Annotated in this window: 100 protein-coding genes and 2 pseudogenes (1 of these 102 running past the window's edge); 56 read left to right on the forward strand and 46 right to left on the reverse strand. The window is 55.7% G+C overall.

Annotation, left to right across the window (positions count from 1 at the left end):
• Positions 1-72 precede the first annotated feature (72 nt).
• The 9 genes from ACTHYN_RS02095 to folE all read right to left on the reverse strand — a co-directional run bounded on the left by ACTHYN_RS02095 (position 73) and on the right by folE (position 12,055).
• Positions 73-2,034 (reverse strand): ribonuclease R family protein, encoded by a 1,962-nt coding sequence (locus ACTHYN_RS02095; RefSeq protein WP_441810842.1) that lies wholly within the window; start codon positions 2,032-2,034, stop codon positions 73-75.
• A gap of 124 nt (positions 2,035-2,158) precedes the next feature.
• A complete protein-coding gene (gene ycaO, locus ACTHYN_RS02100) occupies positions 2,159-3,904 on the reverse strand; it encodes a 30S ribosomal protein S12 methylthiotransferase accessory factor YcaO (protein ID WP_441810843.1) in 1,746 nt (581 codons plus the stop codon).
• A 244-nt stretch (positions 3,905-4,148) separates the two neighbouring features.
• Entirely contained in the window at positions 4,149-4,598 is a 450-nt protein-coding gene (locus tag ACTHYN_RS02105; RefSeq protein ID WP_441810844.1) for a DUF411 domain-containing protein, read from the reverse strand.
• A gap of 140 nt (positions 4,599-4,738) precedes the next feature.
• Entirely contained in the window at positions 4,739-7,372 is a 2,634-nt protein-coding gene (locus ACTHYN_RS02110) for a heavy metal translocating P-type ATPase (RefSeq protein ID WP_441810845.1), read from the reverse strand.
• Positions 7,373-7,378: 6 nt separating this feature from the next.
• Positions 7,379-7,810, reverse strand: a complete 432-nt coding sequence (locus ACTHYN_RS02115) for a MerR family transcriptional regulator (RefSeq protein ID WP_441810846.1) — start codon at positions 7,808-7,810, stop codon at positions 7,379-7,381.
• A 224-nt stretch (positions 7,811-8,034) separates the two neighbouring features.
• Entirely contained in the window at positions 8,035-8,355 is a 321-nt protein-coding gene (locus ACTHYN_RS02120; RefSeq protein ID WP_441810847.1) for a hypothetical protein, read from the reverse strand.
• 51 nt (positions 8,356-8,406) lie between these two features.
• Complete coding sequence (locus ACTHYN_RS02125) at positions 8,407-10,584, reverse strand: bifunctional diguanylate cyclase/phosphodiesterase (protein ID WP_441810940.1); 2,178 nt, start codon at positions 10,582-10,584, stop codon at positions 8,407-8,409.
• 217 nt (positions 10,585-10,801) lie between these two features.
• Positions 10,802-11,239, reverse strand: a complete 438-nt coding sequence (locus tag ACTHYN_RS02130) for a CoA-binding protein (protein ID WP_441810848.1) — start codon at positions 11,237-11,239, stop codon at positions 10,802-10,804.
• A gap of 246 nt (positions 11,240-11,485) precedes the next feature.
• Positions 11,486-12,055, reverse strand: a complete 570-nt coding sequence (gene folE / locus ACTHYN_RS02135; RefSeq protein ID WP_441810849.1) for a GTP cyclohydrolase I FolE — start codon at positions 12,053-12,055, stop codon at positions 11,486-11,488.
• A gap of 242 nt (positions 12,056-12,297) precedes the next feature.
• Between folE and ACTHYN_RS02140 the strand changes: the two genes are divergently transcribed.
• Positions 12,298-13,218: an alpha/beta fold hydrolase gene (locus ACTHYN_RS02140; RefSeq protein WP_441810850.1), complete on the forward strand. Its 921-nt coding sequence runs from the start codon at positions 12,298-12,300 to the stop codon at positions 13,216-13,218.
• A 187-nt stretch (positions 13,219-13,405) separates the two neighbouring features.
• Positions 13,406-13,744: pseudogene (locus ACTHYN_RS02145) on the forward strand (patatin-like phospholipase family protein); the annotation flags it as partial.
• Here ACTHYN_RS02145 and znuB read toward each other — a convergent pair.
• From znuB to pilG, 11 genes are all read right to left on the reverse strand, one after another.
• Positions 13,745-14,560: a zinc ABC transporter permease subunit ZnuB gene (znuB, locus tag ACTHYN_RS02150; protein ID WP_441810851.1), complete on the reverse strand. Its 816-nt coding sequence runs from the start codon at positions 14,558-14,560 to the stop codon at positions 13,745-13,747.
• Positions 14,547-15,335, reverse strand: a complete 789-nt coding sequence (gene znuC / locus ACTHYN_RS02155) for a zinc ABC transporter ATP-binding protein ZnuC (RefSeq protein ID WP_441810852.1) — start codon at positions 15,333-15,335, stop codon at positions 14,547-14,549. Before znuC ends, znuB begins: the two co-directional genes overlap by 14 nt.
• Positions 15,328-15,819, reverse strand: coding sequence for a Fur family transcriptional regulator (locus ACTHYN_RS02160; RefSeq protein ID WP_441810853.1), 492 nt, complete (start codon positions 15,817-15,819; stop codon positions 15,328-15,330). Before ACTHYN_RS02160 ends, znuC begins: the two co-directional genes overlap by 8 nt.
• Before the next feature lie 112 nt (positions 15,820-15,931).
• Positions 15,932-16,387 carry a chemotaxis protein CheW gene (locus ACTHYN_RS02165; RefSeq protein ID WP_441810854.1) on the reverse strand — a complete coding sequence of 152 codons (456 nt, stop codon included), beginning with the start codon at positions 16,385-16,387 and terminating at the stop codon, positions 15,932-15,934.
• 11 nt (positions 16,388-16,398) lie between these two features.
• Positions 16,399-17,451, reverse strand: coding sequence for a chemotaxis protein CheB (locus ACTHYN_RS02170; protein WP_441810855.1), 1,053 nt, complete (start codon positions 17,449-17,451; stop codon positions 16,399-16,401).
• Complete coding sequence (locus ACTHYN_RS02175; protein WP_441810856.1) at positions 17,451-24,830, reverse strand: Hpt domain-containing protein; 7,380 nt, start codon at positions 24,828-24,830, stop codon at positions 17,451-17,453. The genes ACTHYN_RS02170 and ACTHYN_RS02175 overlap by 1 nt, the downstream gene beginning before the upstream one ends.
• Positions 24,831-24,841: 11 nt before the next feature.
• Complete coding sequence (locus ACTHYN_RS02180; RefSeq protein WP_441810857.1) at positions 24,842-25,741, reverse strand: CheR family methyltransferase; 900 nt, start codon at positions 25,739-25,741, stop codon at positions 24,842-24,844.
• A gap of 30 nt (positions 25,742-25,771) precedes the next feature.
• A complete protein-coding gene (locus ACTHYN_RS02185) occupies positions 25,772-27,847 on the reverse strand; it encodes a methyl-accepting chemotaxis protein (protein WP_441810858.1) in 2,076 nt (691 codons plus the stop codon).
• Between the two features lie 91 nt (positions 27,848-27,938).
• The gene (locus tag ACTHYN_RS02190) at positions 27,939-28,484 is read right to left on the reverse strand and encodes a chemotaxis protein CheW (RefSeq protein ID WP_441810859.1); all 546 of its coding nucleotides are present in this window, start codon (positions 28,482-28,484) and stop codon (positions 27,939-27,941) included.
• Positions 28,485-28,504: 20 nt separating this feature from the next.
• Positions 28,505-28,867, reverse strand: coding sequence for a twitching motility response regulator PilH (gene pilH / locus ACTHYN_RS02195; RefSeq protein WP_441810860.1), 363 nt, complete (start codon positions 28,865-28,867; stop codon positions 28,505-28,507).
• 34 nt (positions 28,868-28,901) lie between these two features.
• Positions 28,902-29,294: a twitching motility response regulator PilG gene (gene pilG, locus ACTHYN_RS02200; RefSeq protein ID WP_441810861.1), complete on the reverse strand. Its 393-nt coding sequence runs from the start codon at positions 29,292-29,294 to the stop codon at positions 28,902-28,904.
• Between the two features lie 298 nt (positions 29,295-29,592).
• Here pilG and gshB point away from each other — a divergent pair, with 298 nt between their 5' ends.
• From gshB to ACTHYN_RS02240, 8 genes are all read left to right on the forward strand, one after another.
• Positions 29,593-30,546, forward strand: a complete 954-nt coding sequence (gene gshB, locus ACTHYN_RS02205) for a glutathione synthase (protein ID WP_441810862.1) — start codon at positions 29,593-29,595, stop codon at positions 30,544-30,546.
• A gap of 45 nt (positions 30,547-30,591) precedes the next feature.
• The gene (locus ACTHYN_RS02210; RefSeq protein ID WP_441810863.1) at positions 30,592-31,458 is read left to right on the forward strand and encodes a TonB family protein; all 867 of its coding nucleotides are present in this window, start codon (positions 30,592-30,594) and stop codon (positions 31,456-31,458) included.
• Positions 31,455-32,021 (forward strand): YqgE/AlgH family protein, encoded by a 567-nt coding sequence (locus ACTHYN_RS02215; RefSeq protein ID WP_441810864.1) that lies wholly within the window; start codon positions 31,455-31,457, stop codon positions 32,019-32,021. The genes ACTHYN_RS02210 and ACTHYN_RS02215 overlap by 4 nt, the downstream gene beginning before the upstream one ends.
• Positions 32,014-32,445, forward strand: a complete 432-nt coding sequence (ruvX, locus tag ACTHYN_RS02220; protein WP_441810865.1) for a Holliday junction resolvase RuvX — start codon at positions 32,014-32,016, stop codon at positions 32,443-32,445. Before ACTHYN_RS02215 ends, ruvX begins: the two co-directional genes overlap by 8 nt.
• 14 nt (positions 32,446-32,459) lie before the next feature.
• Positions 32,460-32,969 carry a bifunctional pyr operon transcriptional regulator/uracil phosphoribosyltransferase PyrR gene (gene pyrR, locus ACTHYN_RS02225; protein ID WP_441810866.1) on the forward strand — a complete coding sequence of 170 codons (510 nt, stop codon included), beginning with the start codon at positions 32,460-32,462 and terminating at the stop codon, positions 32,967-32,969.
• A 25-nt stretch (positions 32,970-32,994) separates the two neighbouring features.
• On the forward strand, positions 32,995-34,017 hold the full coding sequence (locus ACTHYN_RS02230) for an aspartate carbamoyltransferase catalytic subunit (protein ID WP_441810867.1): 1,023 nt from the start codon (positions 32,995-32,997) through the stop codon (positions 34,015-34,017).
• On the forward strand, positions 34,014-35,321 hold the full coding sequence (locus ACTHYN_RS02235) for a dihydroorotase (RefSeq protein WP_441810868.1): 1,308 nt from the start codon (positions 34,014-34,016) through the stop codon (positions 35,319-35,321). The genes ACTHYN_RS02230 and ACTHYN_RS02235 overlap by 4 nt, the downstream gene beginning before the upstream one ends.
• 204 nt (positions 35,322-35,525) lie before the next feature.
• Entirely contained in the window at positions 35,526-36,575 is a 1,050-nt protein-coding gene (locus ACTHYN_RS02240) for a putative solute-binding protein (protein WP_441810869.1), read from the forward strand.
• Positions 36,576-36,650: 75 nt separating this feature from the next.
• On the opposite strand, the gene ACTHYN_RS02245 is transcribed toward ACTHYN_RS02240, so the two are convergent.
• The gene (locus ACTHYN_RS02245) at positions 36,651-36,929 is read right to left on the reverse strand and encodes an HU family DNA-binding protein (RefSeq protein ID WP_441810870.1); all 279 of its coding nucleotides are present in this window, start codon (positions 36,927-36,929) and stop codon (positions 36,651-36,653) included.
• 116 nt (positions 36,930-37,045) lie between these two features.
• Between ACTHYN_RS02245 and ACTHYN_RS02250 the strand changes: the two genes are divergently transcribed.
• Positions 37,046-38,155: a hypothetical protein gene (locus ACTHYN_RS02250; protein ID WP_441810871.1), complete on the forward strand. Its 1,110-nt coding sequence runs from the start codon at positions 37,046-37,048 to the stop codon at positions 38,153-38,155.
• A 27-nt stretch (positions 38,156-38,182) separates the two neighbouring features.
• Positions 38,183-40,246 carry a TRAP transporter large permease subunit gene (locus ACTHYN_RS02255; RefSeq protein ID WP_441810872.1) on the forward strand — a complete coding sequence of 688 codons (2,064 nt, stop codon included), beginning with the start codon at positions 38,183-38,185 and terminating at the stop codon, positions 40,244-40,246.
• A 6-nt stretch (positions 40,247-40,252) separates the two neighbouring features.
• Here ACTHYN_RS02255 and ACTHYN_RS02260 read toward each other — a convergent pair whose 3' ends face one another.
• The 7 genes from ACTHYN_RS02260 to mutM form a co-directional block, all read right to left on the reverse strand.
• The gene (locus ACTHYN_RS02260; protein ID WP_441810873.1) at positions 40,253-41,350 is read right to left on the reverse strand and encodes a histone deacetylase family protein; all 1,098 of its coding nucleotides are present in this window, start codon (positions 41,348-41,350) and stop codon (positions 40,253-40,255) included.
• 237 nt (positions 41,351-41,587) lie between these two features.
• Positions 41,588-43,120, reverse strand: a complete 1,533-nt coding sequence (locus ACTHYN_RS02265) for a phosphoenolpyruvate carboxykinase (protein WP_441810874.1) — start codon at positions 43,118-43,120, stop codon at positions 41,588-41,590.
• Positions 43,121-43,293: 173 nt separating this feature from the next.
• Positions 43,294-44,148 carry an Hsp33 family molecular chaperone HslO gene (gene hslO, locus ACTHYN_RS02270; RefSeq protein WP_441810875.1) on the reverse strand — a complete coding sequence of 285 codons (855 nt, stop codon included), beginning with the start codon at positions 44,146-44,148 and terminating at the stop codon, positions 43,294-43,296.
• 58 nt (positions 44,149-44,206) lie between these two features.
• Positions 44,207-44,614, reverse strand: coding sequence for a ribosome-associated heat shock protein Hsp15 (gene hslR / locus ACTHYN_RS02275; protein ID WP_441810876.1), 408 nt, complete (start codon positions 44,612-44,614; stop codon positions 44,207-44,209).
• Between the two features lie 40 nt (positions 44,615-44,654).
• Complete coding sequence (yrfG, locus tag ACTHYN_RS02280) at positions 44,655-45,344, reverse strand: GMP/IMP nucleotidase (RefSeq protein WP_441810877.1); 690 nt, start codon at positions 45,342-45,344, stop codon at positions 44,655-44,657.
• A 103-nt stretch (positions 45,345-45,447) separates the two neighbouring features.
• Positions 45,448-45,780 carry a hypothetical protein gene (locus tag ACTHYN_RS02285; protein WP_441810878.1) on the reverse strand — a complete coding sequence of 111 codons (333 nt, stop codon included), beginning with the start codon at positions 45,778-45,780 and terminating at the stop codon, positions 45,448-45,450.
• A 213-nt stretch (positions 45,781-45,993) separates the two neighbouring features.
• On the reverse strand, positions 45,994-46,806 hold the full coding sequence (gene mutM / locus ACTHYN_RS02290; protein ID WP_441810879.1) for a bifunctional DNA-formamidopyrimidine glycosylase/DNA-(apurinic or apyrimidinic site) lyase: 813 nt from the start codon (positions 46,804-46,806) through the stop codon (positions 45,994-45,996).
• 159 nt (positions 46,807-46,965) lie between these two features.
• Between mutM and ACTHYN_RS02295 the strand changes: the two genes are divergently transcribed.
• Complete coding sequence (locus ACTHYN_RS02295) at positions 46,966-48,144, forward strand: DesA family fatty acid desaturase (RefSeq protein WP_441810880.1); 1,179 nt, start codon at positions 46,966-46,968, stop codon at positions 48,142-48,144.
• A gap of 63 nt (positions 48,145-48,207) precedes the next feature.
• Here ACTHYN_RS02295 and rsmD read toward each other — a convergent pair whose 3' ends face one another.
• Positions 48,208-48,882, reverse strand: a complete 675-nt coding sequence (gene rsmD, locus ACTHYN_RS02300) for a 16S rRNA (guanine(966)-N(2))-methyltransferase RsmD (protein WP_441810881.1) — start codon at positions 48,880-48,882, stop codon at positions 48,208-48,210.
• A 159-nt stretch (positions 48,883-49,041) separates the two neighbouring features.
• Here rsmD and ftsY point away from each other — a divergent pair, with 159 nt between their 5' ends.
• From ftsY to ACTHYN_RS02330, 6 genes are all read left to right on the forward strand, one after another.
• Positions 49,042-50,235 carry a signal recognition particle-docking protein FtsY gene (ftsY, locus tag ACTHYN_RS02305; protein ID WP_441810882.1) on the forward strand — a complete coding sequence of 398 codons (1,194 nt, stop codon included), beginning with the start codon at positions 49,042-49,044 and terminating at the stop codon, positions 50,233-50,235.
• Between the two features lie 27 nt (positions 50,236-50,262).
• Entirely contained in the window at positions 50,263-50,952 is a 690-nt protein-coding gene (gene ftsE / locus ACTHYN_RS02310; protein ID WP_441810883.1) for a cell division ATP-binding protein FtsE, read from the forward strand.
• Positions 50,942-51,955, forward strand: a complete 1,014-nt coding sequence (gene ftsX, locus ACTHYN_RS02315; RefSeq protein WP_441810884.1) for a permease-like cell division protein FtsX — start codon at positions 50,942-50,944, stop codon at positions 51,953-51,955. The genes ftsE and ftsX overlap by 11 nt, the downstream gene beginning before the upstream one ends.
• 198 nt (positions 51,956-52,153) lie before the next feature.
• Positions 52,154-53,014, forward strand: a complete 861-nt coding sequence (rpoH, locus tag ACTHYN_RS02320; protein WP_441810885.1) for an RNA polymerase sigma factor RpoH — start codon at positions 52,154-52,156, stop codon at positions 53,012-53,014.
• 172 nt (positions 53,015-53,186) lie between these two features.
• Positions 53,187-53,867 carry a winged helix-turn-helix domain-containing protein gene (locus ACTHYN_RS02325; protein WP_441810886.1) on the forward strand — a complete coding sequence of 227 codons (681 nt, stop codon included), beginning with the start codon at positions 53,187-53,189 and terminating at the stop codon, positions 53,865-53,867.
• A complete protein-coding gene (locus ACTHYN_RS02330; RefSeq protein ID WP_441810887.1) occupies positions 53,854-55,335 on the forward strand; it encodes an ATP-binding protein in 1,482 nt (493 codons plus the stop codon). Before ACTHYN_RS02325 ends, ACTHYN_RS02330 begins: the two co-directional genes overlap by 14 nt.
• Before the next feature lie 2 nt (positions 55,336-55,337).
• Here ACTHYN_RS02330 and ACTHYN_RS02335 read toward each other — a convergent pair whose 3' ends face one another.
• On the reverse strand, positions 55,338-55,619 hold the full coding sequence (locus tag ACTHYN_RS02335) for a hypothetical protein (RefSeq protein WP_441810888.1): 282 nt from the start codon (positions 55,617-55,619) through the stop codon (positions 55,338-55,340).
• A 266-nt stretch (positions 55,620-55,885) separates the two neighbouring features.
• The gene (greB, locus tag ACTHYN_RS02340) at positions 55,886-56,359 is read right to left on the reverse strand and encodes a transcription elongation factor GreB (protein WP_441810889.1); all 474 of its coding nucleotides are present in this window, start codon (positions 56,357-56,359) and stop codon (positions 55,886-55,888) included.
• Positions 56,360-56,487: 128 nt separating this feature from the next.
• On the opposite strand from greB, the gene ACTHYN_RS02345 reads away from it, so the two are divergent.
• On the forward strand, positions 56,488-56,949 hold the full coding sequence (locus ACTHYN_RS02345; RefSeq protein ID WP_441810890.1) for a hypothetical protein: 462 nt from the start codon (positions 56,488-56,490) through the stop codon (positions 56,947-56,949).
• A 129-nt stretch (positions 56,950-57,078) separates the two neighbouring features.
• On the opposite strand, the gene ACTHYN_RS02350 is transcribed toward ACTHYN_RS02345, so the two are convergent.
• The 4 genes from ACTHYN_RS02350 to ACTHYN_RS02365 form a co-directional block, all read right to left on the reverse strand.
• Positions 57,079-57,948 carry a glycine betaine ABC transporter substrate-binding protein gene (locus ACTHYN_RS02350; protein ID WP_441810891.1) on the reverse strand — a complete coding sequence of 290 codons (870 nt, stop codon included), beginning with the start codon at positions 57,946-57,948 and terminating at the stop codon, positions 57,079-57,081.
• Between the two features lie 75 nt (positions 57,949-58,023).
• Positions 58,024-58,863, reverse strand: a complete 840-nt coding sequence (locus ACTHYN_RS02355; protein ID WP_441810892.1) for an ABC transporter permease — start codon at positions 58,861-58,863, stop codon at positions 58,024-58,026.
• Positions 58,863-60,077: a quaternary amine ABC transporter ATP-binding protein gene (locus ACTHYN_RS02360; protein ID WP_441810893.1), complete on the reverse strand. Its 1,215-nt coding sequence runs from the start codon at positions 60,075-60,077 to the stop codon at positions 58,863-58,865. Before ACTHYN_RS02360 ends, ACTHYN_RS02355 begins: the two co-directional genes overlap by 1 nt.
• Positions 60,078-60,291: 214 nt before the next feature.
• Positions 60,292-60,552: an acyl-CoA-binding protein gene (locus tag ACTHYN_RS02365; protein ID WP_441810894.1), complete on the reverse strand. Its 261-nt coding sequence runs from the start codon at positions 60,550-60,552 to the stop codon at positions 60,292-60,294.
• A gap of 301 nt (positions 60,553-60,853) precedes the next feature.
• Here ACTHYN_RS02365 and tssB point away from each other — a divergent pair, with 301 nt between their 5' ends.
• The 19 genes and pseudogenes from tssB (at position 60,854) to ACTHYN_RS02460 (ending at position 84,365) form a co-directional block, all read left to right on the forward strand.
• Entirely contained in the window at positions 60,854-61,348 is a 495-nt protein-coding gene (tssB, locus tag ACTHYN_RS02370; RefSeq protein ID WP_441810895.1) for a type VI secretion system contractile sheath small subunit, read from the forward strand.
• A gap of 65 nt (positions 61,349-61,413) precedes the next feature.
• The gene (gene tssC, locus ACTHYN_RS02375) at positions 61,414-62,895 is read left to right on the forward strand and encodes a type VI secretion system contractile sheath large subunit (protein WP_441810896.1); all 1,482 of its coding nucleotides are present in this window, start codon (positions 61,414-61,416) and stop codon (positions 62,893-62,895) included.
• A gap of 3 nt (positions 62,896-62,898) precedes the next feature.
• On the forward strand, positions 62,899-63,327 hold the full coding sequence (gene tssE, locus ACTHYN_RS02380; RefSeq protein WP_441810897.1) for a type VI secretion system baseplate subunit TssE: 429 nt from the start codon (positions 62,899-62,901) through the stop codon (positions 63,325-63,327).
• Positions 63,328-63,472: 145 nt separating this feature from the next.
• A pseudogene (gene tssF / locus ACTHYN_RS02385) lies at positions 63,473-65,245 on the forward strand (type VI secretion system baseplate subunit TssF).
• A complete protein-coding gene (tssG, locus tag ACTHYN_RS02390; protein WP_441810898.1) occupies positions 65,209-66,225 on the forward strand; it encodes a type VI secretion system baseplate subunit TssG in 1,017 nt (338 codons plus the stop codon). Before tssF ends, tssG begins: the two are co-directional and overlap by 37 nt.
• Before the next feature lie 20 nt (positions 66,226-66,245).
• On the forward strand, positions 66,246-67,598 hold the full coding sequence (gene tagH, locus ACTHYN_RS02395; protein ID WP_441810899.1) for a type VI secretion system-associated FHA domain protein TagH: 1,353 nt from the start codon (positions 66,246-66,248) through the stop codon (positions 67,596-67,598).
• The gene (gene tssJ / locus ACTHYN_RS02400) at positions 67,595-68,128 is read left to right on the forward strand and encodes a type VI secretion system lipoprotein TssJ (protein WP_441810900.1); all 534 of its coding nucleotides are present in this window, start codon (positions 67,595-67,597) and stop codon (positions 68,126-68,128) included. The genes tagH and tssJ overlap by 4 nt, the downstream gene beginning before the upstream one ends.
• Positions 68,128-69,462 carry a type VI secretion system baseplate subunit TssK gene (gene tssK, locus ACTHYN_RS02405; protein WP_441810901.1) on the forward strand — a complete coding sequence of 445 codons (1,335 nt, stop codon included), beginning with the start codon at positions 68,128-68,130 and terminating at the stop codon, positions 69,460-69,462. The genes tssJ and tssK overlap by 1 nt, the downstream gene beginning before the upstream one ends.
• Before the next feature lie 3 nt (positions 69,463-69,465).
• Entirely contained in the window at positions 69,466-70,293 is an 828-nt protein-coding gene (gene icmH, locus ACTHYN_RS02410; protein ID WP_441810902.1) for a type IVB secretion system protein IcmH/DotU, read from the forward strand.
• A 10-nt stretch (positions 70,294-70,303) separates the two neighbouring features.
• Positions 70,304-72,958, forward strand: a complete 2,655-nt coding sequence (gene tssH, locus ACTHYN_RS02415; protein WP_441810903.1) for a type VI secretion system ATPase TssH — start codon at positions 70,304-70,306, stop codon at positions 72,956-72,958.
• Positions 72,959-73,134: 176 nt separating this feature from the next.
• The gene (locus ACTHYN_RS02420; RefSeq protein WP_441810941.1) at positions 73,135-74,706 is read left to right on the forward strand and encodes a sigma-54-dependent Fis family transcriptional regulator; all 1,572 of its coding nucleotides are present in this window, start codon (positions 73,135-73,137) and stop codon (positions 74,704-74,706) included.
• The gene (gene vasI / locus ACTHYN_RS02425) at positions 74,703-75,386 is read left to right on the forward strand and encodes a type VI secretion system-associated protein VasI (protein WP_441810904.1); all 684 of its coding nucleotides are present in this window, start codon (positions 74,703-74,705) and stop codon (positions 75,384-75,386) included. Before ACTHYN_RS02420 ends, vasI begins: the two co-directional genes overlap by 4 nt.
• A gap of 29 nt (positions 75,387-75,415) precedes the next feature.
• Positions 75,416-76,876 carry a type VI secretion system protein TssA gene (gene tssA / locus ACTHYN_RS02430; RefSeq protein ID WP_441810905.1) on the forward strand — a complete coding sequence of 487 codons (1,461 nt, stop codon included), beginning with the start codon at positions 75,416-75,418 and terminating at the stop codon, positions 76,874-76,876.
• A 91-nt stretch (positions 76,877-76,967) separates the two neighbouring features.
• Positions 76,968-80,600, forward strand: a complete 3,633-nt coding sequence (gene tssM, locus ACTHYN_RS02435) for a type VI secretion system membrane subunit TssM (protein WP_441810906.1) — start codon at positions 76,968-76,970, stop codon at positions 80,598-80,600.
• Positions 80,601-80,670: 70 nt separating this feature from the next.
• Entirely contained in the window at positions 80,671-81,546 is an 876-nt protein-coding gene (locus ACTHYN_RS02440; protein WP_441810907.1) for a DNA ligase, read from the forward strand.
• 152 nt (positions 81,547-81,698) lie between these two features.
• Entirely contained in the window at positions 81,699-82,022 is a 324-nt protein-coding gene (locus tag ACTHYN_RS02445) for a DUF883 family protein (protein WP_441810908.1), read from the forward strand.
• A complete protein-coding gene (locus ACTHYN_RS02450; protein ID WP_441810909.1) occupies positions 82,022-82,543 on the forward strand; it encodes a hypothetical protein in 522 nt (173 codons plus the stop codon). The genes ACTHYN_RS02445 and ACTHYN_RS02450 overlap by 1 nt, the downstream gene beginning before the upstream one ends.
• Before the next feature lie 292 nt (positions 82,544-82,835).
• Positions 82,836-83,414 carry a porin family protein gene (locus tag ACTHYN_RS02455; protein WP_441810910.1) on the forward strand — a complete coding sequence of 193 codons (579 nt, stop codon included), beginning with the start codon at positions 82,836-82,838 and terminating at the stop codon, positions 83,412-83,414.
• A 168-nt stretch (positions 83,415-83,582) separates the two neighbouring features.
• On the forward strand, positions 83,583-84,365 hold the full coding sequence (locus ACTHYN_RS02460) for an ATP-binding protein (RefSeq protein WP_441810911.1): 783 nt from the start codon (positions 83,583-83,585) through the stop codon (positions 84,363-84,365).
• 25 nt (positions 84,366-84,390) lie between these two features.
• On the opposite strand, the gene ACTHYN_RS02465 is transcribed toward ACTHYN_RS02460, so the two are convergent.
• Both ACTHYN_RS02465 and pdsR read right to left on the reverse strand, forming a co-directional pair.
• The gene (locus ACTHYN_RS02465) at positions 84,391-86,466 is read right to left on the reverse strand and encodes an ATP-binding protein (protein ID WP_441810912.1); all 2,076 of its coding nucleotides are present in this window, start codon (positions 86,464-86,466) and stop codon (positions 84,391-84,393) included.
• 3 nt (positions 86,467-86,469) lie between these two features.
• Positions 86,470-87,171 (reverse strand): proteobacterial dedicated sortase system response regulator, encoded by a 702-nt coding sequence (gene pdsR / locus ACTHYN_RS02470; protein WP_441810913.1) that lies wholly within the window; start codon positions 87,169-87,171, stop codon positions 86,470-86,472.
• 429 nt (positions 87,172-87,600) lie between these two features.
• Here pdsR and ACTHYN_RS02475 point away from each other — a divergent pair, with 429 nt between their 5' ends.
• The 4 genes from ACTHYN_RS02475 (at position 87,601) to ACTHYN_RS02490 (ending at position 91,546) form a co-directional block, all read left to right on the forward strand.
• Positions 87,601-89,673 carry a marine proteobacterial sortase target protein gene (locus tag ACTHYN_RS02475; protein ID WP_441810914.1) on the forward strand — a complete coding sequence of 691 codons (2,073 nt, stop codon included), beginning with the start codon at positions 87,601-87,603 and terminating at the stop codon, positions 89,671-89,673.
• Positions 89,670-90,302, forward strand: coding sequence for a class GN sortase (locus tag ACTHYN_RS02480; protein ID WP_441810915.1), 633 nt, complete (start codon positions 89,670-89,672; stop codon positions 90,300-90,302). The genes ACTHYN_RS02475 and ACTHYN_RS02480 overlap by 4 nt, the downstream gene beginning before the upstream one ends.
• 45 nt (positions 90,303-90,347) lie before the next feature.
• On the forward strand, positions 90,348-91,046 hold the full coding sequence (locus ACTHYN_RS02485; RefSeq protein WP_441810916.1) for a lysophospholipid acyltransferase family protein: 699 nt from the start codon (positions 90,348-90,350) through the stop codon (positions 91,044-91,046).
• Positions 91,047-91,144: 98 nt separating this feature from the next.
• Positions 91,145-91,546 carry an MAPEG family protein gene (locus ACTHYN_RS02490; RefSeq protein ID WP_441810917.1) on the forward strand — a complete coding sequence of 134 codons (402 nt, stop codon included), beginning with the start codon at positions 91,145-91,147 and terminating at the stop codon, positions 91,544-91,546.
• 51 nt (positions 91,547-91,597) lie between these two features.
• On the opposite strand, the gene ACTHYN_RS02495 is transcribed toward ACTHYN_RS02490, so the two are convergent.
• Positions 91,598-92,038: an OmpA family protein gene (locus ACTHYN_RS02495; protein ID WP_441810918.1), complete on the reverse strand. Its 441-nt coding sequence runs from the start codon at positions 92,036-92,038 to the stop codon at positions 91,598-91,600.
• A 193-nt stretch (positions 92,039-92,231) separates the two neighbouring features.
• Between ACTHYN_RS02495 and ACTHYN_RS02500 the strand changes: the two genes are divergently transcribed.
• The gene (locus ACTHYN_RS02500) at positions 92,232-93,680 is read left to right on the forward strand and encodes a rhomboid family intramembrane serine protease (RefSeq protein WP_441810919.1); all 1,449 of its coding nucleotides are present in this window, start codon (positions 92,232-92,234) and stop codon (positions 93,678-93,680) included.
• Between the two features lie 32 nt (positions 93,681-93,712).
• Here the strand turns inward: ACTHYN_RS02500 and ACTHYN_RS02505 are convergent, their stop codons facing one another.
• On the reverse strand, positions 93,713-95,167 hold the full coding sequence (locus ACTHYN_RS02505) for a hypothetical protein (protein ID WP_441810920.1): 1,455 nt from the start codon (positions 95,165-95,167) through the stop codon (positions 93,713-93,715).
• A 429-nt stretch (positions 95,168-95,596) separates the two neighbouring features.
• Here ACTHYN_RS02505 and acnA point away from each other — a divergent pair, with 429 nt between their 5' ends.
• Positions 95,597-98,365: an aconitate hydratase AcnA gene (gene acnA / locus ACTHYN_RS02510; protein WP_441810921.1), complete on the forward strand. Its 2,769-nt coding sequence runs from the start codon at positions 95,597-95,599 to the stop codon at positions 98,363-98,365.
• Between the two features lie 60 nt (positions 98,366-98,425).
• On the opposite strand, the gene ACTHYN_RS02515 is transcribed toward acnA, so the two are convergent.
• The 4 genes from ACTHYN_RS02515 to ACTHYN_RS02530 are packed head-to-tail and all read right to left on the reverse strand — an operon-like array spanning position 98,426 to position 101,154.
• Complete coding sequence (locus ACTHYN_RS02515; protein WP_441810942.1) at positions 98,426-98,686, reverse strand: ATP-binding protein; 261 nt, start codon at positions 98,684-98,686, stop codon at positions 98,426-98,428.
• Positions 98,683-99,003: a sensor histidine kinase gene (locus ACTHYN_RS02520; RefSeq protein ID WP_441810922.1), complete on the reverse strand. Its 321-nt coding sequence runs from the start codon at positions 99,001-99,003 to the stop codon at positions 98,683-98,685. Before ACTHYN_RS02520 ends, ACTHYN_RS02515 begins: the two co-directional genes overlap by 4 nt.
• On the reverse strand, positions 98,954-99,367 hold the full coding sequence (locus ACTHYN_RS02525; RefSeq protein WP_441810923.1) for a GAF domain-containing protein: 414 nt from the start codon (positions 99,365-99,367) through the stop codon (positions 98,954-98,956). The genes ACTHYN_RS02520 and ACTHYN_RS02525 overlap by 50 nt, the downstream gene beginning before the upstream one ends.
• Positions 99,364-101,154: a sensor histidine kinase gene (locus ACTHYN_RS02530; protein WP_441810924.1), complete on the reverse strand. Its 1,791-nt coding sequence runs from the start codon at positions 101,152-101,154 to the stop codon at positions 99,364-99,366. Before ACTHYN_RS02530 ends, ACTHYN_RS02525 begins: the two co-directional genes overlap by 4 nt.
• 102 nt (positions 101,155-101,256) lie before the next feature.
• Here ACTHYN_RS02530 and ACTHYN_RS02535 point away from each other — a divergent pair, with 102 nt between their 5' ends.
• Genes ACTHYN_RS02535 through ACTHYN_RS02555 form a run of 5 tightly spaced genes read left to right on the forward strand, consistent with a single transcriptional unit; the run spans position 101,257 to position 104,775 of the window.
• Positions 101,257-102,915: a diguanylate cyclase gene (locus tag ACTHYN_RS02535; protein WP_441810925.1), complete on the forward strand. Its 1,659-nt coding sequence runs from the start codon at positions 101,257-101,259 to the stop codon at positions 102,913-102,915.
• 28 nt (positions 102,916-102,943) lie between these two features.
• Entirely contained in the window at positions 102,944-103,111 is a 168-nt protein-coding gene (locus ACTHYN_RS02540; protein ID WP_441810926.1) for a hypothetical protein, read from the forward strand.
• Positions 103,098-103,499: a response regulator gene (locus ACTHYN_RS02545; protein ID WP_441810927.1), complete on the forward strand. Its 402-nt coding sequence runs from the start codon at positions 103,098-103,100 to the stop codon at positions 103,497-103,499. Before ACTHYN_RS02540 ends, ACTHYN_RS02545 begins: the two co-directional genes overlap by 14 nt.
• A 41-nt stretch (positions 103,500-103,540) precedes the next feature.
• Positions 103,541-103,861: a DUF2288 domain-containing protein gene (locus tag ACTHYN_RS02550; protein ID WP_441810928.1), complete on the forward strand. Its 321-nt coding sequence runs from the start codon at positions 103,541-103,543 to the stop codon at positions 103,859-103,861.
• The gene (locus ACTHYN_RS02555; protein WP_441810929.1) at positions 103,861-104,775 is read left to right on the forward strand and encodes a lysine exporter LysO family protein; all 915 of its coding nucleotides are present in this window, start codon (positions 103,861-103,863) and stop codon (positions 104,773-104,775) included. Before ACTHYN_RS02550 ends, ACTHYN_RS02555 begins: the two co-directional genes overlap by 1 nt.
• Positions 104,776-104,825: 50 nt before the next feature.
• On the opposite strand, the gene ACTHYN_RS02560 is transcribed toward ACTHYN_RS02555, so the two are convergent.
• Entirely contained in the window at positions 104,826-105,632 is an 807-nt protein-coding gene (locus ACTHYN_RS02560) for a TatD family hydrolase (protein WP_441810930.1), read from the reverse strand.
• Positions 105,633-105,791: 159 nt separating this feature from the next.
• On the opposite strand from ACTHYN_RS02560, the gene ACTHYN_RS02565 reads away from it, so the two are divergent.
• The 3 genes from ACTHYN_RS02565 to ACTHYN_RS02575 are packed head-to-tail and all read left to right on the forward strand — an operon-like array spanning position 105,792 to position 108,338.
• Positions 105,792-107,063 (forward strand): D-amino acid dehydrogenase, encoded by a 1,272-nt coding sequence (locus ACTHYN_RS02565; protein ID WP_441810931.1) that lies wholly within the window; start codon positions 105,792-105,794, stop codon positions 107,061-107,063.
• On the forward strand, positions 107,024-107,596 hold the full coding sequence (locus ACTHYN_RS02570; protein WP_441810932.1) for a hypothetical protein: 573 nt from the start codon (positions 107,024-107,026) through the stop codon (positions 107,594-107,596). The genes ACTHYN_RS02565 and ACTHYN_RS02570 overlap by 40 nt, the downstream gene beginning before the upstream one ends.
• Positions 107,535-108,338, forward strand: a complete 804-nt coding sequence (locus ACTHYN_RS02575; protein ID WP_441810933.1) for a methyltransferase — start codon at positions 107,535-107,537, stop codon at positions 108,336-108,338. Before ACTHYN_RS02570 ends, ACTHYN_RS02575 begins: the two co-directional genes overlap by 62 nt.
• A gap of 62 nt (positions 108,339-108,400) precedes the next feature.
• Here the strand turns inward: ACTHYN_RS02575 and ACTHYN_RS02580 are convergent, their stop codons facing one another.
• Positions 108,401-109,612, reverse strand: coding sequence for an OmpA family protein (locus ACTHYN_RS02580; RefSeq protein WP_441810934.1), 1,212 nt, complete (start codon positions 109,610-109,612; stop codon positions 108,401-108,403).
• Positions 109,613-109,779: 167 nt separating this feature from the next.
• A complete protein-coding gene (locus ACTHYN_RS02585) occupies positions 109,780-112,059 on the reverse strand; it encodes an ATP-dependent helicase (protein ID WP_441810935.1) in 2,280 nt (759 codons plus the stop codon).
• 76 nt (positions 112,060-112,135) lie between these two features.
• On the opposite strand from ACTHYN_RS02585, the gene ACTHYN_RS02590 reads away from it, so the two are divergent.
• From ACTHYN_RS02590 to ACTHYN_RS02600, 3 genes are all read left to right on the forward strand, one after another.
• A complete protein-coding gene (locus ACTHYN_RS02590) occupies positions 112,136-112,513 on the forward strand; it encodes a DUF2237 family protein (RefSeq protein ID WP_441810936.1) in 378 nt (125 codons plus the stop codon).
• Between the two features lie 17 nt (positions 112,514-112,530).
• The gene (locus tag ACTHYN_RS02595) at positions 112,531-114,678 is read left to right on the forward strand and encodes a tRNA(Met) cytidine acetyltransferase TmcA (protein ID WP_441810937.1); all 2,148 of its coding nucleotides are present in this window, start codon (positions 112,531-112,533) and stop codon (positions 114,676-114,678) included.
• Between the two features lie 70 nt (positions 114,679-114,748).
• A protein-coding gene (locus ACTHYN_RS02600) for an ankyrin repeat domain-containing protein (protein WP_441810938.1) crosses the window boundary here: on the forward strand, positions 114,749-115,343 show its 5' portion. Its footprint extends 113 nt past the window's final position; 595 of the gene's 708 nt are visible here — the first part of the coding sequence; the start codon lies at positions 114,749-114,751; its stop codon lies off the right edge, out of view.

Here is a 115,343-nt window from a genome sequence, read left to right on the forward strand (position 1 = left end):
CAGAGCAGTGGCAAGCCAAAGACCAGCGCATAGAGCGTATGCTCCAGCAGTAGTCAATACTGGTAGGCGACCTCAGCCCTCGCTGTTGTCGCTTACCAGTTTAAAGTTAATCTGTCGGCGCTCTTCTTCTACCCCCACAAAGCTCACCTTAACGGCCTGCTCCAGCTGGAAGATGCGGCCATTTTTGTTGTGCGTCAGGCGCAGTGTGACCGGATCAAAGCTGTATTTGCCGTTAAGAGTCTTGCAGCTTACAAACCCTTCCAGGCCATTGATGTCTAAACGCACAAAAAAGCCGGCGGGAATGGTTCGGCTGATGACACCGTCCATAGGTTGCTCGCCCAGAGTTTTCGCAAAGTCGCTTCGGAGCCAGGCTTCCAGGCTATTGGCGGCCTGGCGGGCTTTGATTTGCGCGTTTTGAAGTGCTGACAGTTTGTCGCTGTCGAGCGAGCTCATGGGGGTATCCCACAGGGCGGCTTTGATCACCCGATGAACGTAAAGATCGGAATACTTGCGCAAAGGTGAAGTAAATGTGGTGTAGGCTTTCAGGCCCATGCCCTGGTGTGGTGCTGCGGTGAAGGACAGCTCCGCGCGTGCAAGCTGGCGCGAAAGAATGGTTTTAACCGGTACGTCTGCTTCCAGTTCTGAGGTCTGCTTCATCAGCTCCCGGAAACCGTCTGCGGTACTGGGGTCCAGGTCTGCAAGATGAGGGGCATGACCTTCAATCAGAGCACGAATATTGTCTGCGCGGTCGCCGCGAAACCCCGGGTGCTGGATAAACAGGCCAGACGGCTGCTGGGCCAGAAAGTCTGCAGCGCAGCGGTTGGCTGCTACCATGCACTCTTCTACCAGGCGGTGTGCTTCGTTTTGTACCGAGGGTTCAATAGCACGAATGCGCCGGTTTTCATCCAGCCGAAGCCGGAATTCAGGCCTGTCTCCGCTGAGTAGCGCGTGTTCATTACGCCATTTGCGCAGCGCAGTGGCCACTTGATGGAGCTGATCCAGGCTGTTGGAAACGGAATCCGGCAAGGCTTTGATGTCTTCGTCTTCGCGCCCCTCAATCAGGTTGGATACCAGCTCGTAACTGAGCTTGCCCCGGGAGCGGATAACCGCTTGATGAAAGCTGTAGTCGCCCAGACTGCCATCATTATTTACCTGCAGATCGCATATTAATACCAGGCGATTTGTATCCGGCATCAACGAGCACAGCCGGGTGCTAATGCTGTCCGGGAGCATAGGCAAAGGTTCGCCCGGGAAATAAATAGCCGTTGCCCGCTTGAATGCCTCAAACTCAGCCGCACTTTCCGGCCCAATGAGGGCTGAGGGGTCTGCAATGGCGATGGACAACGACCAGCCGGTTGCGTTGGGCTCAGCCAGAAGAGCGTCGTCCATATCCTGCGTGGCAGGGCTGTCTATGGTCACGTAGGCTCGGTCTGTGCGATCTTCCCGGTCGGCTTCAAGAGCTTCAATCGCGGCTTCGTTCAGGTTTTCTGCCTGCTCTGAAACCGGGGTGGGCCAGGAATCTGCCAGGTCAAAGGTGGCCAGAGTAAGGGCGCGCTCTATCCCCGGCTCGCCGGCCTTGCCAATAACTCTAAGAACCTTGGCCTGGCCCTTACCGTCTTTGATGGGGTGCTTGTGTATGCAGCAGTACAGATAGTCGTCGGGTTGCGCGTTCATGCGCTCTTTGGGTGGAATAAAAATCCACCGGTTGATGCCCGGCGTTTCCGGCACCACAAAATGCCCTTTGCCCTTCACCAGATAACGCCCAACAAAGGTGCTTAGCCGGCTTTCTAAAAGCTCGTCCACAACACCTTGAGTTTTGCCCTTGTCTGCTTCCTGTTCGGTAATGTTAACCCTGTCGCCCGGAAGCACTCTTTGCATTTCTTCCGGTGGCAGAAACACGTCGCGGCCTTCATCCAGCGTGACGAATCCGAAGCGGCCATGGGTGGCTTTAACCTTCCCTGGGAAAACGACTTTACTTTCCTCAATATCAGTCTTTAGCTGGCGCAACTGGCTGAGAGCGTCGGCATTGAACATGGGTGGACCTAGCTGAAAAAATGAATGATGGGGCGAAGTATAACGGTTTACGCGGCATGAGTCAGACCCCTATGCAGGGTTAAAAGCAACACCGGCTCCACAAGGGTACCGGTGTTGCCCCGGGTCAGATAGAGGCGGCTCTGTTTTGACCATCCAACACTTTGCGGTAGCCTTCCAAAAGTTTGCGGTGGCCTTCGGTTGGCGCATCGGGCGCTAGTGCAGACAGGCCCGGGAAGCGCTGCGCGCCGGTAATAAAATCGAGCGCCTGATCTACCCTTGCCTTGCTGTGGTAATACTCAAGCCCGCGGCGATATGGCCCGATATCGTCTGTGGCCAGGTACAGCTCCAGAACCGCGTGCAGAGCGGCGTATTCGCGGCGATCGTCTTCGGTCAGGTCACCTGAAGCCAGCACAGGCGCCAGTAGCTCGAAAGCACTTTCCAGGTCGTTCAGGGCTAACAACAGCCAGATTTTGAACTCACCCACGCGCAGGCGACCCCAGCGGCTGCTGTCGCCAACGATGCCTGTCCACTCAAGTATTTTCATCTGGTCGTTGATGTGGTGCTCTTCCAGTGTTTCCAGCAGGTGCTGCCAGCCAGATCCGCCAGCGTTGTGCAGATCATAGAGCACAGGTCTTATGGGCAGGCTGGCGTTGTTGTTGTTCAGGATAAGTTCGTCCGGCAGATAAATGTCGGAGAAGCCGGGAATCAGAATGCGGCAGGCAAAGGCGCCCAGGTCTGTATGCTCGGCAATATAGATTTCGTGGCCTTCGCTGTGGATCAGTTCCATTAATTGGGCGCAGGCGGTTTTGTTGTCTTTGGACCAGGGGCTGTTGGCATCCCAGTCGACAAAATCCATATCCGGCTCGTCACTGAGAAACGCCCAGCTCACGTAGCCGCTGGCGTCAATAAAGTGCAGTTCCAGGTTATGGGGCTCATCCACCATGTCCATATCGGTGGTGGGCGCCGGGAAACCTTCCAGTTCGTTCAGTGCGCGGCCCTGAACCAGTTCGGTCAGGGTGCGCTCCAGTGCCACTTCGAAAGTGGGGTGGCCGCCAAAACAGGCGTAGGCACCGCCATCCGGATGCATCAGTACAATACACATCACCGGGTAGTTGCCGCCCAGAGAGGCGTCCAGCACGCGCAGGCCAAAGCCGGCTTCCTGCAGGGCTTCGATGCCTTCCACAATATGCGGGAAGCGCGCCAGTACGGTACCTGGTACTTCTGGCAGCGCGATAGGCTCGGCAATGATGCGGGATTTGATCGCCCGCTCAAACAGTTCCGACAGGCTTTGAACAATCGCCTCTTCGCGGTTGTTGCCGGCACTCATGCCATTGGAGACAAACAGGTTGGCGATCATGCTCATGGGTATGTACACGGTTTCGCCGTCGCTCTGGCGTACATAGGGCAGGGCACACAGGCCTTTGCCGGTGCCGCCACCGTTCATGTCGGCCAGCTGTGCCGGCACCAGATCCTGGTCGTTTACGTAGAGCTTCTTCCAGCGTTCATCCAGCAGGCCTTCTGGCCAGTTTTCATCGTCCGGTTTGAACCATTTTTCGTTTGGCTGGTGTACGTAGCCATATTCTTCCAGCACCGGGTCGAGCATGAAGTCGGCAAACAGGTAGCGGGTAGATAAGCGTTCGATGAGTTCGCCGTAGGCGCTGGCCAGGGCAGCGTTGCGGCTGGCACCCTTGCCGTTGGAGAATACCTGGGGGCAGTCTTCGTCGCGGATGTGGACGGACCAGATGTAGGGTGCCGGGTTTAGCCAACGGGCCTCGATGATGTTGTAGCCAAGGGCGCGGATGGCACCGCCGATTTTCTCGATGGATTTTTCCAGAGCTTCGTCTTTGCCCGGGATGTAGGTTTCGGTCATGGGTGGGGCTCGCCGTTGGGTAAAAAGTGTGCGGCGATGCTAGCAGGGGGCGGAATTTGTGGCTAGCTTGAATTATACGCTGGGATGTAGCCACTGGGCGAAGCACCGTCACAGACACGCTGCAAGTACTTCCATGTACGCTTGTTTCCGGCCATCCATGGCCTCCAACAGTCTGTGACGGTGCTTCGCCCAGTGGCTTGCGTATTTCAGAGTGCCACTCAAGGGAACGACTTGAGAGCGCTACTTAATTGTGTTCTGAAAACACTTTTGTCTGGCCTTGTTCGTTGAACATCAATACTTGGTATTGATCTTTACGATCGCCCATTTCCATGCCGGGTGAGCCAACCGGCATGCCCGGCACCGAAAGGCCCGCAGCTTGCGGAGCGTCGGCCAGTAGCTTGTGGATATCGTCTGCCGGTACATGGCCTTCGATGACATAATCGCCCACAAACGCGGTATGGCAGCTGGCCAGGTTGCGGGTGAGACCGGCGTCGATTTTGACGCGGTTCATGTTCTGGGTGTCGGTGGCCTCCACATCAAAGCCGTTGTCTTCCAGATGATCAATCCAGGCTGTGCAGCAAGTGCATGTGGGCGATTTGTACACGTGGATACTCTGGGCCGTGCCTGCCGCCAATAGAGGGGTGCTGAGGCCGAGTGTGGCGGTAATGGCCAATCCGAGAATCTGTTTTTTCATGGTTTTTCTCTCTTTATGCCATGTTCAGTGATGGCTGTGATCCTGTTCGGGGGCATCGGTATCCGGCGATGAAAGCCAGAACCACCAGGCGATGGCGGCCATGAGTGCCAGGCCGCCTGCATTGACCAGTAACGTTTGCATCAGTTCCGCTCCTCGTTTGGTTTTTGGCTGTGGGCGTGATCCGGGTCAGCTTTGTGGCTGGTTTTGAACAGGCGCAGCCGATTGGCGTTGGTCACCACGGTGACGGACGACAGCGACATGGCAGCGCCGGCCAGAATCGGGCTCATCAATATGCCCCAGATCGGATACAGCAGGCCTGCGGCGATGGGGATGCCAAGGCTGTTGTAGGCAAAGGCACCGAAAAGGTTCTGGTGAATGTTCTTCACCGTAGTCCGGGAGATCTCGATGGCATCGGGCACGCCGTGCAGGGAGCCGCGCATCAGGGTAATAGCGGCGCTTTCGATGGCGACGTCTGTGCCTGTGCCTATGGCAAAGCCTACATCCGCGACGGCCAATGCGGGTGCGTCGTTTATGCCGTCGCCCACCATGGCCACGGTGTAGCCTTTGCCACGCATTTCGTTCACTACGTCGGCTTTGTCTTCTGGCAGAACTTCGGCACGGTAGTCGTCTATGCCGGTTTTGGCCGATATGGCTTTGGCGGTGGCGTCGATATCACCTGTGACCATCATCACCTTGATACCGGCATCGTGCAGCCGCCGGATGGCCGCTTGCGAGTCGGCTTTGATCGCATCAGCAACGCCGATTACGCCAAGCACATCGTTGCCCCGGGCAAGAAACAGAGGCGTGCCGGCTTCTTCGGTAATGGCCTTTTCTGCATCGCCAAGATTGCTCAACGACAGCCCTTCGGCTTCCAGCCAGCGGCGGTTGCCCAAGCGGATCGTATCGCCGTCATACTCGCCGGCTACACCTTTACCGTTCAGGGCTTCAAAGCCGGTGACTTTGAGTGGCTGTGCGTTTTGCTCTTTGGCTTTGTTAACAATGGCTTCTGCCAACGGGTGTTCGGAGTGCTGTTCCAGGCCCGCAGCCAGCGCCAGCAACGCACTTTCGTCGCTGCCCTCCGCTGTATGCACACTGGTGACCGCCGGGTGGCCCTCTGTGATGGTGCCGGTTTTGTCGAGAATGACTAAATCCAGCTTGCCGGCGGTTTGCAGGGCGTCACCCTGGCGAATCAGGGCGCCGTATTCTGCCGCCTTGCCAACACCCACCATCACCGACATAGGCGTGGCCAGGCCCAGGGCGCAAGGGCAGGCGATGATCAGCACCGTGGTGGCTGCCACCATCATGTGAACTACCGCAGGCTCAGGCCCCAGGTTGTACCAAACCAACGCGGCGGCCACGGCAATCAGCATAACACTGGGCACAAACACCGACGATATCTTGTCTGCCAGCCGGCCAATGGCGGGTTTTGAACCCTGAGCTTTTTTCACCAGGCGGATAATCTGCGCCAGTGCGGTTTCACTGCCCACCCGGGTTGCCTCGTAGACAATCCCGCCGTGGGTGTTCAATGTACCGGCTGAAACCTCATCACCCACCGCTTTGCTCGCCGGCATGGGCTCGCCGGTGAGCATGCTTTCGTCGATGCGCGTACTGCCTTCGACAATCTGCCCGTCGACTGGCAGTTTTTCACCCGGGCGAACGCGAATGTGATCGCCCTTGCGCACATCCTCCACCGGAATATCCTGCTCTTGCCCGTCACGAATCACCCGGGCCGTTTTCGCCCGCAAATCCAGTAACCGGCGCACCGCTTCGGAAGTCTTGCCCTTGGCCCGCAGTTCCAGCGCCTGGCCAAGATTGATCAAACCGATAATCATGGCTGAGGCTTCAAAATACACATGCCGTGCCATCTCCGGTAAAGCGCCGGGAAAACTCGACACCGTCATGGAATACAGCCAGGCGGTGCCTGTGCCCAGAGCAATCAGCGTGTCCATATTGGCGTTGTGATGACGGAATGCCTTCCAGGCGCCGACATAAAAATGCCCGCCCGTGCCGGCCATAACAACTAAAGTGAGCAGGCCTAAACCAAGCCAGGTGGTCTGGTTTGCATCGCTTACCGTCATGGAGCCGAACCCCATGCCCCAAATCATCAAGCCAACACCCAGACCCAAGCTGATGGCCATCTTGACGAGCAGAGTTTTGTACTGCTTTTTGTCGTCTTCCTGTTTCTGATCGTCTGCGGCGTCGGTATCTTCAATCACACTGGCGCCGTAACCGGAGCTTTCCACCGCACGCACCAAGGCTTGTGGATCGGCTGCGCCCGCTGCCGTGGCAGTGTTATCCGCCAGGTTCATATGGGCATGGGTCACCCCTGATACCGACTTCAATGCCTTCTCGATGGTATTCACACAGGAGGCGCAGGTGGCACCGGTTACCGCTAGGTGCACCTGATCGTCGCTTTGAGCCGGAGCTGACGCCTCTTCAGGCTTGCGCTCTGGCGTCTTGCCCTGCTCTTTATCTACGTCGGCTTCAGCACTTGAGTCTGTATTTTTTGACTTTGAGGCACAGCAGCTGGCGGCCTTTTCAGTGGTTGCCTCTTCAAGTGGTTCGGCCGGGTAACCACTTTCAGTCACAATTCTGGCTGCTTCTTTGGCATTGATACCCTCAGGCAACGCCACAGTTTGATCATCCAGATTAACCTCGACCAGCTGGGTATCGCCGGTTAGCGGCTCCAGCGCATTACGGATTTTCTTCACGCAGCCCTGGCAGGTGGCGCCGGAAATACTGAGAGTGGTCTGCAGTACAGGTGTGTCGCTCATCGTTATTTACTCCTCAACCTGCCTACCGGGTTTGCCGTCGTCCCAGTGTTCAATCAGGCGGCAGATGGTATGGCCATCCGGCGTGCCGTCCGGCATATCCTGCCAGGCAGCCAGCGCGGTCTTCATGCGCTTACGCAACTGCTCCAACTCATGAATCTCTTTCTCGACCACGGTCAACCGTTGCTGAAACACATCCCGAACCATCGGGCAGGGCGAATGGTGATCATCGGCCTGATCCAGAATCTGGCGAACCTCAGGTAACGAGAACCCCAATTGGCGGGCCTTGCGAGCAAAACGCAGCCGCCGGAGGTCCTCAGAGTCATACTGCTTGTAGTTGTTATCCGGGTTTCGGGAGGGTGTTAGCAGGCCCTCCCGGGTATAAAAACGAACCGTATCCGGACTCACTCCAGCGGAGGTGGCAATTTCTTTCACTTTCATCGTCAGAAGCTCTCGCCAAACATTGATCAGCGCCGGTGTGGGAAGCTTGTCCGAAAATGCTCGGAGCCATGCATGGCGCAGAGCAAGCGTACAGGGACGTATTCACAGCGGCTTTCGGACAAGCTTCCCATACCGGCGCGGTATCGCCGAAGCCTAACAATAGCCGGCAATGTAGAACTTAAGGATAGCCTAAAACCTGTGACCCACTCACAGGTCAAAGATTTTCAGGAAGAAGAGCTTTTCGCCCGAAGAAAGGTGTTGCAGTGACTGCACTGATCCGGCGCCATCAACTTTGCCTGCCAGCCAATTTTCCTACCGCACGCTGGGCACGCCAAACGAAGTTGCAGAATAATAATTGGCGTAACAAACGCCACAAGAATGAGCCCCAGGGCTCCCCAGTCGTCACCGCTGGAAAGTCCAAGCTGGCTACTGAAAACCAGAGTAATAACCAGAGCCACAAAAGCGAACAGGAAATAATTCCGGTTCCAGCGCTCCCAACGGCGAAGCTTGTTGTCTTGCTCCGGTGTTAAATAACCTGTGGCCATAGAATCTCACCTGAAAAAACCTAGTTTAATGCGGGCGCAAACGAAACGCGATTATAACTCCAGCTCAGCCATTACAGCTTTTTTGAACGCGCCGCTGGCTAGCGCACTTTCCAGTTCTTCCGCCGGAACAGGGCGGCTAATCAAATAACCCTGAGCCAGATTACAGTGGTGGTTCTTGAGAAAGTCCAGTTGGGCTTTTGTTTCCACGCCCTCGGCGACTACCTGCAAGCCCAGGTTGTGAGCCAGATTAATCACCGCCCGGGTAATCACCGCATCATCATGGCGCTCAGTCACGTCGGTAATAAACGAGCGGTCGATTTTAAGAAGATCCACCGGGAAGTCCCGCAGGTAAGCCAGGGAGGAATAGCCAACACCGAAATCGTCAATGGCCAGATGCACTCCAAGATCATGCAAACGCGACAATTGCCCCAGATTGTGTTCGATATTCTGAATGAAAATTTCCTCAGTCAGCTCTACCTTAAGCCGGTTGGCGGGAATACCCTCAGCATTCAGCGCGTTATGTATACGTTCAACCAGGCGTTCATCCGCCAGCTTATGCCCGGACAGATTCACCGCTACTCTGAGGTTTTCAAAACGGGTACCCTTCCATGCGGCCAACTGCCTGCAAGCCGCCATCACCACCCAGTGTCCGATATCCATTATCCGGCCGCTTTCTTCTGCAAAGGGAATGAATTCGCCAGGCGGCAGCAAGCCCCGGCGGGGGTGCCGCCATCGGATAAGTGCCTCAACATCGTTGACCTCGCCACTGCTGAGATTCAGTTGCGGCTGGTAATACAGCACAAACTCGTTACTGACCAAAGCCCGGCTGAGATCCTTCTCAAGCTCCAGGCGCATGACCTCTCGTTTCTGCATGCCCTCAGTATAAAACTGGTAGGTGTTACGGCCCTGCTCTTTGGCGCGATACAAGGCTATATCGGCGTTGCGCAGCAGAGTATCGGCATCCAATCCGCTCTGGGGGTAGACAGCAACGCCCAGTGTTGCGGTAATGCGGTGAACTTCTTCCTGAAGGACAAAAGGCGCTTCAAAGCAGTGTTTGATTCGCCCCAGCAAGTAAATAATGGCGTTTATATCTTCCACATGCTGCTCGCAGATCATGAACTCGTCGCCACCGGAGTAGGATACGGTAGTGCGCTCGCCGCTAAGCTGATCCAGACGCCCGGCAACCTGAATCAGCAGCTCGTCGCCAAATTGATGGCCAAGAGAGTCATTGAGCATCTGAAACCGATCCAAATCCAGCATCACCAGTGCCACCTGACGCTCCTGCCGATCTGCGACATTCAGCGCGTGGGCCAGGCCTTCCATAAAGAAGCGCCGGTTCGCAAGGCCCGTGAGAACATCTGTCGATTCGAGCCGCACAAGATCCTGCTGAATGGTTTTGCGCTGGGTTATTTCTTCATCCAGTTCCTGACGGGCTGTGAGTAAATCCCGGTTACGCTTGAGCAGGATTTGTATCAGAAGCGTTGTGAGGCTGGTCAGCAGGCCCATGAAAACAAGGGTAATAAACGTCCAGCGGGGCCACGGGCCACGCTGGCTGTTGACCCACTCGGGCGACGGTTGGACTGTTAGTTGCAGGTCCAGCGTGGGAAGACTGATTGGCGCAGTGTAGGACAGGGCATCGCTGGCGGGGTCAAAACTGTTCAGTGTATAAACCAGCTTGTCTTTGCTGTGGATTTTCATCTGGAACATTGCCGGTTCCCGGGAGGCCATAATCTGGTTAACCAGCGCATCCATTCTGAACACCCCGGCAATGAAGCCCCGATTATCGGAACCTACGCCAACGGGTGAATAAATAACAAAGCCCTTTCCTCCCTGGAGCAAATCTATTACGCCGGAGATGTCGTAGTTTCCGGCACTCTTCGCGGCTTCCAGTGCTGTTCTGCGTTGCTTGTCAAATGCTGCATTCTGGCCAAGCACGTTCTCGTTGGTGGCAAGCGGTGTCAGCCAGCGGATGGTAAAGTCAGCGTCAACCCATTCAATGGCCTGATAGATGCGGAAATCTTTAAGGTAATTACGGGCATCTTTACGCCATTCCCGTTCCGAGGTTTGTGGGTCTTCCGCCAGCCGGTTAGCCATGCGCCGGATGGCGTCGGCGTGCACAATAAACTCCCATTCCAGGGAGTGCGCCATATTACTGGTCTGATTTTCGAGGTTGGACTGAATTTGCCCCGTGTACTGCTGAACCAGGCCGTAACGAAGCCCCTCTGCCATGCCGACAAAAACAAGAAAGATCACCAGCGGAAACAGGGGGTGTAGCAGCTGCTTAACCAGGGGCCCGAATGTTTTGGGTGATGGAACCAAAAGCTGCTCCGATTGCCAGTAGTCCGATATGCCAGTGTAGTGGCTGAAGGCTGAGAATGGTAAATCAACCTTCTCAGACGCCGGGTAGGCTCAGGAGTTAGCCAAGTGGGAGACTAACAGCGTTGGATCACGTTTGGCCACCAACCGCCGGTATGCCCAGGCGTGGTATCTCCTGCTTTGGGCAGAGGTCCATCACAGCGGTTATGCCGGCCTTTTCCGCTCTGGCTGCCCCGGCTTCGTTGATCACCCCAATCTGCATCCAGATAACAGGAACCTTCAGTTCTATGGCCTGATCAATCACCGCATCTGTGCGCTCCGGAGCAAGAAACAGTTCAACCATATCGACCGGCTCCGGCAGGGAGGCTATATCGGCGTACACCGTCTCACCCAATACCTTCTGGCCTGCCAGGCGCGGATTAACAGGAATAATCCGGTAACCATGTTGTTGCAGGTATTCCATAACTTCGTGGGAAGGTCGGTTGGTTTTCTCACTGGCCCCCACCAACGCGATGGTGCGAACTGTGCTCAGGATATCGTGAATGGCACTTGGGTCTTTAGTCGGCATGGTACCCTTGCTACTTTTCAGGAGTGGTTTGATCGCTTGTATTTGGCCACAATGCTCCGTTTAGCAGCGCGCACTGGACCTTGGTTGGAATATACCCCCACGCAGTTGGATCATCAAATTTGCCTTGCCTAATAGCGGGTGGCATTGTGATTTCAGACTCTGTGACTGGCCGTCACCTGAACATGCGCGGCCGGTACCTTAAAAGTGTTTTGCCGTACGGCCGCAGAGCCAGACCGCGCCCTGAAGCTAGGCGCGGTTGCTAACAAGCTGCAGGAACTCCGTTCGTGTTGCCTGGGATTTACGGAATTGCCCCAGCATCATGGACGTTTTCATTTTGGAGTTCTGTTTCTGAACGCCACGCATCATCATACACATGTGCTGGGCTTCGATAACCACTGCAACGCCCTTGGCATTGGTCACACTTTCTACCGCTTCGGCAATTTGGCGCGTCAGGCTTTCCTGAATCTGTAACCGGCGTGCGTACATGTCCACAATGCGCGCAAATTTCGATAAGCCAAGAACGTGCCCCTGGGGCAGGTAGGCAATGTGACATTTACCAATAAAGGGCAGCATGTGATGCTCGCACATGCTGTACAGCTCGATATCCTGAACCACAATCATCTCATCCATTGCGGATTCAAACACCGCATTGTTTACGAGATCACCCAGATCCTGCTGATAACCTTTGGTGAGAAACTGCATGGCTTTGGCAGCACGCTTGGGGGTGTCTTGCAGACCTTCGCGGTTGGGGTCTTCGCCCAATCCGTCGATGATGGCGCGGTAGTGGCCCGTCAGGTCGTCAAGGTGTTTGGTCATAGTGTTGTCCGGTCTCTTTATTGGTGCAGGGTAATAGTAACAAGTAATGATAAGGGGCAATGGTGTTGAACGAGGGCAAGAGCTTAAGTGAATTCGCTCTGTATCTCTACGGTTTAGGCAGAAGCCCTTTAAAAATACCGGTTCTGGCTTGCTGTTTTATGGCACGTATTTGCCAAGCGCTGGTGACAGAACCGGGTTTATTCTACAGTTTCAGGTCGTGACGGATCTATCGGGAATAACGCATGGAACAGCAAATACCTGGCCTCAGGGATGGAGCAACAGTCAGTCGTGGGATAGCGATGCTGGAAGAGTGGCAACAGGGCGGCAAATGGTTTACTTACGAGGGCCACGCCATATTCAGTCGCATGGCCGGCAGGGGGGAGCCGTTGGTATTGGTGCATGGGTTTCCGACGGCTAGCTGGGACTGGAATCGTCTGTGGCCCATGTTGATTCAGAATAACAATGTTGTAGCTCTGGACCTGTTGGGTTTTGGCTTCTCTGATAAGCCCCGGGATCATGCCTACAGTATTGAGGATCAAGCAGATCTTTTGCAGGGGCTGCTGGAAGGGCTTGGGCTGGAATCTGTGCACCTTTTTGCTCATGACTACGGTTGCAGTGTTGCTCAGGAGCTGCTGGCCCGGGAACAGGAAGGTGTGCTGCCTTTTCAGGTTGCCAGTGTCTGTTTTTTAAACGGAGTGCTGTTTCCGGAAGTGTATAACCCATTGCTGATTCAGAAGCTTTCGCGTAGCCCTCTGGGCGGGCTGCTAAGCCGAGGTTTGACACGGCGCAGTTTCGAGCGAAGCTTTTTGAAACTGTTTGGCCGTAAAAGCACCCCATGCAAGCAGGATATGGACGATTTTTGGTACTTGCTCACCTACAATAATGGCCGGGGAATCCTGCATCACCTTGTTCAGTATATGGAAGAGCGTCGATGCCACCGTCACCGCTGGGTGTCAGCTTTGCAGAATGCGAGGCAACCCGTGCGCCTGATTTCGGGCACTGCAGATCCGGTTTCAGGCGCGGCCATGGTTCAGCGTTACCATGAAATGATTCCGAACGCCGATGTGGTGCAATTGAAGAACGTGGGGCATTACCCGCATTTTGAAAGTCCATGGGAGGTATTTGGCGCATACAGGGAGTTTCGCAAGCATCGGGTGGGGTAGACCTGTAGCCGGTTGGGCAAAACGTCGTTAACATTCGCAGGCTATCCGTTCTGATTGCCATTCATTCCGAATGCTGACGAGAAACCTGTTATGACCGCGATCCACACCCGCACCCCTGCACTGACCGTTCGAGCGGGCCGTCGAACCATTCAGAGATTACGAGACAAGCCGCTCACACCAAATGATGTACAACCTGAACCTGCCTTATGAGCAGCCAGGCGTGATTTTATACCCCCACTTTACGGACCGCATAGTGCCAGGCTGGTTTGATAAAACTCTGCCCTGGCGGCGCGGCGATGCCTCGCGTCTGCAGGATGTATTGCTTGTGGCACCGTCTGAGGCGTATCTGGAGCACCTCCCGGACCGCAAACTGCCGGACCGGAAGGATTTTGAAACCTACGCCGGAAACGATCGCGGCCGGGAGCGCTCGTGGCGGAAGGCCATTGCCGAGAGCGAGCGTTTGGGTGACGAGTTTATGGAACTTTTGGCTACCGGCCGCCTGGTGGATGCTCTCCAGCCCTTATGACTATCTGGCTGACAAACGGCCAGCACTGCCATAAACCACCAGAAAACTGGCAAAGGCCGTGACCACAACCGAGGGGCCGGCAGGCGTATCCAGATGCCACGACATACTCAGGCCACCGGCCACCGCAATAAATCCAAACACCACAGCCAACGCCGCCATCTGCTCCGGGGTGTTGGCCAGTCTGCGTGCTGTGGCTGCCGGGATGATCAGCAGTGCGGTAATCAGTAGAACGCCCACCATTTTCATGGCGACTGCAATGACCAGTGCAAACATCAACATCAGCACCAGACGCAGGCGCTCAACGGGCACCCCTTCTACTCGTGCCAGTTCTTCGTGGATGGTGCTCATCAGCAAACCGCGCCAAAGTACGATTAACAGCGTTAAAATCACAATGGCGCCGCCGTAGATCCACAGCAGGTCGTTGCGGTTCATGGCGAGTAGGTCCCCGAACAGCAGGCCGGTCAGGTCGATCCGGACATCTGGCATAAAACTGAGTGCAACCAAACCAATGGCCAGGGCACTGTGGGCAAGAATGCCCAGCAGCGTATCGGTGGCGAGGGTTTTGTTGCGGGAAAACAATAACAAAGCGACAGCCAGTACAACGCTGGTGATCATGACTCCGAGATTCAACGGAACGCTGATCAAAAAGCTGAGTGCTATGCCCAGCAAGGCAGAATGAGCCAAGGTATCGCCGAAATAGGCCATTCTCCGCCACACCACAAAGCAGCCCAGGGGCCCGGCGATCAGCGCCACTCCCAAACCACCAATGAGCGCACGCCAGAAAAAATCATTCAGCAGGGTATCAATGATGGTCATGGTGACAGTCCCCATGGCCGGTGGCAGTACCCGAATGATCAGGCCCGACCACGTTGCCATGCAGGTCGTGGCTGTGGTTGTGGTGGTGGTGATACACCGCCAGGGATTCCGCGACCGGTCGGCCAAAGGTTTCAATAAACGCCGGGTCGTGGGAAATGTCTGCGGGTGAGCCGCTGCAGCATATGTGCTGGTTCAGACAAATAACCTGGTCGGTGGCGGCCATTACCAGGTGCAGGTCGTGGGAAATCATGATCACGCCGCAGTTCAGTTCGTCCCGTAACTGTCGGATAAGGTCGTAAAGCGCGGCCTGGCCATTGATATCAACGCCTTGCGCCGGTTCATCGAGCACCAGAAGGTCCGGCCTCCGAGCCAGGGCTCTGGCAAGCAGAAGGCGTTGCTGTTCGCCTCCGGAAAGATGATGCACCGAAGCATTGAGCAGATGCCCCACGCCGGTTCTTGCAAGGGCAGAGGTGCATTCTGTCAATGGCCGGCCACTGAGCAACATGAAGCGTTTAACACTTAAAGGTAGCGTTGATTCGAGGCTTAGGTGCTGGGGCACATACCCTATTACCAGGTTTTTTGCGCGTGTCACGCGACCACTGGTGGCGGTTTGTATGCCCAGAACGGATTTGATTAACGTGGTTTTACCTGCGCCGTTAGGCCCGATGATTGTAATGATATCGCCCCGGTGCAGGGACAGATTTACCCGATCAACAACCGGGCGGCTTTCGAATCGCACGGTAAGATTGTCTATGGCAATCAGCACATCAGTCATGGCGCAGTTCCCCGAGACAGCCGGGGCAGAGACCCGCTACTTCCAGTGTAATGCCTTCAGTCTGGAAGGCTTCGGCGCCGGCGGCATGGTGTATCGCCGTGGATACCGAGGTGTCTGTGAGTTCAAGGACATTGCCGCAGGCGCGGCAAATAAGAAACATACCCGTGTGGTGCTCTCGGGCATGGGCGCAGCCAGTGAACGCATTAAGCGACGCTATGCGGTGTACAAGCCCGTTTTGCTGAAGAAAGTCCAGAGCCCGGTATACCGTTGGCGGTGCGGCATTGTGGCCTTCAGACGTGAGTTCTGCCAGCACATCGTAGGCGCCGAGAGGCTTGTGAGATTGCCAGACCAGCTCCAGCACCCGCTCACGTGTGGGGGTCAGGCGGGCATTTTTTTGCTTGCAGATTGCCCTGGCATCTGCCAAAGCCTGGCTGACGCAAGCGTCGTGATTGTGGGGGCGGTACGGAAGTGCGGGGGCAGACATAGCCGGGATCCTGCGGAATTTGAAACATTATAACATTCACAAGGATCCCGCTGCTATGGGGCAAGACAATAGCCTGAGTGCCGCGCTGATCACTCGGTCTCAGGTTCTTTGTTTATTCCAGCTGGTCGCTGGCGAGTGATTCCAGATAATCCAGGTTGGGAATCCAGGCGGCTTCACCATCAACTTCAACCTGCATAAGGTCAGCCGGTCCATTTTCGCCAGCCAGTTGCTTAACCTGATCTTCGGTAATGCGAACCTGGCTTGGAATACCTTGGGTGATCAGCGCAATGAAGCCAAGCTTTGCGCTGTTGATCGAGTTGAGCACCACAATCCGGCCACGGTTATCGCCCGGGATAGTGAGATTTCCGCCATTGGCTGCGTCGTAGGATATAACCGCCAGATTCAGTCCACGCCACTCCAGGTAGCCGGCCAGCCAATCCGGCGCGCCGGGGCCAGCGTCGTTACTGGCATAGTCTACCACCTCGGCAATGGATACGTTGGGTAGTAAAAGCTGTCGACCGCTTACCGGGATCATAACGCAGGAGAGGGTTTGGCTGTTGTCGTTCATTGCTTGTGTCCTCAGGTGGAGCCGCGTTTTTGTCGGCTTTTCAGCAGACAGGATTTTTCGATGGTGTTGATCAGTTCCTGCGCCAGTTGTTCGGGCGTACCACAGAAGCTGGCACAGCCTGTGGCGGCGATGGAGTCCGGCATTGAGCTATTGCCGCAACTTGCACTCTCCTGAACCCAGATCTGGCTGCCATAGGCTTTGAGCAAAGGTGCTGCAATGACCCCATCGTTGCCCATGCCGGAAAACAGAATTGCATGGCAGCGCGCGCCGTAATGATCGGCCGTATTCAACAACACCTGGTCAATAGAAGGGCCATAGGGGCCGGGCCAGGGTGTGCCTTGTTCAGTCAACTCGCCAGTGTTGTCAAATTTCCATTCGTGTTCAACAGGCATCAGTACGACATCGCCGTTTTTCACCCGGTAATTTTCTTCCGCACGTCGCAGCTTGTAATGGGCATGCCTGCCAAGCACCCGGGTCAGTACCTCGGCAAAGTTATCATCAATATGCTGGGCGTATATAAAGCCCACAGGCAAGCCTGGCGGCAGGGAGTCCAAAAAAGCCTTTACCGCAGCCGGGCCGCCCAGCGACGCGCACAAAACCCAAACTTCCTCTGCCACAGAACCTGGCGTTGCAGGCGGCAGCCACTGAGGCAATTCAGTCGACACCGGGCTTTCTGGCGCCTGTATCTCAAGCGCTTCAAGGCTGGCCCTGGAATCCAGCTGCTCCAGCTCGCCCAGCTGTTTTTCCAGCTTGCCCAACAACCGACGCTCCCAGCGAAAATAATCCGGGCTGCCGGATGCGGGGGCCTGATCCAGCCCAAACAAAACCGACACCCCGGTGCTCTCCAGAAGATAATCGAACAGGGCAGGGTGGTCCGCTTCGTCTTCCAGCGTGACCAGCCACAGTGCCGCCTCAGGAAACTCCGGGTAACCCATCAGCCGTTGGGGATCACCGGAGAAGCAAACCTCAAGGCCGAACTTGGTGGCGGCTGCCTGCAGACGGTGTCGCTGAAGAACAACGTCCGACACAATGCCGACCGAAGCCCGACCGTCGTGGCCGGTCATCACTGCTTACCGGTGAGCAGTTCAATGGTGTTCAGCAATTCGGTCTCCTGGAACGGCTTGCCGAGGTATTCGTTTACGCCGATTGCCAGTGCCCGCTCACGGTGTTTTTCACCGGTTCGCGAGGTAATCATGCAGATCGGCATGTCGCGCAGATTGTCATCGTGGCGCACGAAGCTGGCTACTTCAAAGCCGTCCATGCGCGGCATCTCGATATCCAGCAACATAAGATCCGGTTGGTGATCCTGCAACTGGGCCACCGCATCCAGGCCATCTTTTGCCGTGATAACCTCCATGCCATTGCGTTCCAGCAGGCGAGAGGTCACTTTTCGCACGGTTACCGAGTCGTCTACCACCATTACTACCGTAGCGCGTTCTTCATAGCGGGCTGACTCCCTCGCCTTTTCCAGCTCAGCTAAGCGCTCCCGCTCGGACAAAATGTCGGAACGGATCATGGCAGGCAGGTCGAGAATCACCACTACGTTGCCGTCACCCAGAATGGTGGCACCGGATACGCCGCGAACGGTTCCGAACTGCGGACCGAGTGACTTCACCACAATTTCCCGGCTACCCATCAGGTTGTCTACTTGCAGCGCCATGGGCTGCTCGGCACCACGCACCAAAATAACTGGCAACGGCAGGGCCTGGCCCTGAAGCTTGGGATGATGATCACTGTTCAGCAGGCTGCCAAGGTACTGCAGGCGATATTCCTGGCCGGCGTATTCGTACATGGGCGCATCCGGCTTGTAGTATTCTTCAAGCTCGTAGGTGCTGACCCGAACAATGCCCTCAATGGTATTAAGCGGAATGGCGTAGAAATCCTCACCTGTAGATACCATCAGGGCGCGGTTTACCGATACGGTAAACGGCAGTCTTACAGTAAAGATGGTTCCCCGGCCCAGCTGCGATTCAATATCCAGGCTGCCGCCCAGCTGTTTGATCTCACTGGCGACCACGTCCATGCCCACACCACGGCCGGAAATCTGGGTAACCTGCTGTGCGGTGGAGAACCCTGGCTGCAGAATAAACTGAAGAATTTCACGCTCGGAAAGATCTTCGTCTTCTCGCAGCAGACCCTGACGAATGGCTTTGTCCCGGATAACCTGTGAAGGAATGCCGGCGCCGTCGTCAATCATGCGAAGAACCACGTCGCCGCCTTCGCGGGCCAGCGTCAGGGTAACGTCGCCTGCTTCCACCTTGCCAGCTTTCTGGCGATCAGCCGGGCTTTCGATGCCGTGGTCTATGGCGTTCCGCAGCATGTGTTCCAGAGGCGCAATCATGCGTTCCAGAATGGTGCGGTCCATTTCACCTTCGGCATTGCGGACGTCAAAGTCCACTTTTTTGCCCAGCTCGCCGCTGATCTGGCGAACAATCCGGCGCAGGCGCGGCACCATGGAGGCAAACGGAATCATTCGGGTCTTCATCAGACCTTCTTGCAGTTCCGTATTGATGCGGGACTGCTGAACCAACAGGGTTTCTGTATCCCGAACCCGGTCAGACAGTGTCTCCCGCAGGTCTGCAAGGTCTGAGGAGGATTCTGTCAGAGCGCGCGATAGCTGCTGTATGGACGAATAACGGTCCATTTCCAGTGGGTCAAAATCTTCGCCGTAATCCGGACCATGCTCTTTTTCTGCACTGAACAGGATTTGAGCTTCGGTTTCTATATCCATCCGGCGTAGCTGTTCACGCAGACGTTCTATGGTGGCGGCCATTTCATCCAGGGTATGGCCGAAATCACTGCTTTGTTGCTCAAGCCGGCCACGGGTAATACTGGTTTCACCAGCCAGGTTAACCAGATCATCCAGCAGTGGCGCGGATACCCTGATGGTTTCCTGAGCCGTCCGTTGCGCGTCTGCTGCACGATTATGGGCCTTTGTGGCCGCTTTATTCTGCGTAGGCCTGGGCCCGGAGTTCGCGGCTGGCTCAGGTTGCGTCCCGGGTGTTGCCGGAACCGGCACGCTCGCCGGTTCAATACCTGCCGTGCCGGCATTGGCGCGTTCGCGTATGTCTGCGACCAGAGCAATAATGCCGTCGTGATCTTCGGTAATGGCTTGCCACTGGCTGTCGTCGGGGGCATTGCCATGCAGGTCAATCAAGCGGGTTTCAAACGTGTGCGCCTTGTCACCCAGCAGTGTTAGCTGGGACAAACGGGCTCCGCCTTTCAGTGTATGCAGCGCGCGCTGGGCTTCCTGGTTGAAGTGGTTATTACCCGGGTCTTTGTGCCAGTCAGCCAGGAGCTGCTCTAGCTGATCCATGATTTCGCCCGCTTCTTCCAGGAATATCTCCAGAATCTCCGGGTCAACGGCTTCCTGGCCTGCTGTTGCCGCTTCCTCTGATGACAACGCGCGTTGATCTGGTTCCGGCTTTTGCGCGGTGTTGAATGCGACAAGCAACTCCGGATCGGCTGCCGGCTCAGTGTTTTGTGCCAGCGCTCCGAGCATGGCTTTTAGATCGGCGAGGCCGCGATCACTGAGTGTGAGCAGCGTTTGCTGGTTGTGCGGGTTAAACAGAAGCGTATCCAATGCATCTGACCAGGCTTCTGCCAGTTCCGCGATGGGGTCGACATCGGACAGTCGTGCACCACCCTTGAGTGTGTGCAGTTCCTGCTGTAACTGCGCAACGCCGGCCATTGCCTCCGGATCATCGTGCCATTGGTCGAGGCACTCGCTTATGGCGTCGTGGATCTCAATACCTTCGTCCAGGAAGATACTGGTAAGTTCGCCTTCTGCAGGCTCGGCGATGGCGGGCGCAGAGTCTCCCCGGAGAATGGCTTCAACCTGGACTATCAGATCACTTGCCGGCGGGCAGGGCTTTCGGGACGCAACCTGATCAACCATCTGCGCAAGCCGGTCATGACAGGCAAACAGCAGGTCGTTCATTGGGCTGCTGGCTTCAAGCTGGCCTTCTGCCACTTTCTCGAACAAGTCTTCCAGTACGTGAGTCAGATCGCCAATGGCATCGATCCCGGCCATGCGGGCACCACCCTTCAGGGTGTGCACGTCGCGTTGTAGCTCCGCGGCGACGGATCGGTTAGACGGGTCTTCGCTCCAGGTGTGCAGCGCACTGCCGGTTGAGTTGATCAGATCGTAGGCTTCTTCAAGGAAGATGCCGATAAGCTCTGGATCCAAATGGGCAAGGTAGCCGGCGTATTCGTCATCGCCTATTTGCGCCATTTCCCCGGGTTCTGTCTCCGGCAGCAACTCGCTCTCTGGTGCGGTGGCTTCTGGCTCGTCGGGCAGCGCTGCATCTGTTACCGCCTGCGTGCTGGCGGTGTTGTCTATGTACGCATAAATTTCGCTGATCAGGTCCGGTGCCGGGCGTGGAAGCTCTTTTGCTTCCATGTTGTCTACCATGCCGGCAAGCCGGTCGTGACAGCGGAACAGAAGGTCCGAAAGCTCTTCGTTAATGGCCAACCGCTGTTCGGTCAGGCCCTCAAACAGATTTTCGAGCTCATGGGCCAGATCGCCCACTGCCGGGATATCTGCGAGCCGCGCACCGCCTTTCAAGGTATGCAGGTCTCGTTGGAGCAGGCGCAAGAGATCCAGGTTTGTGGTGTCTTCACTCCAGCTCTGCAGGGCTTCGGCCGTGCTGTCAATAAGATCGCGGGCTTCTTCGAGGAAAATTTCCGCGAGCTCTTCATCCAATTCGCTGTCGGTGGCTTCGGTGTTGGCAGCCTCGGGAACCTCTTCTGCCGCTGGCTCCTCCAGATCATCCATGTCGAAGCTGAGGTCAATTTCCTCCAGGTCTTCGGTGAACTCTTGATCGAAGGCGCTAGCCGCATCGGCTTCTGTCCGGGAAGTGGCCTGGGTGAGCGCCTCAAGTTCAGAAACCAGCTCATCGCCGGATTCAACCGCTAGTCCCGCGGCCACCTGATCCATCATGTTGATCAAGTGTTCATGAGCACTGCGCATAGATGCGAAGAACTGCTCATCCGGTGCTTTGTCGCGAGCAATGGCGGCAACATAAACTTCTTGCAGCGCCCCTGACAAAGCAGCCACATCTGGTAGCCCGGCGTCGGATGCCGAATCGGTAAGCTGGGCCAGTTCCACAGTGAGGTCCTGGAGTGATCCGGGCTCTTGCGGGTTTTCGGCCCACTGCGCAAGAATAAGATCAGCGTCCAGAACAACATCCAGGCCTTCATTCAGGAATAGCTGCACCAGCTGTGAAGGCTCTGGTTGTATTCCGTCGCGGCTGAGGTCTTCGCTGTAGGTGCGAAGCCGGTCATTGGAGATATGTTCCAGCTTTTCCAGGAATGCTTCGGTGCCGGGCAGTGCCGATTGAGGCGCTTGACGTATTTGCGCCAATCCCTTTGTAAGGAAGTCACAGGCTGTTTCGATCAGCGAGAGTACTTCGCGGTCGGCTCGCAGGTTTTGCGTCCGGGACTCCTTGATGAAGCGTTCCAGCGGAGCGATAACAGCGGCAATTGGGGTGATTCCTGCCGTGTGAGCACTGCCTTTGAGTGTATGCAGAGCACGAGACAGATTGTCTGTATAGGTAACACTGACTTTGTCACCGGCAAGTGCCAGGAACTCTTTAAGCGTTTGCAGATGGGTTTGTGTTTCGCTTTCAAAGATATCCAGTAGCACTGGATCAACGCCGCCATCGTCGGCATCGTAATCAATTTCGGGCAGGTTGATTGCGACCTCGCCAGCAGCGTCACCGGCTTCCGCGGCGGGCATTGTACTGGCGTCAGGGATTTCACCGTTGGCTACGGCAGCTGCCCGGGCCTGGATGTTAGACGGGTCCACTGAAGGTAGCAGGCGGTTCTCGAAATCTTCAACCAGTGCAGGGAAAGCATTGGTTGCTTCATCCAGAATACCGGCAATATCGTCATTCATGAAAATGCTGCCGTCGATAACACGGTTGAGCATGTTCTCGATGGACCAGGCTAGCTCACCCACCGTCAGCGCACCCACCATGCGGCCGCTGCCTTTCAGGGTGTGAAAGGCGCGACGCACTTCCGAAAGAGCGCTGCGATCATCGTGCTGACGGAGCAGCATGGGCAGGTATTCGCGGATAGTATCCAGGACCTCGCCGGCTTCCTCGACAAATATCTCGAGGATTTCGTCATCGATCAGATCGTCATGCGGGTCATTGTCTTCCGTCGGTTCTGGTGCGGGTATTTCTTCAGTAGCCGGTTTTTGCGCTGGCGCTTCCGGCGCCGCGGTTTGTTCGCTTTCGCTGCGGCGGGTGGTGGCCAGCGCTTCGGCGCGCTCAGTCAGTTCGGCCACGTTACCAGAGGCTTGACCATCGCGAAATTCGTGAATCAGTGAAGGAATGCGTGCGTTTACGTCATCCACCAACGAGAACAAGTCGTCGTTTGGCTTGATGCTCTGATCAATCACGCCATTGAGCAGGTTTTCGACCGACCAGGCCAGCTCACCAAGGCTGATAGCGCCAACCAGACGCCCGCTGCCTTTAAGAGTGTGGAAAGCGCGACGAACTTCTGTCAATGCTGAGTGATCGTCGTGACTTTGGCGCAAGCGCGGATAAAACTCTTGAATGGTCTGCAGGACCTCTTCGGCCTCTTCTATAAAGATGCCGAGAATTTCGTCGTCCAGAAGCTCTTCATCCGAACCTTTAGCTTCGGGAAGAGGCTCCGGGGCCGATTCCTGGGCGTCACCGGGTGAGATAACCGGAACGTCTTCTTCTGCGGCTTCTGTGCCCCAGGTGGGCTCTTCACCCACCGGAAAGCCAAGGCTGGCCAGGCTTTGTTCGGCAATCCGCAGTATGTCTTCGTTGTCGCTGATGCCTTCAGTCAGTCGCTCAAGATAGTACTCAATACTGGTAATCGCGTCGGCCAGGGTGTCTAGCTGCGCCCAGTCAGGCACGTGCTTGTCGCTGAGTAGAACATCTGTAATGTAGCGCTCTGCTGAAGCCAGCATGTTGGCCACCCGATCCAGTGGCACTAAGCTCAGGCCGCCCTGAATACTGTGCAGCAGGCCAGGAACATGCTCGACTTCCCGCGTGTCCCATTGGGACGCGATAAAGTTTATGATGGCAGACTTTACTTGCTCCAGCGTGCTGCGGGACTCCCGCAGCAGGGCACCGCTGGCTTCTCCAAGCTCGCGAGAGTTTTGGTTCAGAGGCAGGTTGTCGCCATTGTTTTCAGAGGACCCTGGCTGCCGGTCGCTGTCCAGACCGGCGAGGCTTGCCTCTACGTAGAGCAGCGCCCCGGCGATGTCCATCAGGGTGCCATCGTCCACGAGTTCGCTCTGTGTGCTGAGTTTTTCTACCAGTTCAGTCTGTTCTGTAATAACTTTTCGGGGTATTCCCAATCCCAGCACGGCAAGTGTGTTGCCCACCTGGGTTAAGCCAGGTAGCAATTCTTCCAGCTCGCTGTTCTGGCGCAACTCTGAACGAACAAACAGGTCCAGCTGATCTTTCAGCTTGGCCAGTTCTTCGTTGAGGGCGCTAACAACCGAGTGAATAGCTTCGCGACCCGGGCCAGAAACCCGGCTTCGAGCGGCATCGACATCGTCTTCGGATGGGAGTGCTTCTTCCAGCTGATAACGGCTGCGCAGCTCGCTCACTTTTTCGGAATCGAGGTCTCGTGCCCGAGCCACATAGTAAAGCAGGTGCTTCAGCAGCGCGTCGGGCGCTGGCTGGGCAAGAATATCCCCATGTTCCTCGGTAAGTCGGCGGATTTCGCTATCGAGTTCCCGAAGCAGGGATTTCACGGCAGGGTTAACCGGGTTTGCCTTGGCCTGAAGAGTTTCAACGAAGGCAGCAGCTGCTTTCCAGAGCTCTCCGCGAGGTGTTTTCTGGCAAAGGCGAGTCAGCCGGTGGATCACCTTTTGCAGGTAAACAAACTGGGCGTCCAACTCTTCTTCGCGAACAATGCCCGCCAGTGCAAATTGATACATTTGGCGAAGCTTGCGAATATGACCGAGCACTTTCGGGTCTTGCAGTCGCTGGGATACGTTGCCCGCGACCTGCATGCGGGACGGGCCCAGATCAGGTTTGAACAAAGATGTATCTGAAAGCAGGGCGTCGCCTCGTGCGGCCCTCAGGTCGTTCAGCAGAGGCAGCAGTACCATGGGAAAATCATCCTGGCTGCTGGCCAGATGTTCCAGGTACTGAGGTAGCTGCAAAATAGCCTGCATCAGAACATTTACGGCTTCGTCTACGTTGGTGACGCTGTCGTTCAACAGGGCCTGGGTGAGCTTTTCCATTTCTTCGGTCAGCAAGGCTGCACCGTAAAGCTCAACCATCTGCAGGGTGCCATGCACCTGATGGAGATAATTCAGGCAGAAGCGCAGGCGTGCCGTGTCGTCACGATTGTCGACATACGCCTCCAGCGCATGCTGACTCTGAGTCAGCGTGTCCTGTATCTCGCCCCTAACCCAGTCGAGGGCGATGCTGTCATGGTGGTTGCCCATAACCTCTCCGGTTATTCTTCGTCAGCCTGGCGCTTTATCCACGCCAGTACGTGTTCCGAGGGTACTTTTTGCAAGCCGGGTGGCTGCCAATCGATCAGCTCTCCCTGGCCCAGAACCAGTAATCCCCCGGGCGCCAGCCGCTCTGCAAGTCGTCTGACAATGTCCCGTCTGCGCCAGCGACGGAAATAAATCAGCAAATTCTGGCAGAAGATAATGTTCATCCCGTGCATGGGTGCTTTATCCAGATCCAGCACATTCAGCCTGGTAAAGCAGACCCGTTCCCGGATGCCATTTACAATTTCTACGGTGTTCCGCTCGGCTGGGCGGAAATACCGGTTTTTCATATTTTCTTCCATGCCCAATAATTTGCGGGCACTGAACTGACCAATCCGGGCCTTTTCGATGACTGGTGTACTGATATCTGAGCCGGTTACACCATACAGCGGTTGCAGAGCCAGTTGGGCCATACACTCATTCAGCACCATGGCTAAGGTGTATGGCTCTTCACCGGTGGAGCAGCCAACGCTCCAGGCCTCTATAGGCCGCTTCCGGAACTGCTCTCTTGGCCGCGTAAGTACATAATCGGCAACCAGGCGAAAGGCGTCAGGGTCCCGAAAAAAGCGGGTTTCCTGCACTGTTAGCCGGTCTACCAGCGTTGACCACTCCCGAATGGCATTTGGCCCTGAGACAATCGTTTCGTAGTAGGCCTGGTAACTGCTGCAGCCTATTTCCCGCATCCGGATAGCCAGGTTGGTTTCCAGAAACGAGCGGCGCTCTGCAGGCAGTGTCATGCCTGTACGGTGCTCCAGTAATGCCTGCCACTGGTTGAACTGCGCCTCATCCATTTCAGGAAGGCGACGCAGAACCCAGGCGCTTTCAGCAGGTGACGGATTGTTTTGAAGCTCAGACATAAACCGCCATTATTTCCCGGTTGTGGTTGCTCAGCCCACCACTGGCACGTTGCTGTCTTCCTCTTCTTCGTGATCCGCCAAATCTTCGTCAGGCAGCGTGAAGCCGGCAACGGAGGACCGTAACTCGGAAGCCATTTCCGCCAGGTTCCCGATGGACTTCGCGGTCGCGTTGGTACCGGACGAGGTCTGGGAGGTGATTTCCTGGATAACGTTCATCGTGTTGGAAATGTGTGCAGCAGAAGACGACTGCTGGCGCGCCGCGTTGGAAATGTTCTGGATCAGCTCCGCAAGACTCATGGATACGTTCTCGATTTCCTCGAGAGCGATACCCGCGTCCTGTGCCAGGCGTGCACCGCGGACCACCTCGGCGGTGGTGTGTTCCATGGAAATAACCGCTTCGTTGGTGTCAGACTGGATCGTCTTAACCAGCGCTTCGATCTGCTTGGTTGCGGCAGAGGAACGTTCTGCAAGGCGCTGAACTTCGTCCGCAACCACCGCAAAGCCCCGGCCAGCGTCACCGGCCATGGAGGCCTGGATTGCCGCGTTCAGAGACAGGATGTTGGTTTGGTCGGCAATGTCGTTGATCAGCGATACGATGTCGCCGATTTCCTGGGAAGACTCGCCCAGACGCTTGATCCGCTTGGAGGTTTCCTGGATCTGTTCCCGGATGTTATCCATGCCGCGGATGGTGTTTTGTACCACTTCCGCGCCTTTCTTGGCGATGGCAACCGAGCGCTCTGCTACCGCAGAGGATTCCGCGGCGTTGGAGGATACCTGGTCGATAGACACGGCCATTTCGTTAACCGCTGCCGAGGCGCCTGCAATTTCCTGGGCCTGATGCTCGGACGCATCCGCCAGGTGCATCGCAGTAGACTGGGTTTCCTGAGCCGCACCGGCTACCCGTACGGCAGTGCCACGAATGGCCTGTACCAGCCCGCGCATCTGGTCGATCGCGTAGTTGATGGAGTCAGCGATGGCGCCCGTGAAGTCCTCGGTTACTGTGGCCTCGGTGGTCAAGTCACCATCCGCCAGGTCGGCCAACTCGTCCAGTAGTCGCAGGATCGCATTCTGATTCTGCTCGTTTTGCTCCTGGGTGGTTGCCAGGCGGGCTTGTGCTTCGCGATACAGAGCCAGGCCGATGAACACAACCATGGCAACCATGGTAGCCAGAATAACAAAAGCGAGTGTCGGGCTAACAAGCCGTGAGCCACTCTGGGTGCGGAAGCTTTCTGCAAGAACAGACAGCTCAGATAGCAGAATTTCGGAGTTCTGGAAGATGTCGCTGGCCGCAGTGCGCACCTTGAAGAGGTCAGGAGAGGCTTCAAGAATCGCGTCTACGTTCTGGGAGACGAACTCGAATAGCTCATCAACCGCCTCCAGGCCGTAGATGGCATCTTCGTCGTTTACTTTGGAAATGCCCATAGCGGGCGTGCCGTTCAGCTGGCCCTCAAGTACCCGGCCAAACAAGCTGGCGTCCCGGCCGAACCGGTCAGCAGCAATAACAGCGTCTTCGTCACCGGAGAGTACGTTGTTCACCGAGCGCACGATGCGTTCTGCCAGCAAGGATTGGCGTTGTGCCAGAGCTATCTGTTCCGCCGGTGCATCGTTATCCAGCAGGATTTGTACAATATCGTCGTATTCAACCTGAAGCTGCGGGATGGTCTCGTTCAGGGTGCGCGCTACTTCATGCAGACCGAGTACGGCATCCTGGGTAGACAGAATGCTGTCAGCGTTCTCACGTACCGAGTTCCAGTGCTGTTGAACACCGCTATCCTGGGCCAGTTTACTGGGTGGCAGGCCGGTTTCCGGGTTGCCTTCAGTCACGTTGCCCCAGAGCTGCTGGAATTCGTCACGGGAGCGGCGCAACTGGTTGAATGCCTCGGCGGTACCGCCGGCGGATTCAGTTGCGTTTTTCGCAATTTCCTGTGACAGCACCCTGAGTTCAGCGGCGTTGGCAATGTATTCCTGGTCGTTCTGGCTGTCCCTGTTGATGATAAACAGGACCACAACGAGCAGGACGGTGAGTGCAATCAGCGAGGCAATCAGGCCGGCAACAAGTTTGTTGCCTCCCTGTCCCGTACCGATTCTTCCGGCTCTGTTTTTCATTTTCTGGCTCCCGGCCTCTTCAAGAATTTGGCAAGTTGTTTTAAATCAGGTTTCAGGCAGTCAGGGTGTTTGTCCTGCCACTGTCGTCACCCTACCACTGCGCGACGTTCAGAAAGCGTTCGTCATCGAGCAGGTCGACGGCGGAAAATACTTTCCAGACTTCTTCGTTTCGTTCATAGCCGCCTGCGACAAACGGCCGAACGTTTTCAGGCACACCCGCCGGTGCCGCCCTGAAACTGTCTGTTGCAAAGTACTGCATACCCAGCACGGTATCGACTACCAGACCACTGAATACATCGCCCCTCTCAATAACAAGAACCCGGCGTTCCCGCTGGCTGCGGGACGAGCGTGGAATGTCAAAGAAGCCGGCAAGATCTACCAGTGGCAGGAGGCGGCCACGCACGTTAGCGGCGCCCATCAGAAAAGGCCGTACGCCCGGAATGTGTGTAAACCGGGGAACGTGCAGTATTTCGGTGACTTCACCCATGGGGGCCACATAGCGCTCACCTGCGAGAACGAAACCGATACCGTTCCAGAGTTCGACGGCTTCTTGTTGTTCCGGCAGGCCCGCGGCCATGGATCGGCTGCGTTGGGCGATATCCGTCAGAATGGCAAAAGGGGCTGCCTGGGCGGACATGCTTACTCCACGGTTGGGGATCAGGCAATCAGGTTGTTGATTGTTTTGATCAGATCGTCTTCGTTAACCGGTTTTACCAGATACCCTTTGGCGCCTTGGCGAGTGCCCCATACGCGGTCGGTTTCCTGATCCTTTGTGGTAACAATAATCACAGGAATGGAGGCTGTTTCCGGAGCCCGGGTCAGTTGGCGGGTCGCCTGAAAGCCGTTCAGGCCCGGCATAACCACGTCCATAAGCACCAGGTCTGGTGTTTCGGCACGGGCTTTAGCAACACCATCGGCGCCGTTGTCGGCGGTCAGCACTTCGTGTTTGTGCTTTTCCAGAATGGTGGAAATTTTCTTAACCTCGGTGGGAGAGTCATCAACAATCAGAATGCGAGCCATGGGTTCCTCGATGGTTCTTTAGTGTCAGCAGGGTTTACTGTGACGCCACTGGTAGATAGTGGCGAATCGTATTAAGCAGCTCATCCTTGCTGAACGGTTTGGTCAAGTACTGATCCGAGCCAACAATACGGCCTTTGGCCTTATCGAACAGCCCGTCCTTGCTTGACAGCATGATGACCGGCGTCTTCTTGAAAGAGGAGTTATTCTTGATGAGCGCGCAGGTCTGGTACCCGTCCAGGCGGGGCATCATAATGTCTACAAAAATGATGTCGGGTTGTGAGTCTGCAATTTTGGCCAGAGCATCAAAGCCGTCAGTCGCGGTGATAACCTCACAGCCAACCTTTTTCAGAAGAGTTTCTGCGGTGCGACGGATGGTTTTGCTGTCGTCGATCACCATGATCTTCAAGTTCTCGAAGTTGTCATCCATTGTCCAGGTGCCTTGCGCTCAGCGACTGTCATTGTTTTCAAAAGAGGGTTTTAACATAAACCTTTAGGTTCATCTATAAATCCCGCTCATTTATAGAGTATCGGTGGCCTGATAAAAAGTAATACTTTGTGACCAATTGTACTTCTGCCGGAAACATCACGTAATTGACCAAGGATTTCTGCGGATGCAATCGAGGCTCGGGTACAATACCATCTGTATTCTCCAGCATAGCACTTATTGACCGGCTCACTCTGCAGACCGGTTCGTGTTTTTACCTCTAATGAACGCAAGAGGCACTATGACAGTTCGACTCGGGATCGTGATGGATCCAATTGAGGATATCCATTTCAAAAAAGACAGTTCGTTGGCGATGTTGCTGGCGGCCCAAAATCGCGGTTGGGACATTGAGTACATGGAGTTGCCAGACCTGTACATGGAAGGTGGCAAAGCCATGGCGCGCACACGCAGCCTTACGGTGCAGATGGACCCGGACAACTGGCACAGCTTTGGTGAACCCAGGGATCGTGCACTGGGCGATCTCGACGTTATTTTGATGCGGAAAGACCCGCCAGTAGATCGCGAGTTTCTGATCGCTACCTATATTCTGGAATCTGCCGAGCAGCAGGGTGCTTTGGTGGTTAACCCTGCGGCAACCCTGCGGGACTGCAATGAGAAACTGTTTGCCACCCAGTTTGAGGATCTGACACCGCCGGTGCTGGTAAGCCGGTCGGCCGAGCGATTTCGGGAGTTCTACGCTGAGCACGGCGACGTAATCATGAAGCCCGTGGATGGTATGGGCGGTCACTCTATCTTCAGGATCAAGGAAAACGACTTCAATCTGGGCGTCATTATTGAAACCCTGACGAACTATGGCACGCATCAGGCCATGGCGCAGAAGTATATCCCGGAAATCAGTGACGGTGACAAGCGCATTTTGCTGATCGAAGGGGAGGCCGTGCCTTACTCTCTTGCGCGTATCCCCTCGCAAGGCGAGAATCGCGGTAATTTGGCGGCGGGTGGCCGGGGTGAAGGCCGTGAGCTCACCGCACGCGACCGTGAAATTTGCGCTCGAGTTGCGCCGATAATCAAGGAAAAGGGCCTGATGTTCGTCGGCCTCGATGTGATTGGTGACTACCTGACTGAAATTAATGTAACCAGCCCAACCTGTATCCGGGAGTTGGATGACGCCTTTGGAATAAATATTTCAGCCCTGCTTATGGACGCGGTCGCAAAGCGATTGGGCCGGGGCTGACGGGGGAATGATGGGCTATAGCCAACGACAGGAACGAATGCAGTAATGGCAGCACAGGTAAGCGACTTCGACCGGTTTTCCTTCACTCTGTTCATGGCCTTTGCGGTGCATGCGGTGGTGGTGCTGGGAATTACCTTTGCGCCCGAGTCGCCGCGCTCTTCTGCGCAAACCATGGAAATTACCCTGTCGCAATTTGATGATGAGCAGGCGCCGGAAAAGGCAGACTTTCTGGCCCAGACTAACCAGCAGGGCAGTGGCTCCGAGGATGAACCCCGGGAAATGACCACGCCGAAGCCTTCCTGGATGAATCAGCCAGAGGTGGCTCAGGTACAGCCAGAGCCAAAGGCACAAACCGAGCCGGTTCGCCGTCAGGAACAGGCGGTAGTACAGACTGAAAAACCCTCAAACCGGCAGGTTTCACAGCCAGAGCAGCAGGTTAAACCCGAAGAAGAACCTTTACCGGTAAAAGAAAAGAAAAGCCTGATGGAGCGTAGCCTGGAAATTGCCAGCCTTGAAGCTCGCTTCGATGCCCAGCAGCAGGCATACGCGCGCAAGCCTCGGGTAATGCGGGTAACTGCCGCCTCGACACTGAAGTCCAGCAACGCCTGGTATGTGCAGAACTGGATCAGCAAGGTTACGCGGGTTGGTAATATCAATTACCCTACTGAAGCTCGTCGTGCCGGCGTATATGGCACCTTGCGTATGCTGGTGTCCATGAAGAAAGATGGCACAATCAAGGAAGTAGCCATTTTGCAATCGTCCGGAAGCACCTTGCTTGACGACGCAGCGATTCGTATTGTGAGAATGGCGGCGCCATTTTCGCCGTTTCCTGACGAAATGCGGAAAAACGTAGACGAGCTGGAAATCATACGTACCTGGTCCTTCCAGCAAAGGGGGCTGACATCCGGATGACGGCATCGAAACATTCTCCTCACAGTCTCAGGCACCATTTGCTGGTGGCTTCGCCTTACCTGGCCGACCCGCGGTTTCACGGCGCCGTTATCTATCTTTGTGAGCACTCGGAAGAGGGGGCTCTCGGGTTGACGATCAACCAGCCACTGGACATTCATCTTGGTGAAATTCTGGAGCAACTGGATCTGCAGGGCGGTGAACTGGATCTGCCTGTGTATAGTGGTGGCCCGGTTGAGCAGGAGCGTGGCTTTGTTCTGCACTCGCCGGGCACGGGTTGGCAGAACACCGCCAAGGTAGCTGACGGTGTCATGTTGACCACCTCCCGTGACATCCTCGCCGGTATTGGCCATAACGAGGGCCCCGAAGAGTTTTTGATGGCTTTGGGGTATTCAGGCTGGGGTGGTGGGCAACTGGAAGAAGAGCTGGGCAGTAATGCCTGGCTAACCTGCCCGGCAAGCACAGATATTTTGTTCAGAACGCCCTGGGCGGATCGCTACAAGGCCGTTCTGAAATTAATTGGTATAGACCTTACTCAGCTCAGTGAGGCGGTGGGGCATGCGTGAAGCCGGCCGCCGCAGCCTTCTGGCCTTTGATTTCGGCCTGCGCCGTATCGGCGTGGCCACCGGCCAGGAAATGCTTGGCACCGGCCGGCCTCTGGCCATGATATCCGCTGACAATGGAGCACCAGACTGGGGCCTGCTCGAAAAGTTGCTGGTAGAGTGGCAGCCAGATCTTGTGCTGGTTGGCTTGCCCCTGAATATGGATGACAGCGAAAACGACATGTGTGGCCGTGCCCGTAAATTTGGTAAGCGCCTGCATGGGCGCTTTCATGTGCCGATAGAAATGGTTGATGAGCGTCTGACCAGCTATGAAGCCAAGGGCGAAGTGATGGCGGCAGGTGGCAGCCGGGATTTTGGTCGCCATGGCGTAGATGATCGTGCTGCGGTGCTGATCCTGGAAACCTGGTGTCGGCTGCAAACAGAATAAAAAGCGAGGGTGTAATGAGCGCATTGCGTCATATAGACCAGCTGCTGGATGAGCTGGAAGCCGGGCTGCGTAAGTGTCTTGAACAGCGAGGTATTACGTCACCGGCCCTGATTGGTATTCGAACCGGTGGTATTTGGGTGGCCGATATCCTTGGCAAGCGCCTGGGCATTGAGGAGCCGTTTGGTGAACTGGATATTTCATTTTACCGGGACGACTTTAGCCGGATTGGCCTGAACCCCAGGGTAACGCCGTCAAGGCTGCCTTTTGATACCGAAGGGCGGGATATTATCCTGATAGACGACGTTATCATGAGTGGCCGTACCATACGTGCCGCGATGAATGAGTTGTTCGATTATGGCCGCCCAGCCAGTATCATACTCGCCACGTTGATCGACCTGGGTGCCCGCGAACTGCCGATTCAGCCAGATGTAGCAGGACAGTCACTGGTGCTTGGGGCACAGCAGCGCGTAAAACTCCGCGGCCCGGACCCACTCAGAATCGAAATTCAGCAAACCGGACAGTAAATTTTCGCACCCCAATAGGCAAACCATGACCGCAAACGCAGCTACCCCCAATCATTTGCAGCTCACCCGGGATGGCCAGTTGCGGCACTTTCTCACTCTCGATGGCCTGGGTCGGGAACTGCTGACCGATATTCTTGATACCGCAGATTCCTTTATCGAAGTGGGTGAGCGAACCATCAAAAAAGTCCCCCTGCTGCGGGGGCGTACAGTGGTTAATCTGTTTTTTGAGCCCAGCACCCGCACTCGCAGCACGTTTGAACTTGCGGCCAAACGGCTCTCTGCGGATGTGCTTAATCTGGATATAAACACCTCAGCTACCTCAAAAGGTGAGTCTTTATCAGACACTCTCCTGAACCTGGAAGCCATGGCCAGCGATATGTTTGTGGTGCGCCATGCCCAAAGCGGTGCGCCGCATTTTATTGCTGAAAGCGTGACCCCCGGAGTGGCTATTATCAATGCGGGCGATGGCCGCCACGCTCACCCTACCCAGGCTATGCTGGATATGCTGACGATTCGTCAGCACAAAGGCGGGTTTGCAGGCCTGAAAGTGGCCATTGTGGGTGATATTCTGCACTCACGGGTGGCGCGCTCACAAATCCGCGCCCTCAATGAGCTGGGTGCCGAAGAGATACGGGTTGTGGCCCCCGGAACTCTGCTGCCCAAAGATGTGGAAAGCCTGGGCTGCACCGTAGAGTACGATATGGCCAAAGGCATGAAAGATCTGGATGTGGTAATCATGCTGCGCCTGCAAAATGAGCGCATGGAGGGCGCATTGCTACCCAGCGAACGGGAGTTTTATCGGCTTTACGGGCTGAGCCAGGAAAAGCTGGCGCTGGCGAACCCGAACTGCATTGTGATGCACCCGGGCCCGATTAATCGTGGCGTCGAAATAGAATCTGCGGTGGCGGATGGTCCGCAATCGGTCATCCTGAGCCAGGTAACCAATGGCATTGCTATCCGCATGGCGGTGATGTCCATGGCTATGGGAGGGCAGCTCGCAGAGCGCCAGCAAAAAATGATCAAGCAGACCGAAAGAGGCCTGGTATGAGTGGCAGCGAACGATCCTCCGGCGCCAGTCTGAAAATTATCGGTGGCCGGCTGTTGGATGGCCATAGTGGCGAATCACCCAATCGGGCTCTGTTGATCTGTAATGGGCGCGTTGCCGCCACAGGGGAAGCCGCTGAAAAAGCCGATGCTACACAAACGTTTGATGCCAAAGACTGTGTCATTGCTCCGGGATTTGTAGATCTGTATTGCAACCTGCGGGAACCGGGCAATGCCCTGAAAGGTAATATTGCATCAGAAACCCGGGCTGCCGCCCGGGGAGGCTATACGGCTGTTTGTGTGTCGCCGGAAACGTCTCCGGTTAATGATTCCCGGGCCGTTACCCAGCTGATTCGGGATGGTGCAGAAGCAAACTCACCTATCCGTGTATTGCCCGTAGGTGCGGTGACCCGTGGCCTGGCTGGCGAGATGCTGAGTGATATGGCAGGGCTTGCCGCAGCCGGTTGTATAGCCGTAGGCAATGGCTCTCGCGGGGTGCACAGTGCCAGGGTGTTACGCCGCTGCATGGCATACGCCCATACATTTGGCCTGACTGTTATGTTGCGCCCTGAAAACCAGTCTCTGGCGGCAGATGGTTATGCCCATGATGGTCTGGTCACCGCTCGCCTGGGCCTGTTGGGGATTCCCGAGGTGGCGGAAACTGCCTCCGTTATGGAAATGCTGCTGCTGGCCGAAGAAACCGGTGTGCGATTGCACCTGAGCCAGCTTTCCTGCGGTCGCAGTGTTGAAATGGTTGCTGACGCCCGCCGGCGGGGCATTGCTGTGACGGCCGATGTGGCTATGCACCAGCTGGTTTTTACCGAAGACGCACTGTCAGGCTTTGATAGCCGTTTTCACCTGCGCCCGCCCCTGCGCTCGGAGGCCGATCGTAAGGCATTGGTAGCCGGCGTTCGTGACGGCGTGATTGATGCCATCGTAAGCCAGCACCTTCCCCACGAAAGTGCCGCTAAGCAGGCGCCTCTACCCGACACCGAGCCAGGTCTTTCCAGTATAGAGAGCGTGCTTTCGCTGGGCCTTGGATTGGTAAAACGGGGTGAGTTAACACTCGTTGAGCTGACTCGCGCGCTTACGACCGGCCCGGCATCGGTGATCGGGCGGTCCGCGTCGGCCAAAAAAGACGATATCGCCGATTTGTGCGTGTTTGATCCTGGTGCGCACTGGATACCAGGCAGCCAGACTCTGATCTCGGCGGGCCATCATGCCCCGGTGCTGGACGAATCCTTACCAGGTGTCGTGCGGCTTACGTTGGTCGAGGGCAGGGAGGCCTGGGCCAGTCCTGAAGTCTAAACGCCACTAAAAATGCGGCAGAGGTACGCCAATCTCTGTCGACGCCATCACATAATTCCGCATTTTGCTTAAAAACGCTTGAAGCAGGGCACCTGTGCCAACGTATTCTTGTGGCTGCTGACATACCGTTGGCACAACAATACGTGGCCCGGCCGGTAAAATAAAAAGCACGTGGCCAGATAACAAAGCTTCAGGAGTCATCCCGTGAAATCAGTAACCTTCCGGCAACGGGTGGCGTTGGCTGCCGCTCTGTGCGCCAGCCTGGCATTCCCCTCACTGGCGCAAGCCCAGACAGACGCCGAGGCCAGCGATGAATTTCTTGAACGGCGTTTTTGCGTGTTCGATCCGGTCGGAGCTAACGGGCCTCTGTTTGCCGTCACCAAAACATTTCAGCCCGTTGCGTTAAAAAGCGGTATTAAGCTTAGCTTGAGCGCCTACACCGACGAAAAGGTCGCCGCTGAAGATTTCAAGGCAGGCCAGTGTGATGCGGTGTTGCTTACCGGTACCCGTGCACGGGAGTTCAACAAGTTCACCGGCAGCCTGGAGGCCATGGGCGCGGTACCCGGCGAAGAAGAAATGCGCCTTCTTTACAACACCCTCAGCCAACCCAACGCCCGCCCACTGCTGACCGAAGGCCCTTATGAGGTGGCGGGTGTATTCCCCGGGGGAGCAATATACCTGCACACCCGTGATCGCCGTATTGATTCTGTTGAGAAGTTGCAGGGCAAGCGTATTGCGACGCTCGACTACGATGAGGCCTCCGTGCGTATGGTTCGCCACGTGGGGGCATCGGTGGTGGGTTCCAACTCGGCCAATTTTGCCGGCAAGTTTAACAATGGCAGTGTCGATCTCGCCTATGCACCTGCCGTGGCCTATACGCCGCTGGAGCTCTACAAAGGCGTTCAGCCAGACGGGGCCGTGCTCAAGTACGCCCTGGCTTATATGAATTTTCAGGTGATTATCCACCGCGATCGGTTCCCGGAATCTGTGGGTCAAATGATCAGAGATGAAGCCATTAAACGCCTGGATCAAGCATACGAAATTATAGCGGAGGCGGAAGCCGAAGTGCCGGAAAGCGTTTGGATGACCCTGCCGCAAGAGGACACAGCCGAGTACGACAAAATGTTGCGTAAAGTGCGGTTGTCACTTCTCGAGGATGGGGTTTATGACGAGCGGGCGATCAAGCTTATGAAGGCTATTCGCTGTCGCGTAGATGCTGCGCGCTCAGAGTGCGCGTCTGTCGCTGGTCACTGATACTGCCCCAAGTATGAAAAGGCCCGCCTTTAAAAGCGGGTCTTTTCAGGTTTCAGGGGCGTGACGAGCCAGGGGTCATACCTGGCGGAAGGTATCTTTGAGTGCTTTGCCTGCTTTGAAACCAACGGTTTTGCTGGCAGGAATACGAATGGAAGCGCCGGTTTGCGGGTTTCTGCCATCCCGCTCTTCGCGGGTGCGAACAGAAAAAGTGCCAAAACCGATTAAAGTAGTGTCTTCGCCCCGCGCTGCAGCAGCGGAGATCTGATCCGTAACAGCGGTAATCACTTCGCTGGCTTTTTCGCGAGTGAGGCCGGTACGTTTGGCGATAGCCGCCGCGAGTTCAGGTTTGCGCATCGGGCATTCCTTCTTGTTGTTGCCTGAATATATAGTCTCTGCCGGCGCTTTGTGCAACCCACGGGCGGCTGAATGCAAATGAAAACAACAATACAAAACGTTAGAAGGTACAAAAAATGATACATACGGACGTTCTGTTTCAACGCCTGTCTTCCCGTGGCAGTCTTCGCTGGTGGTGTGTCAACAGCGGGTTGGCAGCTTCAGTCGTTCGCCTCAAGAGTGTTATTGCGACGCTGGCCCTTAGCGCTATTTTGTCCGGTTGTGGCGCCTTGAACCACATGATGTATAAAACCACCGGTGATGTGATGCAGGGGTTTTCCCGTGAACACACCATACCCTACCTGATGAGCACAGGTGATCTGGCTATGGGTTGCGCCATGAGTGAAGCGACAGCGCCGCTGCTTATGTCTTTTGGTCGCGTGACCGACGAGCCGGACCAACTGGCCGTAATGCTATATCTTTCCGCGGGTGGTTGCGCCGAAGAGCAAGGCCGCGAACATGAGCTGGCGGCACTGGCAGCCTTGTATGAAGGCAACGGTAACGCGGCGGAAGACGCCATGATCCGCCAGAAGCGAGCTTACGCACTGGCCGCCAAGCGGTACTTCAAGTCCTGGCAGCACCTTAATGCCTTTTACGGTGAACCAGGGTCTGGTGAATGCCCCGGTTTTGACGACGATATGGACGAGTTCATCTATCTTGCAGGCCTGCTTTCCGGCTTGCAGGCGCTTAATTCAGAAATCCGGTCTACCTCATCTGTGGGTGTTCCCAAGAACGTCGGATCGATTGTGACCAGAGCCGCTAGCTGTTTAGACAATGATAAGTGGTGGGGCGCGCCTATGGCGCTTAAGGCGACTGTGTGGTCGATGATGCCCGGCGCACTGCCAGAGGGTGAAAATGCCTTTGAGCGATTGGCTGTGGCGGACCGTCAAGGTGAAGAGGCGGGTGTTCGATTGAGCCATGTCTTCCATGCCATTGCGGCAACCAACCAGGGCGATGACGCACAGGTAAAAGCGGTCGTTCGTCAGCACGCAGACTCGCTCGATATGCGCTCTGCCGATGAGGACTGGGCGTTTGTTGACGCCATGGCGACCAATATGATCGTCGCCATCTCTGATCGACTGTGGGTAGAGAATACCGGTCACCGCACTCCGCTGGGCCAGCTCGGTACTTTCTGGGACGACCAGAAGGAAGAAGTCGAGACCATGAATCTGGATGGTCTGCTGTAATCCGTCAATGTTCCAGAGTGACTCGTTATGTTCAAGGGTGGTTTTCGTCGTAGCGGCCTGGAGTGGTTTTCTTCCCTGCCAGCATGCTTGCTGTTGTTGTCTGTGGTTCTTTTCTCCACAAGCAGCGATATTCATAACCAAATGCTGCGGGGCGGCGAACAGCTCTGGAGCGGCTATTACAAGCTGCGAATGGATCCAGTTGCACCAACCTGCAATCCAGAGCGGGATGTTGAAGCCGCGGTAGCGGACGAGCTGGCTCAGGGGCCCGCGGATGACGATCCTATGGCTGCACTGTTGGGCGCTCAGGAAAAAAATCCCGCAGATGTGCGGCTTGCGGTTGAGCGCTCTGTCGCGGATTGTAAAGCCGCCCATCAAAGCTATGAAGGCCTGCAAAATAAGCTAACGCCGGGCGTTAAAGCCTATCGGGCGGTCGAGTTGTTTATTGCCGACTTTATCGCTTTTGGACTAGGCTCCCAGCGATATATTCTGGTGTTACTGGTGATGCTGTGTGCCATCACTGCAACGCTTACCCGCCATCATATCGCCATGCGGGCCATGGAGACCCGTTTGGACTACACCGTGTCCCTCACGCTCCAGACTGTGGCCAACGCTATGCTGTTAGGGTCCAGCCTGATCTTTCGTCAGTCCAGTTTGGGCGCAGACACCACGATCCCGTCGGAAGACCTGTTGCTCCATAATTTCTGGATCAGCGGGTTTGCGTGTCTCACGCTGGCCAGCCTCTACCGGCTGATTCGCGTGCCGTCAGATCTGGCACCTGGCGGGAGTTTGAACAAGGCTTTCCTTGCGGTGCCCCTGTACACAGTAATGTGCCTTATTTCCGGGACCTATTTTGCTCTGATTGGCCACGCATCGGGTATTGGTATCTATCTGGGTAAAATGATGGAACTGGCGGATATGTTCCTTAACGTAGGCCTGTATGTCTGGGTGGGCATGATGCTTAAGCAAACCCGCCTTGCCACGCTGGTGTTCAATTTATTTCGCCCCTGGCGAATGCCCCCGGAAATGCTGGCCGTGGTTGCCGTGCTGGTGGCCGCAGTTCCAACGGCTTACACAGGTGCGTCAGGCATTTTTGTCATTGCCGCCGGCGCCGTTATTTACAGCGAGCTACGTGAAGCGGGTGCGCGCCGGCAACTGGCACTGGCAGCCACTGCCATGTCGGGCTCCCTGGGTGTTGTGTTGCATCCCTGTCTGTTGGTGGTTGTGATCGCCTATCTTAATCGTGAAGTGACCACCGACGAGCTGTTTGGTTGGGGCATCTGGGTGTTTGTGCTCACCGCACTTATGTTCACCGTGGTTGCGCTCACCGTAAACCGACAGGGCAAGTTCAATCTGGCGCCGGCTTCCGAAGCCTTGCCAGCGACCCTTCAAGCCTGTCGATCATTGATTCCTTATATCCTGGTGATCCTGGGCGTTGTATTGCTTTATCGCTACGCGCTGGACGTGCGCATGGATGAGTTTTCGGCGCCGCGTTTGTTGCCGGTCATCATGATGTCCATGCTGTTATACGAACATATCCGTTTTAAAAAACGGAAGGGCCATGGGGCTGGCAAGGCGAATCACCAGGGGCTGGAGCGAAGTGTACGTGGCGCTACTAACGATACCACGGCAGAGATTGGCGCACTGTTGCTGCTATTGGGCCTGTCGGTGAGCATTGGTGGGGTGATTGAGCGCTCTGAGATCATGCAGGCCTTCCCCCAGTCGTTCGATAGTGTCTGGTCGGCCATGGCATTAATGGTGGTGATTCTGGTGGTTCTCGGGATGATTATGGACGCATTCGGTGCGGTCATTCTTGTGACCGCAACCGTCGCAACCATTGCCTATTCCAGCGGTATTCATCCAATCCATTTCTGGATGGTGACTCTGGTGGCTTTTGAACTGGGCTATTTGAGTCCGCCGGTGGCTCTAAACCATCTGCTCACACGGCAAGTGGTGGGCGAAGCCGAGGTGCAGGCTGCTCAGCAGGAAACCGGCACCTTCTATGAACGCCATGAGCGCATTATTATGCCTCTTATCGCTATGGGAATTTCATTGGTGTTGGTGGCGTTTGCACCACTGTTATTCTACGCCTGAACGACACTATTCTGGTTTGAAGGCGTCTTTGTGGAAGTCTATGGCAGCATCGACTTCCTCTATACCGCATACCTTAGGTTCTGGCGGCTGCGCGCCGGCTAAAGCGCCTAGTACAGCGTGCACGCTCTTGGATAAGGATTCCGTGTTGTAGCCACCTTCAAGCACCATGGCCAAGCGGCCGTGGCAGTGCTTATCCGCAATCTCCTGGAGTACTTTGGTCATCGCTGCAAAGCCTTCGTACGTTACGTTCAGGGCCAGATCAAACGAGTGTGCGTCAAAGCCCGCAGAAACCAGAATCAGGTCGGGTTTGAAGAAATCCGCAGCGGGTATCAGAATTTCCCGCATAGCTTTCAGATAGGCTACGTCACCGGCGCCGCCTGCCATGGGTACATTCACGATCGTACCTTCCCCCAGCCCGGCACCTATGTCTGCCAGTGCACCACTACCCGGATAAAAGGGCGACGCCCGGTGCATATCAAAAAACAGCACATCCGGGTCTGCCCAGAAAATATCCTGAGTACCGTTGCCGTGGTGGGCGTCCCAGTCAATAATCAGCACCCGCTCGCACCCTAGTTCGGCCTGGGCATGGGCGGCAGCCACGGCGACATTGTTGAACAGGCAAAAGCCCCGAGCCCGGGTTGGCTCGGCGTGATGTCCCGGCGGGCGGACAACCGCAAAGGCGCTTCGGCTATCGCCTTTTACAACCGTTTCAACGGCAGCAATGGCTGTTCCGGCGGCAACTTCCGCGGCCTCAACACTGCCGGGTGAGACAGCTGTGGTATCCACATCCAGCCACGCACTTTTGCGGCGGAACGTAAAAATATGATCCAGGTAGGACGTGGTGTGAACCCGCGCCAGCTGTTTTCGAGTTGCCTTTTGTCCTGACGCAATCCGCACGCCGGGAATAGGCTCTTTGGCCAACTGCTCCATGATTGCAGTCAGCCGGCCGGGGTGCTCCGGGTACTTCCATTGCACGTTCAGGCCTGACAGGATTTCGCGAACCCGTTTGTCCAGCCGACCCGGCAGGAAATCGACATTGGTGTCCGGGTAATGAGCAAGAACCCGCTCATCGTAAAAAACGGTCACATCTGCGTTGTCACCCACGCTGGCCCCCTCAAAACGCCGGCCCGCAGAGCCAGGTTGTCTGGCGCTTTGTGTGCACGGCTGTTGAACAAGCATAGACCTAAAAGCCAGGGCGGGCGATTCGGCAATTTATACCAGAGTGGCAAAAGCCATAGGACAGGCGGCGAACAGCGGGCTCCGGAAGAGGATCGAAGTTTTTGGCATTGTTACAAAAAAAGCGCCGTGCTTTCGCAGGGCGCTTTTTTCAAACAGTGCGACTCAGAGTTTCGGACCTGCCTCTGCGATGGCATCGGAAACATCAAATTTCTTGAAGTTTTCCACAAACTGACTAATCAGTTCTGCTGCTTTTTTATCGTAAGCCTCTGTGCTGGCCCAGGTGTTACGCGGGTTTAGTAGGCCAGCATCAACACCCGGCACCTGCTTTGGAACGCTCACATTGAGAGTAGGCAGGTGTTCGGTTTCAACGTCGTCCAGATCGCCGTTTTGAATGCCACTGATAATGGCGCGAGTCGTGGGGATGCTGAAGCGTGTACCTTCGCCGTAAGAGCCGCCGGTCCAGCCTGTATTAACCAGGAAGACTTTGCTGCCGTACTCATCAATACGCTTCATCAGAAGTTCGGCGTACACGCCTGCCGGACGCGGGAAGAATGGCGCACCAAAACAGGTAGAGAAGGTAGACTTGAGTTTGGATGACGATCCCATTTCTGTAGAGCCAACCAGTGCGGTGTAACCACTCAGGAAGTGATACGCAGCTCCTTCACGGCTCAGAATGGAAACAGGAGGTAATACGCCAGTCATGTCACACGTCAGAAACACCACGTGAGAGGGCTCGCCGGCGCGGTTTTCAAGTACGCGCTTTTCCACATGCTCTAGCGGGTAGGCGCAGCGAGAGTTTTCGGTGAGGGAAACGTCGGTGTAATCCGGCTCACGATTCTCCGGGTCTATGGTGACGTTCTCAACAATAGCGCCGAAACGGATGGCATCCCAAATGATGGGTTCATTCTTCTTGCTCAGATCGATGCACTTGGCATAGCACCCGCCTTCAATATTGAACACAGTGCCAGGGCCCCAGCCGTGCTCGTCGTCACCAATCAAAAATCGGTGTGGGTCTGCAGACAGGGTGGTTTTGCCTGTGCCGGAGAGGCCGAAGAACAGGCAGGTCTCGCCGTCTTCGCCTACGTTGGCAGAACAGTGCATCGGTAATACGTCTTTTTCCGGCAGCAGAAAGTTCTGTACCGAGAACATGGCTTTTTTCATTTCACCGGCGTAGCTCATGCCAGCGAGAAGGACTTTGCGGCGAGCAAAGTTAATCATTACGCAGCCATCGCTGTTGGTGCCATCGCGCTCTGGAACACACTCGAAGTTGGCAGCGTTCAGAATTTGCCATTCCTGTTTGTCAGCCTGGTTATAGTGTTCCGGGCGAATGAACAGATTGCGGCCAAACAGGTTCTGCCAGGCGGTCTCAGTGGTCATTTTGACTGGCAGATAATGCTCGGGATCGGAGCCGACGTGTACCAGCGAAACGAAGCTGTCTTGTTCAGCAAGGTAGGCTTCTACGCGATCCCAAAGGGCGTCAAATTTATCACCGTCGATTGGGCGGTTGATGGGTCCCCAGTGAATATCGTCGGCGGTGCTTGGCTCCTCGACGATAAAGCGATCCATCGGGGATCGGCCGGTACGCTCACCGGTTTTGACCACCAGTGAACCATTGGAAGCCAGTTGGCCTTCGTTACGCGCCAATGCCTGCTCTACCAGCTGTGCTGTACTCAGATCATTATAAGTGTTGCTCACTTCGACCTCGCCCTCGGGATATCTTCGTGACTGCCCAGACCGCCCCCGAACATTGGCGGAAAACTGAACAATCGGATCAATTCAGGCGCGCTATTATGCCAGAGGCGCCAACAAAAAACGACTGTGCCGGAAGCCGCGCCATCGCAGGTTTCCCGGCTAATCTATTACCAGCTCTAGTGTAGCGTATGGCCAGAGAAAAGCTGATCAATATCATTCTTATTAAAACGATAGTGTGCGTGACAAAACTGGCAATCCATTTCAATGGCACCCTGTTCCTCCAGAATGCTGTAGCATTCTTCCTTGCCGATGCTTTCCAGCGCGCCAAGGGTTCTTTCCCTGGAACAGCTGCACTGAAACGCAACCGCTTCGGCGTCAAACAGGCGCACAGTTTCTTCATGGAACAGGCGATGCAGCAAGGTTTCACTATCCAGTTCCAGCAGTTCGCTGGCCTTCACTGTTTGCGCTAAATGATTCACCCTTTCCCAAAGTTCATCGTCTTGTTCGGTAGCCCCAGGCAGGCGTTGCAGCATCAGACCGGCGGCTCCGCTTTCATTGGCAAACAGAAACAGGCTGGTGGGAATTTGTTCCGAGCGCTCGAAGTATTCTTCAAGGCAGCCTGCGAGGCTGTCGCGCTCCCGGGGAACAACCCCCTGATAGCGGTTGCCTTGATTGGGCGTGATGGTAATCGCCATGCGCCCGTCCCCCAGCAGGTTGTGAAAACTGTCTTCACTGACTGCGTGCTCGTCAAATCGTGCCAGACCGCGAATGTTCCGATCGTGGCTGCATTCCGCCATCAGCGTTCGTAAGGGGCCTCCGCCCTGGGCCTGAATGGATAGGGTGCCTTCAAATTTCAGGCTACTACTCATCACAATGCTTGCGACAAGCGCTTCGCCCAGCAAGCCGCGAATGGATTCGGGGTAGGGAGCCTGGCTGGCTATTTCCCGATAGCTTTCGTCAAGTTGCACCCAGGCTCCACGCACCTGGCTGTGTTCAAATATAAAACGCTGGAACTGGTCCCGGGATGCCATGCTGGTTCTCCTGAAAATTCGGTTCTGGTATCGGTGGGTGGCGGCTGGGGCGATTGACTCAGATACCGTTCTGATCACGGAATCGTTGAATGTCGCGGCGATCTTTTTTGGAAGGCCGTCTGGCAGGCGGTAATTGCGCGGCTTGCATGGTTTTACGCTGCCACGAAAGATCCTCCCGCTTTTTTACGCTGTCTTCCGTCTCATGGTAAAGCTTCTGGGCCTCGGGCGCGCCACGTCGGCGCTCGCTGATATCATCAACAATGATAACTTTTTCTTGCCAGCCCAGGCGCAACGTGAGTGTTGCGCCCAGCTGAACCACTCGGCCGGGCTTGCAGCGCTGGCTGTTGTAGTGAACCTTGCCACCTTCAACCGCTTCTTTGGCAAGGGAGCGTGTTTTGTAAAAACGTGCCGCCCAAAGCCACTTATCAAGCCTTACCTTTGCGTTGTCCGATGTGGGTGCCGCCATGTCTCCTCACTTGTGGGCGTATACGTGGATTATAACGCCCTCAGCTTGCAGATGGCAGGGGCCTTTGTTGACGTATGGAGGTCAGTAGTTCATCAAAGTGATGCACGCAGGGTATTCCGGGGTGAGCTTGTCGGGCGGTTTGCTTGCTGTCGGGTGCGAGAATGCCCAGGCACTGAGCTATTCCGGCAGACATGGCACTTTCGAGCACAGGGAAGCTGTCATCCACCAGCAGCGTCGCGGCAGCCTTGTACGGGGTGAGCTGGTGCAGATCCTTCCAGAACCCCGGGTCTTCCTTGGGTTTGCCCAACTGGTGACTGGAAACAACGCCATCTACAAAGTTGTCCAGGCCGGTGCGTTGCAATTTAAGTTCCAGGGGGTCTGGATGACAGTTGGTTACGATTACCGATTGTAAGCCGGTTTCCTTGAGCGCCTGGAGAAAGTCCGATACATGGGGGCGATAGCCGATGCGGTCGCCGATTTCGGATTTCAGGCCTGTGATATCCATGGTTAACCGGTCGCTCCAGTAGTCGGTGCAATACCAGTTAAGCGTGCCTCTTTCGGCCATAATCATGTTGATCAGTTTGTTTTTGGCTTCATCAGGCGGCAGGCCGTGCTGCTCGGCGTAGCGCCGGGGTAGGTGTTCCAGCCAGAAGTGATTGTCGAAATGCAGGTCAAGCAGTGTTCCGTCCATGTCCAGAAACACGGTTTCGAGGGTTGTCCAGTTGATCATAAATAAGGGCAGCCTGAAGAGTTTTCGTCAGGCTGCCGCAGATTCCGGCCCGAGGCAAGCCGGAGTATTACGGATATCGGGCCGGGAATATGGTTGTCCGAAGTCAGTTTCCGGACTGCTTGACGGTCTCTGGTTTGCGACCGGACTTGGTACAGCCCAGGCAGCGCACAAACGTTGCCTTTGCAGGCCCGACTACCAGTGTTTCACCTGCTTCGCCCGCGTTGCCGCCGAGCAGTGAGAAGGGTAGGGATACCAGATATACGGCGCTCCCCACAATGGTGGTTGCCAGTAGCGCTGGGCGAACAAATACCGCATCACCTGCCATAGCCAGTGCAGAGGGGCTTTCATCAATGGCGCGCGCATGCCCTGCGGACGAAAAAGCCAGTAAACAGGCCGCCAAAGTGGCTACCAGAGTGTGTGAAATCTTGCGGGTCATTATTTGTCTCCTGAACTTTTGGGGCCCCGTTAAGTACCTGGCTGCGCTCAGCCGGAATCAGGTTCGCATCGGGAAGATCGAACCTCATTGTAATGTCCGGGTATTAATCCTCTGTTAACTATGAATCATATCTGCGTATTTTCAAACGACTTTTCGTTTCGAATTGTGCATATCCATGGATTTTGGTGCGGTTTGGTTGATGCGCATAGAGGGTTATCGTTGACATTGACCGCAGTACACGGTGGATCGACCGCTCATGCGAACCTCTTTCAGCGGTGTTTGGCACTCCGGGCAAGGTGCGCCAGCCTGGCCATATACCAGAAGAGACTGGGCGAAATAGCCAGGCTTGCCATCGCTGTTTACGAAGTCCCGCAGAGTGGTGCCGCCCATTAAAATGGCAGCACTCAGGGTTTCACGAATAGCCTCTGCAAGCCGTTTGTAGCGATCCAGGCTTATCCGACCGGCTTTGCGCCTGGGGTGAATGCCTGCCTTGAACAGGGCTTCGTTGGCGTAGATGTTGCCTACGCCGACGACGACATGGTTGTTCATAATAAAGGATTTTACGGGGGTGCTTTTATGTCGTGATAACTGGAACAGCATTCGGCCGTTGAAGTCCTGTGACAAAGGTTCCGGGCCCAGGTTAGCAATGAGCGGGTGCAGGGCTGCAGCGTCAGACCACAACCAGCAGCCAAATCGCCGGGGGTCGTTAAAGCGCAAAATAACGCCCGAATCCAGTGTCAGGTCTATGTGGTCGTGTTTTTGCTCTGGCGCACCGTCGGCAATGATACGAAGGCTGCCCGACATGCCCAGATGAATAATGGCGGTGCCATGATCCAGGTTCAGAAACAGGTATTTTGCGCGCCGGTCTACGGTTCGGATGATTTGGCCTTCCATGCGTGCCGCCAAATCCTCGGGCACTGGCCAACGCAGGTTGCCGTTACGCACTCTTACCTGGGTAACGGTTTGCCCTTCGCAGTATGGCGCAACGCCTCGTCGTGTTGTTTCAACCTCGGGTAATTCGGGCACTTGGCCGATCTCCAGTTAAGTTTGTGGTGCATAGTGCCCAGTAAATGTGAACCGTAACAAATTTGCTTACATGGCCTGTTGTTGTGGCTAACACCTGTACGCTAAAGTATGATTGCTGGCGCTTTACGACCGCCATGGATTCTGATTTGAGGAACAGCTATGTGGTTTAACGGTCTACTTGACCTGTCTGTGATGGCGCTCATTCTGGTTACGCTGGGTATGACCCACATCACCATCGTTAGTGTAACTCTCTACCTTCATCGTCATTCGGCTCACAACTCACTGGATCTGCATCCTGTATTGAAGCATTTTTTCCGTTTCTGGTTGTGGCTGACTACCGCTCAGAATACCAAAGAATGGACGGCGATCCATCGTAAGCACCATGCCAAGTGTGAAACCGAAGAGGATCCGCACAGCCCGGTGGTGCTGGGTATCAAGAAGGTACTTTTTCAGGGGGCAGAGCTTTATGCCTCGGCCGCCACTGCCGAGAACCTGGAGCGATACGGGCAACGCACGCCGGAAGATTGGGTAGAGCGCAAAGTATACAGCCGCCACAGGGTAATGGGCGTCATGTTGCTTGCGGCTATTAATCTGGCACTGTTTGGTGTGCATGGCATCTGGATTTGGGCTATTCAAATGGTCTGGATTCCCTTCTGGGCCGCCGGTGTGGTGAACGGTGTTGGCCACTGGATGGGGTACCGGAACTTCGAGTGTGCTGACAACGCCCGCAATATTTCCCCTCTGGGAGTGCTGATTGGCGGTGAAGAACTGCACAACAACCACCACACCTATCCAAACTCATCCAAGCTCTCGCGTCGCTGGTACGAGGTGGACATCGGCTGGGGATACATTCGCTTGTTTCAGTTGTTCGGGCTGGCTAAACCTAAAGGGTATCGCCCAATTGCCCATTACGTGCCGGGCAAACAGGAAGTGGATGTGGAAACTGTCCAGGCTATCGCCAATAATCGCTTTGATATCATGCGCCAGTACCGTAAACGGGTAACTGAACCGGTTTTGCGCCAACAAAAAAATCTGATGGACGATGAAATCCGCCCCCGCTATCGTAAACTCAAACAGCTTCTTTCACGGGAAGTCACCCTGATAAAGCCACGGGAAAAAGAAACGCTGGAATCGGCTTTAGAAAGTAATGCCGTATTGCGCCAAATTTACGAGAAAAGCCACGAACTGCAGGCCCTTTGGCGCCAGCGTGGGCTTAAGCCCCACGATAAACTGCAAGCTCTGATGGAATGGTGCAAAGAGGCAGAGGCTAGTGGCATTCGTTACCTGGAAGAGTTTGCGGCCCATTTACGAGCCTACTCACTACGCCCTGCGGCCTGAGTCAGTTACAGTCCGCACCTGTTTTACAAAAGCCCGCTCGCACGGGTTTTTGTCTTACTTTTTTCAGATTGCTTCGCTGGCGTTTTCGTCGGCACCCATGTGCACCACCCTGTACAGGCAGTAGGTGACCTGCCCCGAGGTTTTCTGGCGGTGCAGTTGCCAGTTGGCTGGGGTAGCCGGTGCTGCTACCTCACTTTCATGCTCGACGTAGATCCAGCCGCCAGGTTTTATCCAGCCTTGTGTGTCCAGCAACGGAAACAGCCTGGCAAGCCAACCCTGACGAAACGGCGGGTCCATGAAGACAAGATCGAACGGCTGTGGCGCCGGTTGGCTGAGATAGGCATCTGCATCAGTGCACACGACGGTGCCGGATTCGGCGCCAAGCAGTCGGAGGTTGCCCCGCAGTGCGGTTGTCAGCTCAGCGCTGTTATCCACAAGCGTAGCATGGGCCGCGCCTCTGGAAAGCGCTTCCAGGCCCAGTGCGCCGGAGCCGGAAAACAGGTCAAGACAGTCGCTTCCCGCCAACTGAAATGAAAGCCAGTTAAACAGGGTCTCCCGCGTGCGGGCCGGGGTGGGGCGTACGCCGCCTGCATCAGGAAAACGCAGTTTTCGGCTACGCCAGTCACCGCCTATAATGCGTAGCTCACCGGAGGTTCCCTGGCTGTGGCTCGCTCCCCTGGTCGCGCCCTTGGCTGGCTTGTATGAACGGCGGGAACCTGTGGGCTTTTTGCGCGGCATAGGGTTGGCTCCGGAGGGGGGTTAGATTTGCTGTACGAGGCGTATCTTAGCTGAAACCAGGCCCGTCATGATAACTCACGTCATCCTCACTTCCCGCGAACAGTCTGCTAGAATGTGCGTTTTATTTGTCCCGCCCATTTACACTGATGGTACGACTTTATGATGGCAGAGTGGATTTCAATTGGCCTTATGGCCCTTCTTTTACTCGTGTTTGTACTGGATCTTGCCAGCAACCGCCGCCGCGTGCCGCGACCCAGGCCCGTGCCCCAGCGCAAGCCAGAGGCTGTAGAAGGTCCCGCACCCGCGACGCCGGTTGAAAGAGATGCGGCCCCTGAGCCAGAACCAGCGGAAACTGCCGCGGTTTCCGAGCCGGAAGTCGTGCCGGAACCTGTACCCGAGCCCGAGCCCGAGCCCGAGCCAGAGCCAGAGCCGCAGGTCAGTGTGTTTGAACGCATCAAGCAGGGCCTCGGCAAAACCCGTGCAAGCTTGACCGGCGGCATGGCGGACCTATTCTCAGTCGGCAAAAAAATTGACGAAGACTTGCTGGAGGAAATTGAAACCACACTGCTGATGGCGGATGTGGGCGTAACCGCCACGACGGAAATCATAGAGTCACTTACCAGCAAACTTGAGCGCAATCAGCTCAAAGATGGCGAGGCGTTGCGCAACGCCCTGCGTGAAGAATTGCGCGGTCTGCTTAAAGAGGCCACCAGGCCCCTGGCCATTGATACAAAAGCAGAGCCCTACGTGATCTTGATGGTTGGTGTAAACGGCGTGGGCAAAACCACCACCATCGGCAAGCTGACCAAAAAATTCCAGAGCGAAGGCAAATCGGTCATGCTGGCAGCTGGTGATACGTTTCGGGCTGCTGCGGTGGAACAACTGCAAGTCTGGGGCGACCGTAATAATGTACCGGTTGTGGCTCAGCACACAGGGGCCGACAGTGCGTCTGTGATCTTCGATGCCATCCAGTCGGGCAAGTCCCGCGGTATTGATGTGGTGATTGCTGATACTGCAGGCAGGTTGCAGAATAAAGATAACCTTATGAGTGAGCTGGAAAAAGTAGTCCGGGTAATGAAAAAACTGGACGATACCGCGCCCCACGAGGTTATGTTGGTTCTGGATGCGGGCACGGGGCAAAACGCTCTGAACCAGGCGCAGGTATTCCAGCAGGCAGTAGGCGTAAGCGGCATAACCTTAACGAAACTGGATGGTACAGCCAAAGGCGGTATTGTGTTCGCGATTGCCCGACAGTTGCAGCTTCCCATCCGATTTATCGGGGTTGGCGAACAGGTTGATGATTTGCGTACCTTTGATGCTGAAACCTTTGTGGATGCGTTGTTTGCTGAATAATCCGGCATTGTGGAGCTGTCGCCCGTCATGATCGAGTTTCGTCAGGTTACCAAACGATATGACAGTGACCACACTGCACTGCGCCAGGTGAATTTTCATATGGGCCGTGGTGAGTTGGCATTTCTCACAGGACATTCCGGTGCGGGTAAAAGTACGTTGCTGAAGCTTGTGATGGTAATGGAGCGCCCCAGTGCTGGCGAAGTCATTGTCGGTGGTCAGGTTCTCAATAGCCTGCCAAGGCGTCAGATTCCTTATATTCGCCGGCACGTCGGCGTAGTGTTTCAAAACCACCAATTGCTTTTTGATCGAACTGTTTTCGATAATATTGCCATGCCGCTGGAAGTCATGGGCGCCTCTCCCCGTGACGTGGGGCGACGAGTTCGCGCAGCGTTGGACAAGGTTGGCCTGCTAAAAAAAGAAAAAATGAATCCGCTGCAGCTCTCTGGCGGTGAGCAGCAGCGGGTGGGTATTGCCCGGGCGGTAGTAAACAAGCCGCCGCTACTGTTGGCGGATGAGCCTACGGGCAACCTCGACCCTGAACTGTCTGCTGACATCATGAACCTGTTTGCCCAGTTCAGTCAGGTGGGTGTCACTGTGCTCATTGCCAGTCACGATCTTGCACTGATTAACGACATGGATCGGCGCACACTGACTCTGGATCACGGCAATTTAATTGCCGGTGGTACGCCTTTGACGGGAGGCGCTCGTGCCCGCTGATCCATCCCCCAGAACCCGTAAACCGGATCCTGCCCGGGGCGCTAAAGTGGCCCGGTCACCTTGGCGCGAACAGGCTGAGTCCTACTTCATTCATCACCGAAAAGTTGCCCGCGACAGTGCCGGCCGCTTGTGGCGAACGCCTGTGGCCAGCCTGATGACCTGGACAGTGATGGGTGTTGCTCTGGCATTGCCCGTTGCACTATTACTGCTGCTAACCAGCCTTGAGGGCGTGAGTGCCGGCTGGGAAAGTAGTGCCAGGGTGACCGCTTACATGGAATTGGGCGCCAGCCTTGAGCAGACTCGTGAATTAGCCGATGAAATCAAAGCCGATGGTCGCGTAACGGGGCTGGAGTTGATTGACCGTGATCGGGCACTGGTGGAGTTTCGCGCTTCTTCAGGTCTGGACGATGCCTTGGATTACCTGGAAGAAAATCCTCTTCCCCATACACTGCTGATCACTCCGGAAGAGAGTGCCCGGTCCGCAGAAGGTGTTGCGGCGTTGGTCACCTTTATTGAAGGTATGGATAGCGTCGAACGGGTTCAGGTAGATCTTGGCTGGCTGCAGCGCCTCAATGCCATGACCGACTTGCTGGCGCGCGCCGTTTGGGCGCTGGCAATTCTCTTGGCTGCGGCTGTAGTGCTGGTTATTGGCAACACAGTAAGGTTGTCGATTGAAAGCCGTCGTGACGAAATTTTGGTGGCCAAGCTAGTGGGAGGGACCGATGACTTTGTACGTCGGCCGTTTTTGTACACAGGAGCGTGGTTTGGCCTGGGCGGCGGGGTGGTTGCCTGGGTATTGTTGCAGCTTTCATTGTTTTGGTTAAGCGGCCCGGTAGAGCGCCTTGCCGGCTTGTATCGAAGTGACTTTTCGCTCAACGGGTTGAGTTTTGACGGTGCTTTTGCATTGATTATTGTCGCCATGCTGTTAGGCTGGCTGGGCGCTTGGGTTGCGGTCAAGCGCCACTTGAATGATATTGAGCCGGGAGAAATTGCCGGCAGCTGATGATCCATGTTGCGGTAAAACCGTATTGAAGGTCTGGTTGTTTTCAAGTTAGCTTCTCATAAAGAAAAGGTCAGGGGCGAATTTCCCACTTTGTTGATTTAAAACGTTTAATCGGGAAATTTGAGGAACTTTACAGGTTCTTGGCAGTCTAAACCTTATCCGTTATATTAAACGGCTGCTGAGTTCGGAGGTTAAAGCATGGGTACGAGTTTACAGCTCATTGAAAAACTGGTTCCGGGCGCCAATCTTGAGGCTTATATACAGGCTGCAAGCCGCATTCCGGTGTTGACCGTGGATGAGGAGCGGGAATTGGCCGAGCGCCTTCACTACGAAGAAAACGTAGACGCAGCCCGCCAGCTGGTGTTATCTCACCTGCGTTTTGTTATTCATATTGCCCGTAGTTATTCAGGTTATGGTCTGGCGCAGGCTGACCTGATTCAAGAGGGTAACGTCGGCCTGATGAAGGCCGTCAAGCGCTTTAACCCCGAATACGGTGTGCGGCTGGTGTCGTTTGCGGTGCACTGGATCAAGGCGGAGATTCACGAGTTCATTTTGCGCAACTGGCGCATAGTGAAAGTGGCAACCACCAAGTCTCAGCGCAAACTGTTCTTTAATTTGCGTAGCCAGAAGAAAAAACTGGCGTGGCTGAGCCACGACGAGCTTAACGCTGTGGCAGAAGATTTGGGCGTTGAGCCCAGGGTTGTGCGGGAGATGGAAGGGCGTCTGTCCTCTCATGATTCTGCCTTTGATGGCCCGATGGATGATGACGACGACACCGCCTACAAGGCACCGGCGTATTATCTCGAAGATCATCGCAACGACCCGGCTGTTCAGCTGGAAAATGCCAACTGGACGGAAAGCTCCAATGGCCTTCTGATGCAAGCTCTGGAAACGCTGGATGAGCGCAGCCAGGATATACTGCGCGCGCGCTGGTTGTCTGAAAGCAAAGCGACCCTGCACCAGTTGGCTGACAAATATGACATCTCTGCTGAGCGGATTCGTCAGCTGGAAAAGAATGCAATGAAGAAAATCCGCTCTCAGATGGCAGAAACTGCCTGACAAGAAGCAGGCAGGGAAGTCTCCAAACGCCACCACCGTTCAGGTTGGTGGCGTTTTCGTTTATGGCTGACCGTCGCTGTTTGCGACACCCTCTTACAAGATGGTAACTGGTCGGTGTGGCGAGTTATTCGTACTCTGTTGTTAATGTAATCCGTTATTGGGAGGGGATCCGGTGAAAGCACTGGTAATCGAGGACGATCAGGACGTTGCAAACTATCTTGTCAAAGGGCTGAAAGAGTCAGACTTCGTAGTTGATCATGCGGCCGACGGTAAAGATGGCATGATGATGGCTGCCAGCGAAGAGTACGACATCATGATTGTTGACCGTATGCTTCCAGGCATGGATGGGTTGTCTATTATTAAAACGGTTCGTGCCACGGGAAATCAGGTGCCAGTATTGATTCTGAGCACCCTGGGTGATGTGGACGACCGCGTCGAAGGGCTGCGGGGCGGCGGTGATGACTATCTAACCAAACCTTTCTCCTTTACCGAACTGCTCGCCCGGATCGAATCCCTGGTGCGCCGGAACCGCCAATCTGCAGAAACCGAAACGGTGCTGCGGGTAGCCGACCTTGAGATGGACCTGTTGGCCCGAACGGTAAAGCGCTCTGGCCAGAATATTGATGTTCAGCCCCGTGAATTCCGGTTGCTGGAATATCTGATGCGCAACGCCGGCCAGGTGGTTACCCGGACCATGCTGCTGGAAAAAGTCTGGGACTATCATTTTGACCCCCAAACCAACGTAATCGACGTACACATCAGTCGTCTTCGTGCAAAAATCGACAAGGAGTTCGAAACACCCTTACTGCAAACCATACGTGGTGCCGGATACATGCTCCGTGAAACTGCTTAGCCAGCTCAGGACATCGTCCTTTCAGCTCGCCCTGCTGTACATGGTGGTGTTTGCCACCTCAGTATTTTTATTACTGGCCTTTATATACTGGCGTACAGCGGGTTTTATGACCGCTCAGACCGACGAAACCATCGAAGCGGAAATCGCCGGCCTGGCGGAACAGTACCGGGGGCGAGGGGTAAATGGCCTGATCACGATTATTCGCGAGCGGGTGGCACGCGACCCCAATGCCAAAACTATCTATCTTCTGACCACCGAAGACTTCCTCAAGTTGGCCGGTAATATCGAGACCTGGCCAGAGGGGTCGCGCTCGGAAAGCGGTTGGATAAACTTTACTCTCAGTTCGGCTGTAGACTGGACTGGCCCCGAGCGCCTTGCCCGTGCCCGTATTTTCGAAGTTCAGGGTGGTTTAAGGCTGCTTGTTGGCAGAGATGTTGACGAACTCACCTCGCTCAAGCGGGTTATTGAAACAGCCATCAACTGGGGCATGGGGATAACCCTTGCGCTGGCGTTGCTCGGCGGGTTTTTAATGAGCCGAAGTACAACCCGTCGGATCGAAATCATCAACACCACCTCGCGACGAATAATGAATGGACACCTCTCTTTGCGCATACCCACTCGCGGCACTGAGGATGATTTTGACCAGTTGGCAGAAAACCTGAATCAGATGCTGGACCGGATTGTGTACCTGATGGAAGGTATCCGTCATGTGTCTGACAGTATTGCGCACGATCTTCGCACGCCCCTTACACGGTTGAGGAACCAGCTCGAGAATACGCTGATGTCCGTCGACAATGACGAGGCGCGCGAGCAAGCCGGCCGTGCTGTTGCAGAAGCGGATCAACTGCTGGCGACCTTTAACGCGCTACTGCGCATCGCGCGCCTGGAGACCAAGGGCAGCTCTTCAGATATGAGGCGGGTATCACTGGATGAGCTGGTATCCGATGCATGTGAGCTTTATGAGGCATTGTCGGAAGATAAAGAGCAGGTGTTTGAGCAATCCCTTGAGGCAGGTGTTGCCATTGAGGGGGATAGGGATCTGTTATTCCAGATGATCAGTAACCTGATTGATAACGCGATCAAGTACACCCCCGAGCACGGCACCATTGGTGTAGCTGTTCGTGCAGAGGGTGAGACGGCTGTCTTCGAAGTAAGGGATAGCGGTATAGGTGTTCCAGATGAAGAGAAAGACCAGGTGTTTCAGCGCTTCTACCGCGTTGGTAAAAGCCGCTCTCTTCCCGGAAACGGTTTAGGTCTCAGCCTGGTGAGCGCCGTGGCAGGGATCCATAAAGGTGAAATTGTGCTTAGTGACACCTACGAACAGGAGCAGCCCCCAGGTCTGACAGTTGCTGTGCGCATGCCGGCTATTACCCGGTTACGAAAGCGCATCAAGGCTACCTATGCCGAGCAGTCAGCTGACTCGGCCGGCGGCGATACCCAGCCCTCCACGGAAGCCGGTAACACCTGAGCTTAGTGGCTTGGGCGGAACCGGTTTACCTGCGACAAAACCGGTGCAATCAGGGCATTTGTGCGAGTTTCAATCTTCTGGGTAACCTGCTCAAACTGCGAGCGCCGAAGGTTTACACGTACCTGGATGCTGTCCCATTCGCCTTCAAGATGCTTTTGCTCAGCCATCGCAAAAGCGGCAATGTTGTGGCGATTCAGCTTGTCCGTAATACCCATCTGTTCGAGGTGATAACCCAGGGTATCAACGCCTTCAAGAGCCACGTTCAGGAGCCTCTTTGTATTCATTTGATTTTCTCCATAACCGGGAACGAATGTGAGATTCAATACGCTAACGCTATCGGCGTTCCCTAGAGTGTACAACCTAATTTCTGCCCGAGGCCTTGAGGCTTACCCTGACTAAAAGGTAATTCACCGGCAAGGGCGCGGTAACGAGAAGTGTGGATAATGGGCATTGTAGATAGAGACAGGCACTAGCAGAGGCCTGTCTTTACTTCCAAGCACAGCGCTAGCCTTACCCCGTTTTTGCGGGGTTTTTTTATGTCTGAAGATAGCTACTTAATGTATTCAATGGTGTTGATATACCAGGTGATCGTTCCAGCTTCGGTACGCACGTCGGCTTCGTCGCCCACTTCCTTTTTTAATAGTGCCCGGGCCATGGGTGAATCAATGGAAATGTAGTCTTTGCGATTGAAAATTTCGTCGTAGCCGACAATTCTGAATGTTAGCGTCTTCTCTTCATCGTTTTCGACTTCTACCCAGGCTCCAAAAAAAACCTTTCCCTCCTGCTCCGGGTGGTACTCAACCACTTTCAGACTATCGAGGCATCGCCTCAAATAGCGCACCCGGCGATCAATTTCCCGAAGCCGTTTTTTATTGTACTGGTAATCTGCGTTTTCACTGCGATCACCAAGGCTGGCGGCCCATGTCACTTTTTTTGTGACCTCCGGGCGCTCAAATCGCCAGAGTTCATCGTGTTCTTTTTGCAGGTCATTGTAGCCCTGCCTGGTAATAAGAGGTGTTTTCAAGGCTGCTCCTGCTATGGAAGGTTGTCACAAAACGGTCAGTCAAGTAGGAATTGCGTCCAATTTGGCGATAGACTGATTAAAAATTGACACCTTTCGGAGAAAGCGTGTCCCGGACCAGGATGGACGCCATGAATATCTTGTATCGTATTGCCCGAACGTCGGAATTGATAGGTCTCAGGCTAATTCCCGCGGCTGTACTACTAATGGCAGCAGGATTTGCCAGTGCTCAGGCTGGCCCCGACGATGCCCAGGCATTCGAGGTTGAGCAACGTTCAACGTTGGAGACGATCTCATTCCGGTCAATCGCTGAGGATGCCCTGTCGGAGACGGTCATCGAAGGTGGCCTGGCGGCTCCTGCGAAGGGCGTTCCTGTGCAACCGGCAGGCAAAGATGATTTTTATCTGGATCCTCTGGCGCTACAGCCTGGTGATGGCCGCACAGATTTAGGCCGCTCGGAAATCCCCGTAGAGTTCCGCTTCAGCACCCCCAAGTCCGTTCCCGGACAGACGCACAGCAATAATTATGTGATCAGACTACCAGAGAACCGATCTTACGATACCCTTAATATCGACATGACGGGACGACGTTGACCCTTGCCCAGGGGAGAGCGTCGGAACACAACACCTCGCGTAGGTGACGGGACGAATCAATAAAAAAGAGGAGGGCGTTAGCCACTCCTCTTTTGGGTCTGTCTGAGTTTCACGGAAACCGTGACAGCCTCAGCTTTCTGGTAGCCACTCCTGAACGATGTCCTGGTTGGCCTCGACCCACTTCTTGGCTTCCTCGTAAGGATCATCGCCTTCTTCCTGCATGAGCATGACTTCGCCCATTTGTTCGTTGTTCCACTCAAAGGCATCCAGGATAGCGTAAGCCTCTGGCATGTCTTCCTTGAGTCCCTTGCGCACGATGGTGTGGATTCCCTCGTCGCCGCCGTAGGTCCCCTTGGGGTCATCTAGGAACTTGAGGTCCCAGCGTGCAAGCATCCAGTGCGGTGCCCAGCCGGTCACGGCAATGTCTTCTTCGTTATTGATAGCCGTTTTCAGGGCCGCGGTCATAGTGGCACCGCTACCGCTTACCAGATCATAGTCGAGGTCGTAGTCTTCGATTACTTTTTCAGTCAACCGCATAACCCCGGCGCCCGGGTCGATGCCGGTAATCTTGCCGTTAAAGCTATCGACGTAATCGTTCATGTCGGCAATGGAATCCGCTTCTGTGTAGGCCGGAACCACCATACCGAGCTTGGCGCCCTCGAGGCTGGCGCCAGCATCAACCACTTGGTCCTTGAGCTTGGCGTAATAGTCTTCGTGGGTGATCGGTAGCCAGCCAGCCAGGAAGCCATCGGTATCGCCTGTTGCAACAGACTGCCACATGGCGGCTGCCGACAGTGACGAGGTTTTGACATCGAAACCGGCATTTTCAAGCACAACTTTCATGACGTTGGTTGATGCCACAGTGGAAGCCCACTCGACATAGGAAAGATGAACCGTGCCTTTGTCCTGAGCCTGAGCACTACCAGCGGTGAACGCGACACTGGCGGCAAGCGCCATGCCAGTGGCACGAATACGGCGATTTAGAATGTGCTTCTTCATCGATTTCCCCTTTAATTGTAGGTTTACTGCTACACAATGGTGGTATACCACTGTGTTTTCAAGTTCTGTAGCAATTTATGACTTGCGCTTTTTGCTTATGGACTGGGTAACGCGGTCAAGCACCATGGCCAGTATGACCACGGCGATACCAGCCTCAAAACCGTCGCCAGGGCGCAGGCGCTGAATGGCACGCCATACCTCGCTACCCAAACCATCGGCACCGATCATCGCGGCAATCACCACCATGGACAGTGCCAGCATAATGGTCTGGTTGATGCCTGCCATCAATGTGGGCAAGGACATGGGTAGTTGCAGTTTGAACAGTTTCTGGGTGCGGGTGGCGCCGTACGCATCCGCAGCCTCAATCAACTCCAGTGGCACTTGGCGAATGCCCAGGGTAGTGAAGCGAATGGCTGGCGGCATGGAGAAGATCACCGTGGCGAAGATGGCCGACATGGCGCCGATTCCGAAGAAGGGGATTGCCGGAATCAGATAAACGAAGGCCGGCATTGTCTGCATAAAATCCAGCACCGGCATGATGAGTTTATAAAGTCGATCTGACAGGGCGGCGGCTATGCCCACGGGCACAGCGATAATCACAGCCATCAGGGTGGCGACCACCACCAGCGTCAGGGTTTCGATCATCGGTATCCACAGGCCCATGTTCCAGATCAGTGCCAGGCCTGCGACTGTGCCAATGGCCAGGCGAAAGCCTGACAAAGCCCAGCACAGCGCGGTGATAGCAGCCAGCAGTGCCCACTCGGGCAGCCACATCAGCGCATCGTTGAGGCCGTCGATGGCAGATACGGTAAAGTTTGCAATGCCGCGGGTGACACTGGAAAACTCGGTGGTCAGCCATTCCAGGCCGCTTTCGATCCAGCCGCCCAGCGGGACACGGGGAAATTCGATAGCCATTAGTTACTTTCTCCTGATTGTGCCTGCGCCAGCTCGTCCAGTACTGCACCCTTGACCACAACGCCGAGAAGGCGCTTGTCATCGTCTACCACAGCAATCGGGAAGCTCTTTTCAGTAAACATGGCAAACAGGTTCTGGAGCGGTTCATCGGGGCCTACGCTGCGGAAATCCTGGGTCATGATGTTATGAATATCGTCTTTGCCTTCGTTTGCAGCTCGCTCAAGAGTGTCGATTTCCACCAGGCCCAGCAGCTTGCGGTTGCGAGCAGTGACATAGATGGAATCTATGCCGTTGTCGCTCATCTTGCGCAAGGTGGTGCGTGGGCCGTCCTCCTCCCGGGCGGTGGCGCGAACGGGGCGCATGGCGTGCTCGGCAGTCAGTATCCGGGACATGTCCACGCCTTCGACGAAACGCTTCACATAGTCATCGGCAGGCTGGGTAAGGATCTCCTCCGGGGTGCCGATTTGTACCACCTCACCGTCCTTCAGGAGCACGATACGATCGCCGATGTTAATGGCTTCATCAAGATCGTGGGTGATAAAAACCGTGGTTTTCCGGGTATGGTGCTGCAGCTCCTGCAGCTCCTGTTGCATGTCGCCACGGATCAAAGGGTCCAGTGCCGAGAAGGCCTCATCCATAAGAAGCACTGTGCCATCGTTGGCCAGCGCGCGGGCCAGGCCCACTCGTTGTTGCATGCCCCCGGAAAGCTGGTGAGGGTAGGCATCTCTCCAGCCATCCAGCCCAACCTGCTTGAGAATCTTGATGGCTGTGTCGTGGCGCTCCTGCTTTTTTACGCCACGAATCTCGAGGCCGAATTCGGTGTTTTGTTGCACGGTGCGATGGGGGAAAAGAGCAAAGTTCTGGAACACCATGGAAAAGTGTCGCCGGCGTGCTTCCAGAAGCTCCTTGGGCTTGAGGCTAGGAATGTCCTGGCCATCAATGACAATTTCGCCTTCGGTAGGCTCGATCAGGCGGTTGAGGCAGCGGATCAGGGTGGATTTTCCAGAGCCGGACAGGCCCATTATAACCAGTAGTTCGCCTTCGTAGACATCAAAATCGATGTTGGACAGACCCAGTGTTTGCCCTGTTTTCTCAAGTATCTCCGGGCGTTTGAGCCCTTGGTTACGAAGCTCTAATGCTTGCTTGGGGTGGCTGCCGAAGACCTTGCTCAGTTTACGAACGCGGATCTTCACATTTTGCTTGTCATTTTGCATTGACGTCGCCTTTGATCGGACATCTGTTTCGGTAAGTGGCTCACGCGGGACGGACGATCTAACTATTGGTTAGTCGTTTGCGATTGAACCTTACATTAAGGTAACAGTAGAGGGTCACAGGCTACCTGTCACCAGATAACCAATCAAATTGCCATGACAGGGGCAGGGCAGGTGATCCCGGCCGTCTGTATCCGGGATCAGGCAGCCGAATGCTTTATTTGAGGGCGTCTAGTTTGTCGATGTACTTCTGCATGGCGTCGTCTTTTGACATGCCCTTGCACTTTTCCCATGCGTCGTGCTTGGCGCGACCTACAAAATCCATCATGCTCGGGCGCTTACCCGACACATCGCCTTCCGTTCCCTGCTTGTACAGAGCGTAAAATTCCAGCTTCGTTTCGTTGGAAGGCTGGAAGTCGCCTTCCGCCGTTTTGATGTAATTTACCGCCTCGTCAAATCTGGTTTTCAAGTCACTCATATTCATTTCCTTCTTGGGTACTTTGGTATTGCCGTGAAGTTTTATCAGGATCTGCAGGAGTATAGTCACGCTGCTGTTTGCCGTCATTGACCGATTCTTCAGTTTTAGCGGCTCGCAAGGCATAGATGCGCCAGGCTTGGGCGGTTTGGCAAACGTTTGCCTGAGTGCACATTTTGATGCCTTGCTGGCCAGTTTTTGCTTGAGAATCCCGATCTATCTGTGTACAGTTTTGACGCTGCTTACCAGGAAGGTACGCACCAGGGATTGAACAACTGCAAATGATTTGCACAGGGAGCTAGCCATGTCGTCCAAAGACGGTTCTGTCGCGCCGAAAGAGCGCATCAATATTAAATATGTCCCCGCCACCGGAGATCAGCAGGCCGAAACCGAGCTGCCGCTGAAGATGTTCGTTGTAGGTGATTTCAAGGGACACGCTGAAGAAACCCCCATCGAAGAACGTAAGGCCATTTCTGTCGACAAGAACAACTTCCGTTCTGTCATGAAAGAAGCGGGCCTCACGCTTTCCACGACCGTATCCAATCAGCTGGATGAGCAAGCCGACGAACTGCCGGTTAACCTCGAACTCCAGTCGCTGGATGATTTCTCGCCCGACAGCATTGCCCGCCAGGTTCCCGAGTTGAACAAGTTGATCGAGTTGCGTGAAGCGCTGGTTGCTCTTAAAGGGCCGCTCGGCAATGTGCCTTCGTTCCGTTCCAAGCTGCAGGAGTTGCTGGATAACGACGAAGCCCGGGACAGCCTGTTGTCTGAGCTGGAACTGGCCACAGACGGCGAGTAATTAAAGTTGCCGCAAGAGCGCGGTGCACAACACCCAATCTCAATCACGTACTGAAGGGATGTGGTATGTCTGATACTGCTGAGCAGCAATCTGCTGCCTCCGAATCCGTAATGGAAGGCTCATTGCTCGACCAGGTTATGGCCAACAGCCGTATGGCTCCGGCCGACGAGGGCTACGACGTTGCCCGTAAAGGCGTTGCAACGTTTATCGCCAATTTGCTGAAAAGCGAGGAAAAAGGTCAGCCGGTCAACAAGGCGCTGGTGGACCAGATGGTGGTCGAGCTGGACCGTAAAATCAGCGCCCAGATGGATGAAATTCTGCACGCTCCCAAACTGCAGGAGCTGGAATCCTCCTGGCGCGGCCTGAAGCTGATGGTTGATCGCACGGATTTCCGTGAGAACATCAAGGTGGACATTCTGCACGCCACCAAAACCGAATTGTTGGAAGACTTCGAGTTTGCCCCGGATGTGACCCAGACCGGTTTTTACCAGCACATCTACTCCACCGAGTATGGCCAGTTTGGCGGTGAGCCTGTAGGCGCGGTTGTTGGCAATTACGCCTTTACGCCATCCACCCCGGATATGAAACTGCTGCAGTATGTCTCGTCTGTTGGGGCCATGGCTCACGCGCCGTTTCTGTCGTCGGTTGCGCCGTCGTTCTTTGGCGTAGACAGCTACCAGGAACTTCCAGCCATCAAGGAACTGAAGGCGGTTTTTGAAGGCCCGAAATATGCCAAGTGGCGCTCATTGCGGGAGTCTGAAGACGCTCGTTACCTGGGGCTTGCGTCACCGCGCTTCCTGCTGCGGGTGCCATACGACCCGAGTGAGAACCCGATAAGTAGCTTCAATTACAAAGAAGATGTATCGGGTGATCACGAGCATTATCTGTGGGGCAACACCGCCTACCTGCTGGCGACCCGGCTAACGGAAAGCTTTGCAAAATACCGCTGGTGCCCCAACATTATTGGCCCGCAAAGCGGCGGTGCAGTGGAGGACCTGCCGGTTCACCTGTTCGATTCTTTCGGCCAGCTGGAAGCCAAGATCCCCACCGAGGTGTTGATCACCGACCGTCGTGAATACGAAATGGCTGATGAAGGCTTTATCTCGCTCACCATGCGCAAAGGCAGTGACAATGCCGCCTTCTTTTCGGCCAATTCTGTGCAAAAGCCCAAGCAGTTCCCGAACACGAAGGAAGGCAAGGAAGCAGAGACCAACTACAAGTTGGGTACCCAGCTGCCTTACATGATGATCGTTAACCGTCTGGCCCACTACATCAAGGTGTTGCAGCGCGAGCAGATTGGCTCCTGGAAAGAGCGCCAGGACCTTGAACGCGAACTGAACACCTGGATTCGCCAGTACGTGGCGGATCAGGAAAACCCGCCCGCAGATGTGCGCAGCCGCCGCCCGTTGCGAGCTGCTCAGGTAACGGTTTCCGATGTGGAAGGCGAGCCGGGCTGGTATCAGGTGTCCCTGGCCGTGCGCCCGCACTTCAAGTACATGGGGGCCAACTTTGAGCTGTCGCTGGTAGGCCGTCTGGACAAGGACTAATCCGTGTTCAGTAATAATGTGCAAACCGAGGGAGGCAGCTTGTTCGAGCGATTGGAGCAGGCAGCCGCGCCGGACGGGCAAAGCATGGGCGAAGTGACCCATGTGGTGAGTTCCATCAAGCGCCACCTGGTAAGACTGCTCAATGCACATCCCGGTAACAGTGCCTGTGCGCCGGAACTGGGTCTGCTGGATTTCAACGATGCGACTCTGGGTACCCACGACCTGAGTATCCAGATACGCAGTGCAATCCGGCAGTGTATTGAAAAGTACGAGCCCAGAGTGAAGCGGGTTGACGTAGTCGCATTGCCCCAAGGCCCAGATCCTTTGCAACTCCGCTTCCAGGTAACGGTTTACCTGAACACAGGCGCAAAAGACGACAAGACAACCATAGATTTATTACTGGATGACAAACGTTACTACCGAGTGATGTAACGACAAGATCAGCAATCACCAAGGATGGCAGGAGCCGGTGGGGATGCTTTTCTGCAGGGAAAAAAATGTCTGAGCGCAGCGAGTTGTTTTTTCCCGGAAGAAAAGCATACCGACCGGATCATACTCCCAAGGAAGCAGTAGCTGTATGAAGTTGAATCGGTTTTACAGGGACGAACTGAGCTTTCTGCGATTGCAGGGGCGAGAATTTGCGGATGCCCATCCGCAGCTAACGCGATTTTTGTCGGAACAAAGCACAGATCCGGATGTGGAGCGTTTGCTGGAAGGCTTTGCCTTTTTGACCGGAAAGCTCCGTGAAAAAGTGGAAGATCAATTCCCCGAGCTGACGCACTCGCTGCTTAACATGCTCTGGCCCAACTACCTGCGCCCGGTGCCCAGTTGCACCATTATGCGCTTTGATCCGCAACTGCACGCCATCAGTGAAAGGCAGACGGTGGAGCGACATACCGAGATCAAGAGCCGTCCGCTGGGCGATGCTACCCGGCAGACCCAGTGCCGGTTTCGTACTTGTAGAGCAGTTGATGTGTTTCCGATCAGTGTGGCGGATGCTCACGCCGAGCATTCACGGGAAGTGTCATCCATGACTGTGGATTTGGCGCTGCACACAGACCAGCCGCTAAGTGGTCTCGACCTTGATAACCTGCGATTTTATCTGGGCGGTGATAATCACACCGCCGAAACGCTTTACTTGTGGCTGAACCATTACCTCAGCCGCATGGAACTGGTGGTTGGTGAATCCGTTTACAGCCTGCCGGTTTCGCTTCTGAAGTCCGTGGGGTTTGCCAATGATGAGGGGCTGCTGCCTTATCCCAAGAACACCTATTCCGGCTACCGGATTCTGCAGGAATACCTGAGCTTTCCCGAAGCCTTCCGGTTTGTGGACATCACCGGCCTGAAGAACCGTTTGCCGGCTGTTCAGGCAGATGAGATCAGCCTGCGTTTTCATTTCAGCCGCATACTGCCGCCGGATGCCCGGGTGCGGGCGGAGAATATGCAGCTTTACTGCACCCCTGCGGTGAATCTGTTTACCCATGAGGGTGAGCCGGTGGATCTTAACGGGCGGTAAACCGAGTATCGCATCCTGGCATCGAGCCGATCGCCGGATCATTTTGAAGTGTTCAGCATTGAGCAGGTGGAAGGCTGGCTGGAAGGTCGTTCAGGCCGGGGAGAACGCCGGCTTTATACCGCTTTTGAGAGCTTTCAGCACGAAGTTGAGCGGGACCGTGGCCGCACAGCCTTGTATTACCGGATAAGGGCCAGGGACAGTGTTCGCGGTGATGGGTTTGATCATTATATGTCGTTCGTTCGTGGCGATGAGTCCGATTGCATGGATCGCCAGGAAGCGATTTCATTGACTCTGACCTGCACCAACCGACAATTACCGCAACAGCTGGCGGTGGGAGAAGTGTGCATGGCTACAGAAACCACGCCTGCATTTGCGTCGTTCAGCAATATCACCCGCCCCACGGCAACGTTGCGTCCAACCCTTGATGGCAGCCTGTTGTGGACGCTGATCTCCAATCTTTCGCTGAACTACCTCTCCATGCTGGATGTGGATGCCCTGCGCACGGTTTTGCGGGTGTATGACTTTCGCGCGCTCGTGGATCGCCAGGCTGAGCGTGTGTCCCAGAAGCGCCTCGCAGGCATCAGTGGCATAGAAACCAATCCGGTGGACAAAATGATCCGGGGGCTGCCGGTGCGAGGGATTCGCTCGGTGATGAAGCTCGACCAGCAGGCCTTTGCATCGGAAGGCGATTTGTACCTGTTCGGCACTGTACTCAGCCAGTTTTTTGCACTTTATGCCAGTATCAATGCCTTTCACCAACTGGAAGTGGTGAATACAGACAACCAGGAACGGTATACATGGACGTTACAGCAAGGTCAGCAACCGCTGATGTAGCCGACCTGCAACCCGTTCTGGGCAATGCGCGTCGGTACAGCTTTTTTCAACTGGTGGATTTGATTCACCGGCACCACGGTGACGATCAGGAGCGTGGCCGGGACGAGCAGCCCCAGCAGGAGCGCATTCGCTTTTCCGCGTCGGCAGGGCTGGGGTTTCCCGGCAGCGATGTGGTCTCCGCAATGTCGCCGGAGCATGAGCACGCGCCCTACCAGATGGAAGTCAGCTTTTTGGGCCTGCACGGCTCCCAGTCGCCGCTGCCTGGCTACTACCTCGAAGATCTGGCCTGGGAAGCTGGGCAGGAACTTGGTATTCGGCGGCACTTTCTGGATTTTTTCAATCACCGGTTGGTGACCCTGTTTCACCGGTCATGGCGCAAGTACCGCTACTACGTACGCTTTCGTCCCGGCGCGTCGGATGGTTTTTCGGATCTTATATACGCGCTTGTAGGTCTTGGCGATAAACGGTTGCGCGATGCCACGCCGGTTAACTGGTCAAAGATGCTGGCGTATTCCGGGTTGATGGCCGGTCGCAGCCGCTCTCCGGAGGTGGTCAGTGGCATCGTTGGTCACTGCTTTGATCTTGACGATGTGAGCATTGAGCAGTGGGTATTGCGCAAAGTGGCAATCAGTGAAGATCAACAAACACGCCTTGGCCAGAGCAACGCCTCATTGGGAAATGACACGCTTGTTGGCTCGCAGGTTCGCGACCGCAGTGGCAAGTTTATTCTGCGAATCCGCAATCTCAGCCGTCAGCGTTTTGCTGATTTTTTACCCAACGGACGGGATCATCAGCGTTTGCTGAAGCTGGTGGAGTTCGCCACCCGCGAGCAACTGGCTTACGACCTGGAGCTGCAGATGCGCGCCCAGGATATTCGTCCGATGCAAATGGGCGAAGACGTTCGGCTGGGCTGGAACTCGTTTGTAACGCCGGAAAAATCTCCGCAGCGACCGGCAGTGCGAATTCAGATACGCCGTTAACAGAAAAAAGGAACCACATCATGGAAGAGCGGCAGCCAGCCAGGCTGAAGTTGACGGTAACCAACCCGGGTACCACGCGCAGTGGCGCCAGCATTGAACACAGCTTTGGCCCGAACGGTGGCTCCATAGGCACAGCCGGGAGTGATACCTGGCAGCTGGCTTCGCAACGCACAGGGGCTGTGCCGGGCCATGCCGAAATCCGGCTTCTGGATGGCGGATTTTGTCTGATTGACCGTAGCGGCCGAACCTACATTAACAGTGCTACTCAACCCGTAGGGCGTGGCCGCCGGGCAAGGTTGAATCAGGGCGACACTGTGAGCATTGGCTGTTATCGCCTACGGGTAGAATTATTTGCAGGAGAGTGCTCAGGCGCACCAGGCGGTCCGGAACTGGACGACCGGGAGTCTGCAGAAGACAGGCGGCTGGTGGATATGGCGGAAGGCCAGTTGGCCCGGGGCGACGGTGGGGCGAACGACCTGCAGGTAGCCGAACCTCTGGAAGGGCTGGCGTCGACAGTGGCAGAAACCCTGAGCACAGACCCTATGATGCACTGGCAGGATGAGCCAGCCCGCGCAGATCATGAAGAGCGCACGCTAATGGCAAGCGAACGGGCCTGGTTTGCCGCTGAAACCGATGTAACGGATGAATACCGGGAGAATCGCGATGTGGCGATGGGGCTTCCGGTAATGCAGGGAGAAACGGACAGGATGTCAAAAACCGGCACAAACAGGCAGCAACCGCAGCCACACGAGCACAGCAACAGTCAGCGGGATCAAAGCCGCAAACATGTCAGTGCCACGCCACTGATGCAGGGCATGGAAGCCCGGCTCAATTTTGCAGACAGCGACGGCATGCAGCTGTTTCTGGAAGAGACCGGGCAAACCCTGAAAGCCACCATAGAAGGCTTGCTGGCCCTGCACCAGGGGGAAGACAGCCGGCATCAGGCTCTGCGCACACGGTTGCAGCCTATTGAGGACAATCCGTTGCGCCTTGGTGGCGACTACGAAGAAACTGTACAAACGCTGTTTGCCAGTCAGCGCAGCCCGGTGCACTTGTCTGCGCCTGCCGCCGTGCAGGAAAGCCTGCAAAGCCTGAACCACCACCAGAGAGCCACCCGCGAGGCTATCAGCGAAGCGCTGGAAGCCATCCTTCATGCGTTTTCCCCGGAAGCCCTGTTGCGTCGCTTTCATGGTTATCGCCGGGGCCTGCAGCAGCATGAAGACGAAGGCCGCTGGGCCTGGGATATGTACCAGCATTATTACCGGGAATTGAAGTCGAGTCGTCAGCAGGGGTTTGAACGCCTGTTTCAGGAAGTGTTCGATCAGGCTTACGACCAGCATTTACGCCAACTACAGAGGGAGAACCTGTTGTGAACACCTGCAAATGGACTTTGCTGGCGGTTGTGTTTGTGCTTGCCGGATGCAGCACGCCCTACAACGCCGTGACCAAAACCGCCAAAGTACTTTGGGACCCGGATATTCCCGTGGGCTACGCCGAGGATCTTCCCAGCCGCGTGGACCTGACCATGGTGGCTGAGCCGGGTGTGAACCCCAACGAATCCCTGGCACCGACGCCCATTGCCTTTCAGATTATCGAACTGCGTGACAGCTCGCTGCTGATGGCCGGGGATTTCGACCAACTATTGAACGACCTGGAGGCCTCACTGGGCCGCAATTACATCGATCACAGCGATTACACCCTTGTGCCCGAGCAGTTCAAGTTTGTGGAATCATTCGAAATCAGCAAAGACACCCGGTTCATTGGCGTTATCGCATTCTACGCCTACCCGAACCTGTCCCAGTGGAAGAAAGTGGTGCGAGTGGATCCCGTTGGGGGACGCTACCACCTGCTGGTTAACCTGCGGGATAGGGAAGTACAACTCAAACAGTCGGAAGAAACCTGATGGCGGTCACAAACAGAGTAGTCTGGAGTGACGGGCTGTTCATCAAGCCCCAGCACTTTCAGCAGCAGCAACGGTATCTGGAGCATCAGATTAACGAGCGGTCCCTGGCCGTGTCGGATTATTTGTATGGCTTCAGCGATCTGGAACTGAACGCGGAGTATCTGAGCTTCGGGCGTGTTGGGTTGGTGCATGCCAGCGGCCTGTTCCCCGACGGTACCCGTTTTAATTTGCCCCAGGACGACGTGATGCCAGAGCCCCTGGAAATCGCCGATGCCTCGGTGGCTAATCAGGTTGTGTATCTGGCTCTGCCCCTGGGCAGCGATAGCCTGGCAGAGGTTGAGTGGCCGGATGCATCCATGGCAGGGCGTTTCCGGGCCCAGAGCGAGGAAATCCGCGACCTGCACTCTATCGATGGCGATGCTCATATCATCGACGTTGCCCGTGTGGCACCGCGCCTGATGCTGGAGCGGGATGACCGGAGCGCCTACGCCGCACTGGCCATTGGCCGGATTCTGGAAAAGCGCCCGGATGGCAGCCTGGTGATGGATCCCAACTTTATACCCACCATGCTCAGCGTTCGCTCTGCCCCCAGGTTGCAGCGTTTCGTCGGCGAAATGGCGGGGCTTATGCGCGAACGTGCGCGCAACATTGCGGAACGTGTCGGAGCGCCAGGGCAGGGTGGAGTTGCTGATGTGGCAGATTTCATGCTGCTGCAGATGCTCAATCGGGCACACCCGCGATTCATGCACCTGGCCAGACTGCGCCAATTGCACCCGGAACGTCTTTACGAGGCTTTGCTGGAACTTTGTGGCGAGTTGGTAACGTTCACGGATGAAGGCCGCCTGCCCCGGGAATTCCTGGCCTACGATCACGACCTGCCCGAAGACTGTTTTGCGCCCTTGATGCAGGTATTGCGACAGTCTCTCAGCACGGTGCTGGAGCCGCGCGCTCTGGCTATCCAGTTGCAGCAGCGCCAGTACGGTTTGACCGTTGCGCCGGTTCAGGATGGCCAGCTGATTCAGGGTGCCGAATTTATTCTGGCGGTGAAAGCCGACATGCCCCTGGACGATCTGCGCAAGCAATTTGTCCAGCAGTGCAAGGTGGCGTCCGTGGAGAAAATCCGTGATCTCATCAGCCTGCAGTTGCCCGGCATTCCCTTGTCAGCCCTTCCGGTAGCACCGCGCCAGTTGCCGTATCACGCCGGGTTTGTGTACTTCCGGCTGGACGACCAAAGCCAGGCCTGGCAAATGCTTGATAATGCCAGCGGCTTCGCTTTCCATGTGGCGGGCAGTTTCCCGGGGCTGGAAATGCAGTTCTGGGCTATCAGGAGCTAAACCATGACAGATGCACAGGTAATGGATTTACCCAATGGCAGCAGTCAGTCCGGCGGCGGTGCATTCAGTGACCTGTTGTTTGCCGAGGAAGCGTCGCAAAACGTTACCTCCGGAAGCAACTTTGGCAACGAGCAGTTCCAGCTCAGAGGGCTGGAAGACAATCGCCTCACCGATGCCGCCACACCCCTGCTGGGGTTGGTTATCCGGATTCGCCGGTTGCCGGACTACCGGTCTGTTGAAAGCCTCTACCAGCAGGTTGTAGACGAAGTGGCCGCCATTGACCGCGAATTGATCGAGCAGGGCTACGAGCGCCCCACAGTGGTGGCCTACCGTTACGTGCTGTGTACCTTCATTGATGAAGCCGTATTGGGTACAGACTGGGGTGCCCATAGCATCTGGTCGCAACACTCGCTGTTGTCGCGCTTTCACAATGAAACCTGGGGCGGCGAAAAGGTCTTTGCCATCCTCGCGCGCATGGAACAGGAGCCCGCTCGCTACAAAGACATGCTCGGGTTTATTTACCTGTGCCTGTGCCTGGGTTTTGAAGGCCGTTACAAGGTCATGGAAAACGGCCGGGACGAATACGAACAGATTTTGCGCGGGCTTCATGAGCAGCTTCAATCACTCAGAAGCGATCACGCCCCTGGCCCCCTGGCCGATGCCACAGTCAATGTCACGCCAGCCCGGAACCGGCTGCGCAGTGGCCTGCCGGTTTGGGGTATCGCCGGGCTTTTTGTGGTGACCATGGCCGGCATTTACAGCCTTTATAACATAGCGCTGGAAGAACGCATTCAGAGTGTGCTCAGCGTATTGGAACACCTACCGAAATAAGGATATCACTGTGATTCGGGTAGAACTGCCGGCGCTTATCGGGCGCCTCAACGACATTTGCCGCACCGGGCTGGAAGCCTCCGCAGCCCTTTGCATCAGCCGCCAGGGCGCAGAAATTACCCCGGCCCATCTGCTGTTCAAGCTGCTGGAAACACCGTTTTCCGACGTGCGCCAGATACTGGAACAGGCGGGCATTAATCACCAGACGTTTCAGCAGGTTGTGGGTGAAAGCCTCAACGGTGAACCGCAAACAGCAGAGGCTTACCCTGCTTTCTCGCCACTGCTGATTGATCTGCTGCAAGACGCCTGGCTGCTGGCCTCAACCGAGCTGAAGCACCAGAACCTGCGCTCCGGTGCGGTGTTCCTGGCCTTACTGATGAACGCTGACCGTTACCTGATGCCTCAGGTGAGCCAGCAACTGCGGGACATCAACCGCGAACAACTGCGCCGCCAATTTGACGCCCTGACCACCGGCTCCGCCGAGCGCCCGGAAATGGAACAGGCTGAAGCAGGTATGCCGCAGGTCGCGGCGGATATGGATCCGCTCAAACGCTACGCCACCGACTTTACCGCACGGGCCCGTTCCGGGCACCTGGACCCGGTAGTGTGCCGCGATGCGGAAATCGACCAGATGATCGATATTCTCTGCCGTCGCCGCAAGAACAACCCCATCGTGGTAGGCGATGCCGGCGTGGGCAAAAGCGCTATCGTGGAAGGCCTGGCTCTGCGCATCGTCAACGGCGAGGTGCCCGAGCGCCTGCAAAAGGTTGAACTCTGGACGCTGGACATGGGCGCTCTGCAGGCCGGTGCTTCGGTGAAAGGCGAGTTCGAAAAGCGCCTTAAAGGCGTGATAGAAGCGGTAAAAGGCTCAGCCACGCCGGTTATTCTATTCATCGACGAAGCTCACACCTTGATTGGTGCTGGCAACAGCGAAGGCGGCTCAGACGCCGCCAACCTGCTCAAACCTGCACTGGCCCGTGGCGAACTGCGTACCATCGCAGCAACTACCTGGCGCGAGTACAAAAAGTACTTCGAAAAAGACCCGGCCCTCAGCCGCCGCTTCCAGCCGGTAGCCCTGGACGAACCCAGCCCGGCCCAGGCCGTGCACATTCTCCGTGGCCTGCGCACCGTGTACGAAAAAGCCCACCAGGTACTCATCGCCGACAGCGCCTTGAAGGCCGCCTCCGGGATGTCCGCCCGCTACCTGGCCGGCCGGCAGCTACCAGACAAAGCCATCGATGTACTGGACACTGCCAGCGCGAGAGTCAGCCTCAACCTGAGCACGCCACCGCGCCAGCTCAGCCACGTGCGCAGCGAACTGCACCAGCTCTCCATGGAGCAGGAGCTGCTGAACCGTGAGCACACCCTTGGTCAGAGCGTCGACGCAGCCCGGGAAGCCGAACTGGAACAGAGAATTGCTGAACTGAGCGAGCAGGCCGCCGAACTGGAAGAGAGCTGGAACACCCAGCGCGAAATGGTTACTCGCTTGGTGGACATCCGCGAACAGCTGTTGAACCCTGCAGAATTGCAGGAAGCGGTTGCAGAAAGTGAAGCCGATACCGCGGCCAGCACGGAACAGCCGGGTCTGGAAGAACACCCGGACCTGCAAAGCGAAGCCGCCGCTCTCGAACAGGAACTGGCGGAGCTGCAAGCCGGCGAACCCTTGGTACACGCCCGGGTAGACGCCCGCCAGATCGCCGAAGTCATCGCCGACTGGACCGGCATCCCCGTCAACAGCATGACCACCGACGAACTGGAAAAAATCACCCACTTACCGGCGTACCTGCAAGCCCACATCAAAGGCCAGGACACCGCCATCGGCTGCCTGCACCAGCACCTGCTAACCGCCCGCGCCGACCTTCGTCGCCCCGGCCGCCCCATGGGCGCATTTTTGCTGGTCGGCCCCAGTGGCGTGGGCAAAACCGAAACCGTGGTACAACTGGCCGAACTGCTCTATGGCGGCCGCCAGTTCCTCACCACCATCAACATGTCCGAATATCAGGAGAAACACACCGCCTCCCGCCTCATTGGCTCACCTCCGGGCTACGTCGGCTATGGCGAAGGCGGCATCCTCACCGAAGCCATCCGCCAGAAACCCTATTCCGTGGTGCTGCTCGACGAGGTCGAAAAAGCCCACCCGGAAGTCCTCAACCTCTTCTACCAGGCCTTCGACAAAGGCGAACTGGCAGACGGCGAAGGCCGCTTGATCGACTGCAAAAACATCGTCTTCTTCCTCACCTCCAACCTCGGCTACCAGACCATTGTCAACCACGCCGAACACCCGGAGAAGATCGAAGAAGCCCTCTACCCCGAACTGGCCGACTTCTTCAAACCCGCGTTGCTGGCAAGAATGGAAGTAGTGCCCTACCTGCCACTGGGCGAAGACACCCTCAACCGTATCGTCGGTGACAAACTGGAACGCCTGGCCCAGCAGATCCGCGATCGTTACCACACAGAAGTGGTGATGGAAGACGGCCTGGTAGAAGCCATAAGAAGCCGCGCAACACGAAGCGAAAACGGCGCGCGCATGCTGGAATCAATCATTGAAGGCGAGTTATTGCCACCGATCTCATTGGCGTTGCTGGAGAAGCTGGCAGCGAAAGAGCCGGTAACACAGGTAACTCTTGGGGTTTCTGAGAATAAATTTTCAGGCGTTGTGATCTGAGGGCAACTGAGATCTAGCTTAGTCTGCGGGGCAGCTTTCCAAAACCCTGCGGAGCCATGGATGGCGGAGCGGAGCGTACAAGGATGTATTCACAGCGTGTTTTGGAAAGCTGCCCTGCAGACTACGCGGCGGGCAACCTCCATTTGAATAATACTGGGAACAACAAAATGGGACAGATGCAGACGGAACTGCACACCGGCATAGAGCTAGCGGTCGCACTGACCCAGCAAACCACACTGCCGGACTTGCTGAAAACCGCCACAACACAGCTGAAAAACACCTTCGGCCTGACCCGCTGCTGGGCACTCGAACTCGACCTCAGCGGCCGCACACTCCACTGCTGCGACCTGGCCGAAACCGGCGAATTCGACTGCGGCGATTTCAGCCATCCCTTCGCCCACCTGCTGCAAACCGGTAAAGCCCGTGAGCTCACAAGGGCCGCAAGCCACCGCCTTGATCACCCAGGTTTCCAAAGCCTTGTCGAAGCCAGCAACCGCCCGAAATCGCTCTGGCTGGAGCCGCTGCGCGGCGACGACGGCCGAACCCTCGGCATACTCGTACTCTGCCGCGACGAACCTGACTGGGGCGGCGTCACCGGCCAGCCCCTTTATTGTGGCCTGTTACAACTGCTCACTCACCAGTGGGTATCACAGCTGCAAAGCCGCGATCAGGTGTGGCAACGTCGCCTGCTCAAACGCTCCCTGGATAACCTGCATGATGCAGAAACCGTTCGTAAGCGTTGCGACTTACTGGCACAAACCCTCGTGGGCTCCTCAGAAGCCATCACCAAACTGCGGGCCCAGGTGGTCCGTGCCGCCGGCAGCCAACTGTCAGTGTTGGTTAAGGGCGAAACCGGCTGCGGCAAAGACGTGGTGGCCAGGGGCATACACGAATTATCAGACCGGGCCGCTGGCCCCATGGTAGTGGTCAATTGCGCCGCGATACCCGACAGCCTGCTGGAAAGCGAACTGTTCGGCCACACCAAAGGCGCATTTTCCGGGGCCGACCAGGCCAAAGAAGGGCTGCTGGCCCAGGCAAATGGCGGCACACTGTTTCTGGACGAAATCGGCGACATGCCACTGGCCCTGCAATCCAAACTCCTGCGGGTACTGGAAAGCCGCCAGTTCCGGCCTCTAGGTGCCCGCCAGGAACAGCATTCCGATTTTCGCCTGGTGGCGGCCACGCACCAGCCCCTTCATCAGGGCATTAAAGACCGCAGTTTTCGCCAGGACCTGTTTTATCGCCTGAGCCAGTTTCCGCTGAATGTCACGCCCCTGCGTGAACGCCCGGATGACCTGGAGCCACTCAGCCGCCACTTCATCCGCTTGTATACCGAGCGGGAGGGTGCGGGGCCGCAAGGCATTAGCAGTCATGCCCTGCAGGCATTTCTGAACTATGACTTTCCCGGCAACGCCCGGGAATTGCGCAACATCATCGAGTTGGCCTGCCTGCAAACGCCCGCAGGAGACGACATTCAACCCGAAGCCCTCAGGCTCACAGACTTTTTTTCGCAGCCGGGCGCCGCAAACCTGCCGGGGACCGAGCAAGAGAGCTCAGCCACCTTCGCCACACCCGAGGCAGGTGATATCCGTGATCTCAAAGCCGCTGCCCAGGCGTTTGAAGCTGCGGTCATCCGAGACCGGTTGCAGCAGTATGGCGGCAACCGGGCCCAGGCGGCGGAAAGCCTTGGTTTGCCGAAGCGAACCCTGGCCCATAAGTGCTTGAAGTATCAGGTAGCCGAAACATGAGACATTCGGGTATGGGCACTCTTGGTGGGGTTTTTACGTTCACCCTTGGCATTCTGGGTCTGATGACTACAAGTGTGCCAGCCCGGGCCGGGTTGCTGGAGGACGCGCGTTTATGCACTACCGAAACCCGGCGCCTGGAGCGGTTGTCGTGTTTTGACAAAGTGTTTGGCACGCCCCTGGCCGAGCCTGAAGCCGGAAACCAGTCACGCCCGGGGGCCTCTGATACACCCCGCTCCCAGCGCTGGCGTGAAGCCTATGCACAGGCAGAATCTGCGCCCACGACCGGTGGCGTCAGCTATGGCAACACCGGGCAGGCCGCGGGCCTTCTGGTTATAACCCCGGCATTGGGCGCTCGGCCGCCCAGGCCTTTGCTGGCCTTGCAATGCCATAACAACATCACCGATCTGACATTGATACTGCCCGAACCACTGGATGCAGAGCGTGTAAACCTGGGGCTTGGCACCACCCAAATGGCAAGTCAGAACGCCTGGAGAGTGCGTGATAGTGGTTATGTACTCAGCATTGGGCGCGGGTTGCCCGCCATCCGAACGGTTAAAAGTGTAGGGCAGAAAACCCATATCCGTGTTTACTCCGAAAGCACCCGCATCGACGGTCTGCTATTCGATTTAACGGGGTTTCAGGCTGCCATTCGCCCGCTTCGCGAGAGTTGCGGCTGGTAGCCGGGCAGCGAATAAGCAAGGACAGAGATATGCAGATTATCGAACAGCATCCCTATGTTGAGCAGGTGGTGCCGCCACTGGACAGCGAGTTCACCGTGGGTAATGCGCTGGGAGAAGATGCCGCCCTGGGGTTTCTTGAAGACGAAATAATGAAAGTGGGCTCCCTTGCCCATACCGACATTGATTGGGGCAAGGTTGAGAGTGAGTCGCTGAAAATTTTATCGGCTCGCAGCAAGGATATAAAAGTTCTGGGGTTTCTCCTCATTGCTCTACAGCGCGGTGGCGATGGTGAACGTTTTGCACTGTCGTTATACCTCCTGAATGGGGTTCTGGACGCCTGGTGGGAAGAAGGTTGGCCTTACCCGGGCGATAAAGGCAAGCGGGCGCGGAGAATGCTGTTTACCCAGATGCTTCAGCGCGCGGGCAAGGGTGTGGCGGGCCTGTCATTTGATGCCAGCGTGGGAGACGGTCGCAGCTTTTGCCTTGAGGTGTTGGCAAAGCTCGACGCACAGGTACAACAAAGAGAGTGGCCGGACGATTCACTGGTGGACCTGAAGCGCGCTCTGGAAAAGCTGCCCCAGCCCCAAGAGGCCGTCGCCGATTCTGAAAAAGACCCGCAGGCAACAACGGCCAGTTCTGCCACCACTAACCACGATGGCGCGAAAGCAGCTCCCGCGCATTCGGCAGCGTCAGCCAGCCCCTCTCTTGGAGCCTTGACGCTGGACCCGGGCAACGAACGGGCAACCCGCCAGAGCCTGTTGAAAGTAGCCGACATGCTGACCGAAACCGAGCCGCAGCGGCCTTTGGGCTATCAGGTTCGGCGCTATGCCCTTTGGCAGAGCATTACAGCCGCGCCACCCACCCGCGATGGCAAGCGGTCTGACCTGGCTGCGGTGAGTGCAGATCGGGTGGCGGACTATCGCGAAGCCCTGGAAAAAGCGCCAGACCAGGCGCTGTGGCAGCGCATTGAACAGAGCCTTGCGGTCAGCCCCTTCTGGCTTGAGGGCCACCATCTCAGCGCCAGTGTGGCCGCGGCTCTGGGTTGCGCCGCCTGTGCCGAGGCCATTCGCGCGGCGGTCAACGAGTTTGTGGAAAGGCTGCCGCAACTGGCAGAGCTGACGTTTAACGACGGCACTCCGTTTTTGCCTCCCGAAACAGAAGAATGGCGAGCGTCTGCGCCCGCTAACAGGCCCGGGAGCCCGTCGGGTGGCGTGGCCAATCAGTGGGAACAGGCCTACGACGCCGCCCGGGAACTTATGAACCAGAAGGGTCTGGCACCGGCTATGCAGCTGCTTGAGGACGGGCTGGCAAGCGCCCGGGAGCCGCGGGAACAGTTTTACTGGCGGCTGACCTCGGCACGGCTGATGAAAGAAAGCGGCCTGGTAAGTCTGGCTCGCCAGCAGATGCAGGACTTGCAGCAGCAAGTAGCAGGCCTGGTTATTGAAGATTGGGAGCCTGCGCTTCTGAAGCAGCTCGAACGGTTGCTCTGAGGGCCTTGGAACGGGCTTTCAGCCTTGAAACACAGTCAAGCGAATCAAGACGTCAAAACAGCGACGAATACATAACGGATACACAGTAGGAATGGACACCATGTGGAGAAGAGCTTTACTCATTGGACGCTGGCTACTGCCATACATTCGAAGCGCTGCGCCGGTTGCCCTGGCGCTTGGCTTGATTGCGCTGCTGGTGGCCACCTGGTGGCTGGGGCCCAAATGGCAGGTGCGTGGCGAGTATCCGCTGTTGGCCTGGCAGGCGAGGGCGCTGGTTACTCTGGGCGCGATTTTACTGGTGGCGATGGTCTGGGGCACGATGCTGGCCCGTCGCCTGGGCAAGGTGAATGCGTCCAAAGCCGAAAAGAAGCAGGAGCAGGAAGATCCGGTCCTGCCTATGGAGCGTCGGCAACAGCGACTGCTGGACCGGCAACTGGCGGCCTTGAAGAGCAATCTGCCTGGCCGCCAGGGTGTTTACCGCTTGCCCTGGTATCTGGTCATGGGCCTGGAAGGCGCGGGCAAAACCAGCCTGGTTCAGCGTTCCGGGCAAACCCATACCCTCACCAACGTCACCCGCAATAATCGTGCGGATCGCAACCCTTTCAGCTTCGATTGGTGGATTGGCGATAACGGTGTACTGATTGATCCGGACGGCGAGCTGCTTAGCCAGAATGAGAACCAGGGCGAAAGCCAGAGAGCTGCCGGAGAAATACAGCAGCGACTATGGACCCATTTCATCCAGTGGCTTGAGCAAAACCGCCCGCAGCGCCCGCTTAATGGGGTAGTGCTGGCGGTGGATCTGGCGCAGTTGAGCACAGCGAGTGAAGAACAGCGGGAGGCTCATGCCATCCTGCTGCGTACCCGACTAAGAGAGTTGATGGAGCAGATAGGCTCGCGTTTACCGGTGTATGTATCGTTTACCAAGATGGATCTGCTTTATGGCTTCGGGCCATTTGTTCGCACTTTCAGCAAACAGGAGAAAGAGCAGGCTCTCGGGTTTACCTTCCAACTGGAAGGGCAGCTGGATAACGACGAATGGCTGACTGAATTCTCGGAACGATTCAGCAAGATGGTTGCCCGACTGAATGATCGGTTGCCCGATGTGCTCGCCAGTACCCGGGATTCTGAAGACAGGGCAGCAGCCTACTCGTTCACCCGGCAATTGGCCGGCCTGAAGCCGGCACTTGAAACCTTTCTGACCAGCCTTCTTTCGGCAGATGCCTTCTCAACACCCACGTTGGTTCGGGGGACGTATTTTACCTCTGTGGTACAAGAAGGTGTGCCAGAAGATGCCTTTGTCTCGGCCGCCGCGAATCACTACCAGGTATCCGGGCCAATTCAGCCGGCCCAGCGCTCAGGCCAGTCTGCAAACCTGTTTACGCAAACCCTGTTCCCGGACATTATTTATCCCGAGGCAGGTTTGGCCGGCGACAACCACAGGATTGTGCGCCGCCGCCAGCGCCGGGTGGTCATTGCCGCCGCCGTAGCCGTGTGTGCCGGGGTTGGTATAACGTCGGGCTGGCAGCATTACTTTATCAAGAACGCCGAGGCAGCTGCCTCGGTTGAAACCCGGGTTCAGCATTTCATCGATAACTGGCAGCCGGTCGGCTTCGAGCCGGATACAACCGGTCGCAACCTGCTAAAGCCGCTGGATCAGTTGCGTCAGGCAACGCTGGCCTTTGGTGATCATCGCAAACAGTGGCTACTCGTCAGTGATATGGGGTTGTACCAGGGCCACAAGGTGGGGCCGGAGGTGGAAGCGTCTTATCTGGACATGCTGGCTTACCAATACCTGCCCGCGCTGATGTTTGGTGTGATGGGTGAAATGAGCCGGGCGCCGGATAACAGTGCTGAACGCCTTGCGCACCTGCGCGTGCTGCGGATGCTCTATGATGCCAGCGGTCGCCGCAACGATATTGTAACCACCTATATGAGCGAGTACTGGCAGCGCGCCTTCCCGGGCCGTCGCGATGTTCAGCAAAGGCTTTTGGCGCACCTTGGCTATGCCATGGAGCATACCGATTTGGCCCAGCAGGCAGGCGACGGCGATGTCACTGCAGATATGGCCCTTGCACCGTTTAGAAGCAGTGTGCAGTGGTCGCAACACGAGCTGGGGCGTATGTCGACGCCAGATCGGGTGTATCGTGATCTGGAAGGCGAAGCCGGCCGTGAATTTCGCCAGCCAATCGATTTGGCCCGCACCTCTGGTCCGGCGTTCAGCAACGTATTTATACGTGTGGACCAGTATGGCGAGCCGATTGAACAAACCGGGGCAGAAGGCAGTGCTGAGCCGCCGCCGGCAGCTACACCAGACCCCTTGAGCATTCCTGCACTGCTGACCCGGGACGGTCTGGAAAAGTGGTTCCTGCGTAAATCGGCCACAGTTACGGAGCTGGCCCTGATAGATGCCTGGGTGTTGGGGCGTCGAGACAATGTGGACTTCAGCAAGGCTGATGAAGCAGAGCTGCAGGCGAGCTTGCAGAACCGCTACGCAGAGCGCTATGCCGATGTCTGGCGTACGGCCCTGAGCCGTGTTGATATCCAGCGGTTCGACGATCTGAACCACGGGGTCCGGGTGCTGGAAAGCCTTACCGGTGGCCACCAGCCACTGGCCCAGCTACTGGGGCAGGTTCGCAGAAATACACAATTTGTACCTGAGGCGGAAGGAGAAAATGCAGCGGCGCGGGAACTCTTTGAAAAGTCTGCCCACTTCCGCATGCTGCAGAATATCGAACGCCAGTTTACCGACCTAAACCAACTGACGCGTAAGCACGACGACCAGCCCAGCGGGTTAGAGCAGGTTATGCTGGTGGTAAACGATCTGCATGAGTACATGCGCAATATCCAGGAAGCGCCGGACAAGGGTAAGGCGGCCCTTAATGCCGCTCGTGCCAGAATGGGATTGCAGGGAGCGGATCCGATTTTCACTCTGCAGCGGATGGCGGGTCATCAGCCTGAGCCCCTTAACCGCCTGCTTAACCGATTAGCGATAGAAAGCTGGCGGGTGTTGCTGGATCAAGCCGTGGCGCAGCTTGAGCGGGAGTGGTACCGGGAGGTTTATCAGCCTTTCCAGCAGAATCTGGCCAGACACTATCCGTTTAACGCCAATGCCGGCCGTGATGTTGCCTTGCAGGACTTTGAGCGATTTTTCGCGCCAGATGGCGTACTGGACACTTTCTACAAAGATAACCTGAAACTGTTCCTGGAAGATCATCCGGAGCAGGTGGGCGATGCCCGCCGGGCCGGGCTGGTGCGCCGCGATGTACTGGCATCCCTGGGTAACGCCAGCAAGATTCGCAGTGCCTATTTCACCCGCAGTGGCACCCTGGATGTCGAGTTTGCCCTGGAGCCCCTGAACTTGTCCTCCAACAAGCGCCGCAGTGTTGTGAACCTCGATGGCCAACTGGTGGAGTTTAGCCATGGCCCGCGCCAGAGCATTCCGCTGGTATGGCCCAACACCTTGCGGGAAGCTGTAGAAAGCCGGATTACCCTGGTGCCGGTGCAGGTAAACCGCTCGCCGCGCAGCATTTCCCAAAGCGGGCCCTGGGCCCTGTTTCGCTTGCTTGATAAAGCCGACATAACCGGTGTCAGCGGCAGCGCGGTAGACGTGCGCTTTCAGGTGGACGACGGCGAAATGCGTTACCGCCTGCATGCGGCCAGTAATACCAATCCATTCACCCAGCAGCTGCTGTCAGGGTTTCAGATTCCACGCAGCTTGTATTGACCTGGTGAGGCGACAGGCACAGCCCGGGTGAAGTAATAGCGGGCCTGAATCTGCGCATGGAGGATAATGAATGCCGGTTAAATCTGTAAGTATAACGGTCCAGTTAGTGCTGCTAAGCCTGCTGTTGGCAACCGTTCGGGTTGGTCTGGCCAGCCAGCCTCCGGTGCCGCTCGCTAACACCTACCAAAATGGGGTGTCGCTGGCGGATTACTGGGTCAGTGAGAAGCTGGATGGTGTGAGAGCCTACTGGGACGGCCAGAGGTTTTTATCCCGCAGGGGCAATGTGTATCAAGCACCTGCCTGGTTTGTGGCAGGCTTTCCTGCGGTTCCCCTGGATGGGGAATTGTGGATGGGGCGGCAACGCTTTGCGGAGTTGTCCGGGGCAGTGCGTAAGCAGACCCCGGTAGATAGCCAGTGGCGCGATATCCAGTTTCATGTCTTTGATTTGCCGGCGTCGGGGGTGTTTAAAAAGCGGTACAAGCGGCTGCAGGTGCTGGTGCAACAAAGCGATTCCCGCTACCTGAAACTTGTCGAACAGAGGCAGGCTACGTCTCACACCAAGCTAATGTCCCGGCTGGAAAAACTGGTTGCCAAAGGCGGCGAGGGTCTAATGCTCAAGCGGCAACACAGCCTTTACAAGGCGGGCCGGTCCGACGACCTTTTGAAGGTAAAAACCTTTTCCGACGCAGACGCTGTGGTGGTTGAGCATCTGGCGGGCAAGGGCCGACTTCAGGGCATGATGGGTGCCTTGCGGGTAGAGCTCCCAGACGGTCGTCGTTTCCGCATAGGCACCGGCTTCAGCGACGAGTTACGAGCCAGGCCGCCTGCGCCTGGCACTCGCGTAACCTTCAAGTACTACGGCCATACAGCAACGGGCCTGCCACGCTTCGCAAGCTTTTTGCGTGTGCGAAATGACGAGCCGGAAACGCCAGGGTCCGGGCTCTGATGCAGCAACCGGACTGTCTGTGGCATCTGTGTACCGTTACGGATTTTCAAACCTGTGCTAGAGTCATTCATAAGCAGCCGTTTTGGCTGTGACTATAAAGCGGCCCTACCCGGCCGTTTTTGCAAAATATTAGTTCGCTCAGGAGACAGGACATGGATAAGCAAACCGCACAAGGTGATTATGCTAACGTTAAAGAGGATCTTCAGGTGCTGCGCGACGATATTGCGGCATTGAGCAAAACGGTGGCAGACGGCCATAGAGATCGCGCTAACAGCTTGAAAGACGAAATCAGCCGCGAAACCCGTTCGGTGTTGGATCAGCTGCGCAAGCGCGGTGATGAAGCCCTTAATCGTGCCACCGAAGCTGGGTCGAAAAGTGTAGAGAGTGTGGAGCACAAAATTGAGGAAAGGCCGTTTCTTAGTATTATCCTCATGTTTCTCGCCGGCATTATTGTGGGCAAGATGCTCGATCGCTGATGCTTCCTGATTCTGCAGCCATCAAGAGTACGATCCGGAAGGCCATCGCGGCTGTTGCGGCGGTTGTGCTGTTGATGGTGTTATTGACGGCGTTGTTGATCACCGGCTTTTATTTATTGGGTGGTGCAGCAACGCTCGCCCTGACTCCCTTCGTGGGCGAGCCCGGGGCTATGGCGATTACCGGGCTGGCGTGCCTTTGTTTGCTTGCCTTGTTCTTCTATCGCATGACTCGCCCCGCCAAAGCTTTTCGGAACACATCAAATAATGAATCCGACGGATCAGCCAGGAGCGCGAAGTCGCCCGTGGCTGCCTTGCGCTCACTCATAACTCGTAATCCGATGGAAGCCGTGACACTGGCTTTTGCAGTCGGCGTGGCAGAACAGAGTGATCCACGCCTCAAAGGGCTATTATTTAAAGGCGGCATGGCGATGATGCGTCAGCAAGCTGGTCGTGCCTCCCCGGAAGCGACCGATTCGAATGAAACGAGCGCTCCCCCAGCCGCCAAAAAAGCCGAAGAGTAAGGTTTCAAGCTTTATTGTTGTTATGGAAATCCCGTATAAGCGGATTAGGAGAGGTGGCTTTTTTATCCGTTTTTTTAATTTTTTAAGTGTTTGATTTATAAAATTTTAATTGTTTTCTTCAGAGAAGAAAACAATTAAAATTTAATGAATAGAAATTAGTGTGGCGGTAACCCAAATTCAAGCGTTTATTCACTAGGGTAGAGTTATGCAATTCAGGGCGATGAGCGATTCAGTTCAGTCACCCCGAGAGTGCAGCGACGAATGGATTTTAACCAAGTGAGGAAGAAACGCTATGAATTATAAAGCTCGCATTGCTTGTGCAACTGTATTATCTGCCAGCGTATTCGCAGCGCCCACAGCGTTCGCTCAAGGCTCCACTGATCGTGATGAAGCCGGCCCGTACATCAAGGGTAGTTACGGTGGCTATAAAGCCCACGGTGGAGAGTTTGACGATTCGAACGATCTTTACGGTGCAGGGGTCGGCTACCAATTCAACGAGTTCTTCGCTCTGGAGGCCGCTTACGTCGATTTTGGCAACTTCGGTGAGGATGACACCAAAGCCAAGCTTAAGGGCGGCTCCCTTGTTGCGATTGGCCGGTTGCCAGTTACCGACAGCTTTGGTGTGTATGCCAAGGCCGGCGCGTTCGCCGCCGCCCTGGATGTAGACGCGTTTGATGAAGACGAGACCTACGATGATGTCAGCCCTGTGATTGGTGCCGGTGTCGACTTTCGCATCACAGAGCATCTGACTACGTTCCTGGAGTACAACCGGTATAATGTCGATATTGACGAAGATGACTTTAATGGCCAGTTGAACAACGACGGCCCCGAGTTTGATACGGCCCAGGTCGGTCTCAAATTCCAGTTCTGATCCCCGCTGGTATGACCCCGAAAACGGTGCAGAGACTCAGTCTCTGCACCGTTTTTTTATGCCTGCCCCCTGAGGGAGACCTGCAGCTCGTACCGATATACTGATAACCTGTAACGCGGCAATAAGCCCGAGTGCGCGTTTGTAACCAGCTGAACAGGAAGAGATCTTATGTCCGCAAACGAACCCTTTGACTGGTCATCAACACCCGCGGCAGTGTGGCGGCGTCATCGGGCAGGCTTGCGCGCCGTACGCAGGCTGGACCCGGTTCAGTGGGGTTCCTTGACCGGCATTGATCGCCAGCAGCAGGCACTTGCGCGCAATACCGAACGTTTTCTTGCCGGCGAGCCCTCAAATAATGTGTTGCTCTGGGGTGCCCGGGGCACTGGCAAGTCTTCCCTGATAAAAGCCATGGTCAATCGCTATCAAGAGAAAGGTTTGCGTGTGATTGAGGTGGACAAGGACGATCTGGTAAATCTGCCGGAGATTGTGGATGATATCTGCGATTTGCCGTATCGGTTTATTATATTTTGCGATGACATGTCGTTTGATGCAGGGGAGTCTGGCTACAAGGCCCTGAAGAGTGTACTTGAGGGTTCCCTTGAGATGCCCCCCGAGAATGTGCGTGTGTACGCAACCTCCAACCGCCGCCACTTAATGCCGGAGTTTATGTCCGACAACCTCAAAAGCAAGGCTCAGGATGGGGAGATTCATCCGGCCGAGGCTATCGAGGAGCAGGTGTCTCTGGCCGACCGCTTTGGCTTGCAGCTTTCCTTTTATGCGTTTCCTCAAGAACTCTACCTGCAGGCCGTGGATAACCTGTTTCCGGGGGATATTGACCGGGAGGCCCTGCACCTTGAGGCCATTCGGTTCGCAACCTCCAAGGGCGTGCGCAATGGCCGCACAGCGCAGCAGTTTTTCCGGCAATATGCCGGGGATAAACGTTTTTGCTGAAGCCTGCTGGCTTTCCGCCGGGTTTTTAGTCAGGCCCCGGCGCAGGAACGAACACCCGAAAACAAACGCCGTCATGCTTGTTGCGGACTTCATTGCTCGCTGCCACACGGCCGCCGTGGAAATCGGCAATAAGCTGGACAATCAACAGGCCCTGACCAAGATGGCCTTCTTCCCGGCCTTTCCGTACTGATACGAAAGGGCTGAAGATGCTGGTGCCTGCATTGTTTGGTAGTGCTTGGCCCTGGTTGAACACTAACAGACAGATGTGGCTTTCGGTTTGCTCAAGCGCGATTTGTATCCAGCCATCTTGCGGCGTGAAATCCCTGGCATTGTCGACTAGTTTATCAAGCAGTTGCACCATCAGCTCTGGTGATCCTTGCACATTTACACCCGACTCCGGCCCGGCGTAATCAAATTGATGATGACTGTCCAGCGCCTGGTAGGCCGCAGTGGCCTGGCCGATTACGTCCGCCAGATCAAACATTTCTTTGTCTGCATGATCAAAACTCTGCTCCAGCCTGGTGGCCTCGCTCATGCCGTTAAGAATCTTCCGCAAACGTTCGGTTGCTGCGGTCGCACGCCCTATGTATTGAGCGCGTTCCTCGTCTGATTCGCTGTGGGAAAGATTCTCCAGAGATGAACGTACCACGGCCACGGGGGTTTTGAGCTCGTGGGACAGGCGTTGTGAAAAACTCTCCAGATAATGGTTGTAGCCATGCAGCCTGTTGGCCATTTGGGCAAAATGATTTTGTAGCTGTCCCAGCTCATCCTGGGCACGTGAGGCTGGCACAGTGCCCGTAATCCGGCCGTCCTGGTCTGTGCTGGCGCTGACAGCCCGCTGTAAACCGGCAATACGCCAGGACAGCCAACTGGCATAGCCCAGCAGCACCAGTGTCAGGCCAATAATAATCAGCATGCTGCGGGCAATCACAGAACCAAGGGCCGAGCCAGACAGGGTCAGCAGTTGGTCAAGGGATTGCTCAAGTATCAGGGTGCGGCCGCCGAAAACCGGTTTGGTTGTCATCAGCCAGGTACTGTTGTCTTCATGGCGAACAAGGCCTTCGCCTGGCAGTCTGTCCATATTCAGCCGGTTGGTGCTGGCGGTCAGGGTCACTGGTTTCGGTTGATAGACCTGCACCAGCGCCTGCAATACATTGAGGCTGATGCGCTCAATAACCTGCAAAGGGCTGAGGGTTTCAAACTCTGGTGGTGCCTGTCGCGAAGGCGTTGTCTGTTGTGCAATGACCCAGCCCGCTGACTCTACCAGTCGGGCATGTTGCCCCCTGCTCATGCCCGGCGAAAGCTGACGCTCGATGTCGGGTTGGCGAGCCACCAGAACCGGCAGTGGGTTGATGGAAGTTGAAATTTGCACCCTGTCTGAGCTGCCCGGCTGCCGGGCCGCAAACCCAAGCCGGCTGCCGTTGGCTGGTTTGGGCAGTTCCAGCTCAAGTTGCCAGCCGTTACTGACTGTTTGCCAGGCGCCGTGAACGCGATAGTCCGGTTTCCGGTTTGTGTTGGAAACCGTCTGCCCGGATGCTTGGGTAGTGGCGTGCACTTTACCCGGTGCAGGTGTGCGGATAAGCCAGGATTCAGGCTGACGATCAGTGTCCAGGTTGCCGTTTGCAGCTGTCAGCCAGAGCCTGAGTTGGTCGTGGCTTTGCTCTGGTGCCCCCGGGTTGAAAAACAGTGGCTGGCTGTTGCGGATGCGTATCAAAAGGTACAGGTGGCTTTGGTCGGTGGCGGCTTGCCATCTCATGGACCGGCCGTCTGCGCTATCTGTTGGCTGCTCTGCAGGTTCAATAGGCTGCCAGTTTTGGCGCTGTAGCTCTTCATCGTACCCCGGCCAGTCGGAGCCGTAGCCGTCCAGATTTAGAGGGCTTTCCAGAGACTCTACATAAATAGCGGGCGTACGGGGCGTCAACCTGGGCAGGCCGAGGCTCAGGTCGCCGGCGGTTTCAGCCAGTCGTTCGGCCTGGTCCTGCAGGTGTTGCAGCGCTTGCTGTCGCAGAGCCTGGTCCAGCTCCAGCACAAACTGCAAGCCGGCCCAGGGGATCAGTAGCATTAACAGGCTGGCGATAAAGAGTTGGCGCTTCAGGGTCACGAATCAGAGCTCACGGGCGTTCCAGCGGTAGCCCATGCCGTAGGCGGTCTGGATGCCGTCGAAGCTGCTGTCGAGCTGGGCGAATTTGCGGCGGATACGCTTGATGTGGGAGGTCACGGTGTTGTCGTCCAGAACGGTGCTGGCGGCTTCCATGAGCTGTTCCCGGTTGCGCACATGGCCGGGATGTTGCACCAGTGAGTGCAGCATCCAGAATTCTGTCACGGTGAGGTCTATGGCGGTTTGGTCCCAGGCGACGGTCATGCGATCGACGTTGAGGCTGAGGCGGCCGCGGTTTACGACTTCATCCGGTTTTTGCAGGGCTTCAGCCCAGGCGTCGGCCCGGCGAAGAAGGGCGGTCACGCGAGCCAGCAGGTGTTCCATGCTCATGTCTTTGGTGACGTAGTCGTCGGCGCCCAGGCGCAGGCCGTGCACGGAATCTATGTCGCTGTCCCGGGCGGTCAGAAAAATGATAGGCAGTGTTCCGGAGAGCGAGCGCAAATCCTGGCATAGGGTAAATCCACCCTCGGGTTCGTCTCCCAGGCCTACGTCAATAATGGCAAGGTCGGGGAGGCTTTGGCGCAGCACTTGCCAGGCGGATGAGCGGTCGCCGTATGTGGACAGGCGATAGCCACGACGCTCGAAGGCGGCGCGGTAGTTGTCGCGGATGGCGGGTTCGTCCTCTATCAGTGCTAGGTGTTTTTTCATGTTTTTGGCTGCTATCCGTGGGCTGTGTGGGTCTATTTAAACACGGCGTGCGTGAAGAACAAGGTTAGCTTGCGGTGTTGTCATAATTGATCATTTTTGGTGGGCGGAATGTTGGATTCTGCCACGGGCGTTCCTTTTTGGGTTGTTGTAATGGCGATGTCTTATTTAGTCATGCAGCCAGAGGAACTTGCCATGATGTTTTCTGCCCTGTCTTCTCAGCACAGTGCTTTCCCATTTTGCTTGAGTCCGCCCACCCGAGCGGCTGGAGCCTCTCCCGAAACACGCTGTGAATACGTCCTTGTACGCTCGGCTCCGCCATCCATGGCTCTGCACGGTTTCGGGAGAGGCTCCAGCCGCTCGCGCGGGCTCTGTGCAGGGCGCTCAGGTCGTGTTCGGCGCTTTATGGAGGGTGTCAGCTTATGGATGGCAATGTTGTTGGTTTTGTTTGTTCAGCCGCTGTATGCCGAGGCCAGCACAAATGGTGAAGACACCGCTGGTGCGCTGCACTTTGTGGATGGTAAGGGGCATTGGCAGGAGCCGGCCCTGGTTTTAGACAGTGATTTTGATGTTCGGGTTAGTGGGCTCATTGCAGACAGCACGCTGGTGCGCACGTTTCGCAACACCAGTGATCAGTGGCGCGAGGGTGTGTTTGTGTTCCCCCTTCCGGAGAAGGCCAGTGTTTATGGGCTGACTATGAAGGTGGGGGAGCGAACCATCGTAGGTGAGGTTCAGCCCCGTGGGGAAGCGAAGGAAACCTACGCGAAGGCCAGGGATTCGGGGCGTCAGACGGCAACGGTTGAGCAGCAACGGCCGAATCTGTTTACCACTCGGCTAGCGAATATTCCGCCCGGTGCGCAGGTGAGGGTAGAGCTTAACTATCAGCAGCTTGTGGGATATCAAGATGGGGTTTTTGAACTGAGAGTGCCAACCACTTTAACGCCCAGGTATATGCCGGGTAAGCCTTTGGCGGATGCGCAACAGCAATGGCAGGGCGGCTGGGCTGTGCCTACTACGGAGGTGCCGGATGCCGGCGCGATTAGTCCGTTTACTGTGGAAGTGGCAGATGTGCCTGCTGATAGCCATCGGGCTTCGGTGCAGTTCACGATTGATGCCGGTCTTCCGTTGGCGCGGGTGTCCAGCCCGAGCCATGAGGTGGCGACGGAACAGGATGGTCAGGTTGTGACGGTTCAACCCCGGGCGGGGGACATTGTGATGAATCAGGATTTTGTGTTGCGTTGGCAGCCACTTGCGGGCCAGGAGCCCGGGGCGGCAGTTTTTCATCAGCGTTGGGAGGGTGAAGACTATCTGCTTGCCATGGCGGTGCCCGGGCGAGCGGGTAAAACCCGGTTGCCACGGGCGCTGACCTTTGTGATTGATACCTCCGGCTCGATGGCGGGGGAGCCCATCCGGCAGGCGAGGGAAGCGTTACAGCGGGGGCTGGAAACGCTGGCGCCGGGTGATACGTTCAATGTGATTCAATTCAATTCCCAGCCCCATGCATTGTTTATGCAACCGGTCGTGGCAAGCGCCAATAATCTTGCCCGTGCGCGCCAGTATGTGGCTCAACTGGAAGCGGGTGGCGGCACAGAAATGTCGCCGGCATTGACCATGGCTTTGCAGAATTCAGGCAGAGCTGCGGATGAGGTACTTGCAGAAAAATCATCGAAGGTGCAATCAAGGGTGCAATCAAGGGTGCAATCAAGGGTACAACAGGTGGTGTTTATCACCGATGGGGCGGTTGGTAACGAATCAGCGTTGTTTAGTCAGATTCGCCATCAACTGGGCGACCACCGGTTGTTTACGGTTGCGATAGGGGCGGCGCCCAACATGCACTTTATGCGGGAGGCCGCTCGTTGGGGGCGTGGCAGTTATACCTCGGTGCAGGATCTAGCGGATATCAGCGGCCCTCTAGCCCGGCTGTTTGCGGCCATGGAGGCGCCAATACTGACGGATATTGAGGTGAGCTGGCCCAATCAGTCGGCAGCGGCGCTTGCCGGCAGTTTTCCGGTTCGTCCCGGTGATTTGTTTCAGGGTGAGCCGCTAGTGCAAGTGGTGCGAGGTGTGTCACCGGCTGGCGAGTTGAGTGTTTCAGGGACGCTGCCGGGTGGTGCTACATGGCAACGAAGTCTGGATTTGCAGCAGGCGGCGTCTGGCACAGGCCTGAATCGTTACTGGGCCCGGCAGAAGATGGACAAGCTGTTGGATGACGCACGGATTAAGTCTCAGGAACCAGACAAAGCGGCGGTTACCAAACTGGCGATTGAGCACAACCTGATATCGCCATACACCAGCTTTGTGGCGGTAGATACAGCGCCTGTGAGGCATTCCGACAGCGCCCCGGTAAAAGACAGCATGCCAACCCTGCGGCCCGCCGGAAGCCAGCCTGGCATGGTCCGTTACCCGCAAACGGCAACATCTGCGCCTTTGCTTATTGTGCTGGGCCTGGTGGGGTTGCTGTTTTCGGCGGCTATCGTGTTGCTGCAAAGGCGGGCATACCCATGAGCCGGCTACTGTTAACTCTGTTGACCGGCTCCGCTGCCCTGTTGGTGTTTGGTTTGTGGATTCCCCTAAAGGCTGTGATGGCGCAGGAACTGCTGGAGGTTGCCTGGGCCGAAAGCCAGGCGCGGCAGATTGAAACCCGGCCCTGGCCCTGGGCTGATACCTGGCCGGTGGCAAAATTGTCGATGCCTGAGCTGGGCGATTCAATGATTGTACTGGCCGGAGTGCACGGAGAGAGTCTGGCCTTTGGCCCGGGCCAGATGACGGGGGTAGGGGGTGCGCAGGGAGCCACAGTTATTGCGGGTCACCGGGACACTCATTTTCGACCGTTGAAGCAACTTGAGCCAGGTAATGAGCTTCGTTTGCAGGGCCGCAACGGCCGCTGGCAAGAGTATAAGGTGCGTGAGACAAGAGTTGTGGATAGTCGGTCAGAGTTCATTGATATCAGCAATCTGCCGGCAGACACTTTGCTGCTGGTTACCTGCTACCCCTTCGACAGTATTGATGCCGGTGGCCCGCTGCGCTATGTGGTGGAAGCCCGGGCTGAGGGTGGGCCGGGCCATGGCTCGCTTAACCCTGGTTCACTGAATTCGGGTTTATTGGAACAAATTGACACTGTTGCCGGGCTATAAACGTGGCGTACACTTGTGCGCCAAAATCCGTTGCAGAGTTTTCGCATGAGTGTTTTAAGAAGTTTGCTGGCCTGGCTCAGTGTTCCACTGCTGTGCATGTGCGCCTTGCCGTTTTATATTTTACGACCCTTTAACCCGGACAATAACCGGCTGTTGGGGTGGACAATAGCGCGCGTCGGGCGGTTAATACTGGGCATGAAGCGGCCCCTTGAAGGCGCACATAACCTGCCCGGGGATCGGCCTGTTGTGGTCATCGCCAACCATCAGTACAACGACGATTTGTTTGTGATGGCCGATTTGATGCCACCGCACACCGTGACTGTTGGCAAGCAGGCGTTGATCTGGCTGCCCTTTTTCGGGCAGGTTTTCTGGCTGGGTGGCAATGTGATGCTGAATCGTGCCGACTCCCGCAAATCCGTTGCGGCTATGCAGAAAATCAGTAACGCCATCACGCAGGACAGCAAGAGCCTGTGGGTGTTCCCGGAGGGCACCCGTAGCAAGGGTCGTGGTTTGCAGACGTTTAAAAAAGGTGCCTTTTACGCGGCGGTCACATCCGGAGCGCCTATTGTCATGATATGCAATGCGCAGTATCGAAACAAAACCACAGCCGGGTGTGGCAAGCGGGAGCCAGTGGCGATCCGGATTTTGCCGCCGGTAGAAACGGCTGGTCTGACCATTCAGGATGTTCCGGAGTTGATTCAGCGCTGCCGCCAACAGATGGCGGAGGCAATTGCCGCTTTGTGAAGTGGTTGAAGCATTCCTGAAAACAGGGCAGGCTCTGCGGGCTTCAACGTCTGTTTAATATACCCTGATCATCCCGAAAATAGAGGCAAGAACTGAAAATGATTGTACCTGTAACCGGAGTGTTTGCTGCTGTTCTTGGTATTCTATTGCTGGTGCTTTCCGCCCATGTGGTGAAATTCCGCCTGAAGTACGACAAGGGCATAGGTGTAACCGACGACCGGGATTTTCAAGTGGCCGTGCGCGCCCACGCCAACCTTGCGGAGTACGCGCCGTTAGGACTGATCATGCTGGCTATTGCCGAGCTGAATGGCGTGCCCGGCGGTTTCATATACTGGACAGGTATGGCCCTGGTTGCTGGTCGCATTCTGCATGCCTGGGGCATGTTTAACGGCAAGGGTGAGACGCACAAGGCGCGAGCTCTTGGCATGCTGCTGACCTGGCTGGCCATTTTGGTCGCAGCGGTTCTGTTGTTATGGAATGTCTGGCACGTATACGGTTGATTGACTAGCCAGCACCGGGGCCGCTCAACCGACCCCGGCATGCTCTTTCTTTCAGAGCGCTGTCGCCATTTCGCGTGTCAGGTATTCCAGTTCTACCCGTCGGTTGGCTGCCCGGTCGTCCGGCGTTGCCAGAGGGCGATCGGATCCCCAGCTTGCAACCAATAACCGTGATTCGGCAATGCCCTCTTTTACCAGAAGCTTCACCACGGCGTTTGTCCGTAGTCTGGACAAAAAGCAGTTGTAATCCTCTTCACCGAAGTTGTCAGAGTGGCCATTGACCCGAACACAGATGGCCGGGTGCTGCCTCAGATACGCTGCGTGTTGGCGGACAACGGCCTTGTCTGCGCTATCCAGCACGTGCTTGTTGAAGCCGTAATGAAACTTCATTGGGTATGGGCGGCTGCTTTCAATGGTCTCACCGGCGGCGTTAAAGCCGGATGCTACCGCGGCTTTGGCAATCAGCTCCGGGCTGTCCAATACGAGTAGGGTCATCTGCAGTATCCTTGTTTCACGTCTTCGGTTTTTCTTGTTATTCCTGCCTACTATTGGTTGAGGCAGGAATAACGGCAATTGGCGAAAGGTCGATAGGACATTTGCGCTTAAAATCATTTAAACGCGAAAATAAGACACCGCTGTGATACAAAGCATTTTTTCAGGGACAGATTATGATGAATTGTGACCACCCATGCTGATTATTCCTGCCGAAAATGCGGTTAACTGGAAACGTCCACCCTGGGTAACCCTTGGGTTAATGCTTGCCTGTGTGCTGGTTTTTCTGTTCTATCAGGGGGCAGACAGCCGAAAGCTGGAGCAGGCAGTTGAGACCTATGTCAGTTCAGGTTTGTTGCAGCTGGAGGGGCCGGCTTACGAAGATTACCTGCAGCGGAAAATCCGTTTTGAAGGCCAGGATGAACTGGCCGTTGAATTGCAGCAGTTTCAGGAGCTGAGAGCACAGAACGAGAGCTTCTGGGTGTCTGCTAACCTGCTTATGGATCGCGAGTTCTACCAGTATTTGCGACAGAACCGAGATGTTTTATGGGCCCCGACTGAGAGATCATTCTGGTCAGAGCAGCGTGCAACCATTGAAGAAACCTACATTCAGCGCCTGAGTGCTCAGCAGCTGGGCCTGATTCCTGCAAAACTGTCGCTCTATACCCTGGTTACCTATCAGTTTTTACACGGAGGCTGGGGGCACATTATTGGCAACCTGGTCTTCCTGTTCCTGCTTGGCTTCACCGTTGAAAAGGCCTTGGGCCCAGGCCGTTTTCTGCTGACTTATCTGGTGTGCGGCGCATTGTCCGGCGCGGTTTTTACTGCCTTTTCCCTGGGCAGTTATGTGCCCCTTGTAGGCGCGTCTGGCTCCATCTCGGGGCTTATGGGTATGTACGTGGGCATATATGGTCTGCAGAAAATCCGCTTCTTCTATTTTCTCGGCGTGTATTTCAATTACTTCCGGGCGCCGGCGTTGGCCGTCTTGCCCGTATGGCTGGGTAAAGAGATTTACGACTATTGGTTTGCCGGTGCTACCGGCGTTGCCTACATGGCTCACGCTGGCGGTCTGGTGGCGGGCGCTGGTTTGGTATGGCTTTTGGGCAAAAGCTGGCTACAGGTACGTGAGGAGTTCTTTGAGCCGGAAGAGGAAGAGCAAGACCAGCGTTTCATCACCGGCTACGCTCAGTCTATGGCAAGCTTAGGGCGCATGGATTTCGACCTGGCAAAGCAGCAGTTCGAGGGGTTGCGGGAGCACTACCCAGACAGGCTCATTCTGTCAGAGCACCTGTATAACCTGGCCAAACTGCGCCCGGATTTACCCGAGTATCTGGCCCGCACCCGTGAACGGATGAATGACGCCCTGAGCCGCCGACAGCCAGAGCAGATGATTGCAACCTGGCAGGAATACCTGAGCAAAGGGGAAAGTTATCACCCGCTCGCGGCAGAAGATCACAACCGAGTGTTGTTCGCAAGTCTTAAGCAGCAAGATCTTAAAGCCGCAGAGAAAGCCTTTGAGCGCCTGAGGGGCGCCAACGACCCGCTGCTAACCACAGAAGCTTGCCGGTTACTGGCAGAAGAATTTGAAAAACTGGAGATGGCCCCTAAAGCCAGGCACTACCGGCAATTGCTTCAGGCTGGCTGATGGTGGTCGGAAAACCGGGGGGAGGGTATACCCTAGTCTGACGTTGCGAATGACGCCTTGGGCCCTTTAAGGCGTTCCCGCTTTTCAGCCTGTGCCAGAAACACCGGAACCTGCTCATGCAGCGGATGGTTCGCACAGCGTTTCTGGATAAATGTCAGAAAAGCCGATGCTTTTTCCCATTGGTTCATGCCGTTGGCGAGAGTTTGAGCCACCAGCAAGTATGCCGGCGCAAGCTCATTACTGTCCGGGAAGCGTTTATGGAAATCCTGCAACAGCCGCAACGCCAACTTGAACTGGCCGCTTTGATAGAGGCATTGTGCGCAGCGAACAGACAACTCCGGATCGTCCAGCTTTAAGCCAGGTTCTGTTTTCTCAAGCATTTCAAGAACAGACGCTATACCATCGCCATCGTTTCGGCCGGTCAGCCAGCCCAGAATCCGCGGATGATACTGGTAAAGCTCCATCGTATCGTTCCGGGCAGTCAGTAGCCGATACAGCTGCTCAATACGTACTGGATCAAGGCGGTTTTGCTTCAGTGATTCCTTCAGCATGGCCTGAACCCGGTCGTAGTTTCCGTCTTTCAGATTTATATCAATATCGGCATCAAGGCGTGTGCTGCGATCCCTCTGGTGTATATCCATACCATCAGGTTCATCCTGAATGTCTGCCGCAAACCCCAGCTCTTCCCGATACTGAAAAAGCAGATAGCCGAGCATGTTGAACAGAATCAATGTGAAGGTACTGTTGAGAAAACCGGATAAAGGCTGTGATAGCCAGATGGGAAACTGGTTGATAGCAAAGTCCTGGGCTATGCCAGAGGCCAGGAGAAGCAGGATCAAGTAGCCATATAGCAAAAAATAGGGTGTGCCAATGCGGGAAATCAGCACCGCCAGGTTCATCGGGTTTACGGCGGCGCCGACAGAGCGCTCCATGGCCAGAACCATAATGCTGGCGGGTAGCGCCAGTACCACAAAAGCCAAAGCCAGCAGCATCAGCAACGGCCCGCCCACACTGGCCGCCAGGCCAACCAGTCCGCCCATGACAACAAAAACCAGTAACTGGAGAATAACAATATTGAACCCACTGCCCGTGAAGGCAACAGACACAGAAGGCGGTTTCAGGTGACCTTCAGCTGTGTGATTGATTACCGCATAGGTGTACTTGAACAGCGCCAGCGCCAGCAGCAGCCAGATCAGCAACCCGACCAGGTTGGCAGGCGCCACAATGGGCACCAGGGTGCAGATGGTGACAACAATCAATGGATCAGAATGGAAAGGGTAGCGAAAAAAGGATCCAATCCGGTTCCAGAAGGGTACTACCTCCGTCGCAGCACCCAGATACCGCATGGTCTTGTTGCAACCCGGGCACAAAGCTTTGCGTTGCCGGGTATCGGCATCTGGCATGCAGCGGTTGCAGTAGTGAATCTGACAGTCACTGCAATGCCATTTGGCAGGGTCGCCCGGGTGGTAGTGGCAATCGTGTTTCATGGTTTTGGGCGTTCCTGCCGGAATGAGTACAGACGTCCATGATCGCAAAAAAGCACTGTAAAGAATACGCCGGACCAACCGTTATGCTCGCTTGTGATCCGGTTTATAGCGCTAGAACCTACCTACGCGCTCACCTTCCCGGACCTTACTAATGAACGCGGAGGGTGACCTGGCAGCGATCAAAATGGGTCAGACCCGGCCCCAGGAAAAGGAAACACTGAGGGCTATGGCGTAGGCTGGTCAGGAAATCCCGGATATTCAGCAGAATGATTCCGAACATTCACAGCAGTGAGGTTGAACTATTATTATTCGATGCAATAGTTGTATAACACTTCACATTCCCTGACTTTTGCGCCAGCCTGAAAGTATTAAGGTTTAGTGCTGCCTGTAAAAGTACTTGGGTCACGGCGAAGAACGGAGGCAATAATTATGTTTAATGATAGCCTTGGTAACGACAGTCTGAACACACTGACCAGCCTGGAGGCTGGTGGAAAAACCTATCATTATTACAGTCTGCCCAAGGCGGCAGAATCACTGGGCGACCTGAATCGCCTGCCTTTCTCACTGAAAGTGCTACTGGAAAACCTGCTGCGCAACGAGGACGGCACAACGGTTGAACAGAGCCATATCAAAGCCATGGTGCAGTGGCTGAAAGATCGCCACTCGGATACAGAGATCCAGTTTCGCCCGGCACGGGTGCTGATGCAGGACTTTACCGGTGTGCCCGGTGTGGTGGACCTGGCTGCCATGCGTGAGGCCGTGAAAACGGCCGGCAAGGATCCAGCGCTGATTAACCCCCTGTCGCCGGTAGATCTGGTCATTGACCACTCAGTGATGGTGGATGAGTTTGGTAACCCGAAAGCATTTGAAAAAAACGTGGCCATGGAAATGGAGCGTAACCAGGAGCGCTATGAGTTCCTGCGCTGGGGCCAGCAGGCCTTTGATAACTTCCGGGTAGTGCCGCCGGGAACCGGTATCTGCCATCAGGTAAACCTGGAATATCTGGGCAAAACCGTGTGGCACAAAGAGCAGGGCGGTAAAACCATTGCCTACCCGGACACGCTGGTGGGCACAGACTCCCACACCACTATGATCAACGGCCTTGGCATTCTTGGCTGGGGCGTGGGTGGCATTGAAGCGGAAGCCGCCATGCTGGGACAGCCGGTATCCATGCTGATCCCCGAAGTGGTCGGGTTCAAGGTTAGCGGCAAATTGCGTGAGGGCATTACCGCCACAGACCTGGTGCTTACGGTGACTGAAATGCTGCGCAGTAAGGGCGTAGTGGGCAAGTTTGTTGAGTTCTACGGCGACGGCCTGAAAGACATGCCGGTGGCTGACCGTGCCACTATTGCCAATATGTCGCCAGAGTATGGTGCCACCTGTGGCTTCTTCCCGGTGGATGAGCAAACCCTCAATTATCTGCGCCTCACTGGCCGTGAAGCCGAGCAGATAGAACTCGTTGAAGCCTACGCCAAGGCTCAGGGCCTCTGGCGGGAGCCGGGGCACGAGCCCCATTACAGCGCCACTCTGGAACTGGATATGGGCGATGTGGAAGCCAGTCTGGCTGGCCCCAAGCGCCCTCAGGACCGGGTGGCCCTGAAAAACATGAAATCCACGTTTGAGTTGCTGATGTCCACCGGCGAGGGCGCGCCGGATGCTGGCAGTGCCCGCGAAAGCAATCTGGAATCGGAAGGCGGACAAACCGCTGTAGGTGTCGATGACAGCTATCACCACCCGTCCAGCCAGCCTCTGAAAGTTAACGGACAGCAAACGCGGCTGGATCCGGGTGCGGTTGTGATTGCCGCGATCACCTCTTGTACCAACACCTCCAACCCCAGCGTCATGATGGCCGCAGGCCTGATTGCCCAGAAAGCCGTTGCCAAAGGCCTGGATACCAAGCCCTGGGTAAAAACCTCTCTGGCACCGGGTTCCAAAGTAGTGACCGACTACCTGCGGGTGGGTGGTTTTCAGGAAGACCTGGATAAACTGGGTTTCAACCTGGTGGGCTATGGTTGCACTACCTGCATCGGTAACTCGGGGCCGCTGCCGGATCCGGTGGAAAAAGCGGTTGTTGACGGCGACATTACTGTAGCCTCGGTGCTCTCGGGTAACCGCAATTTTGAAGGCCGTGTGCACCCGCTGGTGAAGACCAACTGGCTGGCCTCGCCTCCCCTGGTGGTGGCTTATGCGCTGGCCGGCAACGTGCGGCTGGACCTGGATAAAGAGCCGTTGGGCGAGGACAAGGACGGCAATCCGGTATACCTGAAAGATCTCTGGCCCAGCCAGCAGGAAATTGCCGACGCGGTGGAAAAGGTCAAAACCGACATGTTCCATAAAGAGTATGCCGAGGTTTTTGACGGAGACGACACCTGGAAATCCATCAAGGTGCCGGAGAGCAAGGTGTATGAGTGGTCTGATAAGTCCACGTACATCCAGCACCCGCCTTTCTTTGAAGGTTTGGGTGAGGAACCGGATGCCATTGAGGATGTGCAGGATGCCCGCATTCTTGCACTGCTGGGTGATTCTGTAACCACCGACCATATCTCTCCGGCCGGCTCCTTTGCGGCCGACTCTCCGGCAGGTAAGTACCTGCAGGAGCACGGCGTAGAGCCGAAAAATTTCAACTCCTACGGGTCCCGTCGTGGTAACCACGAAGTGATGATGCGCGGCACTTTTGCCAACGTACGCATCCGCAACGAGATGCTTGATGGTGTTGAAGGTGGGTTTACAAAATTTGTGCCCACAGGCGAACAGTTGCCCATCTACGATGCGGCCATGAAGTACCAGGAGCAGGGCACACCGCTGGTGGTCATTGCCGGCAAGGAATATGGCACAGGCTCGAGTCGCGACTGGGCGGCCAAGGGCACGCGTCTGCTGGGGGTTCGGGCTGTGGTGGCAGAGTCCTATGAACGGATTCACCGTTCCAACCTGATCGGCATGGGTGTCATGCCCCTGCAGTTCCCGGAAGGCACGGATCGCAAGAGCTTGAAGCTCACCGGTGAGGAAACCATCTCCATTGAGGGGTTGTCTGGCGAGATAAAACCGGGTCAGACCCTCACCATGACGGTAACCTACAAGGACGGAACCACCGAAAGCTGTGAGCTGAAATCGCGGATAGATACGGCGAATGAGGCCGTGTATTTCGTCCATGGTGGCATTCTGCACTATGTGGTGCGTGAAATGCTCAAATCTGCCTGAACCACTTACTTCACTGGTTCAGATAAAAACCGGCAGCCTGCTTTGGGTTGCCGGTTTTTTTTACAGGTTATTGTTTGCGATCGGCAGACGTATCCAGAAGGTGGCGCCTTGGCCGGGTAGCGACTCAAAGCCGACTTCGCCATCCATCACGGTAATCAACTCCCGTGTTATAGCCAGTCCAAGGCCGGTTCCGCCCTGGCTGCGAGTGTCTGAGCTATCTGCTTGAGCAAAACGCTGGAAAATCTGATTCCGGAAAGCGTCCGGAACACCTTCGCCACTGTCACGCACAAAAATACTGGCGGTTGGTTTTCCATCGACTATTTGTTGCTGACAGACACTTCAACCTGGCCGCCATCAGGTGAGAATTTTATCGCGTTCGAAACCAGGTTGTTCAGTGCCTGCAAAAGACGCTGGCCGTCGACAAAAACCGTCGTCTCGGGGACGTTTTGAGAAAGATGAATATTAATGCTCCGTTGCGCGCCATAAGCCTGATTGCTGGAGACAACCTGCTCAAGTAGCGGCACAAGTGGTTGCCACTGCATGTTGACGTTTAGCTTGCCGGCCACCAGTTTTTCGATATCCAGCAAGTCACTGATTAATGTGGCCAGTTGTTTGGCATTGCGCTCGGCAATGGCCATCAGCGCTATGAAGGGGGGTGCCGACATAAAAGCGGATATTCGGATCGCCGGTTACCAGTGGGTTGTCAAAAAAGCGTGCATCTTTCCGGGCATCCTCAACGATAAGCGGCTGTGTATTGAATAGGGCGTGGCCACAAAAGGAAAGGCTCCTGGGCGTCTCACTGACATTCAGCCCAATACAGGATTTGAACCACTGCCTGTCGCGGTCGATCAGCGAAATCAGTGCGATGGGCGCATCTAACAGCTTTGCGGCCATGCGGGTGAGCCGGTCAAATCGTGCGTCTGGCGGTGTATCGAGAATCCGCAGCTGATCCAGCGCAGCTTGTCTGACGTTTTCATTCTCAGGAAAGTTGGGTGCTTTCATGATGCCTCCTGGCCTTCCGGCAGTACGGAGTCACTAATGGGCAACTCAATCCAGAAGTGTGCGCCGTTGCTGTTGTAGAATCCGATAGCCCCGCTTAAAAGTTTAGCCAGTTGGCGGCTGATCGCCAGGCCGAGGCCTGTGCCACTTGTCGCACGGGTTGTGCCCACTTCTGCCTGGGAAAAACGATCAAACATTCTGCTCTGAAACTCTTGGGGTACGCCGTCTCCTTGATCACTGACGGTAATGCGCAGACTGGTTTGGCCGGTTGTTTCAGCGTGTAGTGTAACCAGGCCGCCTTTGGGCGAGAACTTGATCGCATTGCTAATGAAGTTATCCAGCACTTGCTGTAATCGGTGGGCGTCGGTTTTCAGTGATATGTCCGGTGCCTCTTTCACCCCAAGCATAACGCCGAACTCCTGTGCCATGGCTTCGTTGCTATTGATGGTATCTGCGAGTAGTTTCTGGAGGTTTTCAAGTTGAAAGTTAACTTGCATCTTACCGCTGGAAAGCTTGTTGAAATCGAGCAAGTCGCCGATAAGCCGTTGCAGGCGCTCGCCGTTGCGTAGCGCCAGTGTGGTCATGTTCCTGGCGCTTTCAGGCAGCTCGCCTGCGGTGCCGGATTGCAGTAATCGCATAGCGCCGTTCATGGAGGTGAGCGGCGTTCGCAACTCATGACTGACATTGGATACAAAATCATTTTTGAGCTGATTATTTGCATCCCGCCCGTCCATTAACCGGTTAAATGCCTTGGCAAGATCACGTACCTCCGGTGATCCTTGCTCCTTGAGGCGTCGGGAGGACTCGGGCTTTTGGATCATTGAGCGTATACGCCCGGTCATCTGGGTGAGAGATGCGGTTGTTGAACGAAGTACAACGTAGGTCAGCAACAGCATGCCGAGTGTGACTCCTACGCTGATCAGAAAGAAGCGGATGAAGGCCTGCTCAGCGGGAGCGGTTGCAAGGGATTTCGGAACTGCGCGTATAAATAGCCAGCCCAGGCGCTGCAGGTGGCTGGTTGCATAGATCAGCGTGTCACCTGAAGCGCCTTCAACCTCTCCAAAGCCGATACCGGAAAGCGCAGCATCAATCAGCAGATTTTCGCCGGGGTTGGGCAGGTCCTTAATAACCTTGTCTGAGCTGGAGTCCTCTACGAATAGAAAGTTGTTTGTGTCTACCACCAGAAAAGTGGCGTCCTTACCGGCATGGTTTCTGATGTGCTCGGGGATCAGCTCAGTGTGATCCATGCGCAACGTACCACTGAGGAGCCCGAGCAGTTCTGCGTTGCCGCTTTTGACAGGTGCAATAAAGACTATTAAAGGTACGCCCGTTGACCGGCCAATAACGGGGCGGGATATCACCGGGCGCTGAGTTTTAATGGCCTCTTTCCAGTGGGGAAGGTCGCCAAAATAAGTACCCACTCGGCCTGGTACAAAGATATTCTCCGCCAGGCTGGTTGCGTTTGGCGACATAACATTCAGATTGTGGGGGAACAGCTCTCTCAGTGTTTGCTGTCTTTTGAGGAGCTTGGTAAGTTGCTCGGCTGGTAGCAGCCGGCCATCGTCGGCCAAAAGAGTAGCAAACTGGGCCAGCACGTTAATGCGAAGTTCAAGGTTTTGGCTGACCAGGTTGGAAATGCGGGCCGTTTCATTCGCTTGCTGTGCGGACAGATTATTCTCAAAGTCTTCCAGCAATGCCTCGTAAGCCGCATAGATAACAGCACCTACCGTCGCTAAACTGCCAATAAGCATAATAATCGCAAGGCGGGTACCTAGTGATAGACGGCCCAAAACAGGCTCCTTTCTGGCTATTTTTTGTAAAACTTGTTTTGATTGAACAATAACTGGAACAGAATTCACAGCGCCAGCACACTTTAATCAGTGAGAGCTTCTATGTCTCAGAGTTCTTCTTCAGAAGTGCGGAAAAAACTGGAGATTCTCCGCAGTCGTTTTCAGGATAAAACGGTCGGTGAAATCGAGGGGTTGGTCGCCAGTATCTTCAGCGCTTCCCGGCACAATGATGCCGTTTACGAGTTGGTTGCTGCCTATCAATTGTTGCACAGGCTGGCGGGCTCGGCTGGAACCCTGGGCTTTACGCAGCTTGGCGAACAGGCCCGAAAACTCGAGGTTGCTATAAAGCCGCTGGCTGATCAAGTGCTGGCAGGATCCGATAATGACCGCATCAGGATTCAGTTAAAACAGCTATTGGATGCCGGCTACGACGAGGTGGTGGTGGGCCTTGGCAACCTTATGGAAGCCGCCGAGCCTGTTTCAACCGGATGGCATCAACCCAAACCGGCGGAGGCCGAAAACCAGGCGATATTGCTGATTATTGAACCTGATCAAGTACTGGCAGAGACCATATCTCAAGGCTTGGCGCTATACGGGTACCTTGTACGCAGCCTGAACGACGGTCAGCAGTGGCCGGGCAGCATGGACGATATTGATCTGGTTATGGTCAGGGACTCCCTTTTGCAGGACGAAGGCGCGCATTGGGTGTCTCGGCTGCACAGCCTTCCTGTGATCTGTTTCAGTGGCGCCCATGATTTTAGCACTCGCTATCAATTGGCCTGCCTGGGCGTAGATGCCTGTTTGGACGAACCCCAGGATATTCCTGCTCTTGCAGATCGGGTAGAGCAGCTGCTGGCCGAAGGCTTGTCGACCCTCACCGGCCGAGTGATGATTGTGGACGACGACAGCGAGCTGTTGGAACATTACCGTGTGGTTCTTACCAGCGGCGGGCTGCAAGTGCGTGCCTTAAACGACCCGGCACGTTTGTTGTCAGAGCTCGCCGAATTTCGGCCAGACATCCTGCTTATGGATGTGCAGATGGGCCGCTACGACGGGCCGGTTCTGGCTCGGATGTTGCGGCTTCAGGCCGAATGGCTAAGTCTGCCGATTATCTTCTTCTCATCGGAAGAAGATCGCGATTTGCAGCTGGATTTGCTGGCCCGTGGCGGCGATGATTTTGTGACCAAGCCAGTATCCGACGAGTTTATGCTGCGCACCGCGAGAATCCGTTGCTATCGCGCCCGTCAGCTGGGGAAGTTGGTGTCTCTCGACAGCCTCACTGGCCTGCTCAAGCACGCACTTGCTAAAACAGAAGTTGATCGCGAGTACGCACGCTGTGCTCGAAGTGGCCACAACTCGGTTGTAGCCATGCTGGATTTGGATCACTTTAAGCAGGTCAACGATTCTTATGGCCACGGTACTGGCGATATGGTGATCAAGGCTTTGTCCAACCTGCTGCGTCACAGATTGCGAAGTACCGATATTATTGGCCGCTATGGTGGCGAAGAATTTGTGGTTGTATTGCCCGAATGCTCGTTGGACAAAGCGGTTGAGCTGTTAGAGGCGTTGAGCCAGGATTTTGCCCAGTTGGTGTTCAACAGCGAAAGCGAGGAGTTTTCAGTCAGTTTAAGTGCCGGGGTAGCCACACTGAACAATTATGAGTCTGGAGGCCAGGCGATTGAAGCTGCAGATCGGGCACTCTATCAACGTAAGCGCGCGGGCCGTAATGGCCTGACGGTTGCCTCGGGAAGTATGCCGTGATGTTTAACTGCAAATCCAGAGCGTTGCAATGCAGGTTTTGATTCTTGAAGACGATGAGTTGATTGGCGATTTAATGCTGGACGTGGCCAACAGCGCGTCGCCGGAAGTTGAACAGGCTGATGGATCTGAGTGCCGCACATTGTTACACCGGCTGGGTATTGAACATCAAAAGGAAGACCGTGATGGCGCCAGATAATACACTTAAGCGTATTCTGATGATTGAAGATGAGCCGGATATCCGCACGGTTGCGGAGTTGGCCCTGGAAGCCATAGGTGGCTTTGAGCTCACAGCCTGTGAATCCGGGCAGCAGGGTTTAGAGCAGATTGGTGAGTGCCGGCCCCAGCTCATTATTCTGGATGTGATGATGCCAGGCATGGATGGTCCGGCAACGTTGAAGGCTATCCGGCGTTTGCCTGACTACGCGACGACACCGGCTATTTTTATGACTGCCAAAGTTCAGACTGATGAAATTCAGAGTTACCTGGCCCAGGGTGCCGCCGGCGTTATACCCAAACCGTTTGACCCTCTCGCTCTGGCTGACCAGATAAGGGACATCTGGAACCAGGCCCGTGCAATCGGTTAAGCTCTTGCCAGTTTTTACCATCACCCTCGCAAAAGGCTGTCATGTCGACCTCCCGGAATAACGATGAAATCAAAACCAGACTTAACCTGGAAACCTCCCGTATAGGCTGGCACGAGTTGCAAACCTACTATGCCCGAGGGCAAGTTGTGCGCGTTGGCAAAAATCTGGATTTGCTGGAGGTAGCCTCAGAACTTACCGCTGATAACCGCACCCGCTTTGAGCACTGGCTGGAAACCGGCGATGTGGGGGAGGTATCACCTGATCTGGCCCGCGCCTGGTACGATCGCAATGCCGAGCTTTGGGCTGTGGTCATAGCGCCCTGGGTGTTGGTGCAGGATCGTTCCGACGCCGCGGTGCATTGATGTTTACCAGTGCATTCCTGATTCTTGCGCCGCTGTTTTTTGGCTTTGCCCTGCCGCTTGAAAATCGTCGGTTAATGACGGCTATTCATTATTTGGTAGAAGCGTTGGTGTATTTCATTTTGGCGCTTTTGGGGCTGGGTCTGGGCCAGATGGAAGGACTGGCAAGTCAGCTTGGTACCATGGCCTGGCAAGTGTCGGCTCTGGTGGTGGTTCTGTTTGCTGTCAATATGACAGCGCTCTGGCTGCTTCACCGCTGGCGACCCATGAGCACGGAGCAACGGGTTGAATCCTCTGGCAGCACTGGTGGCTATGTGCGGCTGTTTATGGCGGCGGCGAAGCCGTTATTTGCGGTGTTGGTGGGCCTGTTGTCAGGTTATTTTCTGTTGCCGGATTTGCCGCAAGCAGAACAGCTGGCCACCTGGTCATTAATGCTTTTGCTGTTTTTAATTGGCCTGCAGTTGCGTAACGCCGGGCTTTCTCTGCGTAAGCTTTTGATGAACACTCAGGGGTTCGGCATGGCGGTGGCCATTGTATTCAGCTCGCTGCTGGCAGGCGTGTTGCTGATCCCTGTTCTGGGACTGCCGTGGCACGATGTGCTGGCCCTGTCGTCTGGGTTTGGCTGGTATTCTCTCTCGGGAATTGTTGTGGGTGAAGCTCTGGGCCCCGCCTGGGGAGGTGTGGCCTTTCTCAATGATGTGCTGCGCGAGATCATCGCCCTGGCTATTATTCCCTTGTTGATTGGCAGCCGACCCGCTATGGCCATTGGTTATGGTGGTGCCACATCCATGGATTTTACCCTGCCTGTTATTCGCAGTAATGGTGGGTTGAGCTGTGTGCCTGTGGCTATCGCATCAGGCTTTTTGCTGTCATTTCTATCGCCGGTATTGATGGGTGTTTTTCTGTCTCTTGGCTAGAGGTGTAGCAGCCCCGCTCGTCAACACCGGGGCTGAAAACGGCTGTGATATCATGCCGGGAAAAACGTTCTCAAGCTGTTCTGGTACGTCTGGACGATCACCTCCTCCAGCGGCAGGTCTTTCACCTCAGCAATTTTTTCCGCAACGAAGGGCAGATAGAAAGGGGCGTTCTCTTTGCCACGATAAGGTACGGGCGTGAGGAATGGCGCATCGGTTTCCAGAAGAATCTGGCCGAGCGGAGCCATACGCACAATGTCGCGCACGTTTTCTGCTTTGTTGAATGTGGTAATGCCGTTAAAACCCAGGTTCCAACCTTGATCTAGCGCGTACCGGGCAAGGCCCGGGCCGGATGTGAAGCTATGAATAACACCACGGCGCTTGAGTGACGGCTCAAATTCTTTGAGTATCGTGATGGTGTCTTCATCTGCCTCGCGGCTATGGATAACCACCGGACGGTCGTTGTCACAGGCAATTTGCAGCTGGCGCCGAAAAACCTCGCGCTGAACATCGCGATCGGCTTTCTCATAGAAGTAATCCAGCCCTATCTCGCCAACTGCAACGATTTTCTCATCCCGGGCGTGGGTACGGATTTCCCCTTCTACTGCATCGTTGTAACGCTCAGCCTCGTGAGGGTGAATGCCCTGGGTGCCGTAAAGCCAAGGCGCCTTTGTGCTTAGCTCCCGCACCTGCGCCAGATTACCCGGTGCCACAGCGATAGTAATCACTCGCTCAATGTTTACTCGCCGGGTTTTGTCCAGGGTTTCCTCCAGGGGGCGATCCTTGAGGTAGTCCAGGTGGCAGTGAGTTTCGATAATCGGGTGATCGAATACGGGAATCTCGCGACGTTTTTTACTCATGGACAGGTGCTAGGCTCCAATACGGGCAGTCCAATTGACTGCTACTCTGAGATCTGAAGTTCACAAGTTTATCAGTTGTCCGTTTATTGGCCTACATTAACCATTACGGGGTTATTAATACGCGGTGCCATGCAGGTTTAATTGAGAATGGAGATGCAAATGCACGTTGTCGTTATTGGTGGTGGCGTTGTGGGAGTTACCACAGCTTGGGAATTGAGCCGGCGCGGTCACCAGGTGACGGTGCTGGAGCGCCATGATGTAGCCGGCGATGAGACAAGCAAGGGTAACGCAGCCCAGCGTTCCTATGGGGTAGTTTACCCCTGGGCTGACCCGGGCATGGTTTTCAAAGCCTTGCCCTGGTTATTCAAACAGGATGGTCCTCTGAAGCTGCGCATGCCTCCTTCATTGGCTGCCGTGCGGTTCATGTTTTCCACTTTGCGTTATGCCTGGTCGCCAGGTCTGTTCGGTTTTAATAAGCGCGCTATGCTGCGCCTTGGTATTCATAGCCGCGATCGTTTCTTAAAGCTGGAAAACGAGCTTGATCTGGCGTTTGATGGCGGACACCGTGGCCTGTTACATCTCGCCAGCACCCCGGAAGAGCTGGAAGTGCACCGGAGCACGCACCGTGTGCTAAATGAAATGGGCATAGCTTCCCGGCTGCTGACTCCGGAACAGGTGTACGAGGCCGAACCTGGTATGGCGAAAAATGGGCCATTATATGGTGCTCTCAGTTATGACACTGACGGCACCGGCGATTGCCATTTGTTTTCCCGGGCGCTGGCTAAAGCTTGCGAAGAAAAAGGTGTTAGCTTCCGCTATAACGTTCAGGTGGAGAGGCTGGTAGCCAACAGTCAAACCGTTGAGTCGGTACGTCTGCGCACCGAAAACGGGCAGCAGGAAAACCTCGAAGCCGATGCCTTTGTGGTCAGCGCCGGCTGTTGGTCCGGGGAACTGACTGGGCCTTTGGGTCTGAAACTGCCCATATACCCGATTAAGGGGTACAGCATTACGGTACCTCTTAAAAATCCGGACAACGCGCCGGCTTCCACCATTCATGATGACAACTACAAGGTTGTGTCTACCCGTTTGGGTGATCGCATACGTGCCACAGGTTTTGTGGAACTTGCGGATTTTAATCGTGATATTCCTGAAACCCGCATTGCCACCATTCGTAAATCTGTTGAATCCCGCTTTCCGGGATGTGCGGATCTGGATGCCGCTGAAACCTGGACAGGCTTTCGCCCCATGACGCCGGATGGCCCGGCGATTATTGGCCGCGGGCCGCGGAACAATCTGTACCTGAACACGGGTCACGGCACCTTCGGCTGGACTTTTTCTGCCGGTAGCGCAGATGTTATTGCCCAGGTGATTGATGGTGAAGAACCGGCCGTATGCCTGGACGCATTTCGACCAGGGCGTTATCAGGAGTGACGTCTCATGAGCCCATTGAGTCTTACTTTGCTCGTTGGCAGCGGCTTAATGACTGGCTGGTTCAGCACCAGACTATTTGGAAACCAGCGCCTTTTATCGAGCCATTACCGGCGTGGGCTTTGCGCTACCCTGAGTTAGCTTGTGCAGTGGCAGCACTGACCGATGCCGAATGTGATGAGCTGGATGACAACCCCGAGGCGTTGGCACGACTAGCCTCTCATTACGTGCCACAACTGGCCTTGCGCGGGCAACTGGTTAACCTGCCTGAACTCTCGCCTGAGCCGGCCGGGATTATGGCAGCAACACTACCCGAGGTGCGCGCAAAAGATATGCCGGGGCGTAAGCGTGAGCAGGCCGGAGCATTTGTCGCGTCGCTGGCACCGTTTCAGCAATCCATTGTGGATTGGTGCTGTGGTAAGGGGTATTTGTCCCGCACCCTCGCGGCGCGAAGCCAACAGAGTGTTGAAGGCTATGAGTGGAACCCGGCACTGGTGGCTGGTGGCTGGTGGCAACCAACTTGCCCTGCATTTTGATGATGCCGTCAAGATTCACTGCCAGGATGTCATGGCGAAAAACCTGTCTATACCCGCGAATACCCACGGTGTAGCGCTGCATGCCTGTGGCGACCTTCACCGACAGTTATTAAAGCGAGGTACGGCCGCTGCGTTGCCCCGCTTAAGCTTTTCACCCTGTTGTTATCATCTCACTGCCGATGGCAGTCATCAGGCACTTTCAACACGCACAGCCGCTTATGAAAACAGGCTTGCGCCAGATCGCAATGATCTGCGCTTAGCGGTACGGGAAACCGTTACGGCGGCCGCCAGAGTCAGGGAGCAAACCCGTTTACTAAATCAGTGGCGTTTGGGTTTTGATGGGCTGCAAAGGGCCCTGCGAGGGGTGGACCAATATCTACCAGTGCCTTCTTACTCGCCACGGCTGATCCAGAGGGGATTTCCCGCTTTTTGCCATTGGGCCGGAAGTAAAAAACAACTTCAGGTGCCGGAAGGCACTGATTTTGATCGCTGGTTTGCTTATGGCATGCAGCGCTACCGGGAAGTACGCCGGTATGAGCTCATTCGGCATCTGTTTCGCAGGCCTTTGGAGCTGTGGTTGGTGCTGGATTATGCAGTTTTTCTGGAAGAGCAGGGGTACCAGGTGCGGCTCGGCCGTTTTTGCTCCCGATCGCTGACACCCCGAAATCTATTGTTGGATGCAGTTAAGGTTTGCGGTACGCCAAATGCGCGACGCACATGCTCCCCCGGGGCAATCGCTTAAAAGAAAGGCGCCAAACGGCGCCTTTCTTGACTTCATGTGCGTTTGGATTCGCTCACACAGTCTTAGCGACGAACCTGAATGCGTGCCTCAACGCGACGGTTCTCTGCACGGCCGGCGGCTGTGTTGTTTGAAGCCACCGGTTCGGCCTCACCATAGCCTGCAGCGCTTACCCGGTCAGGATCCACACCCAGTGGGCCAGTCAAGCGACGCGCTACAGCTTCAGCACGACGCTGCGACAGAAACTCGTTGTAGCTTGCCTTGCCGGTGTTATCCGAGTGGCCGGCAATTTCTACCACGGTTTCCGGGTTCTCCTTAAGGAAGTCTCCAACACGGCGGATTTCATCATCATAGGCATTGCTGACAACCGAGCTGTTTTTGGCAAATTGCACTTCGATGGTGAAGGTATCAACGGTTTCTGTGATGCCCTCGCAACCGGTATCGTCTACGGTCGCACCAGCCGCAGTGTCAGGGCAAAGGTCCTGACTGTTTACGACGCCGTCGTTGTCGCTGTCCAGCTCGCAACCACGACTGTTTACCTCGGCACCACGAGGGGTGTCGGGGCAGGCATCACGGGCATCGGCTACGCCGTCGCGATCTGCATCTGGCTCACAGCCTGTACTATCGACGGTTGCACCCGCCGGTGTCCCTGCACATTGGTCACGGGAATCGGGTACGCCGTCACCGTCTGCATCGGCCGGGCGCTTGGGTGCTGGAGCCGCACTGGCCACCGTGCGGCTGAACGCAAAGCTGATACCAAGAGAAACCTGGGTATCAAAGGTGCTTTCGTCTATGCCGTGGAATTCGCGCAGGTCGCCACGCAAGGATACCGAATCTGTTACGTTATAACGGACACCGGTACCAATGTTCACGCGGGTTTCGTCGTGGTTAGTGCCAGCTGTGCGAACGTTACTGGAAGAGTCTTTGTCAAAGTTAGCGTGCCCTGCACCCAGAGACACGTATGGATTCCAGGCTTCCTCTTGGCCTGCAAAGTAGTAAATGCCGTCTACACGGAGTTCTTCAAAATCTGAGGATCCACTAACATACTTGCGGTCAGCATTAGCACGAGAGTAGATAGCTTCAACCGCCCAGTTCGGCTTGAACCGGTATTCCAGACCTGCGCCAAATGTACCTGACTCGCTCAAATCACGGTCGTCATCAAAAAGCTGAAAAGCAGCAAATGGGTTGATGTAAACCGTTTCTGTGCGATCAGCCAAGGCTGGGGCCGCAAACGTGCTAGCGATGGCTGCCATCGCGATCGGACGCATGATGTTCATGCAGAACCTCCTGTTCGGATATTGTTATAAAACGACTGGGTTTTAAGTGACCAGAGTATATATACGTGCAATCTAAGGCAAAGTGTCATAAAAAACAAAAAACAGAGAATTAATATTACTTTAAGAAATATACGTGTTGTTTTCTCGACTTGCAGTACCCCGACGATTTATTCAGTCGGGATATTGAAATACAGATGCGCACTCTTCTTGCTGAAGTTCATTTTTTCACCGCTATTAAAATGTACCTCAAACGAACTTTCGTCCTCTGAGACTACTGTGCCTATCCCGAAAATGGTGTGATTCAGGCGCTGCTGGTGCCACAGTGGTGATGCGGAGTTGTCATGGGCTTGAACTTCGCCTTCGAGTGTAATGTTTTCCCGTGCTGCATAACGTGAACTGACGGCGGTAATCGGGGCGTTTAGTGCCAGTGAGTGCCCGCTGTCTGGCGAGCGCTTATCCAGCCAGCTCCCGAATTCATTGGCCAGCTCAAAGCAGCACTCCTCAACAAAACGGCTAGGGCCCTGATCGCCATCCAGATGGGGTTGTTTGCTCACAGGTCGGGTGATCAGGTGCAGTGTTTGCCGGCTTCGGGTCATAGCGACATAGAGCAATCGGCGTTCACTTTCCAGAAAGGACCGAGGGTCGTCTTGGGGTCTTGGGCTGTGGGGCAGATACTTTTCTTGCAGGCCGGGGATGATCACCCGAGACCACTCTAACCCTTTGGTGCGGTGAATGGTTGAGAGCAGAGCGCCATCACCATTTTGCGTCTCGTTGGCCCGCTGGCGCAGTGCTTTAAGATGGTTTAAAGCGCCCTTGGCATCAACGTTCAAACTTTTCAGGTACTGACGGAACCCATGAATCGTATCAATGCGCTCTTCCGCGCTGTCATGGGTCAGCGCCAGGCTGCGCACACCTTCATACAAGTCAGTGTGCTCCGCATACACGCTGATTAGCCCGGCCGCTGGGCCAGAATAGCCGTGCAATTGTTCCAGAACCTCGCCCAGCTTACGCAGTTTGCGCGCGGCCATAGGCGCCAGTGCGCCTGAATCCAGCGCCAGTAAACGTTCGTGCCAGCCGCTGGAAAAGCCGGCTAAAAAGCGCGCCAGCTGCTCCAGTTCCGGCTCTTTCAAGCCTACGTGGGGGAAGCGTAGGAGTTGCTGGGCGAGTGCCAGACGATCTTCATCTGGCAGGCTTTCTAACCGTCCAGTGACTACAGTTAGCAGAGCCGTGATGGCCCGCACCTCGCGGCTGAATAGTGCACCTTTGCCGGCATCAATTCGGTAAGGGATTTGCTGTGCCAACAGTTTGAGTTCAATTTGTACGCTCTGGCTCCAAATCCTAAACAAAATTGCTGTATCGGCCAGGGCGACGTTCGATTCTTGCCCAAGGATCTGCAACACGGCGTCGGCATCGTTTTCAACACGGTGCAGGGTCACCTGCGTGGTTGGTGTAGACGAGTGGGAATGACACAACACGTCCTTGCGTCCTGTGTTGTGATAGATTAGGTGATTGGCCAGCAGAGCCACGCGGTGGCCATAGCGAAAGGTGTAGCTCAGGGTCTGCTCCAGCGGGCTTTCAAACTCATCGCTGAAGCGTTTAAGGATAAACTCCGGCTTTGCGCCGCGGAACTCATAAATCGTCTGATCCGGATCCCCGACCACCGTTACTCTGGCTCGGTCGCCAGCAATATATCGCAGGAGTAGGTGCTGCACCTCATTGGTGTCTTGATATTCATCCACCAAAATAAGATCCATCTTGTTACTTACCAGCCGTTGCAGGGGCTGATTCTGGTGAATGGCCATCACCGGTTCATACAGCATGTCGGCAAAACTGATTCGGCTATTCCCTTTACGCCACTGCTCAAAGCTGTGAAACAGATCAATCAGATACTTGTGCTTGTTTGAATACCCCAGATCCTCAAACACTATTTCCGCCGGCGATAAGGTGGTTTTTACCAAATCGATAAAACCGGTCGCTGTTTCTACAAAATCCTTCTTGTTGCGCCGGATTTCATCCGCTAGCTCTTCCGGCGCCAGCCGCCGGGTGAGTAGCCAGGCCTGAAAACTGATCTCCTGCTCGGTGAGAATTTTCTCGGAGAAATTCGGCAGGTAGCCTTCCCGCACAAAGCGCTTATACAGGCGTAATCCCATGGCGTGATAGGTTCGAATCTCCGGTAATGCCAGCCCGCTTTGATGGCATACCTCCTGCAGCTTACGCTCAAAATCTACCCGCGCACTGCGGTTAAACATGAGCACCGCTATGCGCGCGGGGTCATGGCCCTGTTGTAGCAGGTAGCGGATGCGCCAGGCCAGAGTGGAGGTTTTGCCGCTGCCTGCCACAGCGGTGATCACAGAGTGCTCGTAACCGGCGGTAATAATGGCCCGCTGCTCATCAGTGAGAAAGTCGGGTAGATCCGGAGCGGGGGATTCAAGGGTATTAGTTGGCATAGATGCTATTGTACGGGCCAACTGGTAGCGCGGGTACCTGTCTCGTTGCAAACTCCCTGAGTAAAAGGAAACAAACATGCAAATTGAAGAATCCATTAATGTTCTGGGCGAAAAGCTGGAAGTTTGTGGCACCGATCCGGAAACCGGCTTTTACCGTGATGGCTGCTGCAATACCGGCCCGGATGATCATGGCTCGCATACTGTTTGCGTGGTAATGACGGATGAGTTTTTGGCATTTTCCAAAACTCGAGGCAACGACCTGAGCACGCCTGTGCCTGCTTTCGGGTTTCCGGGTTTAAAAGCCGGAGATGGCTGGTGCCTTTGCGCGGCTCGTTGGCATGAAGCCTATGAAGCTGGCGTTGCCCCCAGGGTGCGGTTGCGTGCTACGCATCACGGAGCATTGGAGCACTGTGCCCTTGGCGATCTGAAAACTCACGGTATTGACCTCAGTTAATGACTCCTGGAGTTGTAATGCCTGATATCGCTGCCTGGCGCGCACTGCAAACCGAACTCACGATCGCCGGGGAACGACGGCTAGTATTGCTGGAAGGCGCGCGCGATCTTGCGATTCAGTGGCTGCAGGCGCTGATGCCGTCGCTGGAGCTCGAAGGCGGGCTCTGGGTTGGGGCTGTGAGTGATATCCCAAATAATCATCTAACCAGCATTGAACCGGCCAAGGCGCGACATTGGTTGGGTCGTGAAACGTCGTTGATTGCCTGGGATGGCTGGCAGGGTAATCCACCGGATGCGTTTGCGGCGCTTTCGGGCACGCTGAAGGCTGGTGGGTTGTTATTCTGGTTAATGCCCTCGCTGGATGAGTGGGGCCACTTTGCTGACCTGGATTATAGCCGAACCGGGCTGGATCACGATCAATCTCATCCGTTTGCTGAACGCATGGCGGACATTCTGGCAAAAGACCCTTCGGTTATTCGGGTAAGTCTGGGCTCACAAAAGGCGCTGACATTACCCCGGCTGTCTAAACCAGCCGTGGAGTTCAGGGTTGCTGCAACGCCCGATCAGCAGGCGCTCGTGCAAAAGCTGGTGTCCTTTGGGCTGGGGCGACGTCGCCGGCCATTGGTGACAACGGCTGACCGGGGGCGGGGAAAATCTGCGGCATTGGGCATAGCGGCTGCGCAAATGTTGCAACAGGGACGCCGACAGATTTTGGTAACGGCGCCTTCAAAAGACAATGTGAGCGCTTTGTTCGCACATGCGCGGGAAAACCTGGGCGCGGAGGTTGTGGAGGCCAGCGAAGGCCGATTACAGACTGTGTCTGGCGCGCGTCTGCGTTTTTTGCCAGTTCGGGAGCTACTCCGTGACAAGCCGGAAGCTGAGGTGGTTTTGGTCGATGAGGCAGCGGCCATTCCGGTTTCTTTGCTTAAGCGGGTGCTTTTGGGCTGGCCAAGAGTGGCGTTTGCTTCCACAGTTCATGGTTACGAAGGCGCTGGGCGTGGTTTTGCCATTCGTTTTCGCCAGGTTCTCGATAAGAAAACGCCACAGTGGCAGTCGCATACGCTTTCCCAGCCTGTGCGGTGGGCTGCAGAGGATCCATTGGAACCTCTGATATCCAGGTTGTTCCTGCTAGGTGCTGACCACATTCCGGAGGAGCGCTCGGAGGTAGAAGTTGGCGAGGTAAGCATTGAGCCTTGGCAGCCCGCCCAGGCCTCCGAAGCAGAGCTTTCTGATGCATTTGGTTTGCTGGTGCAGGCGCACTATCGAACCACACCCGCAGATCTTCGGCAGTGGCTAGACGACCCAGTCGCCAGAAGCTGGCGTGCCCGCATAAATGGTAAAACCGTGGGGGTACTTTGGGGAGCTGTGGAAGGCGGGTTAGGTGAAAAGCTGGCAGAGCAGGTGGCTAGTGGTAAACGCCGTGTCCGTGGACATCTTCTGCCCCAGTCTCTGGCTAGTCACAGTGGGTTTCCGGAGGCAGCCAGCCAGCGTGGCTTGCGTGTTATTCGCATCGCTATTACGGCTCCGTTCAGGCGGCTTGGTATCGGGCGCAGCTTGGTTGCTGCAGCTACTGCTGGTGCCAAGCGTGAGGGGTTGGATTTTACAGGCGCCAGTTTTGGTGGAAGCTCTGATCTTTATGAGTTCTGGGCCTCCTGCGGGCTGAAATTGGTGCGTATCGGTCTGCAGCAGGAGGCGACCAGTGGGGAGTATCCGGTGCAGATGATTTGTGCTCAAAGCGCCGAAGGGGTGTCCCTGGTAAAACAGGTGCGAACCCGCCTGGCCAAGCATTGGCTTGCGCTTGTACCGTTAAACTGGAGGGAGCTGGAGCCAGAGCTGCTGGCATGCATGACCGCGGCTCTGTCATCGGAATGTGAACGTTCAAAGTACCGGCCAGACCCAGCGGATATCAGAGATTTGCAGCACTTTGGTGATGGTCACCGCGGGTTTCGGTTGATGGTGCCGGTATTGCGGGATTTGAGCCTGGCCTGGGGTGTTGCCAGTTGGTTGCGTACCCATGCACAGGCAAATCTTTGGTGCCGGGCTGTACTGCAAGGGTGGAGCTGGTCGGAATTGCAAAGGGAGGGGTTGTGCACGGGGCAACGGGAGGGTGAAGATCGTTTGCGAGCCGTGATCCGTGAACTTCTGCAAAACGGGCCGGAGTTGTGACCCGCTCGATTTAATTCTGATGCCCACCTGCTCAGAATAGTTCCCAACTATCTGACAGAGACTGTTTATTATGGCCAAGGGAACCGGCATCTCCCAGTATTCAATCCTGCTATCTATTATGCTGCTTGTTTTGGCACTTCCGATATTTACCGGGTGCGCGTCGACAAAGGCCCCGGCTAATCTGGGCCATCAAGTTGCAAATGCGTCTGGCTCGGCCTTGTACCGGGCGGCTTTGGAAGGAGATTTGGAGGCTGTCAGTAACCTGGCGGAATCGGGGGCGCCTCTGAATACTTTGACCGAAAACGGTACGCCTTTGATGGCGGCCGTTCGCGCGCGGGCGGATCGTATCGTGTGGTATCTGTTAAGCCGGGGAGCCAGCCCTGATCTTGCTCAAGGCGATCGGGTTACACCCTTGATGACAGCGTCTGAACAGGGTGATCGCAGGCTTGTGCGCTTGCTGCTATCTGCTGGCGCCAGTGTGAATGCGGCGGATCTGCAGGGCTATACACCGGTAATGCATGCAGCGCAGCAGGGGCAGCTGTCCGTGGTGAAAGTGCTGCTCACCGCCGGAGCAAACGTTAATGTCAGCCAGGGTGGTGAGTCGTTGCTCATGAAAGTCGCCTCCAGTGGCGACCTGCTAACAGCCGAAATGCTGCTGGCCGCAG

Origin of the sequence: Marinobacter sp. (assembly GCF_052091845.1) — a bacterium.
GTDB lineage: Bacteria > Pseudomonadota > Gammaproteobacteria > Pseudomonadales > Oleiphilaceae > Marinobacter.

Coding starts and splice junctions, on each gene's coding strand:
- ACTHYN_RS02095 (WP_441810842.1), bottom strand. CDS start 2,034: ATGTTCAATGCCGACGCTCTCAGCCAGTTGCGCCAGCTAAAGACTGAT.
- ycaO (WP_441810843.1), bottom strand. CDS start 3,904: ATGACCGAAACCTACATCCCGGGCAAAGACGAAGCTCTGGAAAAATCC.
- ACTHYN_RS02105 (WP_441810844.1), bottom strand. CDS start 4,598: ATGAAAAAACAGATTCTCGGATTGGCCATTACCGCCACACTCGGCCTC.
- ACTHYN_RS02110 (WP_441810845.1), bottom strand. CDS start 7,372: ATGAGCGACACACCTGTACTGCAGACCACTCTCAGTATTTCCGGCGCC.
- ACTHYN_RS02115 (WP_441810846.1), bottom strand. CDS start 7,810: ATGAAAGTGAAAGAAATTGCCACCTCCGCTGGAGTGAGTCCGGATACG.
- ACTHYN_RS02120 (WP_441810847.1), bottom strand. CDS start 8,355: ATGGCCACAGGTTATTTAACACCGGAGCAAGACAACAAGCTTCGCCGT.
- ACTHYN_RS02125 (WP_441810940.1), bottom strand. CDS start 10,584: ATGGCAGAGGGGCTTCGTTACGGCCTGGTTCAGCAGTACACGGGGCAA.
- ACTHYN_RS02130 (WP_441810848.1), bottom strand. CDS start 11,239: ATGCCGACTAAAGACCCAAGTGCCATTCACGATATCCTGAGCACAGTT.
- folE (WP_441810849.1), bottom strand. CDS start 12,055: ATGACCAAACACCTTGACGACCTGACGGGCCACTACCGCGCCATCATC.
- ACTHYN_RS02140 (WP_441810850.1), top strand. CDS start 12,298: ATGGAACAGCAAATACCTGGCCTCAGGGATGGAGCAACAGTCAGTCGT.
- znuB (WP_441810851.1), bottom strand. CDS start 14,560: ATGACCATCATTGATACCCTGCTGAATGATTTTTTCTGGCGTGCGCTC.
- znuC (WP_441810852.1), bottom strand. CDS start 15,335: ATGACTGATGTGCTGATTGCCATAGACAATCTTACCGTGCGATTCGAA.
- ACTHYN_RS02160 (WP_441810853.1), bottom strand. CDS start 15,819: ATGTCTGCCCCCGCACTTCCGTACCGCCCCCACAATCACGACGCTTGC.
- ACTHYN_RS02165 (WP_441810854.1), bottom strand. CDS start 16,387: ATGAACGACAACAGCCAAACCCTCTCCTGCGTTATGATCCCGGTAAGC.
- ACTHYN_RS02170 (WP_441810855.1), bottom strand. CDS start 17,451: ATGACCGGCCACGACGGTCGGGCTTCGGTCGGCATTGTGTCGGACGTT.
- ACTHYN_RS02175 (WP_441810856.1), bottom strand. CDS start 24,830: ATGGGCAACCACCATGACAGCATCGCCCTCGACTGGGTTAGGGGCGAG.
- ACTHYN_RS02180 (WP_441810857.1), bottom strand. CDS start 25,741: ATGTCTGAGCTTCAAAACAATCCGTCACCTGCTGAAAGCGCCTGGGTT.
- ACTHYN_RS02185 (WP_441810858.1), bottom strand. CDS start 27,847: ATGAAAAACAGAGCCGGAAGAATCGGTACGGGACAGGGAGGCAACAAA.
- ACTHYN_RS02190 (WP_441810859.1), bottom strand. CDS start 28,484: ATGTCCGCCCAGGCAGCCCCTTTTGCCATTCTGACGGATATCGCCCAA.
- pilH (WP_441810860.1), bottom strand. CDS start 28,867: ATGGCTCGCATTCTGATTGTTGATGACTCTCCCACCGAGGTTAAGAAA.
- pilG (WP_441810861.1), bottom strand. CDS start 29,294: ATGGATGACAACTTCGAGAACTTGAAGATCATGGTGATCGACGACAGC.
- gshB (WP_441810862.1), top strand. CDS start 29,593: ATGACAGTTCGACTCGGGATCGTGATGGATCCAATTGAGGATATCCAT.
- ACTHYN_RS02210 (WP_441810863.1), top strand. CDS start 30,592: ATGGCAGCACAGGTAAGCGACTTCGACCGGTTTTCCTTCACTCTGTTC.
- ACTHYN_RS02215 (WP_441810864.1), top strand. CDS start 31,455: ATGACGGCATCGAAACATTCTCCTCACAGTCTCAGGCACCATTTGCTG.
- ruvX (WP_441810865.1), top strand. CDS start 32,014: ATGCGTGAAGCCGGCCGCCGCAGCCTTCTGGCCTTTGATTTCGGCCTG.
- pyrR (WP_441810866.1), top strand. CDS start 32,460: ATGAGCGCATTGCGTCATATAGACCAGCTGCTGGATGAGCTGGAAGCC.
- ACTHYN_RS02230 (WP_441810867.1), top strand. CDS start 32,995: ATGACCGCAAACGCAGCTACCCCCAATCATTTGCAGCTCACCCGGGAT.
- ACTHYN_RS02235 (WP_441810868.1), top strand. CDS start 34,014: ATGAGTGGCAGCGAACGATCCTCCGGCGCCAGTCTGAAAATTATCGGT.
- ACTHYN_RS02245 (WP_441810870.1), bottom strand. CDS start 36,929: ATGCGCAAACCTGAACTCGCGGCGGCTATCGCCAAACGTACCGGCCTC.
- ACTHYN_RS02250 (WP_441810871.1), top strand. CDS start 37,046: ATGATACATACGGACGTTCTGTTTCAACGCCTGTCTTCCCGTGGCAGT.
- ACTHYN_RS02255 (WP_441810872.1), top strand. CDS start 38,183: ATGTTCAAGGGTGGTTTTCGTCGTAGCGGCCTGGAGTGGTTTTCTTCC.
- hslO (WP_441810875.1), bottom strand. CDS start 44,148: ATGGCATCCCGGGACCAGTTCCAGCGTTTTATATTTGAACACAGCCAG.
- hslR (WP_441810876.1), bottom strand. CDS start 44,614: ATGGCGGCACCCACATCGGACAACGCAAAGGTAAGGCTTGATAAGTGG.
- yrfG (WP_441810877.1), bottom strand. CDS start 45,344: ATGATCAACTGGACAACCCTCGAAACCGTGTTTCTGGACATGGACGGA.
- ACTHYN_RS02285 (WP_441810878.1), bottom strand. CDS start 45,780: ATGACCCGCAAGATTTCACACACTCTGGTAGCCACTTTGGCGGCCTGT.
- ACTHYN_RS02295 (WP_441810880.1), top strand. CDS start 46,966: ATGTGGTTTAACGGTCTACTTGACCTGTCTGTGATGGCGCTCATTCTG.
- rsmD (WP_441810881.1), bottom strand. CDS start 48,882: ATGCCGCGCAAAAAGCCCACAGGTTCCCGCCGTTCATACAAGCCAGCC.
- ftsY (WP_441810882.1), top strand. CDS start 49,042: ATGATGGCAGAGTGGATTTCAATTGGCCTTATGGCCCTTCTTTTACTC.
- ftsE (WP_441810883.1), top strand. CDS start 50,263: ATGATCGAGTTTCGTCAGGTTACCAAACGATATGACAGTGACCACACT.
- rpoH (WP_441810885.1), top strand. CDS start 52,154: ATGGGTACGAGTTTACAGCTCATTGAAAAACTGGTTCCGGGCGCCAAT.
- ACTHYN_RS02335 (WP_441810888.1), bottom strand. CDS start 55,619: ATGAATACAAAGAGGCTCCTGAACGTGGCTCTTGAAGGCGTTGATACC.
- ACTHYN_RS02345 (WP_441810890.1), top strand. CDS start 56,488: ATGAATATCTTGTATCGTATTGCCCGAACGTCGGAATTGATAGGTCTC.
- ACTHYN_RS02350 (WP_441810891.1), bottom strand. CDS start 57,948: ATGAAGAAGCACATTCTAAATCGCCGTATTCGTGCCACTGGCATGGCG.
- ACTHYN_RS02355 (WP_441810892.1), bottom strand. CDS start 58,863: ATGGCTATCGAATTTCCCCGTGTCCCGCTGGGCGGCTGGATCGAAAGC.
- ACTHYN_RS02360 (WP_441810893.1), bottom strand. CDS start 60,077: ATGCAAAATGACAAGCAAAATGTGAAGATCCGCGTTCGTAAACTGAGC.
- ACTHYN_RS02365 (WP_441810894.1), bottom strand. CDS start 60,552: ATGAGTGACTTGAAAACCAGATTTGACGAGGCGGTAAATTACATCAAA.
- tssB (WP_441810895.1), top strand. CDS start 60,854: ATGTCGTCCAAAGACGGTTCTGTCGCGCCGAAAGAGCGCATCAATATT.
- tssC (WP_441810896.1), top strand. CDS start 61,414: ATGTCTGATACTGCTGAGCAGCAATCTGCTGCCTCCGAATCCGTAATG.
- tssG (WP_441810898.1), top strand. CDS start 65,209: ATGGACGTTACAGCAAGGTCAGCAACCGCTGATGTAGCCGACCTGCAA.
- tagH (WP_441810899.1), top strand. CDS start 66,246: ATGGAAGAGCGGCAGCCAGCCAGGCTGAAGTTGACGGTAACCAACCCG.
- tssK (WP_441810901.1), top strand. CDS start 68,128: ATGGCGGTCACAAACAGAGTAGTCTGGAGTGACGGGCTGTTCATCAAG.
- icmH (WP_441810902.1), top strand. CDS start 69,466: ATGACAGATGCACAGGTAATGGATTTACCCAATGGCAGCAGTCAGTCC.
- ACTHYN_RS02420 (WP_441810941.1), top strand. CDS start 73,135: ATGCAGACGGAACTGCACACCGGCATAGAGCTAGCGGTCGCACTGACC.
- vasI (WP_441810904.1), top strand. CDS start 74,703: ATGAGACATTCGGGTATGGGCACTCTTGGTGGGGTTTTTACGTTCACC.
- tssA (WP_441810905.1), top strand. CDS start 75,416: ATGCAGATTATCGAACAGCATCCCTATGTTGAGCAGGTGGTGCCGCCA.
- tssM (WP_441810906.1), top strand. CDS start 76,968: ATGGACACCATGTGGAGAAGAGCTTTACTCATTGGACGCTGGCTACTG.
- ACTHYN_RS02440 (WP_441810907.1), top strand. CDS start 80,671: ATGCCGGTTAAATCTGTAAGTATAACGGTCCAGTTAGTGCTGCTAAGC.
- ACTHYN_RS02445 (WP_441810908.1), top strand. CDS start 81,699: ATGGATAAGCAAACCGCACAAGGTGATTATGCTAACGTTAAAGAGGAT.
- ACTHYN_RS02450 (WP_441810909.1), top strand. CDS start 82,022: ATGCTTCCTGATTCTGCAGCCATCAAGAGTACGATCCGGAAGGCCATC.
- ACTHYN_RS02455 (WP_441810910.1), top strand. CDS start 82,836: ATGAATTATAAAGCTCGCATTGCTTGTGCAACTGTATTATCTGCCAGC.
- ACTHYN_RS02460 (WP_441810911.1), top strand. CDS start 83,583: ATGTCCGCAAACGAACCCTTTGACTGGTCATCAACACCCGCGGCAGTG.
- pdsR (WP_441810913.1), bottom strand. CDS start 87,171: ATGAAAAAACACCTAGCACTGATAGAGGACGAACCCGCCATCCGCGAC.
- ACTHYN_RS02475 (WP_441810914.1), top strand. CDS start 87,601: ATGTTGTTGGTTTTGTTTGTTCAGCCGCTGTATGCCGAGGCCAGCACA.
- ACTHYN_RS02480 (WP_441810915.1), top strand. CDS start 89,670: ATGAGCCGGCTACTGTTAACTCTGTTGACCGGCTCCGCTGCCCTGTTG.
- ACTHYN_RS02485 (WP_441810916.1), top strand. CDS start 90,348: ATGAGTGTTTTAAGAAGTTTGCTGGCCTGGCTCAGTGTTCCACTGCTG.
- ACTHYN_RS02490 (WP_441810917.1), top strand. CDS start 91,145: ATGATTGTACCTGTAACCGGAGTGTTTGCTGCTGTTCTTGGTATTCTA.
- ACTHYN_RS02495 (WP_441810918.1), bottom strand. CDS start 92,038: ATGACCCTACTCGTATTGGACAGCCCGGAGCTGATTGCCAAAGCCGCG.
- ACTHYN_RS02500 (WP_441810919.1), top strand. CDS start 92,232: ATGCTGATTATTCCTGCCGAAAATGCGGTTAACTGGAAACGTCCACCC.
- ACTHYN_RS02505 (WP_441810920.1), bottom strand. CDS start 95,167: ATGAAACACGATTGCCACTACCACCCGGGCGACCCTGCCAAATGGCAT.
- acnA (WP_441810921.1), top strand. CDS start 95,597: ATGTTTAATGATAGCCTTGGTAACGACAGTCTGAACACACTGACCAGC.
- ACTHYN_RS02520 (WP_441810922.1), bottom strand. CDS start 99,003: ATGGCCATTGCCGAGCGCAATGCCAAACAACTGGCCACATTAATCAGT.
- ACTHYN_RS02525 (WP_441810923.1), bottom strand. CDS start 99,367: ATGAAAGCACCCAACTTTCCTGAGAATGAAAACGTCAGACAAGCTGCG.
- ACTHYN_RS02535 (WP_441810925.1), top strand. CDS start 101,257: ATGTCTCAGAGTTCTTCTTCAGAAGTGCGGAAAAAACTGGAGATTCTC.
- ACTHYN_RS02540 (WP_441810926.1), top strand. CDS start 102,944: ATGCAGGTTTTGATTCTTGAAGACGATGAGTTGATTGGCGATTTAATG.
- ACTHYN_RS02545 (WP_441810927.1), top strand. CDS start 103,098: ATGGCGCCAGATAATACACTTAAGCGTATTCTGATGATTGAAGATGAG.
- ACTHYN_RS02550 (WP_441810928.1), top strand. CDS start 103,541: ATGTCGACCTCCCGGAATAACGATGAAATCAAAACCAGACTTAACCTG.
- ACTHYN_RS02555 (WP_441810929.1), top strand. CDS start 103,861: ATGTTTACCAGTGCATTCCTGATTCTTGCGCCGCTGTTTTTTGGCTTT.
- ACTHYN_RS02560 (WP_441810930.1), bottom strand. CDS start 105,632: ATGAGTAAAAAACGTCGCGAGATTCCCGTATTCGATCACCCGATTATC.
- ACTHYN_RS02565 (WP_441810931.1), top strand. CDS start 105,792: ATGCACGTTGTCGTTATTGGTGGTGGCGTTGTGGGAGTTACCACAGCT.
- ACTHYN_RS02570 (WP_441810932.1), top strand. CDS start 107,024: ATGCCTGGACGCATTTCGACCAGGGCGTTATCAGGAGTGACGTCTCAT.
- ACTHYN_RS02575 (WP_441810933.1), top strand. CDS start 107,535: ATGAGTGGAACCCGGCACTGGTGGCTGGTGGCTGGTGGCAACCAACTT.
- ACTHYN_RS02580 (WP_441810934.1), bottom strand. CDS start 109,612: ATGAACATCATGCGTCCGATCGCGATGGCAGCCATCGCTAGCACGTTT.
- ACTHYN_RS02585 (WP_441810935.1), bottom strand. CDS start 112,059: ATGCCAACTAATACCCTTGAATCCCCCGCTCCGGATCTACCCGACTTT.
- ACTHYN_RS02590 (WP_441810936.1), top strand. CDS start 112,136: ATGCAAATTGAAGAATCCATTAATGTTCTGGGCGAAAAGCTGGAAGTT.
- ACTHYN_RS02595 (WP_441810937.1), top strand. CDS start 112,531: ATGCCTGATATCGCTGCCTGGCGCGCACTGCAAACCGAACTCACGATC.